Source organism: uncultured Parvibaculum sp., from assembly GCF_963975745.1.
In the GTDB taxonomy this organism is placed as follows: domain Bacteria; phylum Pseudomonadota; class Alphaproteobacteria; order Parvibaculales; family Parvibaculaceae; genus Parvibaculum.
Map to the genome: position 1 here is coordinate 1 of NZ_CAXBIB010000013.1, position 110,144 is coordinate 110,144.

General features: G+C 65.3%; 111 protein-coding genes, 2 tRNA genes and 1 pseudogene. 67 read left to right on the forward strand and 47 right to left on the reverse strand.

Translation table 11 applies throughout. The features are described from left to right. The first annotated feature begins 195 nt into the window (after positions 1 to 195). Positions 196 to 1,248 carry a polymer-forming cytoskeletal protein gene (locus tag AAC071_RS11315; protein ID WP_339832584.1) on the forward strand — a complete coding sequence of 351 codons (1,053 nt, stop codon included), beginning with the start codon at positions 196 to 198 and terminating at the stop codon, positions 1,246 to 1,248. Positions 1,249 to 1,625: 377 nt separating this feature from the next. On the opposite strand, the gene lipB is transcribed toward AAC071_RS11315, so the two are convergent. Beyond that, a complete protein-coding gene (gene lipB, locus AAC071_RS11320; protein ID WP_339832585.1) occupies positions 1,626 to 2,309 on the reverse strand; it encodes a lipoyl(octanoyl) transferase LipB in 684 nt (227 codons plus the stop codon). A gap of 82 nt (positions 2,310 to 2,391) precedes the next feature. Between lipB and AAC071_RS11325 the strand changes: the two genes are divergently transcribed. The 6 genes from AAC071_RS11325 (at position 2,392) to AAC071_RS11350 (ending at position 6,939) form a co-directional block, all read left to right on the forward strand. Next, entirely contained in the window at positions 2,392 to 2,640 is a 249-nt protein-coding gene (locus AAC071_RS11325) for a FliM/FliN family flagellar motor switch protein (protein WP_339832586.1), read from the forward strand. Positions 2,641 to 2,808: 168 nt separating this feature from the next. Then, the gene (locus tag AAC071_RS11330; RefSeq protein ID WP_339832588.1) at positions 2,809 to 3,369 is read left to right on the forward strand and encodes an NAD(P)-dependent oxidoreductase; all 561 of its coding nucleotides are present in this window, start codon (positions 2,809 to 2,811) and stop codon (positions 3,367 to 3,369) included. Then, positions 3,366 to 4,190, forward strand: coding sequence for a phosphoadenylyl-sulfate reductase (locus tag AAC071_RS11335; protein WP_339832590.1), 825 nt, complete (start codon positions 3,366 to 3,368; stop codon positions 4,188 to 4,190). Before AAC071_RS11330 ends, AAC071_RS11335 begins: the two co-directional genes overlap by 4 nt. 87 nt (positions 4,191 to 4,277) lie before the next feature. Beyond that, a tRNA-Leu gene (locus AAC071_RS11340) sits at positions 4,278 to 4,364 on the forward strand. Positions 4,365 to 4,509: 145 nt separating this feature from the next. Then, entirely contained in the window at positions 4,510 to 5,895 is a 1,386-nt protein-coding gene (gene mgtE / locus AAC071_RS11345) for a magnesium transporter (RefSeq protein WP_339832592.1), read from the forward strand. A gap of 30 nt (positions 5,896 to 5,925) precedes the next feature. After that, on the forward strand, positions 5,926 to 6,939 hold the full coding sequence (locus AAC071_RS11350; RefSeq protein WP_339832594.1) for a kelch repeat-containing protein: 1,014 nt from the start codon (positions 5,926 to 5,928) through the stop codon (positions 6,937 to 6,939). 24 nt (positions 6,940 to 6,963) lie between these two features. Here the strand turns inward: AAC071_RS11350 and AAC071_RS11355 are convergent, their stop codons facing one another. Next, the gene (locus AAC071_RS11355; RefSeq protein WP_339832597.1) at positions 6,964 to 7,854 is read right to left on the reverse strand and encodes a phosphatase PAP2 family protein; all 891 of its coding nucleotides are present in this window, start codon (positions 7,852 to 7,854) and stop codon (positions 6,964 to 6,966) included. A 111-nt stretch (positions 7,855 to 7,965) separates the two neighbouring features. Here AAC071_RS11355 and AAC071_RS11360 point away from each other — a divergent pair, with 111 nt between their 5' ends. Beyond that, on the forward strand, positions 7,966 to 9,165 hold the full coding sequence (locus tag AAC071_RS11360) for an acetyl-CoA C-acyltransferase (protein WP_339832599.1): 1,200 nt from the start codon (positions 7,966 to 7,968) through the stop codon (positions 9,163 to 9,165). A 1-nt stretch (position 9,166) separates the two neighbouring features. On the opposite strand, the gene AAC071_RS11365 is transcribed toward AAC071_RS11360, so the two are convergent. Continuing rightward, positions 9,167 to 9,562 (reverse strand): nuclear transport factor 2 family protein, encoded by a 396-nt coding sequence (locus tag AAC071_RS11365; RefSeq protein ID WP_339832600.1) that lies wholly within the window; start codon positions 9,560 to 9,562, stop codon positions 9,167 to 9,169. 58 nt (positions 9,563 to 9,620) lie between these two features. Between AAC071_RS11365 and AAC071_RS11370 the strand changes: the two genes are divergently transcribed. Together AAC071_RS11370 and AAC071_RS11375 are read left to right on the forward strand one after the other, a co-directional pair. Continuing rightward, positions 9,621 to 10,055, forward strand: coding sequence for a DUF1489 domain-containing protein (locus AAC071_RS11370; RefSeq protein WP_339832601.1), 435 nt, complete (start codon positions 9,621 to 9,623; stop codon positions 10,053 to 10,055). 74 nt (positions 10,056 to 10,129) lie between these two features. After that, positions 10,130 to 11,026, forward strand: a complete 897-nt coding sequence (locus AAC071_RS11375; RefSeq protein WP_339832604.1) for an alpha/beta hydrolase — start codon at positions 10,130 to 10,132, stop codon at positions 11,024 to 11,026. 4 nt (positions 11,027 to 11,030) lie between these two features. Here the strand turns inward: AAC071_RS11375 and panC are convergent, their stop codons facing one another. After that, entirely contained in the window at positions 11,031 to 11,897 is an 867-nt protein-coding gene (panC, locus tag AAC071_RS11380; protein ID WP_339832606.1) for a pantoate--beta-alanine ligase, read from the reverse strand. Between the two features lie 94 nt (positions 11,898 to 11,991). Between panC and AAC071_RS11385 the strand changes: the two genes are divergently transcribed. Then, entirely contained in the window at positions 11,992 to 12,282 is a 291-nt protein-coding gene (locus AAC071_RS11385) for a hypothetical protein (RefSeq protein WP_339832609.1), read from the forward strand. Between the two features lie 6 nt (positions 12,283 to 12,288). Here AAC071_RS11385 and AAC071_RS11390 read toward each other — a convergent pair whose 3' ends face one another. From AAC071_RS11390 to AAC071_RS11400, 3 genes are read right to left on the reverse strand one after another with little or no spacing between them, the layout of a single operon-like run. Then, entirely contained in the window at positions 12,289 to 13,467 is a 1,179-nt protein-coding gene (locus tag AAC071_RS11390) for an iron-containing alcohol dehydrogenase (protein ID WP_339832611.1), read from the reverse strand. After that, positions 13,464 to 14,858, reverse strand: coding sequence for an aldehyde dehydrogenase family protein (locus AAC071_RS11395; protein ID WP_339832612.1), 1,395 nt, complete (start codon positions 14,856 to 14,858; stop codon positions 13,464 to 13,466). The genes AAC071_RS11390 and AAC071_RS11395 overlap by 4 nt, the downstream gene beginning before the upstream one ends. Next, entirely contained in the window at positions 14,855 to 16,222 is a 1,368-nt protein-coding gene (locus AAC071_RS11400) for a glutamine synthetase family protein (RefSeq protein WP_339832614.1), read from the reverse strand. Before AAC071_RS11400 ends, AAC071_RS11395 begins: the two co-directional genes overlap by 4 nt. 214 nt (positions 16,223 to 16,436) lie before the next feature. On the opposite strand from AAC071_RS11400, the gene AAC071_RS11405 reads away from it, so the two are divergent. Further along, the gene (locus AAC071_RS11405) at positions 16,437 to 17,285 is read left to right on the forward strand and encodes a division plane positioning ATPase MipZ (RefSeq protein WP_339832615.1); all 849 of its coding nucleotides are present in this window, start codon (positions 16,437 to 16,439) and stop codon (positions 17,283 to 17,285) included. Here the strand turns inward: AAC071_RS11405 and AAC071_RS11410 are convergent. Next, on the reverse strand, positions 17,282 to 18,817 hold the full coding sequence (locus AAC071_RS11410; RefSeq protein ID WP_339832617.1) for a serine hydrolase: 1,536 nt from the start codon (positions 18,815 to 18,817) through the stop codon (positions 17,282 to 17,284). The genes AAC071_RS11405 and AAC071_RS11410 overlap by 4 nt on opposite strands. Positions 18,818 to 19,160: 343 nt before the next feature. Here AAC071_RS11410 and AAC071_RS11415 point away from each other — a divergent pair, with 343 nt between their 5' ends. From AAC071_RS11415 to AAC071_RS11430, 4 genes are all read left to right on the forward strand, one after another. Then, positions 19,161 to 19,553 (forward strand): DUF1499 domain-containing protein, encoded by a 393-nt coding sequence (locus AAC071_RS11415; RefSeq protein ID WP_339832619.1) that lies wholly within the window; start codon positions 19,161 to 19,163, stop codon positions 19,551 to 19,553. 140 nt (positions 19,554 to 19,693) lie between these two features. Next, positions 19,694 to 20,026 carry an ATP-dependent Clp protease adapter ClpS gene (gene clpS, locus AAC071_RS11420; protein ID WP_339832797.1) on the forward strand — a complete coding sequence of 111 codons (333 nt, stop codon included), beginning with the start codon at positions 19,694 to 19,696 and terminating at the stop codon, positions 20,024 to 20,026. Between the two features lie 39 nt (positions 20,027 to 20,065). Further along, complete coding sequence (clpA, locus tag AAC071_RS11425; RefSeq protein ID WP_339832620.1) at positions 20,066 to 22,456, forward strand: ATP-dependent Clp protease ATP-binding subunit ClpA; 2,391 nt, start codon at positions 20,066 to 20,068, stop codon at positions 22,454 to 22,456. A 118-nt stretch (positions 22,457 to 22,574) separates the two neighbouring features. Then, on the forward strand, positions 22,575 to 22,943 hold the full coding sequence (locus AAC071_RS11430) for a VOC family protein (RefSeq protein ID WP_339832621.1): 369 nt from the start codon (positions 22,575 to 22,577) through the stop codon (positions 22,941 to 22,943). A gap of 47 nt (positions 22,944 to 22,990) precedes the next feature. Here the strand turns inward: AAC071_RS11430 and AAC071_RS11435 are convergent, their stop codons facing one another. Genes AAC071_RS11435 through AAC071_RS11450 form a run of 4 tightly spaced genes read right to left on the reverse strand, consistent with a single transcriptional unit; the run spans position 22,991 to position 26,750 of the window. Continuing rightward, positions 22,991 to 24,598: a hypothetical protein gene (locus AAC071_RS11435; protein ID WP_339832622.1), complete on the reverse strand. Its 1,608-nt coding sequence runs from the start codon at positions 24,596 to 24,598 to the stop codon at positions 22,991 to 22,993. Between the two features lie 35 nt (positions 24,599 to 24,633). Continuing rightward, positions 24,634 to 25,053 (reverse strand): HIT family protein, encoded by a 420-nt coding sequence (locus tag AAC071_RS11440; RefSeq protein WP_339832623.1) that lies wholly within the window; start codon positions 25,051 to 25,053, stop codon positions 24,634 to 24,636. Between the two features lie 2 nt (positions 25,054 to 25,055). Next, a complete protein-coding gene (locus tag AAC071_RS11445) occupies positions 25,056 to 26,255 on the reverse strand; it encodes a GNAT family N-acetyltransferase (protein WP_339832626.1) in 1,200 nt (399 codons plus the stop codon). 27 nt (positions 26,256 to 26,282) lie between these two features. Then, positions 26,283 to 26,750: a RidA family protein gene (locus AAC071_RS11450; RefSeq protein WP_339832629.1), complete on the reverse strand. Its 468-nt coding sequence runs from the start codon at positions 26,748 to 26,750 to the stop codon at positions 26,283 to 26,285. Positions 26,751 to 26,894: 144 nt separating this feature from the next. Between AAC071_RS11450 and AAC071_RS11455 the strand changes: the two genes are divergently transcribed. Next, positions 26,895 to 27,896 carry an agmatine deiminase family protein gene (locus AAC071_RS11455; protein WP_339832631.1) on the forward strand — a complete coding sequence of 334 codons (1,002 nt, stop codon included), beginning with the start codon at positions 26,895 to 26,897 and terminating at the stop codon, positions 27,894 to 27,896. A 5-nt stretch (positions 27,897 to 27,901) separates the two neighbouring features. On the opposite strand, the gene AAC071_RS11460 is transcribed toward AAC071_RS11455, so the two are convergent. The 3 genes from AAC071_RS11460 to AAC071_RS11470 form a co-directional block, all read right to left on the reverse strand. Then, positions 27,902 to 28,621 carry a GGDEF domain-containing protein gene (locus tag AAC071_RS11460; RefSeq protein ID WP_339832632.1) on the reverse strand — a complete coding sequence of 240 codons (720 nt, stop codon included), beginning with the start codon at positions 28,619 to 28,621 and terminating at the stop codon, positions 27,902 to 27,904. A gap of 167 nt (positions 28,622 to 28,788) precedes the next feature. After that, positions 28,789 to 29,694 carry a formylglycine-generating enzyme family protein gene (locus AAC071_RS11465; protein WP_339832633.1) on the reverse strand — a complete coding sequence of 302 codons (906 nt, stop codon included), beginning with the start codon at positions 29,692 to 29,694 and terminating at the stop codon, positions 28,789 to 28,791. Further along, positions 29,691 to 30,656, reverse strand: a complete 966-nt coding sequence (locus AAC071_RS11470; protein WP_339832636.1) for a D-glycerate dehydrogenase — start codon at positions 30,654 to 30,656, stop codon at positions 29,691 to 29,693. The genes AAC071_RS11465 and AAC071_RS11470 overlap by 4 nt, the downstream gene beginning before the upstream one ends. A gap of 93 nt (positions 30,657 to 30,749) precedes the next feature. Here AAC071_RS11470 and AAC071_RS11475 point away from each other — a divergent pair, with 93 nt between their 5' ends. After that, a complete protein-coding gene (locus tag AAC071_RS11475; protein ID WP_339832638.1) occupies positions 30,750 to 31,577 on the forward strand; it encodes a cell envelope integrity EipB family protein in 828 nt (275 codons plus the stop codon). Positions 31,578 to 31,683: 106 nt separating this feature from the next. On the opposite strand, the gene AAC071_RS11480 is transcribed toward AAC071_RS11475, so the two are convergent. Together AAC071_RS11480 and AAC071_RS11485 are read right to left on the reverse strand one after the other, a co-directional pair. Next, positions 31,684 to 32,943, reverse strand: coding sequence for a DNA polymerase IV (locus tag AAC071_RS11480; RefSeq protein ID WP_339832639.1), 1,260 nt, complete (start codon positions 32,941 to 32,943; stop codon positions 31,684 to 31,686). Then, on the reverse strand, positions 32,940 to 33,848 hold the full coding sequence (locus AAC071_RS11485; protein ID WP_339832640.1) for an ROK family protein: 909 nt from the start codon (positions 33,846 to 33,848) through the stop codon (positions 32,940 to 32,942). The genes AAC071_RS11480 and AAC071_RS11485 overlap by 4 nt, the downstream gene beginning before the upstream one ends. A gap of 296 nt (positions 33,849 to 34,144) precedes the next feature. Between AAC071_RS11485 and AAC071_RS11490 the strand changes: the two genes are divergently transcribed. Then, the gene (locus AAC071_RS11490) at positions 34,145 to 35,350 is read left to right on the forward strand and encodes a CapA family protein (RefSeq protein WP_339832641.1); all 1,206 of its coding nucleotides are present in this window, start codon (positions 34,145 to 34,147) and stop codon (positions 35,348 to 35,350) included. A 219-nt stretch (positions 35,351 to 35,569) separates the two neighbouring features. Here AAC071_RS11490 and AAC071_RS11495 read toward each other — a convergent pair whose 3' ends face one another. Continuing rightward, a complete protein-coding gene (locus AAC071_RS11495; RefSeq protein ID WP_339832642.1) occupies positions 35,570 to 36,274 on the reverse strand; it encodes a hypothetical protein in 705 nt (234 codons plus the stop codon). Then, on the reverse strand, positions 36,271 to 36,549 hold the full coding sequence (locus tag AAC071_RS11500; protein ID WP_339832643.1) for a DUF3572 domain-containing protein: 279 nt from the start codon (positions 36,547 to 36,549) through the stop codon (positions 36,271 to 36,273). Before AAC071_RS11500 ends, AAC071_RS11495 begins: the two co-directional genes overlap by 4 nt. Before the next feature lie 224 nt (positions 36,550 to 36,773). Between AAC071_RS11500 and AAC071_RS11505 the strand changes: the two genes are divergently transcribed. Both AAC071_RS11505 and AAC071_RS11510 read left to right on the forward strand, forming a co-directional pair. Then, positions 36,774 to 37,139, forward strand: coding sequence for a response regulator (locus tag AAC071_RS11505; protein WP_339832644.1), 366 nt, complete (start codon positions 36,774 to 36,776; stop codon positions 37,137 to 37,139). A gap of 30 nt (positions 37,140 to 37,169) precedes the next feature. Next, the gene (locus AAC071_RS11510) at positions 37,170 to 38,543 is read left to right on the forward strand and encodes a PleD family two-component system response regulator (protein ID WP_339832646.1); all 1,374 of its coding nucleotides are present in this window, start codon (positions 37,170 to 37,172) and stop codon (positions 38,541 to 38,543) included. Between the two features lie 431 nt (positions 38,544 to 38,974). Here the strand turns inward: AAC071_RS11510 and rpmG are convergent, their stop codons facing one another. The 4 genes from rpmG to AAC071_RS11530 all read right to left on the reverse strand — a co-directional run bounded on the left by rpmG (position 38,975) and on the right by AAC071_RS11530 (position 42,121). Further along, positions 38,975 to 39,142: a 50S ribosomal protein L33 gene (gene rpmG, locus AAC071_RS11515; protein ID WP_012111739.1), complete on the reverse strand. Its 168-nt coding sequence runs from the start codon at positions 39,140 to 39,142 to the stop codon at positions 38,975 to 38,977. A gap of 108 nt (positions 39,143 to 39,250) precedes the next feature. Next, positions 39,251 to 40,447 (reverse strand): MFS transporter, encoded by a 1,197-nt coding sequence (locus tag AAC071_RS11520; RefSeq protein ID WP_339832649.1) that lies wholly within the window; start codon positions 40,445 to 40,447, stop codon positions 39,251 to 39,253. A gap of 229 nt (positions 40,448 to 40,676) precedes the next feature. Further along, positions 40,677 to 41,348 carry an NUDIX hydrolase gene (locus AAC071_RS11525; protein WP_339832650.1) on the reverse strand — a complete coding sequence of 224 codons (672 nt, stop codon included), beginning with the start codon at positions 41,346 to 41,348 and terminating at the stop codon, positions 40,677 to 40,679. 5 nt (positions 41,349 to 41,353) lie between these two features. Further along, positions 41,354 to 42,121 carry an NUDIX hydrolase gene (locus AAC071_RS11530; RefSeq protein ID WP_339832651.1) on the reverse strand — a complete coding sequence of 256 codons (768 nt, stop codon included), beginning with the start codon at positions 42,119 to 42,121 and terminating at the stop codon, positions 41,354 to 41,356. Between the two features lie 224 nt (positions 42,122 to 42,345). Between AAC071_RS11530 and AAC071_RS11535 the strand changes: the two genes are divergently transcribed. Then, positions 42,346 to 43,368, forward strand: a complete 1,023-nt coding sequence (locus AAC071_RS11535) for a fatty acid desaturase (RefSeq protein ID WP_339832652.1) — start codon at positions 42,346 to 42,348, stop codon at positions 43,366 to 43,368. On the opposite strand, the gene AAC071_RS11540 is transcribed toward AAC071_RS11535, so the two are convergent. From AAC071_RS11540 to AAC071_RS11570, 7 genes are all read right to left on the reverse strand, one after another. After that, complete coding sequence (locus tag AAC071_RS11540) at positions 43,365 to 43,793, reverse strand: DUF983 domain-containing protein (protein ID WP_339832653.1); 429 nt, start codon at positions 43,791 to 43,793, stop codon at positions 43,365 to 43,367. The genes AAC071_RS11535 and AAC071_RS11540 overlap by 4 nt on opposite strands. A 100-nt stretch (positions 43,794 to 43,893) precedes the next feature. Further along, positions 43,894 to 46,236, reverse strand: a complete 2,343-nt coding sequence (gene rnr / locus AAC071_RS11545; protein ID WP_339832654.1) for a ribonuclease R — start codon at positions 46,234 to 46,236, stop codon at positions 43,894 to 43,896. A 2-nt stretch (positions 46,237 to 46,238) separates the two neighbouring features. Further along, on the reverse strand, positions 46,239 to 48,935 hold the full coding sequence (topA, locus tag AAC071_RS11550) for a type I DNA topoisomerase (protein WP_339832656.1): 2,697 nt from the start codon (positions 48,933 to 48,935) through the stop codon (positions 46,239 to 46,241). 204 nt (positions 48,936 to 49,139) lie between these two features. Continuing rightward, the gene (gene dprA / locus AAC071_RS11555) at positions 49,140 to 50,258 is read right to left on the reverse strand and encodes a DNA-processing protein DprA (protein WP_339832659.1); all 1,119 of its coding nucleotides are present in this window, start codon (positions 50,256 to 50,258) and stop codon (positions 49,140 to 49,142) included. A gap of 5 nt (positions 50,259 to 50,263) precedes the next feature. Next, positions 50,264 to 50,908, reverse strand: a complete 645-nt coding sequence (gene plsY, locus AAC071_RS11560) for a glycerol-3-phosphate 1-O-acyltransferase PlsY (RefSeq protein ID WP_339832661.1) — start codon at positions 50,906 to 50,908, stop codon at positions 50,264 to 50,266. A 35-nt stretch (positions 50,909 to 50,943) separates the two neighbouring features. Further along, on the reverse strand, positions 50,944 to 52,239 hold the full coding sequence (gene pyrC / locus AAC071_RS11565; RefSeq protein WP_339832663.1) for a dihydroorotase: 1,296 nt from the start codon (positions 52,237 to 52,239) through the stop codon (positions 50,944 to 50,946). Further along, on the reverse strand, positions 52,236 to 53,228 hold the full coding sequence (locus AAC071_RS11570) for an aspartate carbamoyltransferase catalytic subunit (RefSeq protein WP_339832665.1): 993 nt from the start codon (positions 53,226 to 53,228) through the stop codon (positions 52,236 to 52,238). The genes pyrC and AAC071_RS11570 overlap by 4 nt, the downstream gene beginning before the upstream one ends. Positions 53,229 to 53,346: 118 nt before the next feature. Between AAC071_RS11570 and AAC071_RS11575 the strand changes: the two genes are divergently transcribed. Continuing rightward, entirely contained in the window at positions 53,347 to 55,038 is a 1,692-nt protein-coding gene (locus AAC071_RS11575) for an isovaleryl-CoA dehydrogenase (protein WP_339832667.1), read from the forward strand. Here the strand turns inward: AAC071_RS11575 and AAC071_RS11580 are convergent, their stop codons facing one another. The 3 genes from AAC071_RS11580 to ruvX form a co-directional block, all read right to left on the reverse strand. Continuing rightward, positions 55,039 to 55,251 (reverse strand): hypothetical protein, encoded by a 213-nt coding sequence (locus AAC071_RS11580; RefSeq protein ID WP_339832668.1) that lies wholly within the window; start codon positions 55,249 to 55,251, stop codon positions 55,039 to 55,041. Between the two features lie 89 nt (positions 55,252 to 55,340). Further along, positions 55,341 to 56,255: an AEC family transporter gene (locus tag AAC071_RS11585; protein ID WP_339832669.1), complete on the reverse strand. Its 915-nt coding sequence runs from the start codon at positions 56,253 to 56,255 to the stop codon at positions 55,341 to 55,343. A gap of 22 nt (positions 56,256 to 56,277) precedes the next feature. Beyond that, positions 56,278 to 56,748 carry a Holliday junction resolvase RuvX gene (gene ruvX, locus AAC071_RS11590; protein WP_339832671.1) on the reverse strand — a complete coding sequence of 157 codons (471 nt, stop codon included), beginning with the start codon at positions 56,746 to 56,748 and terminating at the stop codon, positions 56,278 to 56,280. A gap of 200 nt (positions 56,749 to 56,948) precedes the next feature. Between ruvX and gatC the strand changes: the two genes are divergently transcribed. From gatC to gatB, 3 genes are read left to right on the forward strand one after another with little or no spacing between them, the layout of a single operon-like run. Then, positions 56,949 to 57,236, forward strand: a complete 288-nt coding sequence (gatC, locus tag AAC071_RS11595) for an Asp-tRNA(Asn)/Glu-tRNA(Gln) amidotransferase subunit GatC (protein ID WP_339832673.1) — start codon at positions 56,949 to 56,951, stop codon at positions 57,234 to 57,236. Positions 57,237 to 57,238: 2 nt separating this feature from the next. Further along, positions 57,239 to 58,717 (forward strand): Asp-tRNA(Asn)/Glu-tRNA(Gln) amidotransferase subunit GatA, encoded by a 1,479-nt coding sequence (gene gatA, locus AAC071_RS11600; RefSeq protein ID WP_339832676.1) that lies wholly within the window; start codon positions 57,239 to 57,241, stop codon positions 58,715 to 58,717. Between the two features lie 20 nt (positions 58,718 to 58,737). After that, complete coding sequence (gene gatB, locus AAC071_RS11605; protein ID WP_339832799.1) at positions 58,738 to 60,222, forward strand: Asp-tRNA(Asn)/Glu-tRNA(Gln) amidotransferase subunit GatB; 1,485 nt, start codon at positions 58,738 to 58,740, stop codon at positions 60,220 to 60,222. Between the two features lie 209 nt (positions 60,223 to 60,431). On the opposite strand, the gene AAC071_RS11610 is transcribed toward gatB, so the two are convergent. Further along, entirely contained in the window at positions 60,432 to 60,926 is a 495-nt protein-coding gene (locus tag AAC071_RS11610; protein WP_339832678.1) for a hypothetical protein, read from the reverse strand. Between the two features lie 94 nt (positions 60,927 to 61,020). On the opposite strand from AAC071_RS11610, the pseudogene AAC071_RS11615 reads away from it, so the two are divergent. The 6 genes and pseudogenes from AAC071_RS11615 to AAC071_RS11640 all read left to right on the forward strand — a co-directional run. Next, a pseudogene (locus AAC071_RS11615) lies at positions 61,021 to 61,388 on the forward strand (glutathione S-transferase family protein); the annotation flags it as partial. Between the two features lie 169 nt (positions 61,389 to 61,557). Then, positions 61,558 to 61,905, forward strand: a complete 348-nt coding sequence (locus tag AAC071_RS11620; protein WP_339832680.1) for a hypothetical protein — start codon at positions 61,558 to 61,560, stop codon at positions 61,903 to 61,905. A gap of 73 nt (positions 61,906 to 61,978) precedes the next feature. Continuing rightward, positions 61,979 to 62,611 carry a glutathione S-transferase N-terminal domain-containing protein gene (locus tag AAC071_RS11625; RefSeq protein ID WP_339832683.1) on the forward strand — a complete coding sequence of 211 codons (633 nt, stop codon included), beginning with the start codon at positions 61,979 to 61,981 and terminating at the stop codon, positions 62,609 to 62,611. A gap of 166 nt (positions 62,612 to 62,777) precedes the next feature. After that, complete coding sequence (locus tag AAC071_RS11630) at positions 62,778 to 63,047, forward strand: hypothetical protein (protein ID WP_339832685.1); 270 nt, start codon at positions 62,778 to 62,780, stop codon at positions 63,045 to 63,047. Positions 63,048 to 63,161: 114 nt separating this feature from the next. Then, the gene (gene tesB / locus AAC071_RS11635) at positions 63,162 to 64,067 is read left to right on the forward strand and encodes an acyl-CoA thioesterase II (RefSeq protein WP_339832687.1); all 906 of its coding nucleotides are present in this window, start codon (positions 63,162 to 63,164) and stop codon (positions 64,065 to 64,067) included. 70 nt (positions 64,068 to 64,137) lie between these two features. Further along, positions 64,138 to 64,230 (forward strand) — tRNA-Ser (locus AAC071_RS11640). 284 nt (positions 64,231 to 64,514) lie between these two features. Here AAC071_RS11640 and AAC071_RS11645 read toward each other — a convergent pair. From AAC071_RS11645 to AAC071_RS11675, 7 genes are all read right to left on the reverse strand, one after another. Then, positions 64,515 to 65,090 carry a hypothetical protein gene (locus AAC071_RS11645; RefSeq protein WP_339832689.1) on the reverse strand — a complete coding sequence of 192 codons (576 nt, stop codon included), beginning with the start codon at positions 65,088 to 65,090 and terminating at the stop codon, positions 64,515 to 64,517. Between the two features lie 2 nt (positions 65,091 to 65,092). Next, positions 65,093 to 66,250 (reverse strand): restriction endonuclease subunit S, encoded by a 1,158-nt coding sequence (locus AAC071_RS11650; RefSeq protein ID WP_339832692.1) that lies wholly within the window; start codon positions 66,248 to 66,250, stop codon positions 65,093 to 65,095. Next, positions 66,250 to 67,815 carry a class I SAM-dependent DNA methyltransferase gene (locus tag AAC071_RS11655; RefSeq protein WP_339832695.1) on the reverse strand — a complete coding sequence of 522 codons (1,566 nt, stop codon included), beginning with the start codon at positions 67,813 to 67,815 and terminating at the stop codon, positions 66,250 to 66,252. Before AAC071_RS11655 ends, AAC071_RS11650 begins: the two co-directional genes overlap by 1 nt. A gap of 17 nt (positions 67,816 to 67,832) precedes the next feature. Further along, the gene (locus AAC071_RS11660) at positions 67,833 to 70,211 is read right to left on the reverse strand and encodes a DEAD/DEAH box helicase family protein (RefSeq protein WP_339832697.1); all 2,379 of its coding nucleotides are present in this window, start codon (positions 70,209 to 70,211) and stop codon (positions 67,833 to 67,835) included. Positions 70,212 to 70,368: 157 nt separating this feature from the next. Then, the gene (locus AAC071_RS11665; protein WP_339832700.1) at positions 70,369 to 70,764 is read right to left on the reverse strand and encodes a hypothetical protein; all 396 of its coding nucleotides are present in this window, start codon (positions 70,762 to 70,764) and stop codon (positions 70,369 to 70,371) included. After that, positions 70,761 to 72,086 (reverse strand): recombinase family protein, encoded by a 1,326-nt coding sequence (locus tag AAC071_RS11670; RefSeq protein WP_339832702.1) that lies wholly within the window; start codon positions 72,084 to 72,086, stop codon positions 70,761 to 70,763. Before AAC071_RS11670 ends, AAC071_RS11665 begins: the two co-directional genes overlap by 4 nt. Continuing rightward, positions 72,083 to 72,538 (reverse strand): DUF2924 domain-containing protein, encoded by a 456-nt coding sequence (locus tag AAC071_RS11675; RefSeq protein ID WP_114348945.1) that lies wholly within the window; start codon positions 72,536 to 72,538, stop codon positions 72,083 to 72,085. Before AAC071_RS11675 ends, AAC071_RS11670 begins: the two co-directional genes overlap by 4 nt. A gap of 593 nt (positions 72,539 to 73,131) precedes the next feature. Between AAC071_RS11675 and AAC071_RS11680 the strand changes: the two genes are divergently transcribed. From AAC071_RS11680 to AAC071_RS11755, 16 genes are all read left to right on the forward strand, one after another. After that, on the forward strand, positions 73,132 to 75,339 hold the full coding sequence (locus AAC071_RS11680) for a hypothetical protein (protein WP_339832709.1): 2,208 nt from the start codon (positions 73,132 to 73,134) through the stop codon (positions 75,337 to 75,339). Between the two features lie 91 nt (positions 75,340 to 75,430). Then, positions 75,431 to 75,676: a hypothetical protein gene (locus AAC071_RS11685; RefSeq protein WP_339832712.1), complete on the forward strand. Its 246-nt coding sequence runs from the start codon at positions 75,431 to 75,433 to the stop codon at positions 75,674 to 75,676. Between the two features lie 135 nt (positions 75,677 to 75,811). Then, the gene (locus tag AAC071_RS11690) at positions 75,812 to 76,498 is read left to right on the forward strand and encodes a sigma factor-like helix-turn-helix DNA-binding protein (RefSeq protein WP_339832715.1); all 687 of its coding nucleotides are present in this window, start codon (positions 75,812 to 75,814) and stop codon (positions 76,496 to 76,498) included. A gap of 84 nt (positions 76,499 to 76,582) precedes the next feature. Beyond that, positions 76,583 to 76,777: a hypothetical protein gene (locus AAC071_RS11695; RefSeq protein ID WP_018303655.1), complete on the forward strand. Its 195-nt coding sequence runs from the start codon at positions 76,583 to 76,585 to the stop codon at positions 76,775 to 76,777. A 38-nt stretch (positions 76,778 to 76,815) separates the two neighbouring features. Then, positions 76,816 to 77,112, forward strand: a complete 297-nt coding sequence (locus AAC071_RS11700) for a hypothetical protein (protein WP_339832732.1) — start codon at positions 76,816 to 76,818, stop codon at positions 77,110 to 77,112. Further along, complete coding sequence (locus AAC071_RS11705; RefSeq protein WP_339832733.1) at positions 77,112 to 77,987, forward strand: ATP-binding protein; 876 nt, start codon at positions 77,112 to 77,114, stop codon at positions 77,985 to 77,987. The genes AAC071_RS11700 and AAC071_RS11705 overlap by 1 nt, the downstream gene beginning before the upstream one ends. Positions 77,988 to 78,088: 101 nt before the next feature. Next, positions 78,089 to 78,712 (forward strand): hypothetical protein, encoded by a 624-nt coding sequence (locus AAC071_RS11710; protein ID WP_339832735.1) that lies wholly within the window; start codon positions 78,089 to 78,091, stop codon positions 78,710 to 78,712. Positions 78,713 to 78,726: 14 nt separating this feature from the next. Then, on the forward strand, positions 78,727 to 80,415 hold the full coding sequence (locus AAC071_RS11715; protein WP_339832737.1) for a DEAD/DEAH box helicase: 1,689 nt from the start codon (positions 78,727 to 78,729) through the stop codon (positions 80,413 to 80,415). 3 nt (positions 80,416 to 80,418) lie between these two features. Further along, positions 80,419 to 80,829, forward strand: a complete 411-nt coding sequence (locus tag AAC071_RS11720; RefSeq protein ID WP_339832739.1) for a DUF6511 domain-containing protein — start codon at positions 80,419 to 80,421, stop codon at positions 80,827 to 80,829. After that, positions 80,826 to 81,596 (forward strand): hypothetical protein, encoded by a 771-nt coding sequence (locus AAC071_RS11725; RefSeq protein WP_339832741.1) that lies wholly within the window; start codon positions 80,826 to 80,828, stop codon positions 81,594 to 81,596. Before AAC071_RS11720 ends, AAC071_RS11725 begins: the two co-directional genes overlap by 4 nt. After that, on the forward strand, positions 81,593 to 83,914 hold the full coding sequence (locus AAC071_RS11730; RefSeq protein WP_339832743.1) for an AAA family ATPase: 2,322 nt from the start codon (positions 81,593 to 81,595) through the stop codon (positions 83,912 to 83,914). The genes AAC071_RS11725 and AAC071_RS11730 overlap by 4 nt, the downstream gene beginning before the upstream one ends. 340 nt (positions 83,915 to 84,254) lie before the next feature. Beyond that, positions 84,255 to 84,794: a hypothetical protein gene (locus AAC071_RS11735; RefSeq protein ID WP_339832745.1), complete on the forward strand. Its 540-nt coding sequence runs from the start codon at positions 84,255 to 84,257 to the stop codon at positions 84,792 to 84,794. Next, entirely contained in the window at positions 84,791 to 84,991 is a 201-nt protein-coding gene (locus AAC071_RS11740) for a hypothetical protein (protein ID WP_339832747.1), read from the forward strand. Before AAC071_RS11735 ends, AAC071_RS11740 begins: the two co-directional genes overlap by 4 nt. After that, positions 84,984 to 85,364, forward strand: a complete 381-nt coding sequence (locus AAC071_RS11745; RefSeq protein ID WP_339832749.1) for a DUF6362 family protein — start codon at positions 84,984 to 84,986, stop codon at positions 85,362 to 85,364. Before AAC071_RS11740 ends, AAC071_RS11745 begins: the two co-directional genes overlap by 8 nt. A 416-nt stretch (positions 85,365 to 85,780) precedes the next feature. Continuing rightward, the gene (locus AAC071_RS11750) at positions 85,781 to 87,157 is read left to right on the forward strand and encodes a ParB N-terminal domain-containing protein (RefSeq protein ID WP_339832751.1); all 1,377 of its coding nucleotides are present in this window, start codon (positions 85,781 to 85,783) and stop codon (positions 87,155 to 87,157) included. After that, positions 87,154 to 87,378, forward strand: a complete 225-nt coding sequence (locus AAC071_RS11755; protein ID WP_339832753.1) for a hypothetical protein — start codon at positions 87,154 to 87,156, stop codon at positions 87,376 to 87,378. Before AAC071_RS11750 ends, AAC071_RS11755 begins: the two co-directional genes overlap by 4 nt. A gap of 53 nt (positions 87,379 to 87,431) precedes the next feature. On the opposite strand, the gene AAC071_RS11760 is transcribed toward AAC071_RS11755, so the two are convergent. Together AAC071_RS11760 and AAC071_RS11765 are read right to left on the reverse strand one after the other, a co-directional pair. Continuing rightward, positions 87,432 to 88,004, reverse strand: coding sequence for a DUF3489 domain-containing protein (locus AAC071_RS11760; RefSeq protein WP_339832755.1), 573 nt, complete (start codon positions 88,002 to 88,004; stop codon positions 87,432 to 87,434). A gap of 90 nt (positions 88,005 to 88,094) precedes the next feature. After that, entirely contained in the window at positions 88,095 to 88,319 is a 225-nt protein-coding gene (locus tag AAC071_RS11765) for a hypothetical protein (protein ID WP_339832757.1), read from the reverse strand. A gap of 111 nt (positions 88,320 to 88,430) precedes the next feature. On the opposite strand from AAC071_RS11765, the gene AAC071_RS11770 reads away from it, so the two are divergent. From AAC071_RS11770 to AAC071_RS11805, 8 genes are all read left to right on the forward strand, one after another. Beyond that, on the forward strand, positions 88,431 to 89,027 hold the full coding sequence (locus tag AAC071_RS11770) for a hypothetical protein (RefSeq protein ID WP_339832759.1): 597 nt from the start codon (positions 88,431 to 88,433) through the stop codon (positions 89,025 to 89,027). Next, positions 88,975 to 90,981: a phage terminase large subunit family protein gene (locus AAC071_RS11775; protein ID WP_339832761.1), complete on the forward strand. Its 2,007-nt coding sequence runs from the start codon at positions 88,975 to 88,977 to the stop codon at positions 90,979 to 90,981. The genes AAC071_RS11770 and AAC071_RS11775 overlap by 53 nt, the downstream gene beginning before the upstream one ends. A 2-nt stretch (positions 90,982 to 90,983) precedes the next feature. Then, positions 90,984 to 91,193, forward strand: a complete 210-nt coding sequence (locus AAC071_RS11780) for a hypothetical protein (protein ID WP_339832762.1) — start codon at positions 90,984 to 90,986, stop codon at positions 91,191 to 91,193. Continuing rightward, positions 91,193 to 92,722, forward strand: a complete 1,530-nt coding sequence (locus AAC071_RS11785; RefSeq protein ID WP_339832765.1) for a phage portal protein — start codon at positions 91,193 to 91,195, stop codon at positions 92,720 to 92,722. The genes AAC071_RS11780 and AAC071_RS11785 overlap by 1 nt, the downstream gene beginning before the upstream one ends. A gap of 5 nt (positions 92,723 to 92,727) precedes the next feature. Then, positions 92,728 to 94,782, forward strand: coding sequence for a prohead protease/major capsid protein fusion protein (locus tag AAC071_RS11790; RefSeq protein ID WP_339832767.1), 2,055 nt, complete (start codon positions 92,728 to 92,730; stop codon positions 94,780 to 94,782). Positions 94,783 to 94,861: 79 nt separating this feature from the next. After that, positions 94,862 to 95,197: a DUF2190 family protein gene (locus AAC071_RS11795; protein ID WP_339832769.1), complete on the forward strand. Its 336-nt coding sequence runs from the start codon at positions 94,862 to 94,864 to the stop codon at positions 95,195 to 95,197. After that, positions 95,197 to 95,508: a hypothetical protein gene (locus AAC071_RS11800; protein ID WP_339832771.1), complete on the forward strand. Its 312-nt coding sequence runs from the start codon at positions 95,197 to 95,199 to the stop codon at positions 95,506 to 95,508. The genes AAC071_RS11795 and AAC071_RS11800 overlap by 1 nt, the downstream gene beginning before the upstream one ends. Positions 95,509 to 95,513: 5 nt before the next feature. Next, positions 95,514 to 96,143 (forward strand): DUF6441 family protein, encoded by a 630-nt coding sequence (locus tag AAC071_RS11805; protein WP_339832772.1) that lies wholly within the window; start codon positions 95,514 to 95,516, stop codon positions 96,141 to 96,143. Positions 96,144 to 96,193: 50 nt separating this feature from the next. Here AAC071_RS11805 and merA read toward each other — a convergent pair whose 3' ends face one another. The 4 genes from merA to AAC071_RS11825 are packed head-to-tail and all read right to left on the reverse strand — an operon-like array spanning position 96,194 to position 98,574. Beyond that, positions 96,194 to 97,630 carry a mercury(II) reductase gene (merA, locus tag AAC071_RS11810; RefSeq protein WP_339832774.1) on the reverse strand — a complete coding sequence of 479 codons (1,437 nt, stop codon included), beginning with the start codon at positions 97,628 to 97,630 and terminating at the stop codon, positions 96,194 to 96,196. After that, entirely contained in the window at positions 97,623 to 97,856 is a 234-nt protein-coding gene (gene merF, locus AAC071_RS11815; protein ID WP_339832776.1) for a mercury resistance system transport protein MerF, read from the reverse strand. The genes merA and merF overlap by 8 nt, the downstream gene beginning before the upstream one ends. A 4-nt stretch (positions 97,857 to 97,860) precedes the next feature. Then, a complete protein-coding gene (locus AAC071_RS11820) occupies positions 97,861 to 98,166 on the reverse strand; it encodes a cation transporter (protein ID WP_339832778.1) in 306 nt (101 codons plus the stop codon). A gap of 18 nt (positions 98,167 to 98,184) precedes the next feature. Next, a complete protein-coding gene (locus tag AAC071_RS11825; protein WP_339832780.1) occupies positions 98,185 to 98,574 on the reverse strand; it encodes a mercuric transporter MerT family protein in 390 nt (129 codons plus the stop codon). 76 nt (positions 98,575 to 98,650) lie between these two features. Between AAC071_RS11825 and AAC071_RS11830 the strand changes: the two genes are divergently transcribed. From AAC071_RS11830 to AAC071_RS11880, 11 genes are all read left to right on the forward strand, one after another. Continuing rightward, on the forward strand, positions 98,651 to 99,076 hold the full coding sequence (locus AAC071_RS11830; RefSeq protein ID WP_339832781.1) for a helix-turn-helix domain-containing protein: 426 nt from the start codon (positions 98,651 to 98,653) through the stop codon (positions 99,074 to 99,076). Beyond that, entirely contained in the window at positions 99,073 to 99,489 is a 417-nt protein-coding gene (locus tag AAC071_RS11835) for a hypothetical protein (RefSeq protein WP_339832782.1), read from the forward strand. Before AAC071_RS11830 ends, AAC071_RS11835 begins: the two co-directional genes overlap by 4 nt. Before the next feature lie 24 nt (positions 99,490 to 99,513). Further along, positions 99,514 to 100,455 (forward strand): phage tail tube protein, encoded by a 942-nt coding sequence (locus AAC071_RS11840; protein ID WP_339832783.1) that lies wholly within the window; start codon positions 99,514 to 99,516, stop codon positions 100,453 to 100,455. A gap of 2 nt (positions 100,456 to 100,457) precedes the next feature. After that, positions 100,458 to 100,895 (forward strand): hypothetical protein, encoded by a 438-nt coding sequence (locus AAC071_RS11845; RefSeq protein WP_339832785.1) that lies wholly within the window; start codon positions 100,458 to 100,460, stop codon positions 100,893 to 100,895. Positions 100,896 to 100,963: 68 nt separating this feature from the next. Beyond that, positions 100,964 to 101,122: a hypothetical protein gene (locus AAC071_RS11850; RefSeq protein ID WP_339832786.1), complete on the forward strand. Its 159-nt coding sequence runs from the start codon at positions 100,964 to 100,966 to the stop codon at positions 101,120 to 101,122. Further along, positions 101,115 to 103,280: a phage tail tape measure C-terminal domain-containing protein gene (locus tag AAC071_RS11855; RefSeq protein WP_339832788.1), complete on the forward strand. Its 2,166-nt coding sequence runs from the start codon at positions 101,115 to 101,117 to the stop codon at positions 103,278 to 103,280. The genes AAC071_RS11850 and AAC071_RS11855 overlap by 8 nt, the downstream gene beginning before the upstream one ends. After that, positions 103,280 to 103,906 (forward strand): DUF2460 domain-containing protein, encoded by a 627-nt coding sequence (locus tag AAC071_RS11860; protein WP_339832790.1) that lies wholly within the window; start codon positions 103,280 to 103,282, stop codon positions 103,904 to 103,906. The genes AAC071_RS11855 and AAC071_RS11860 overlap by 1 nt, the downstream gene beginning before the upstream one ends. Beyond that, on the forward strand, positions 103,903 to 104,787 hold the full coding sequence (locus tag AAC071_RS11865) for a DUF2163 domain-containing protein (protein ID WP_339832791.1): 885 nt from the start codon (positions 103,903 to 103,905) through the stop codon (positions 104,785 to 104,787). The genes AAC071_RS11860 and AAC071_RS11865 overlap by 4 nt, the downstream gene beginning before the upstream one ends. Beyond that, complete coding sequence (locus AAC071_RS11870; protein WP_339832792.1) at positions 104,784 to 105,230, forward strand: NlpC/P60 family protein; 447 nt, start codon at positions 104,784 to 104,786, stop codon at positions 105,228 to 105,230. The genes AAC071_RS11865 and AAC071_RS11870 overlap by 4 nt, the downstream gene beginning before the upstream one ends. 9 nt (positions 105,231 to 105,239) lie before the next feature. Beyond that, positions 105,240 to 109,205: a glycoside hydrolase TIM-barrel-like domain-containing protein gene (locus tag AAC071_RS11875; RefSeq protein WP_339832793.1), complete on the forward strand. Its 3,966-nt coding sequence runs from the start codon at positions 105,240 to 105,242 to the stop codon at positions 109,203 to 109,205. A 7-nt stretch (positions 109,206 to 109,212) separates the two neighbouring features. Continuing rightward, a partial coding sequence (locus AAC071_RS11880) for a DUF2793 domain-containing protein (protein WP_339832795.1) occupies positions 109,213 to 110,144 on the forward strand: 932 nt, incomplete at its 3' end.

The following is a 110,144-nucleotide window of genomic DNA, read 5'->3' on the forward strand; positions in this document are numbered from 1 at the left end:
AAAACCGCGTTCCAGACATGACCCAACAACACAGTTGCCGGGAATAAATCCCGGGGTGACATCTGTGGGGGAGACAAAGGCCGCGCCCCACTCATGCGCTGGCCATCCTCGATAACATCACACCCCAATCCGTGCCTCCGCCGCCATCCCGCGCTATAGTCCTTCCGGGGGCGACATGAATCGCAAGGAGAGAGCATGCGCGGCGTAATCCGGTCGACACTCGTCATTCTGGCCCTCGCGCTCGGCGCCGGCGCCGCGCAGGCCGAGCCCGGTTCGGGCCGCAGCGTCGAATGGGTCAGCGGCAAGGATCTCTTCGCCGCGGCCGAGGAACTGACGCTCGACCGCCGCGTCGACGGCGCGCTGACGGCGGCCGGCCAGATCGTCATCCTGACCCGCGACGCGCATGTCAAGGGCGACACCTGGATCGCGGCGCGGCGCGCGGCGATCGAGGGCGAGTTCGAGGGCGATCTCTCGATCCGCGCCCAGGAAGCGCTGATCAACGGTCATGTCGAGGGCGACGTCACCTTTTACGGCCTCGAACTGGCGCTCGGTCCCGATGCGCGGATCGACGGCAATGTCGATTACTACTCGGCCTCGGCCGCCCGCATCGACAAGGGCGCGACGATCAAGGGCGAGATCAACGGCCGGGCCTTCCAGTTCCGCGACGACAGCGCCGACGCGCCCGACGCGCCCGACACGGCCGGGGAGCGCGATACGCGGCAAAGCTGGCGCGACAATCATATGCGCGACCGCCACGGCGGCTTTGCGGCACCGGGCTATCACATGTCGGCCGGCGGTGCGGTGGTCTTTGGCGGATTGGCGATCCTGCTGGCGCTGGTCGCGCCGGGCACGGCGGCGCGGATGCGCGATGCCGCCACCGCCGAGCCCTGGCAGGCCATCGGTCTCGGTTTCGTCTGGCTGATCGGCGTGCCGGTGCTGGCGGTCGCCTCTGCGGTGACGCTGGTCGGGCTGCCGGTGGCGCTGCTGCTGATGCTGGCCTGGCCGCTCGGCATCGTGTTCGGCCTTGCCGCCGTGCTGACGGCGCTGGGCGGCATCATCGCGGCGCGTCTCGGTTCTGCCGGCGAGGGGCGGCTCGGCCTGATCGCCGGCATCGTGCTGGCCGCCGCCCTTCTCTGGATCGGCATTTCGATCCCGGCCATCGGCGCCATCATCTGGCTCGCCGCCGCCGCCATCGGTCTTGGCCTGATCGTCATGGCGCTCTGGGGGCCGCCGGCGGTGCCGTCATAGAGTTCTGAAAGGGCGGTACGGATTTTCCTGATCTTCCACCCTCCCACGGCGAAGGGTGGGAGCTTCTGCGAATCGGCAGGTGCTTTCGCCGCCTCACGCAAACTTCGGGGATAAGTATTTTTGCCATTTCCGGCAGAAAAACTTGTCCCCGCCTTTTCCGGGAGTCCGGCGCGATGCAGCCCATACGGGGATAAACCCGCCGATAAACCCGGGGACAAGTTGCCAACCATTCCGTACACGGATGTTAATGACCGTCATTTGTGACAGTTCCGTGACAGAAGGGGGGGTCTCTCTTCAGCCATCGGCTGTGCATTCCGGCGCAAGCCGTTGACGCGTCCGGGAAATCCGACTTATCCCCGATTTGATCCTTGTACGGATCACTTGCTGTCGCAGCCGAAGACCTCTTCGAAGCTCGACCGGAGCGCGATATCGACATCGGCCATCGTCGCCGTCCGGCCGAGATCGGCCAGGCTGGTGACGCCGTGTTGTGCGATCCCGCAAGGCACGATCCCCGAAAAATGATCGAGGTCGGGGTCGACATTGAGGCTAACCCCATGAAACGTCACCCATTTCCTGAGGCGCACGCCGATCGCCGCGATCTTGTCTTCGGCCGTCAGCCCGCGTTCCGGCCGGCGGACCCAGACGCCGACACGGTCCGCCCGCGTCTCACCGGTCACGTTGAAGCGCGCCAGTGTCGCGATCAGCCAGGTTTCGAGGTCCTGCACATAGGCGCGGACATCCGGCTGCCGCCGTTTCAGGTCGAGCATCACATAGGCCACACGCTGGCCGGGGCCGTGATAGGTGTACTGCCCGCCGCGGCCGGTCCTGAAGACGGGAAAGCGTTTGGGATCAATGAGATCGGCGTCGTCGGCGCTGGTGCCGGCGGTATAGAGGGCCGGGTGTTCGAGCAGCCAGACCAGCTCCGGCGCGGCCCCTTCCGCGATCGCGGCGACGCGCGCCTCCATCTCCGCCACCGCCGTCTCATAGGAAACGGGCGCGTCGGAAATCCGCCATTCGACGGTCGGGGCAGGCGCATCGGCGCGGGGCTGGGGCTTAACCATCAAGTAACTCTAGCATGGCATTTTGGTTGGCAAGTAAAGCACTTGGGGCCTGCCGGGCCCCTCGGGTCAGGTGGGGTTGCGCGTGAATTCGGTCAACAACGTCTTCGTTGAAATCTCTGTGGTTCTGGGCACGACCACGCTGCCGATCCAGCAATTGCTGCGCATGGGCCGCGGCGCGGTGATCGAGCTCGGCACGATCCAGGACGAGGAAGTCTGGATCCTCGCCAACAACATTCCGATCGCGCGGGGCGAGATCATCGTCAAGGGCGAGCGCGTCGCGGTGTCGATCACCTCGGTGATCTCTTCGGCCGAGCCGGCGCCACACCTCTGAAATCATTACGGTTTTCTGGCCGGAACGGGCTCCTTCGGGAGCCCTTTTTTATTGCACATCATTTATTGTGTGAATTACATAATTATACGGACTGGAGTTGAATTATTTGGCACACTTGCTATCTCTAGCGGGAATTGCAGAGCCTGCTGCCCTGAGGAGGTGTGCGCCGTGTTTCCAGTCATGCTCGATCTCGGCTCGCTGAAGACGGTGCTTGTCGGCGAGGGCGAAGTGGCGGAAAAGCGGCTGGCATTGCTCGATGCCGCCGGCGCAGCCCATCTGGAGGTCTATTCCGGGGCGCCGACGCCGGTTCTGGTCAAGCAGTCCGGCAAGCGGCTGAAGGGCGCAAGGCCCACCGGCGAGGCATTCCGGGGCGCTCGCGTCGTGTTCATCGCCGGCCTCGGCGACAGCGAAAGCGTGGCGCTGGCCGGTCTGGCGCGGGCGGCCGGTGCGCTGGTCAATACCGAGGACGTCAAGCCGCTCTGCGACTTTCACGTGCCCTCGATGATGCGGCGCGGCGATCTGACCATCACCGTCTCGACGGCCGGCAAGTCGCCCGGTCTGGCGCGGCGGCTCAGGCGCCATCTGGAAGGATTGTTCGGGCCCGAATGGGCCGGGCGGCTCGACGAACTGGGCCGGCAGCGCAAGGTCTGGCGCTCGCAGGGGCTCGAACTGGCCGAAATCGGCCGTCGCGTCGACGCCTATATCGAAGAGAAAGGCTGGTTGTCATGACCGCACTGGATCTGAGCCGGCGGCCGCGCGCCGCCGCGGTCACCGAAAGCCGCGCCGCCGCCATGGATGCGCCGACGCTGATTTCGCCGCGCCTCAACGCATTGCGCGAGACTTATCAGGGCCTTGCTGGGCAGGCGCTGCTCGAGGCGATGATCCGCGAGGCGTTTCAGGGCCGCATCGCCGTGGTCTCCTCCTTCGGTGCGGAGTCGGCGGTGCTGCTCCACATGGTCGCCGAGATCGATCCCGCGACGCCGGTCATTTTTCTCAATACTGGCAAGCTCTTCGGCGAAACCCTGCGCTATCGCGACCGGCTGCAGGAGAAGCTCGGCCTGACCGATCTGCGCGCCGTCGGCCCGCATCCGGCAGATCTCGCCGCAAAGGATCCCAATGGCGGTTTGTGGAACAGCGATCCCGATGCCTGCTGTCATATCCGCAAGGTTCTGCCGCTCGAAAGGGCGCTCAAGGGTTTCGATGCCTCGATCACCGGCCGCAAGCGCTTCCAGACTTCGACCCGCGCCAGCATGGAGCCGATCGAGGAGGAGCGGGTGCGCGGTACCGGCGAGCCGGGTTCGACGGGCGGAAGCCGCTTCAAAATCAACCCGCTAGCCTATTGGGGCGAGGCCGAGCTCGAGGCTTATGTCGACACGCACAAGCTGCCGCGCCATCCGCTGGTCAAGGACAACTACCTCTCCATCGGCTGCATGCCCTGCACCGAACGCGTGCCCGAGGGCGGCTCCTATCGCGACGGCCGCTGGGTCGGCCGTGACAAGGACGAATGCGGTATTCATCTGCCGGCCAATCTCGATGGCGACGGGATTTGAACTTATTGCGCTAAACCCCCGTCCGGCCTCAATTTGCAGCTTGAGCAAGCCATCCGGATTTGTTACATCGGCGCGGCTTGCGAACATGCGGTCGTGGCGGAATTGGTAGACGCGCAGCGTTGAGGTCGCTGTGGGGTAACTCCCGTGGAAGTTCGAGTCTTCTCGACCGCACCATCGACAGACGAACCTTCAGGACCGGTGGCCGGACGCTTTCAGAAGCGCCGCCGCCGGTTTTATTTTCAGGGCGCCGCGGTGGCGGGAACCGGCCAAATAACGCACACTCGCGGCCGGCTCTGGCCGAAGATTCGGAAGCGCAAATTTGACTGACACCCCGATCAACAGCACGACGGATGAGGCCGCCGACGAGGCGCTGTCGCCGGCCTATGTGCGCGCCGTCGTCGATGCCGTGGATCGCGGCGACCGGGCGCAGGCGCGCGAGCTGGTCCTGCCGCTGCGACCGGCCGATACCGCGGAACTCCTCGAATTGCTGCGCAGCGACGAGCGCCGCGACCTGATCGACATGCTCGGCTCCGACCTCAATCCGGAGGTGCTGAGCGAGCTCGACGAGAGCGTCCGCGACCATGTCATGGAGTTGCTCGATCCGAAGGACATCGCTGCCGCGCTGACGGAAATGGATTCGGACGACGCCGTCTATCTCCTTGAGGATATGGACGAACACGAGCAGCGCGAGATTCTCGACCAGCTGCCGGCCAGCGACCGCGCCGTTCTCGAGCAGTCGCTCGACTACCCGGAATACAGCGCCGGCCGCCTGATGCAGCGCGAGCTGGTGGCCGTGCCGCCGTTCTGGAATGTCGGCCACACGCTCGACTATCTGCGCGAGGCCGAAGAACTGCCGCACGAATTCTACGAAATCTTCGTGGTCGATGCGGCGCACAAACCGATCGGCACCGTGCCACTGTCGCGCGTCACCCGGTCCAAGCGTCCGGTCACGATTTCCGAAATCATGGAGACCGAGCAGACGCTGATCCCGGTGGCGATGGACCAGGAAGACGTGGCGCTGCAGTTCAGCAAGTACGACCTGATCTCGGCGGCCGTGGTCGACGAGGAGGGCCGGCTTGTCGGCGTCATCACGGTCGACGACATCGTCGAGGTTATCAGCGAAGAGGCCGCTGAAGACATCCGCCTGCTGGCCGGTGTCGGCGAGGAAGCGATTTCGGACACGGTGCTGCAGACCAGCCGCAGCCGCGTCCCCTGGCTGGCGGTCAACCTGGTCACGGCGGTCATTGCTGCCTCGGTGATCGCGCTTTTCGATGCGGCTATCGAACAGATGGTGGCGCTGGCCGTGCTGATGCCGATCGTCGCCTCGATGGGCGGAAATGCCGGCACCCAGACCATGACAGTGACGGTGCGCGCGCTGGCGACGCGCGATCTCGTTCATTTCAATGCGCGGCGCACCATTCTGCGCGAGATGCTTGTCGGCCTGCTGAACGGCATGATCTTCGCCATTCTGCTGGGATGCATCGGCGGCCTTATCTTCCAGAATGCCTGGCTCGGCGGGGTCCTGGCGGCGGCGATGATGATCAATCTTGTGGTGGCGGGTCTGATCGGCATTCTCGTTCCGCTGGGACTTGATAAGCTGGGCGCCGATCCGGCCGTCTCGTCGGCCGTGTTCGTCACCACGACAACCGATGTCGTGGGATTTTTCGCGTTTCTGGGACTTGCGGCACTGGTCCTGTTCTACTGATCCGGCGGCCGGGTGAAGGAGAGTTGAGCGATGCGTAGCGCGATGCGTTCGGGTGTTTCGGGCCTTTTTGTCGCGGCCGGGCTTTGTCTGGCGGCGGCGCCGGTATCGGCGCAGGGCTGGCGCGATGGTACGCCGATGATGACCGCGCGCGCCTTTGCCGGCGCGGCCCTGCTCGGCGATGAACTCTATGTCGTCGGCGGCGACAGCACCTCGGGTCCGCGCTCGGTAGCCGAAATCTATGACGTGCGCGGCAATATCTGGCGCCCCGCCGTGGCGCTGCCGGTGGGCCTGCAACATTTCGGCATGGCCGAACTCAACGGCAAACTCTATGTCGCAGGCGGCCATGAGGCGGTGCCGGTGCGCCGCGCGGACGATTTTGGCGGATTGGGCGGTGCCCCGGCTGCGGCCAATCCGGCGGGCGGCGGCGATACCGATAATGTCTGGATCTACGATCCGAATGTCGGGACCTGGGTTCCGGGTCCCGCCATGCCGGCCGCCCGTGCCGGTCACGGTCTTGTTGCCGTCGATGGCAAACTCTATGCGATCGGCGGGCGCGGCGAGGGCGCTTCGCGGGTTTTCGTCTTCGATCCGGCGGGTGACAGCTGGAGTGTTTCGGGGTCGTCCATGCCGTCGCCGCGCGTCGCGGCGGCCTATGCGGTCGCCGGCGGACAGGTTTATGCGATCGGCGGCCTTGATGGCGGTGCGGCCTCGGCCCGTGTCGACATTTTCAACCCGTCGAATGGCAGCTGGCGCAGCGGGCCGGCATTGCCCGAAGCGCGGGCAGGCCATGTCGCGGCCGTGCTGGACGGCCGCCTGCATGTGACGGGCGGTGAGCAGCGGCGACCGCTGCGCACCTATGGCGACCATTTCGTGCTCGATCTGGCGGGCACCACATGGCGCCGCGCGCCGTCGATGCCCACGCCGCGCCACGGCGCGGTGGCTGCTGCTGCCAACAACCGTTTCATCGTTGTGGGTGGCAGCCCCGGGGCGGGTGTCTACACCGTCTTCACCGAATCCGATGTGGTCGACATCTACACCGAGTAAGACACGCTCTCCGTCCGGTCCCTGCTATTTCATCAATCCCAGCGCCCGGAAACCCATCGGGGCGAGGCCGGTCATGTAGAAGCCGAGAATGGCCGCGCCGGCGTAAAGGACAGTTGCTGCGTCGAGGCCGATTGCCGCGCCGCCGGATTCGACCGCCCAGCGCAGGGCGAAGAGAACGACGATGCCGCCAACGGCCATGACCGCTTGCTGCCAGAGGGCCGGACGCGCGCCTCTGACCGGCGCGAGGCGGTAATCGAGCGTCTGGCCTGCCACCCAGCCGAAAAGCAGGAACAGCACGGAGGTATGGCCGTAGAAGCTGCTGCCGGCCGGGCCTTCAGGCGGCCAGACGTACCAGAGGGCTGGCACCAGGGCGAGAATGACGGCCAGGTGGACAACCACCGGCAGGCGCCGCCAGAAATCGAAGGACGGCCCCAGCAACCAGATGAAGAGCACAATACAGGCAAGGCCGAGCACGGTGCCGACCAGAATGTCGTCGACATCGTGAACGCCGACATAGAGCCGGCTCAGCGCGACGCCCGCCGCGATGATGATTGCGGCAACCCAGGCCCAGCGCTTCCTGATTTCATAGGCCAGCCAGAGCCACATCGCGACCGCCACCTGGGCGTGACCGGAAGGCCGTCCCGGCGACCCTTCGACGCGATCGTCGATCCAGTAGCGCGGATCGGGGCGGGCATCCTGCCAGAAATCCTTCAGCCAGCCGTTGATGACGGCGGTGATCGCGATCAGGACAGCAAGCCGTGTGAAGACGGCGCGGTCCCAGAGCCAGTAGCCGAGCGGCAGGAACATCAGGAAGAACGGCGTATAGCCGAGCAGGGTGAAGCCATTGGCGACGGGCGTCGCCCAGTCGCTGCGCAAGGGCAGGACCCAATCCATGTTGTGCAGGAAATCTTCCACTGAGCGTCCCCCCTCAAATAGGCGCGGCCTGTTTGGCGGCTGCGAGTTTTAGGCTAGGGTTCTGCCCCGAATCCCGGCCATGGCCGCCAGTCTAATCGTGGATACAGCCCCATGTCTCAAAACCGTCAAGAAGCCGATCCCGTGGTCATTGTCAGCGCGGCACGCACGCCGATGGGCGGGTTTCAGGGTGCCCTGTCCGGTCTCACCGGGCCGGAACTCGGCGCGATCGCCGTCAAGGGCGCGGTCGGACGGGCCGGGATCGGTGCCGCCGAGGTCGATGAAGTGCTGATGGGCTGTGTGCTCTCGGCCGGCGCGAAGCAGGCGCCGGCACGTCAGGCGGCGCTCAAGGCGGGGCTGGACGAGAACACGCCTTGCACGACGGTCAACAAGATGTGCGGTTCGGGCATGAAGGCCGTGATGATGGCGCATGACGCGATCGTCGCGGGTCATGGAGATGTCATCGTGGCCGGCGGTCTCGAGAGCATGACCAACGCGCCCTATCTGCTGCCCAAGGCGCGCGGCGGCATGCGCCTCGGACATGCCGAGGTCAAGGATCACATGTTCCTCGACGGTCTCGAAGACGCCTATGAAGGCCGCCTGATGGGCTCCTATGCGGAGGACACCGCGCAGCACTATCAGTTCACACGCGATGCGCAGGATGCCTATGCGATGGAGTCGCTGAAACGGGCGAAGAAGGCGGTCGAGGGCGGCAGCTTTGCGCCCGAGATCGTGGCGGTCAGCGCACCGGGCCGGAAGGGTGCCGTCGAAGTCGCGCAGGACGAGCAGCCGCTGACGGCGGATGCGTCGAAAATCCCGACGCTGAAGCCCGCCTTTGCGAAGGACGGTACGGTGACGGCGGCCAATTCAAGTTCAATTTCGGACGGCGCCGCGGCGCTTGTGTTGATGCGGCTGTCGGAGGCCGAAAGGCGTGGCCTGACGCCGCTTGCCGCCATTCGCGGTCATACAATGCATGCACAGGCGCCGGCCTGGTTTTCGACCGCGCCGGTCGGTGCGATCTCAAAGCTGATGGAGCGCACCGGCTGGAGCGCAAAAGACGTTGATCTCTGGGAGGTCAACGAGGCTTTTGCCGTCGTCGCGATGGCCGCGCTGAAGGAGCTCAATCTAAGTCACGACAACATGAACATCTATGGCGGCGCCTGTGCACTTGGCCACCCGATCGGCGCATCGGGCGCGCGTATTCTGGTCACACTGCTCAACGGACTGAAGCAGACCGGCGGCACACGCGGCATCGCCTCGCTCTGCATCGGCGGCGGCGAGGCGACGGCGCTTGCTGTCGAGACGCTGGCCTAGCTCAGGCGGCGGCCTTGCCGAGCGATGCCTTCACATGTTCGGCCAGCGCAATCAGGCCGTTCAGGGGGCGGATCAGGACCTCGATGTGGCTCATGCGGCCGTCAGCATCGACGGTGATGCGGTCGATGCCCTTCAGCTTCGTATCGCCGATACGGGATTCAAATTCGAGAATGATCTCGTTGCCGTCGACCCATTCCTTCGTATAGGTGAAATCCTCGAAGCCGTCGGTCACGGCCGTCAGAATGGCCATCACATAATCCTTCGATGTCTTCGGCTTGTAGAAGGCGGGCGAAGAGATCGTCGCGCCGTCGGCGACAAGGGTCTGCAGCAGCGCCGGGTCGTGGCTCTCGACATAGGCATACCAACGGGTCAGAAAGGCTTGGGCTGGTGCGGTCATCGGATCCTCCGGCGCGGTTGTTATAACAGTGTTATAGAGTTGGGAGTTTCCTGCGTCAATGCCTCTTCACCTGATCAAGCTCTGTGTCGGCGCTGACGATATTGCGGATCTTGCCACCTGGCAGGAAGCGCGGCTGGCGGAGATGAAGAAGCGCAAGCAGCCCCAGACACTCGTCCATGTCACGCGAATGACGCCGAAGCGCGCCGATGAGATTCTGGCTGGCGGGTCGCTTTACTGGGTCATGAAGGGCGTGATCCGATGCCGCCAGCGGCTGATCGGCATTGAACCATTCAAGGACGGGGAAGGCGTCAAACGCTGCCGCCTTGTGCTCGACCGCGAGATCGTTCCTACCCGGCGGCAGGAGCGGCGCGCCTTTCAAGGGTGGCGCTACTTCGATCCGAAAGACGCGCCACCCGACGTCCGGCGGGGCGCGGCGGACGACGACATGCCCGAGGAGATGCGGCGCGAACTGGAAGATCTCGGATTGCTCTAGCGACCTGCCCGCAAGGGCGGGTGACAGACTTCCCCATGTGTGGTGGGCTGGAGAAAACAAGTCAGGGGAGAGACATGCGCCGCGACATTGAATTCAAGACTGAGGATGGGGTGTCGCTACGCGGCTGGTTCTATCCCGCGAAAGGTGTGACAGGTCCGGCGCCGGTCGTCGTCATGGCACATGGGTTTTCGGCCGTGAAGGAGATGTATCTCGACGATTTTGCCACCTTTTTTGCCGAGGCCGGCATTGCGGCGCTGGTTTATGACCACCGCAATCTCGGTGCGAGCGACGGCAGTCCGCGCGGGCACATCGATCCGCGGCAGCAGATCGACGGCTACCGGGACGCGATCACCCATGCGCAAACGATGAAGGAAGTCGATCCGAACCGTATCGGCATCTGGGGATCGAGCTATTCCGGCGGACATGTGCTGGTGGTTGCCGCCATCGACCGGCGCGTCAAATGCGTGATTGCGCAAGTGCCATTGGTGGCCGGGCTCGAGAGTGCGCGGCGTCTCATTCGCGGCGATCACTGGAAGGCCTTGCGGGCGGCCTTCGATGCCGACCGCCTGGCGCGGATGGGCGGCGCCGCGCCGGCCCGCATGCCCGTGACGGGTCCTGAGGGCGAGCCTTCGGCTCTGCCGACCGCCGATACATGGGAGTTTTTCACAGCCTTTGCCAAGGAGCGCCAGACATCGTGGCAGAATGATGTGACGCTGCAATCGGTCGAGCTCTTCACCGAATATGAACCCGGCATCTACATTCCGCGCATTTCACCGACACCGCTGCTGATGGTCGGTGCGCTCGAAGACCACCTGACGCCTTTCGACATGACGGCGGCCGCCTACGAGACGGCCCTGGAGCCGAAGAAATTCCTGGCGCTCCCTTGCATGCATTTCGAGGCGTATACGGGCGATATGTTCAGGCTGTCGGCGCCGGTGCAACGGGACTGGCTGACCGCGCATCTGCGGTGAGGTGTCAAACCGGCATATTGTCGATCAGGCGGGTCCTGCTGATTTTTGCGGCGACCAGGATACGAGCCGGCGAGGTCGGGTGACCGGATGGGAATTCCGCCAGAGAGGCAGCATCGCGAATTTCCAGATAGTCGATCTGGTTGAAGCCGAGCGCCAGAATGCGCGCCGCTCCGGCCCTTGTTGCTTCCGTAATGGGTATTCCACTGGAGACGCTTGCGGCTGTTTCCTTGAGTATCACATTGAGTTGCCCTGCAGCCTTGCGTTCGTCCGGCGTCAGGTAGACGTTGCGCGATGACATGGCGAGGCCGTCGGCTTCGCGCATGATCGGGCCACCGAGAATTTCGACCGGAATGTCGAGATCGGCGACCATGCGGCGGATCACAGCCAGTTGCTGCCAGTCCTTTTCGCCGAAGATCGCGACATCGGCCTGTGCCCGCAGGATCAGCTTGGCAACGACGGTTGCAACACCGGCAAAATGCGTCGGGCGGAAGGTGCCCTCAAGCGGTTCGGCGACGCCGGTCAGCGAAATCGTTGTCGAGAATCCGTCCGGATACATGTCGCCGGCATCGGGTGCGAAGATCAGGTCAGCCTTGCCTGCAAGCCTTGCCGCGTCGGCGGCCTCGGTGCGGGGGTAGGCCGAGAAATCTTCATGCGGTGCGAACTGGGTCGGGTTGACGAAGACCGAGACGACAACACGGTCGGTCTTTTTCCGGGCAAGGTCGACCAGCGACAGATGGCCTTCATGCAGCGCGCCCATGGTCGGCACCAGCGCGACTGTTTCGCCCATTTTCCGCCATTCGGCGACGGTAGCGCGCAGATCCGCTGCTGTGCGGGCGACGGGAATGTCGTGGCTGGTTGTGTCGAGCGGCATGACGGCCTCCTGAAATCGCGCGCAACATAGCCGCAGGTTCTGGCGGCATCAATTGCCCACTGGTTTCAACCGTTTAGGGCACTAGATTGAGACGATGAACAAGATTCTCGCCGTCACGCTCATTGTCTTCGCGACCTGTCCGGCCGTTGCCGAAACCTCAATCGTCGGCGACGTATCGCCACCCGAGGTCATCGAGGGCGCGGCGCCACGGGTCGCGCCGCTCAAGACCTGGGTACCCGGGCATCAGAGCCAGCATGGCGGCTGGATCGCGCCCTACGAGAAGGAAGGCGGGCCCTTGCCGCTAGCGCCCGGCCGAAAGCCGCAGGGCTATGCGCCCGGCCATCACGATGCACAGGGCGGTTGGGTGCCCGGACATCCGGAGTGATCTCTGTCAGGCGAGCCGACCCTCGATCGCCCGCGCGAAGAGGTCTTCGTATACGGGTACGCTCATCGGCAGCGGGTTGCCGCCCGTGCAGGGGTCTTCCAGGGCCATGGCCGCGAGCTGCGGGATGATGCCGCTGTCGACGCCGATATCGTTGAGCGTATTCGGGATGCCGATTTCCTCACGCAAGGCCAGAACCCAGTCGACGAAGCCATTGAAACTGCGGTCTTTCAGCCCGAGATAGTTGGCGGCAGCGACAATCTTTTCCTCGATTGCCTTGCGGTTGTGAAGCAGTACATAAGGCATCACCACGGCGTTGGTGAGGCCGTGATGGGTGCCGCGCAATGACGAGCAGGGGTGGCTCATCGCATGCATCGAGCCGAGTCCCTTCTGGAACGCCGTCGCACCCATCGAGGAGGCGGCCAGCATGAAGGATCGGGCCTCGACATTGCTGCCGCGCTTGACCGCTTCGGGGAGCCATTCCTTGCAGAGGCGCATGCCTTCAAGCGAAACGCCCTGCGCCAGCGGGTGCCAGAAAGGCGCGCAATAGGCTTCCAGATTGTGAGAGAGAGCGTCCATACCGGTCGCCGCCGTGATATTCGGCGGCAGGCCGATGGTCAGCTCGGGGTCGCAGATCACATCAACCGGCATCATCTTCGGATGGAAGATGATTTTCTTGGTGTGATCGCGTTCGTTGGTGATGACTGCGGCCCGGCCGACTTCCGAGCCGGTTCCGGCGGTGGTCGGCACAGCGACTACGGGCGCGATTCCGTTGGGATCTGCCCTGGTCCACCAGTCCTCGCGATCCTCATAGTCCCACATGGGGCGCGTCTGTCCCGACATGAAGGCAACGGCCTTGCCGGCATCCATGGCGCTGCCGCCACCGAACACGATGACGCCGTCATGTTTGCCGCGCTGGAAGGCCTTCAGGCCAGCCTCAACATCGGCGCCGACGGGATTGGGGTGAACATCGGCAAAAAGGGCACCGGCGAGGCCATTCTTTTCGAGGAGAGCCAGCGCCTCGGCAATCATCGGCAGCGGCTTCAGGCCCGGATCGGTGACCAGTAGTGGCCGCTCAATTCCGGCCGCACCGCAGGCTTCGGCCAGTTCCTTGATGCGGCCAGCGCCGAAACGCATCTTGGTCGGGAAATTCCAGTTGCCCGTGAGGCTTGGATAAGCGTCGATCATTTTGTGCTGGTTCTCAGGTGATAGCTCTTGGGGCGCGTCAGGCTTTCATAGCCGACACGTGACAATGTCGCGCCCCGGCCCGTATCCTTGACGCCGGTCCATGCAAGGGCAGGATCAAGATAGTCGCAGCGATTGAGGAAGAACGTACCGGTGTCGATGCGTTCACCAATCCTTTCGCCGGTCTCCACGTCCTCTGTCCATACCGATGCCGTCAGTCCGTAGGGACTGTCGTTCATCAATTCAACGGCTTCTTCGTCCGACGAGACCTTCATGATGCCAATCACGGGGCCGAAGGTTTCCTCGCGCATAACATCCATCTGATGGTTGACGTCAACGAGTACCTCGGGGCCGAGATAGGGGGATCCGGGCTTGGATGCCGGGAAATGGCTCTCGCCGATCAATGCCTTGGCACCACTGCGAACGGCCTGGGCGATCTGGCCACGCACGAAGGTGGCCGCCGACGTGCGGACCATCGGGCCGATCGTCGTTTCCGGATCGAGCGGGTTTCCCAGCTTGTATTTTCGTGTCAGATCGACGAATCCCTCGACGAAATCGTCATAGACGTCGGCATGGACATAGAGCCGCTCCTTGCCGCAGCAGGACTGACCGGAATTGAAGAATGCACCGTCGACCAGGTTTTCGACCGCAAAGGGCAGGTTGGCATCGGCGCGCACATAGGCTGGATCCTTGCCACCAAGCTCAAGACCAATGCCGATGAAGCGGTCGACGGCTGCCCTCACGACGGCGCGACCGCCGGCGACCGAGCCTGTAAACTGCACGAAATCGACGCGCGGATCGCCGATGGTCCTTTCGGTCATTTCATGGCTCATGTGGATTGCCTGAAAGAGGCCATCCGGAGCGCCAGCCTTTTCGAAGGCCATGGCAAAGCGCTCGGCACAAAGCGGTGTCTGGCCGGAATGTTTCAGGATGATCGCATTGCCGGCCATGACGGCCGGCACAACCGAATTGACGGCGATCAGGTAGGGATAATTCCAGGCGGCGACCGCAAGCACGGTCCCTACGGGCTCGCGTCGGACCCAACGGCGGAAGCCCTCCTTCGGACCGGCATCGATGTCGGCCAGCGTTTCCGGGGCGATCGCGATCATGTAGCGGGCGCGCTCTTCAAATCCGCGCAACTCGCCGGCGCCGTAGGCTACCGGCCGGCCCATTTGCCAGGCCAGCTCAGGGACAATCTCGTCCTTCATGGCGACAAAGGCTTCTATGAAACGGTTGCAGAGCGCCGCGCGTTCGGCGATTGGCACCAGCTTCCATGCGGCCTGCGCCGCACGTGCCGCGTTCAACGCGCCGTCAATTTCCGTCCATGTCGCCAGAGGGCGTTCGACATAGACACTTCCGTCGACCGGAGAAATGACTTTCAGTGTGCCGCTCATCCGCGTTCGAAGCCTCTCTTCAGTTCCCAATCGGTAACCCGACGGTCATACTCAAATTGTTCCCAGCGGCCGGTGTGCAGGTAGTGTTCCACGACATCATCGCCGAGCGCGGTACGCAGCGTATCGGACTTTTCCAGTTCGGTCAGGGCGTCGCGGAGGTTCTTCGCAAGCGACGGAATGCCGCTGCTCACATAGGCGTCTCCGGAAAATTCCGGCTCCAGAGCCATTTTTTTCTCGACGCCGTCAAGGCCGGCCGCCAATAGCCCGGCATAAGCCAGATAGGGGTTCAGGTCGGCGCCGCCAATTCGGCATTCGATGCGCAGACTCTTGCCGTGGCCGCACATGCGGAAGCCTGCCGTCCGGTTGTCGTTGGACCAGACGATATTGGTGGGCGCGAAGGAGCCGTTGACGAAGCGCTTGTACGAGTTGACCTGCGGCGCAAGAAAATAGGTCAGTTCGCGGGCATGAGCCAACTGGCCGGCCAGAAATTGCTGACAAAGCTCGGACATGCCATGCGGCTTTGCGTTTGGGTCGTGAAAGCGCGCTTCCTTCGCTGCCTCGTCCCATAGCGACATGTGGATGTGGCAGGACGAACCAGCCTGCTCGTAATTCCATTTGGCCATGAAGGTGACAGCCTTGCCATGGAGCCAGGCAATTTCCTTGATGCCGTTCTTGAGGATGGTGTGCCGGTCGGCCATCTCGAGCGCCTCGGCATAGCGGACGTTGATTTCCTCCTGGCCCGGGCCCCATTCGCCCTTCGAATTCTCGACCGGAATGCCCGCGCCTTCCAGTCCGTTGCGAATGGCGCGCATGATGCCCTCCTCTTTCGAGGTCGCGAGCACATGATAGTCCTCGATGTACCAACTGGCTGTCTTGAGCCCCTGATAGCGTTTTTCGTGCGCTGCCTCGTAGGTATCGTCGAAGAGGTAGAATTCCAGCTCCGACGCGGTGAAGGCTTTCATCTTCATGGCAGCGACACGCTTCAACTGCTTTTTCAGGATGGCGCGCGGCGCGTGAGGCACGTCCTCACCATGATGGTCGAGCGTATCGCAGAGCACGAGCGCCGTTGCCGGCAGCCACGGAATACGGCGCAACGTTGCGAGATCGGGCTTCAGCACGAAGTCGCCATAGCCCTGCGCCCAGCTTGCCGCCTTGTAGCCCGGCACGGGCTCCATATCGGTGTCGACGGTCAGGAGGTAGTTGCAGGCATGCGTCTCGTGGACGGCGGTATCGAGAAAATATCCCGCCGCCATGCGCTTTCCCACCAGACGCCCCTGCATGTCCGGCATGGCCATGACGACGGTGTCGATTTCGCCCGAGGCGACGAGGTCGGAAAGCTTGTCGAGCGTGAGCATGCCGTTCATTCGGATGGACTCCTCGGGGTTGCCACTTCAGGGGAGCGGCGGAGATTTTCTCGAATGACATTGCCCGCCGACCGCGTGGAAGAGTTTAGCCGTACGGGTGGGGGGGACCGCAAGTGCGGCGCGGAGGACTGCCCACTCATTGGCACAGTTGACGCTTCCGGCCGCACTACTCACACTCCGATCGCGATTCGAATGGCTGGATTTGTGGGGGCATATGACTGAATCCGGGGGTGGGCGTCTGCCCGCCCATGTGATCGTTCTGGGCAATGAAAAGGGTGGGTCGGGCAAGACGACAACCGCCATGCATGTCATTGCGTTGCTTCTGCATGAGGGATTGCGCGTGGGGTCCGTCGATCTCGATGGCCGCCAGCGCTCCCTGACGCGCTATGTGGAGAACCGCAAGGCCTGGGCGGACGCCGCCGGCGTCAAATTGATCATGCCGGATCACATGGTCATCGCGCGCTCGGAGCTCGGGACCGTGGCGGAGGCCAATGCCGCGGATGAAGCCGCGTTGGCAGCCGCCGTTGCACGGCTTGCTGCTGAAAACGACTTTATCGTCATCGACTGCCCGGGCAGCGACAGCCATCTCTCGCGGCTTGGCCATGCGCTTGCCGATACGCTGATCACGCCGATGAACGACAGTTTTGTCGATTTCGACCTGCTCGGCCGGGTCGATTCCCAGACCTATCGTATCAAGGGGCCCAGTGTTTACAGCGAGATGGTCTGGGAGAGCCGGAAGCGCCGGGCGATGCGCGATGGCGGCGAGATCGATTGGGTTGTGATCCGTAACCGGCTTTCGCATCTCGATGCCAAGAACAAGCGGCGGGTCGAGGCTGTGCTCGGCGCACTGGCCGAACGGATCGGATTTCGGACCGGACCGGGATTCGGTGAGCGCGTGATCTTTCGCGAAATGTTTCCATCCGGCCTGACACTGCTCGATCTTCGGGAAGAGGGTGTCGACGCTCAGATGTCGATGTCGCATGTGGCAGCGCGGGCGGAGGTGAGGGCCCTCATCGATACGCTGTCATTGCCGATCGAGGAACGGCTGCGGACGCCTGCCTAGCCGCGGCTTTCGGCTTTGGCCGTCTGCGGAAGCGCCCAGTTCGCGGGCGGGATGGCGATGCAGGGAATGCTCTGACGCGCGAGACGGCCGCATGCGGTTTTTGCCGAAGTCTCGTTATCAAACCCGCCAAAGCGCGAACGGTAGAGCGTCCGGTTGTCGGCCGTCTTGACCGGGATCGTGACGGGAACGGCCGTGCCGAGTTCATCGGGTGCAGCGCGCAGTGCTTTTCGAATGCTGCCGACAGCGTCGGCCTGATCGGCATAGGCGCCGATCTGGATGATCCAGGTACCATCAGGGATCAGCGGATCTCCCTCGCGCCATGACTGTCGCGCAGCTGGCGCAGTGCGCGCAGGGTCAAGTGCCGCTTCGCGGACAAGCGGATTGGCGGGCGCGTCGGGGCTGATGCTTGCATTCGCCGGTGCGACCAGGAAGTTGCCGATCTCGCGCCCGGCGTGACGACCGGCATCCTCTGCCGTGCGGAGTGCTGCCGTTGCATAGGCCGTGACGCTGTCGACAGGCGCCGAGACCTTGCGAGGGCGTGATACAGGCTCGGGCGGTGCAGCCATGACGACGGGCGTTGTCACCTCGGCATCGCCCTCGGCGAGGCCCGAACTGTCGGCATTGTCGTCGATTGCCGCCGCGAGCTGCTGCAATGCGGCGCGATCTTCTGCCGGAACGAGACCCACAGGGCGCACCACCGGTACGGGCGGCGGTGCTGCCGCGATCTGTGTGCGGCTCGTCTTCATGGCAACGGCCCGCGGGAACGCGCGATCGAGAATCTCGACCATATGCTGATCGCGTGACTTGGCCTTCTCGCCGCCGATGACAACGCCGATCAGGAACTTGTCGTCGCGTTCGACCGTTGCCGTGAGATTGAAGCCCGATGCCCTGGTGTAGCCGGTCTTGAGGCCCGTCGTGCCGCGATACTCGCCCAGCAGGCGGTTGTGGTTACGGATTCTGGACTTTCCCCAGTTGAACTGTTCGGTGCTGAAGTAATGGTAGTATTGCGGAAAATCCTGATGCATGCGCAGAGCCAGCGTGGCCTGGTCACGTGCGGTCGTTTTCTGCGCGCTGTCCGGAAGGCCCGACGCATTCCTGTAGGTTGTGCGTGTCATGCCAAGCTCACGCGCCTTTTTGGTCATGACCTTGGCGAAATTCGCTTCGGAACCGGCAATGAATGCGCCGGTGGCCGAGGCGACGTCGTTGGCGGAGCGTGTCACAAGGGCAAGAATGGCATCTTCCACCCGGATCGTCTGACCGGGGCGCAGGCCCAGTTTCGATGGCGGCTGATTGGCGCCGCGCTGGGTCATGGTAATGCGAGAATTAAGCGTTATCTCGCGCTTTTCGAGCTTTTCGAAAAGCAGGTACAACGTCATCACCTTGGTCAGGGAAGCAGGGTAGCGCAGTTCGTCGGCATTGCGCGAATAGATGACCTGGCCCGTATGGGCATCCATGACCAGCGCTGCTGTCTTGGGTTTGGCGGCCTGAGCGGGGAGGGCGGTGGCGGCGATCAACAAGACGACCGCAGCCATGGCGGCAAGTCCCCTGAATCCACCAGAGATGCGCACGATACTCACCAGCGCAGACCCGGACATAGCCCCAAAACCCCTCTTGCATGCACATAAGGCCGAAACCCGTATGTGCCGTCCCGGCTATTCACCCCGCTGAACTGTAGCGCCGAGACCACAGTTTGCGAAGGCCCTTTGGCCAAAATCGGTAAAAAAATCTTATATTTTTCGGGCGCTTGACCCAATCAGACCCAGATTAGGCTCCAGATCTTACCGTTTGGTTAAATGCGTTAAACCTAAGTTAACAGGCTGGTTACCTGCGCCAGAATCGGCGTATTCAGCCACAAGGGGATTTGCGCGAGGATCGATGGATTTCCAGACGTTGAGGCTGACCGCGAAGCCGAACCAGTACCTGGTGGCCCCGGCCGGTTTTTGCCTGAAGGCGAAGCCTCATCGGACTGCTCCGGATTTCACCAGTGAGCCCGGGATACTCAGGGGCCGGTTTCGCGCGATTGCGCTTGCCCATCCCCGCGTCGTCCAGATGGCGGCGGACGACGCGACTCTGACCGATACCTATGTCCAGCGGAGCGCGCTTCTAGGCTTTCCTGACACAATTACCGTCCAATTCATGGCGTTTGGACCCGGACATTCGAGCCTCGCTGTCTACAGCCGCTCCCGCTACGGCTATTCGGACCTTGGCGTCAACAAGGCACGGATTGATGCCTGGCTGCTTGAGCTGGCCGGGAAAGGCCCGGTTTGATTGGGTTGGGCTTTGAAATTCGATATGGTCAACTATCTAATAGAAGGGTGCGGCATCGGTCGGTTCGGCTGTTGCCGGATAGCAAGGCTCTCCGGTCTGCGCGTGCCGGGACGAAGACGATGAATTGGCAGGAACGGGGAATGTCGGACGAAAGGCGGCGCGGCGATGAAGATGGTGGCGTTGGCACCGGCGTCATAGCCAAGACGAAGCCGAAGACAAAGAAGCCCTCGCTCTACAAGGTTCTGCTGCTTAACGACGACTACACGCCGATGGAGTTCGTCGTTCACGTGCTGGAGCGGTTCTTCGGCAAGGGAAGGGACGAAGCGACGGTCATCATGCTTCATGTACATCAACATGGAGTCGGCATTTGCGGCCTTTATACCTACGAGGTCGCAGAGACCAAGGTGACCCAGGTAATGGATTTTGCGCAGCAGCACCAACACCCGCTGCAGTGCACGATGGAACGAGAATAGCGCGTTCATGCTGTAGCCCAGCAGAAGGGAAGGTTCGGAGTGCCGACGTTTTCACGCAGTCTTGAGGAGGGGCTTCACCGCGCACTGGCGCTTGCCAATGAACGCAACCACGAATACGCAACACTCGAACATCTCCTTCTTTCGCTGGTTGACGATCAGGATGCAGCCGCCGTCATGCGAGCCTGCAATGTCGATCTGGAGGTGCTCCGTCAGCAATTGACCAATTATGTGGACAACGAACTTTCGAGTCTTGTGGTCGATGATGGGCAGGAATCCAAGCCGACAGCCGGTTTTCAGCGAGTGATTCAGCGGGCCGTCATTCACGTTCAGTCATCCGGGCGCGAAGAGGTGACGGGGGCGAACGTGCTGGTCGCCATGTTTGCCGAGCGCGAGAGCCACGCGGCCTATTTCCTGCAGGAACAGGACATGACGCGGTACGATGCTGTGAACTACATCAGTCACGGCATTGCGAAGCGCGCCGATATGACCGAGACGCGACCGGTTCGCGGCGCGCAGGACGAACCGGAGGCAAATGAGCGCGGCCGCAAGGAACGTACAACCGAGGCGCTCGATAATTACTGCGTCAATCTCAACGAGAAGGCGAAGCAGGGCAAGATTGATCCGCTGATCGGGCGTGCGCGCGAAGTCGAGCGAACGATCCAGATCCTATGCCGGCGTTCGAAGAACAACCCTCTTTTTGTTGGCGATCCGGGCGTGGGGAAGACTGCGATCGCAGAAGGCTTGGCGCGACGTATCGTAAAGGGGGAGGTGCCCGATGTTTTGCGCAATGCCACGATCTTCTCGCTCGACATGGGCACGCTGCTGGCCGGGACGCGCTATCGCGGCGATTTCGAAGAGCGCATCAAGGCGGTCATCAAGGAGATCGAGGCCTATCCGGGCGCGATCATGTTCATTGACGAAATTCACACGGTGATCGGCGCCGGTGCTACCAGCGGCGGCGCAATGGACGCGTCCAATCTGCTGAAACCGGCATTGGCGAGCGGCACGGTGCGCTGTATCGGCTCCACGACCTACAAGGAATACCGCCAGCATTTCGAAAAGGACAGGGCGCTGGTGCGCCGTTTTCAGAAGATCGATGTGGCCGAACCGTCCGTGCCGGACACGATAAAGATTCTGAAGGGGTTGAAGCCCTATTTCGAGGATTTCCACAAGGTCCGCTACACCAACGATGCTGTCAAAGCAGCTGTCGATCTATCGGCAAAATACATGCATGACAGGAAGCTTCCGGACAAGGCAATCGATGTGATCGATGAGGCGGGCGCATCGCAGATGCTGCTGCCCGAGTCGCGGCGCAAGAAGACCATCGGCGTCTCGGAGATCGAGGCGGTCATCGCGACCATGGCGCGCATTCCTCCGAAGTCGGTGTCGAAGAGCGATACGGAAAAGCTGAAAGACCTCGACGCGGAGTTGAAGCGTGTCGTTTTTGGCCAGGACGCAGCTATCGAGGCGCTGTCTGCGTCGATCAAACTGGCGCGTGCCGGGCTGCGCGAGGCCGAGAAACCGATCGGCTGTTATCTTTTTTCCGGACCCACCGGCGTTGGCAAGACGGAAGTGGCGCGGCAACTCGCGTCGATTCTTGGTGTCGAGATGCTTCGTTTCGACATGTCCGAATACATGGAACGGCATACCGTGTCGCGCCTGATCGGGGCACCGCCGGGTTATGTCGGTTTCGATCAGGGTGGACTTCTGACCGACGGTGTCGATCAGCATCCGCATTGCGTGTTGTTGCTTGACGAGATTGAAAAAGCGCATCCTGATCTTTTCAACATCCTCCTGCAAGTGATGGATCATGGAAAATTGACGGACCACAACGGGAAAAAGATCGATTTCCGCAATGTGGTGCTGATCATGACGACCAATGCTGGCGCTGCCGACATGGCGAAAGCGCCGATTGGGTTCGCGCGGACGAAGCGCACAGGCGATGATGAAGATGCAATCAAGCGTCTCTTCACGCCCGAATTCCGCAACCGTCTCGATGCGACGATCCCCTTCGGCCATTTGCCGGAAGACGTTATATCGCGTGTCGTCGAGAAATTCGTGCTGCAACTCGAGGCTCAACTTGCCGATCGCAATGTCACGATCGATCTGACGCCCGAAGCCAACAAATGGCTGGCGGCGCGTGGCTATGACGAGCAAATGGGCGCACGGCCGCTTGCGCGCGTGATACAGGAACACATCAAGAAGCCGCTGGCTGACGAGGTGCTGTTCGGAAGGCTGGTGAAGGGCGGACATGTTCGCGTCGGGGTGAAAGACGACGGGCTCGATTTCGATATCGAGGCGGCGTCGCCGCGAAGTGCTGCGCCTTCCGGCGGCGACGGTCCGAAAAAGCCTCGTGTCCGGAAGCCGAAGGACCGGCCGGGTGATGGGTCGGGCGGCAGTGTGCCGAAAGTACCGTTGCTTGTGGAATAACGGCGTCGGATTTGTTCGATGCCCGGGAATTGAAGGCGGCCACGGCGTGATACGCGTTGTGGCCGTTTTCAGTGTAAACGGCCAAGAGAAACGTCCAACTCCCAGGGAGAATTGAGAAATGATCGGTTACGTGATGGTGGGTACCAACGACCTCGACAAGGCAACGGCCTTCTACGATGCCCTGCTCGGCGAGATCGGCGCCAAGCGCGCAATGTCCGACCCCGGCCGCTTTGTCGGCTGGAGCAACGGTGGCCCCATGCTTGCGGTAACGAAGCCGCATGATGGCAACAAGGCGACATTCGGCAACGGAACAATGGTGGCGCTGGCTGTGGGGTCGCGAGCCAATGTCGACAAGGTTCACGCAAAGGCGTTGAGTCTTGGTAGCAAGGACGAGGGTGCGCCGGGTGTGCGTGGCGGAAATTTCTACGGTGGTTATTTCCGCGATCTCGATGGCAACAAGTTTGTCGCCTTTCATATGGGCGAATAACAGCCTTTCACGAAGATCAAGGCCGCCATGTTTGGCGGCCTTTTTTGTCAGCGCTTCTTCAGCCGGTAGATAGCAACGTCGATGTCGGATGAATAATAGATGTCCCCATCGGCATCGACGGCAATGCCCGTCGGGATGAAGATTGCGGGCGCGCCGTCGGGTGTGCCGAAGCCGATCGGCAGCCCAGACATGATAGTAGTGGATTTGCCGCTCTCGATATCGATGGCGGATATCCGTTGTGCGCCGACTTCTGCAACCACGATCCGGCCATCCGGTGCGAAATCGAATCCCTCGGGCGCAGAGAGTCCTTCGGCAACCGCAATGTGTTCGCCGGTCTGTGCGTTGACGCGGAGAATCCGGCCGCCCTCCCGTTCGCTTACATAGACGAAATCGTTGCTCCCCAGCAGCATCATTGCGGGGCCTGCAAGTCCCGTTACGAGATCGGTTCGTTTCGACCAATCGTCACGATCGACTCGAACGATCGCGCCGCGCGCATATTCGGTGACCAGGACGGCGCCGTCAGAGAGAACAATCGCCTCAGCCGGTGTCGTAAATCCGTGATGGATGCCGAGGGATTGTCCAGTTGCCTCGTCGAACACATGGATTGCGCCTGCGGTGACCGCAGCGAAGGCAATATGGCCATTGGCCACAGAAACGCTCAGAGGATAGTCGATGTCGGAGGCAAAGACCCGGCCAAGTTCCGCCACCTCACCCGTATCTGGATCAACCATGCGCGCAGCAAACAGGTCGGCGATGTAAATTGCGCCGCTGTCGGACATCGCGATATCGCCGGCAACGGCCAGCGCGCCTGAAACGATGGTCCGTGCTTCGCCTGTCTCGGTGTCAATCGCGATGACAGCATTGTCGGCCATATTGCTGATGTAGAGATTGTCGTCGGCGTCGAAGGCGAGATTGTCGATCGCCGGCGCAACTTCAGCGATCAGCTCTTTCTCGCCCGATCCGGTGTCGACCCTGTAGACATGGCCTCTCTCGGTGTCGACTGCATACAGCTTGTCTTGCGAGGTGAAATTGACGGCGGCCGGCGTTCCAAATCCGTCCGCTATGACTTCGAGTGTGGCCGCATCGACGTCGACACGTGCGATCTGCTTCCTGAACCAGAGTGGTCCATAGAGCTTGCCGTCAGCGCCGAAATCGAACCCGTTGAGACCGCCCATTCCTTCCATGATCTTGCGCGGCGGATTTTGTCCCGAAGGATCGAGTTCAAAAAGGGCATCCCCGAGAAAAACCTGCGTGGCGAAAAGGCGACCTTCTCCGTTCCATGCCAGCGAATTCATGCCCGGAAGGCCCTCGGCCAAAGTCAACAGCCTTCCATCGGGCTTGCGGGCAAATACCTTGCCGTCGAGAAAGGCCGTCCAAGCCAGTGTGCCATCCGGTCCTTCCTCTATATCATCGGCCATGCCTTCGGGCGGGCCTTCAAAGATACGCGTCGTTCCGGATTCGGTGTCGACTTCGTAGATGGCACGTCCCACGACGCTGCCTGCAAGGAGTTTGCCGTCACTTGTAAAAGTGAGGCCATGAATTCCGTGAAACGGCGAGGGCGACACGACAATTTCCTGTGTGTAGCTATCGTTCTCCGAGCAGGCCGCAACAGAAAGCGCGACGGTCAGTGCCGTCGCCATGTGCATCTTTCTCATCGTTCCCCCCTGTGCCGCGACGCCTGCCTTCGTGTTCAGTCGAGCGCCGCCTTGATGCGTTCGGCGTGTTTCTTCAACTCATCGAAATTGGCCATCTGGCGCGCATGCAGCTTCAGGTCGATGCCTTGCGAGCGCGGGATGATGTGCGTGTGGATGTGAAAGACCGTCTGTCCGGCAGGCGCGCCGTTGAGTTGTGCGACCAATATGCCGGGGGCCGCAAATGCCACTTTCACTGCTGCCGCGATCTTCTTGACCGTTTTGGCCATGGCGCCGGCATATTCGGGGTCCAGATCAAGCAGATCTTCGGCCGGGTATTTCGGGATGACGAGCGTATGACCCTCGGCCTGCGGCATGACATCCATGAATGCGAGAGTCATGTCGTCTTCATAGACCTTGAAGCAAGGGGCTTCGCCTCGAAGAATCTTTGCGAAAATGTTGTCTGGATCATAGGCCACGGTCAGAAATCGTCCTCTCGATGTTCGTCGCTGCCGACATCGTGCCGGAAGGGGGCGTATTCGCCAAGAGCGGCGATATCCCGATCGACATATTGCCGTTCACGGCTCAGATACTCGGCTACGGCCTCACGAAAAGACGGGTTTGCGATCCAGTGCGCTGAATGGGTCCGCGCCGGCAGATAGCCGCGTGCCAGCTTGTGCTCGCCCTGGGCGCCCGCTTCAACCCTCTCTAGTCCCCGGGCGATGGCAAATTCGATGGCCTGATAGTAGCAACACTCGAAATGCAGGAAGGGATGGTGTTCGACCGCCCCCCAATTCCGACCATAGAGTGCATCGCCGCCAATGAAATTGAGGGCGCCTGCAATCAGCCGGCCCTCCCGCCGTGCCATGACCAACAGGGTCTGACCTGACATACGCTCGCCGATCAGGCTGAAGAATTCGCGGCTCAGATAGGGCGCCCCCCATTTGCGCGCGCCTGTGTCCATGTAGAAAGTGAAAAATGCGTCCCAGTGATCCTCGGTGATGTCGCTTCCAGTCACCCATTCGACGCCAATGCCATTGTCCATCGCGCGCGCGCGTTCCTTGCGGATCATTTTGCGCTTCCGGGAGGAAAGGTCGGAGAGAAAATCGTCAAAGGAGCCATAGCCGCGATTGTGCCAATGGAACTGCTGGTCGGTGCGCTGCAGGAATCCGAGTTGGCCGAGACGGCTCCACTGACGCTGCGGCAGAAAGGTAAGGTGAAGTGACGAAACGCCGAGGCGGGTGGCAAGCTCGACAGCGCCTGCAGCAAGCGCATCTTCGGCCGAGCCGCGGCCGGGGCCCAAAGGTGTCAGAAGGCGCTTGCCGGTTGCGGGCGTAAACGGTACCGAACCCTGCAGTTTCGGGTAGTAGCGGCCGCCCGCATTTTCGAACGCGCTGGCCCAACCCTGGTCAAAGACGTACTCGCCGCGGCTGTGGGTTTTTAGGTAAAGCGGCATTGCGCCGGCCAGTCCGCCGGCATCATCTTCCAGAAGCAGATGATGCGGCGACCAGCCTGTGCGCCGCGTCGCCGAGCCGCTCTCCTCCAGGGCTGAAAGAAAGGCATGGGAAATGAACGGGTTTGCTGGTTCACCCGGCGGGTTGGCGCAAGCGTCCCATGCGCGGAAGTCGACGCCTTTCAAGCTGTCGACAACGCGGATGATGGCCTGTTCATTGTCTCCCATGTTGCAATTCCAGAGAAGGGCCTCGCCTCACGCGATCTCGAAAACGGCTTCGATTTCGACCGATATCTGGAACGGCAGGCTGGGTGCCGACACCGCCGACCGGGCATGACGGCCTGCGTCACCAAAAATCTCGACCAAAAGGTCCGATGCTCCATTGATGACGGCCGGTTGCTGGTCGAATTCGGCCGTCGCATTGACGAAACCGAGAATTTTGACGGCCCGTTTCACACGGTCGAGGTTGCCGCCGCAAGCGGCTTTCAGCTGGGCGAGAACGTTGAGCATGGTCAGGCGCGCGGCTGCCTTGCCGGCCTCGACATCGTGATCCCGGCCAAGTTTGCCCTGATGGCTGATGCCCGTGGGGCCCATCGGCCCCTGACCTGAGATAAAGACCAGATTACCAGTGACGACATAAGGCAAGTAAGTGCCGGCCGGGCTTGCCGGTACAGGCAGTTCAATTTCGAGTTCCTTCAGGCGCGCATCGATCCTACCAGCCATCTCCATCGCTCCGTTTGTGCTCGTGCTTGCCGCACATGATCCAGCGGCTATACCTAACCTTTTGGACGAGAACACGAAAGACCCTGGCGGGGCGATGGGGGTACGATGAGTGGATTGCGCAGGCCGGCGGACGACGATCTCTTCATGCCCGCCGAATGGGAGCCGCACGAGCGGTGCTGGATGCAGTGGCCGAGTCGCGGCGAGCTTTGGGGCGAGCGTCTGCCGCAAGCCTACGGGGTCTATGCCCGGGTTGCACGAGCGATCGCGGGCTTTGAGCCCGTATCGATGGTGTGCCGTCCTGAAGACGAAGCGCAAGCGCGGCTGGCCTGTGGTCGGTCGGTCGAGGTCGTTCCGCTGCCGATCGACGACAGTTGGGCGCGCGATTCAGGCCCCATTTTTGTTGCGGATGGAAAAGGCGGGGTCGCTGGAACGCATTGGCGATTCAATGCCTGGGGCAATGCCTATCAGAACTATGAACACGATGCGGCTGTCGCCGGCCTCATCCTGGAACGGCTGGGGATGCGGACCTACAAGGGCGGCATGGTGCTGGAGGGTGGCTCGATATGCGCGGACGGCTATGGAACGCTACTGACGACCGAGGAATGCCTGCTCAACGACAATCGGAATCCGGAGCTGACGCGACAGCAGATCGAGGAGAACCTCGCCCTGAATCTCGGGGTGTCACGAATCATCTGGCTTGATCGCGGTCTGGAAGATGACGAGACCAGTGGTCACGTCGACATGATCGCCTGTTTTGCAGGGCAGGGTCGCGTGCTGTTGCATATGCCGGAAGACCGCGGCGATCCCAATCATGAACGAATGCAGGATAATCGCGCCCGGCTTGAAGCCGCCCGCGATGCGCGCGGAGAAAAGCTGGAAATCATCGAGATTCCGCAACCCCGCCGCAATCTCAAGCGCGCCGATGGGCGCCGCCTCTGCACGTCATATGTCAATGCGTATATCGCGAATGGCGGGGTTGTCATGCCGACATATGACGATCCGAATGACGGCAGGGCGGCAGAAATCATGGCCGCGGCATTTCCGGGCCGTCAGGTGATACAGATGCCGGCCCTCGAAATTGCCCAAGGTGGCGGATCAATTCACTGCATCACGCAGCAACAACCAAAAGGAACGTCGCTGAAATAGTCAAATCATCCATGCGTGGTCAGTCGGACGGCACGACCGCCATTCTTCTTGTCGGCATACATGGCGCGGTCCGCACGATCGAGCAGATCGCGAGCGGAGGTCGCGCCGGTATAAGATGCGAATCCAACGCTGGCTTTGACCGAGATCGTACTTGATTTGCAGGGGATTTCGATATCGGCAATTCCGCGCAACATTTCGCGGGCGCGCTCACGTGCACGGCGGTGCTCGGCGCGCACGAAGAGAACAGCGAATTCATCGCCCCCAAGACGTGCAGCATAATCGGTGGCACGGATGCTCTTGGCAAGGTGGTTCCCGACGGCACGCAGGACTTCGTCGCCGACCGCGTGGCCGCATCGATCATTGATCGCCTTGAATCCGTCAAGGTCGATATAGGCCAACAGTCCCGTTTCATCATAGCGCGCCGCGCTCAGGAGATTCCGGCGCAGGACCTCATCGAATCCGCGACGATTCAGCAAGCCTGTCAGCTCGTCGGTCTGTGTCAGTGCTTCGAGTTGGCGGACGCGCGCGGTAAGTTCCACGATGCGTGTTTCTGCGTCATCGGCAAAAGCAAGCGCACGGTCAACGATGTCGCGATTTCCCGATCCACGTGATGCCGATCCGATGCTGCGGCGGAATCGTTCCGTGGAGGGATCGATCGGCAGCGCGCCTTCCCTTAGAGGGGCGCTACCCGCTCCTGTGCCTGCCATCCGCTTCACGTAGCCCATCATTGTCCCCCGCAATATGCCTGCGTTCCTGTTCAAGGCTGATCATCTGGCTATGGGAAATGCAATGTTTTTGCCAGATGAAAAATCTTTTAAAATCAACAAGATGGGTCACTTGCGTCTTGGGCGCTGCCCGGCAAAATATGCCCGTGTGACTCAGCTTTGCCGGGTCATTCAATGTGCTGCTCGACATCGCGCGCGAGCCTGAAGCCAGCGATCGAGAGTCGATCTTCTGCCAAACGGTTTTCGCGGGCGCCTATCCGTATCGGCCCCGGCGTGTCGGTCCACGAGCCGCCACGAAGGACGCGGATACTGCAATTTCCGGCAGTGCCCGGCCTGCCGTCGCGCGGCACGAGCCTGTAGTCGTCCATCCAGCAATCCGCGAGCCAGCCCCACACATTGCCGACCATGTCGTAGAGATCATACGGATTGGGCTGGAAGCTGCCGACCGGGCTTGTGTACATGAAGCCGTCGTCGCAAGGCTCCGCGACCTTGGCCACCTTGTTCTTGGCTGTCAGGTCGTTGACGTTGGCATAGTCGCAGGTGAGCCTCTCGTCATCACCCCAGAAATTTGTGCCGGTCGTGCCGCCGCGGGCCGCATATTCCCATTCCGCTTCGCTTGGCAGGCGGTAAGGAGCGCCGGTTCTTTCGGACATCCATTCGGCATAGGCAATAGCGTCGTGCCAGGAAATGCAGACGACCGGATGGTCCGGCATCTGCGGGAAGCCAGGCGCACGCCAGTTCGCCGAACGGTCGACCCGCCAGCCTTGCGGCGTCAGCGTATGACAGCCGCCATTGGCGCGATATGCGGTCGCTTCGACAAAGGCCGCGAAGGCCGCCACCGTGACCGGTTTGGCCGCAATGGCAAAGGATCTTACGATTCGTACTTCATGGCGTGGAAACTCGCTTGCGTCGGCGGCAGTATCATTATCGCCGGCGCCCCGCATGAACGTCCCGGGGGGCAGGACAACCAGTTCGGGACAATCGACGCAATCGCGCAGCGTTACCAATTGTTGGTTTGGCGCGTCGCAGGCAACAAGGCTGAAGAATACGATGCCAATGATACCGCGGATCATGCACCGACCCTGTCGGGTGGAGTGTGTCCGGCGAAGAACGCATCGAGATTGTCGAGTGCGCGGAATCCCATCGCATTTCGTGTTTCGAATGTCGCGCTCCCGAGATGCGGCAATAGAAATGCGTTTGGCAGCTCCAGATAGCCCGGATGCAGGTTCGGTTCATTATTGAAGACGTCAAGGCCCGCAGCGGCAACGTGGCCCGACGCCAAAGCCTCTATCAACGCGTCGTCGTCGACGATATCGCCGCGTGCCGTGTTGACCAGGATTGCGCCCGGTGGCAGGAGCGCCAGGCTCCGGCGGTTGATGAGCCCACGCGTTTCCGGCGTCGAGGTGCAATGGATCGACAAGACATCCGAGACGGCGAACATTGAAACAATGTCGGGATGGAAGACGGCACTTTCCTCACTCGCGGCGTCGAGGCGGCTGCGATTGTGGTAGTGTATCGTCATGCCGAATGCGCGTGCGCGGCGGGCAACGGCGCGACCGATGCGCCCGAGCCCCAGAATGCCCAACCGCTTGCCCGAGATCTCGCGTCCGAGCATTCCGGTTGGTGCCCAGTTCTTCCATCGACCTTCGCGGATAGTGGCAGCTCCGGCGTTTGCACCGCGAGCGGCACCAAGCATCAACAGCATCGCGATTTCGGCCGTTGCATCGGTCAGGACGTCGGGTGTGTTGGTGACGACGATGTTGCGGGCTGCGGCGGCGGCGATGTCGATATGATCGTAGCCGACCGAGAATGTCGCGATGATGCGCATGCTCTCGGGGAGTGCCGAGATCAGTTCTGCGTCGATTCTGTCGGTGACCGTGGCGAGGAGACCGTCCTTGCCTGCGGCGCGGGCCAGCATTTCCTCGCGCGCATAGAGGCGATCATCCATATTCCGATCAGCGTCATAGCTGCGGATGGCGCGGGCTTCGACTTCCGGCGGGAGCTTGCGTGTGAGAAGAATGCGGGGGCGGGACATGAGGGGCCTTGGCGTTCGATTGATCATCCGGTTTAGCCGATGGTGTAGGATCGCAAAAGACCGAAGGTGATAAGGGGAAGGAAAGCCGGAACCATGCGCGCCAGACGCACGAATTTGATCGCCATTCTTCTGTTGGCCGGCGCATCGGATGCAAGTGCCACAGCAGTTGAAGCCGAGATGCAGATGCATCGCGCCGTCTACGAACTTTCGCTCGTGCGCTCGCAGGCGGTCAGCGATGTCGCCGGAATCGAAGGGCGGATGGTTGTGGAATGGCGCGGCGGGAGGGAATGCGGGGGGTATACGTCGTTGCAGCGGGTGGTGACGACGGTGACGGGAGAGAGCGACGTTTCGGTGCGGAACGATGTCCGCCTGAGCACGTGGGAGGCGGCGGATGGCGGCGAATTCCGGTTCGAGCGGACCGAATATGTGAACGGCCAACTCATTGAATCCGAAAGCGGAATCGCGCTGCGCGCCGACGAAACCGGCCCTGTAAGGGTGACGCGGGAGGGCCAGTTGCCGCTCGAGATGCCCGGCGAGGTGCTGTTTCCGGTGGCCTATAATCTGCAGCTGATGGCGGCGGCGCGGGCCGGACGGCAGCGCTTCAGCGCCCCGATTTTCGACGGCACGGAAGAGACCGAAAACCCGACAAATGCCTTTATCGGCAAGGCCTTAGCGGTTCCCGAGGATGCTCTTTCCGCGGCTCTGAGCGGCAGCGCTGTGCGGCCGCTGTCGGAAATGACCGCCTGGCCGGTGCGGCTCGGCTATTTCGACCGCGATGCGCGCGAGGGCCTGCCCAATTTCGAAATGGGCTATGTCCTTCTATCCAATGGCGTTTCGGCGTCGCTGGTGCTCGATTACGACGATGTGGTGATGAAGGGACGGCTCACCGAACTGCATTTTTTCACAGCCGGGAGCTGCTGAAGACCCCCCCTCTGTCACGCAACTGTCAAAAAACTGTCACAAACCGACTTATCCCCCGCCGATAACCCAACTTGTCCCCCGGGGACAAGTCCGACTTATCCCCGCTTCAGCGGGAGAGGCCGCGACCCTTGCCGATCGACTTGTCCCCGAACTTCGCCCGGAGGCGATCCATCGCCCGTTCGGCCCGGGCACGCCGCGTCGCGGCCGGGTCGAGCATGTCGGGCGGGTCGGCGAGATCGGCGGGGGCAAGTTGCGCAATGCCGATGCCGAGCAGGCGGAAGCGGGTGCCGGTCGCTTCCTTCGCCAGCAGCGGCGCGGCGGTGCGGTAGATCACGTCGGCAAGTTGCGTCGGATCGTGCAGCGTCCGGTTGCGGGTGCGGGTCCTGAAGTCGGCGGTCTTCAGTTTCAGCACGACGGTCGCGCCCGACAGGCCGGCCGCCTTGGCGCGCCTGGCCACCTTTTCGCAAAGCGGCCACAAGGCGCGGTCGAGGGCGGCGGCGTCCGAAATATCCTCCGTGAACGTCGTTTCGGCCGAAATGCTTTTCGCGCCCTGGGAGGGCTCGACGGTGCGGACATCGAGGCCGCGGGCGAGGCGCCAGAGACGGCTTCCCATCGAGCCGTAGCGCGCCATCAGGTCGTTCTCCTCCATGCGCTGGAGCTGCGAAATGCGGGTGATGCCGTCGCGGGCCAGCTTCGTCTCGAAGGCCTTGCCGACGCCCCAGATCAACGACACCGGCTTGCCGGCCAGGAAGTCGATGGTCTCGGCGCGGCCGATCACCGAGAAGCCGCGCGGCTTGTCGAGGTCGGAGGCGATCTTGGCCAGGAACTTGTTGTGGCTGAGGCCGACCGAGACGGTGATGCCGATTTCCTTTTCGATGCGGTTGACGAGGCGGGCCATGCTGAGCGCCGGCGAGCCGTGATGCAGGCGCTCGGTGCCGGAAAGGTCGAGAAAGGCCTCGTCGATCGAGAGCGGTTCGACCAGCGGCGTCAGTTCCTGCATCAACTGGCGGACCTCGCGGCCGACCTTGGCGTATTTGGCCATGTCGGGCGGCAGGACGACCGCTTCGGGACAGGCGGCCAGCGCCTTGAACATCGGCATGGCCGAGCGGACGCCGCGAATGCGGGCGATATAGCAGCAGGTCGAGACGACGCCGCGCTTGCCGCCGCCGATGATCAGCGGCTTGTCGCGCAGGGCGGGATCGTCGCGCTTTTCGACGGCGGCATAGAAGGCATCGCAATCGAGATGGGCGATCGAGAGCGCGTGCAGTTCGGGATGGAATTTCAGGCGTGGCCGATGACAGGCCGGACAGCGCGTTGCGCCTTCGGGGGCGGGAGCGTAGCAGTCGCGGCAGAAGCCTTCGCTCATGGGCTCTCTTCCCCCGGCCAGAGCCAGGCCGCGCCGCGGACGCCGCTTGAATCGCCGTGGCGGTTGCGGGCCAGCCGCGTCACCACCGTGTCGGAAAAGACATAGGCGCCCCAGCGCGCCGGGACTTCGTCGTAGAGGGCTTCGGTGTTCGACATGCCGCCGCCCAGCACGACGATCTCGGGATCGAGAATGTTGATCAGATGCGCCAGCGCGCGGGCGAGGCGGTCGGCATAGCGGCGCAAGGCCAGGCGGGCAGGGCGCGAGCCCGCTTCCGCCGCGGCGACGATCTCGGGCGGGGTCAGGGCCTCGCCTTCCTCCTCGCTGTAGAGGCGCGCGAAGGCCGGGCCCGAGATCCATGTCTCGATGCAGCCCTTCTTGCCGCAATAGCAGCCGGTGCCCGGATATTCGTCGGGATGCATCCAGGGCAGCGGGTTGTGGCCCCACTCGCCGGCAATCGCGTTGGGGCCACCATGGAGACGGCCGCCGATGACGATGCCGCCGCCGACCCCGGTGCCGAGGATGACGCCGAAGACCGAAGCCGCGCCGGCGCCGGCGCCGTCGGTCGCTTCCGACAGGGCAAAACAGTCGGCATCGTTGGCGAGGCGCACGGGACGGGCCAGCGCCGCTTCGAGATCGCGGGCCAGCGGATGGCCGATCAGCCAGGTGCTGTTGGCGTTCTTCACCAGGCCGGTGGCCGGCGAGACCATGCCCGGAATGCCGAGGCCGACGCTGCCGCGCTCGCCGGTTTCGGCTTCGAGGGCGGCGACCAGATCGCGGATCGCGGCGACGGTCGCTTCGTAACTTCCTTGGGGCGCGGCGATGCGGCGGCGCGCCCGTTCGCGGCCTGCCGCGTCGAGTGCCAGTCCTTCGATCTTGGTGCCGCCGAGGTCGATGCCGATGCGCATGGGGATTCCATTTTTGACGAAGGATATCAGATTTGGGAGTTACGCACGCGAAGACGCGAAGACGCGAAGGGAAGAAGGGGTTTCACGCGGAGACGCGGAGTCGCGGAGGAGAGAAGATTTCCGGCGCTTCCTCCTGCGCTGCTTCGCAGCTTCGACCTTCGCCAAAGGCTACGGCCGACAGGTCGGTGGACAGGTCGCGCCGGACGATCAGGTCTCATCATTGCGACGAGCCGCCCCGGCTTTCGCCGGGATGACGCCTGTGTTCATATCCATTTCGGCAATTCATCGGGGGGTGAATGGTAAAATTCAGATTTGCATTGGCGCTGCTCGCCTTGCTGCAGTTTGCACTCCCGCCCGCCAACGCCCAAGAGCGGCTGACGGTGGTGCTGGCGGGGGATACGGGACTCAACGGGGGCGGGGCGCCGGTGGATGCGCGGGGCGGCTGGAAGGGCGGGCGGCTGGTGACGGGCGCCGAGGCGCTGGCCGGGATCGCGCCGTGGCTTGAGGGCGATGTCGTCTTCGCCAATCTCGAAAGCGTGGTGACAAACCGCAACGAGATTGCGGCGCGGGACAAGATGTTCGTGTTCCGGATGCATCCGCAAGGTGTGCGGGAATTTGCCGAAGCGGGCATCAACGTCTTCTCGCTCGCCAACAATCATGCGCTCGACTACGGGACGCGCGGGGCGGGCGAGACACTTTCCCATGTGGCGGCGGTGCCAGGCCTGCGGGCCTGGCCGGGACTGGGGCGGACGCGCGACGAAGCGACGCGGCCGCATGTCTTCGAGATGCGCGGGGTCAAGGTCGCGGTGTCGGCGGTCGGCAATGCGGGCGGCGGGTTGCCGGCGGGCGAGGGCCGTGCGGGCATGTTGCAGGAGCGGGCTGATTTTCCTGACGTTGCGGCACGGCTGAGGGAAGAGGATGCGGAGCTGCGCATCCTTTCGGTGCATTACGGGCGCGAGTTCGATCCGCTGACGGATGCGGCGGACGTGGCGCGGTTCCGGCACGCGGCGGCGGGTGCGGGGGCGACGATCGTTGCCGGGCATCATGCGCATGTCGCCAAGGGGGTCGAGATTTCGGGCGCGCATCTCGTCGCCTATGGGCTCGGGAATTTCCTGCATCTCGGGACGCAGAACATGGCGCGGTTCGACATCTGCCGCGATTTCGGGCTGCTGTTGCGGGTGGGATATGTGCGCGGCGATGAGGGGCTGGCGGTCGAGACAGTGGAGGCGTTGCCGCTGACGGGCATGCATCTGCGGGTGGCGCCGATGGGCGGGGAAGCGGCGCGGCTCAGGCTCGAGGTGCTGAATTATCTGGGGTCGCGGCTTGACGGAGACGGTGTGCAGGGATTGCGGTTTCGTCCGCAGTCGGACGGGTCGGGGTTGTGGTGTGCCTCCGACGCGACGGATGCGCGGTGTGCCGGGTGGGTAGAGCCGGAGGTTTCGGCGCGGCAGGCGGAGATTGTTGCGGCTTGCGGGAAGGTGGTGACGCGGGGGAGTTTTTAGGATTTCACGCGAAGGCGCGAAGTAGAAGGATTCACGCGGAGACGCGGAGTCGCGGAGAAGAGAAGGTTTCTGGCGCTTCGCGCCGGAAGAACAAAAAAACACGTCATTGCGAGGAGCGAAGCGACGAAGCAATCCAGAAGCCGCAAACTCCGAACCTGCCGCTTCTGGATTGCTTCGCCTTCGGCTCGCAATGACGAATCTGTTTTTTCGCTGGAGAAGTCAGAACCCTTCCGCCTTCAGTTTTTCCGAAATGAAGTTCTCCGCCGCGCTCCATTCGGTTGTGTGGAAGTGGCTGTCGGGGGCCTGGCCGAGGAGTTTGGCGAGGCGGGGGTCGGCGATGAAGTGGATGCGGTGGGAAGGGGCGTGGGCCTTGGCGACCGAGGCGATGTTGTGGGGGATGTCGTCGAGGAAGACGACCGGGGCCTTGACGCGCTCGGCCATGCGGCGCACGGCGCCGCCTTTCAGGCCCTTGTTGGCGATGACGGGGTAGGCGATGCCTTGCGCGGCGAGATTGGCGGCGCGGGTTTCGCGGGCCTCGAAGGGGACATTGGTCAGGACGACGATCTGGGCGCGTTCGGAAAGGCGGGCCAGTGCCTCGGCGGCGCCGGGGACGACCAGCAGGGAATGGGTCTGTGCGGCGAAGAAGCCGTCGAGCAGGGCCGGCATCGCGGCGGGTGCGACCGGCTCGCCGGTTTCGCGGCTCTTGATGTTGCCGGTCAGGGCGAAGCTTTGCAGGTCGAGCCAGAGGCCTTGGGTTTCGAGATAGAGTTCGAGGCCGGCGACGAACTGGATCAGGACCTCGTCGGCGTCCGACACAATGATCGGGCGGCCGGGCACCAGGTCGAGGGCATCGATCTGCGGGATCACGGCCTCGTCGATCGCCAGCGGATCGGGCTTCGGGGGGCGCGGAGCCTCGGCGTTCACGACCAGTGAACCTCTTCGCCGCCGGGAAGGGCGCGGCGGGCGGCAGCCGGCAATTCAGGCGCGAGGCCCGCTTCTTCGCAGAAGGCCAGCAGGCGGGGCTCGTCGCCCAGCAGATATTCGAGGACGAAACCCAGGAATACCGGGTCGGCGGCGCGGGCGCGCAGCTCGTCGGGGGCGAGGCCCGAGCGGTCGAGGAAGTCGCCCAACAGGTCCTCGTCGGCCGCGATATGGCCCAAGGCGTGGATAGCCACGAATTCAGCCTCGTCTCCGGTCATTCGCACCTTCATCCGATATACACACGCAACGTTAATCATAGGCGCAGTTTAATTAGAAATCGAAGGAAAGCCTCGGTCCGGTGACCCCCCGTTAAAGACTTAGTTAAGGATATTCGGGTCATATGATCTCCAGTGACGCCCCAGTCGGGCGTCTCGGAGACCGGGGATTTCGGTTCGAATACGGGCATGCCCGGGCAAGTTGGAGTTCTGGAGCTATGGACGCAATGTCTAAAAAGGTCCTGATCGTCGAAGACAATGAGCTCAACATGAAGCTCTTCCACGATCTATTGGACGCGCACGGCTATCAGACGCTGCAGACGCGCGACGGCATCGAGGCGCTGGAAATCGCGCGCACGAATCGGCCCGACCTGATCCTGATGGATATCCAGCTTCCGGAAGTCTCGGGGCTCGAAGTCACCAAATGGATCAAGGAAGACGACAACCTCCGTTCCATCCCCGTGGTGGCCGTGACGGCCTTCGCGATGAAGGGCGACGAGGAGAAGATCCGGGAAGGCGGCTGCGAGGCCTATATCTCGAAGCCGATCTCGGTGACGCAGTTCCTGGAAACGGTTCAGCGTTTCCTTCGCTAAAGTTCATTCTGCCGGCAAGGACGGGATTCCGTGACCGCTCGCGTTTTGATCGTCGATGACGTTCCCGCCAATCTGAAGCTGCTCGACGCCAAGCTCACAGCCGAATATTTCGATGTGTTCATGGCCTCGTCCGGCCCGGAGGCGCTGGATGCCGCCAAGGAAAAGCAGCCCGATATCATCCTGCTCGACGTGATGATGCCGGGCATGGACGGTTTCGAGGTCTGCCGCCGCCTCAAATCGATGCCCGAGACCGAGCATATTCCCGTCGTCATGGTGACCGCGCTCGACCAGCCGTCGGACCGCGTGCAGGGCCTGGAGGCCGGCGCCGACGACTTCCTGACCAAGCCGCTCAACGACATGGCGCTGTTCGCGCGGGTGAAAAGTCTCGTGCGCCTCAAGATGGTGACCGACGAGCTGCGCATGCGCGAAGCGACCGGGCAGCGCATCGGTGCGCTGAATGCCGGCGGCGACAATTTCCTGTTGAAGGAACCGGGCCGCATTCTGGTCATCGACGACCGTCCGACCTCGGTGAAGCGTGTCACCGAAACGCTTTCGCTCGAACATTCGGTGATCGTGGCCGAGACGCCGGAAGAACTTTTCGAACTTGCCAGCCAAGGCGATTTCGATCTGCTGATCGTCAGTCTGACGCTGCAGGAACATGACGGGCTGCGCATCTGCTCGCAGCTACGTTCGCTCGAAACGACGCGACAGACGCCCATTCTCGCGATCGTCGAAGAGGGCGATACCGGCCGACTGGTGCGGGCGCTCGACATGGGCGTCAACGACTATCTGGTGCGTCCGGTGGAACGCAACGAGCTGGTGGCGCGGTGCCGCAGCCAGTTGCGCCGCAAGCGCTACCAGGACTATCTGCGCGACAAGTTCCAGCAGGGCCTCGAGATGGCCGTCACCGACGGGCTGACCGGGCTCTACAACCGGCGCTACATGGAAGGTCATCTGTCGACGCTGGTCGACGACAGCAACAAGACCGGCAAGCCGGTGGCGCTGCTGATCTTCGACATCGATTATTTCAAGCCGGTCAACGACACTTATGGCCATGCTGCCGGCGATGCGGTGCTCAGGCAGTTCGCATCGCGGATTTCGCAGAATGTGCGCGGTATCGATCTGACCTGCCGGCTGGGCGGCGAGGAATTCGTCGTCGTGATGCCCGATACCGATCTTGCCTATGCGATGATGGTGGCCGAGCGGCTGCGCCAATGCATCGCCTCCAAGCCCTTCGTGCTGAACGAGGAGACCGGGCAGGCGATCGACGTGACGGTCAGCATCGGCATCGCCATGACCGAGGGCGCCCGGGATACGGCCTCCAGGCTGCTTGAACGCGCCGACCAGGGGCTCTATCGCGCCAAGCGGGACGGCCGCAACCGGGTGGTTGCCGAAGCCGCCTGAGGCTCCGCTCGCCATCTTCCAGACCAGATACAGTCTTCGCCTGTCTTCGCGCCGCGGCGGCGCCGGTTAACCTTGTAATTTCATGGTTAACGCGGTCGAGACAAGAAGATCGACCCTAATTCCTTTATTGGCACAGCAGAGCGTGCTATTTTTTCCGTGGCAATTCACTTTCGCCGCCGATCGCGTGTCCGCTCTTGCTGGGGGGTGAGTCGGACGCAGCCGAAGCGGCGATATGTGTCCTCGTGGGGCGCCCAGGTCCGCCGCATCTCCTGGGTCCACGGGGCACGGCCGGCCGGGCGTGGTTCATGGAGTGGCCTCCTCTGATAAGCCGCGATCTCCCGGCCGGCCACCTTTTCTGCCGATGGCAGACAATCAAAAAGCCGGTCCCTCGGGACCGGCTTTTCTGCGTTCAGAGCGCCTCGAAGGGGCTCCTACTTGATCTTGGTTTCCTTGAACTCGACATGCTTGCGCGCGATCGGGTCGTATTTCTTGATGACCATTTTCTCGGTCATGGTGCGGCTGTTCTTCTTCGTCACGTAGAAGTAGCCGGTGTCGGCAGTGCTTTCGAGCTTGATCTTGATGGAGGCGGGCTTCGCCATGGCCGGAAATCCTTGCAGTTACAGGGGCTTGAGGCTCAGGCCCCGGAGACCGCCCGGGCGTGCCCGATCGGCCGATTTGGGCGCAGACTACTCACGGGCGGCGTGAAGTCAAGCAGTGCGCGGGGCGGTGAAGAAGCGCCAGCCGGCGACGGCGAGATAGAGGCCGCAGAGCCCGGCCATGACGACGATCAGGCCGTGCGGGTCCCAGAGGTCCATGCCGATGCCGGCGAGCGGCGGGCCGATCAGGGCGCCGGTCGAATACATCAGCACGAAGGCCGCATTGGCAGACGCCAGATCGGCGCCGCGAAAGCGCTGGCCGAGCAGCGTCAGGCCGACCGTGTAGAGGCCGACCACGACGCCGCCGAAGACGAAGAGAACCGGTGCGAAGAGCCAGAGGTTGTGGGCGACCAGCGGGATCGCCGAGGCGCCGAGCAGGCCCACAAGGGCGCAGACCAGCAGCACCATGCGGCGGTCGGCACGGTCGGCCCATATGCCGATCGGGATCTGGCAGAGGATGTTGCCGGCGGCGAAGATCGAGAGCACGAAGGCGGCGGTCTGTTCGGTCATGCCGGTGCGCACGCCATAGACCGGCAGCAGGTTGAAGATGTTGGTTTCGGTGGCGCCGTAGACCAGACCGGCCAGCGTGGCGGCCGGGGCGACGATGAGGAAGCTGGCGAAACTTTTCGTCGGGCGCTCGGTGACGCGGGGCGCGAGGCCGCGGCCGAAGAGGATCAGCGGTATGCCGGCGCCGAGGATCAGCAGGCCGATGGTGGCGAAGGGCAGCAGCCCTTGCGTGCCGACCAGGAAAAGCAGCACCGGGCCGGAAGCAAAGCCGCAGGAGAGCACCGTGCCGTAGATGCCGATCAGGCGGCCGCGATTTTTCTCGTCGGCCAGGGTGTTGATCCAGAATTCGCTGACGACGAAAAGACCGGTCAACGCCAGACCGTTGACGAAGCGGATCGGGAACCAGATCCAGACATCGGGGAAGACATAATAGGCCGGCATGGCGACGGCCGAGACCAGAATACAGGTCATCAGGAAGGTGATCGCCGGGACCCGGCGCAGAAGTGCCGGGATGAAGGGCGTCAGCAGGAAGGTGGCCAGTGCCGGCATGGCCGTGTTGAGGCCGATGATCGAGGCGGGCACGCCCTGACGTTCCATCAGCAGCGCCAGCAGCGGGATCGAGACGCCGAGACCCATGCCGACGACGCTGATGCAGGCGATGACGGCGATCAGGCTGCGCCGGCGCTGGACCGGGGTCAGCGGCGCGTCGGCCAGCATGGTGAGGGTGGTCGGGTCTTTCATGGCTCTTCTGTGTACTGTGCTTTGGCGTGTCAGTTCCGAGCGGGCTTGTATGCACAGTAGCCCTTCGCTTCGCTACGGGCGTTCGGTGCTCGAAAAGGTCCACAGGACCTTTTCGTTTGCATACGCAAACCGCCCCTCACCCCCCGCCCCAAACGGTCTTCGACCGTTTGACCCTCCCCAAGGGGAGGGTGGGAGTTTAGTCAGTGCGCCGGAACCAAAGCAAAGTATGTCAGGCGCGGATGACGGGTTTGTCGTTGCGATAGGCGTAGAGCGGGATGCGGCTGCGGGGGCCTTCCTTGTGGCGGCGGCCGATCTCGCGGAGCACGAATTCGGTGACGTCGATCACCGGCAGTTTCAGGGCGGCGGAGAGCGGATACCAGTCGAGGTCGCCGAGTTCGCCGCTGCCTTGCAGCGTGCCTTCGGCAGTCGATGCGGGGGCGGCGAAGAAGCGGGCGTGAAAGCGGATCGGGCTCGAGGCCGGGGTGATGGCCCGGGCGACGAAATCGAGCACGTCGAGGCGCGGCGCCAGCCCGCGTTCGCGGAAGGGCTGCCAGCCTTCGCCGGCGCCCTCGCCGACATGGCCCTCTCGCGCGACGATCAGGCCGGTTTCCTCGAAGGTCTCGCGGATCGCGGCCATGGCCAGCGCTTCGGCTTTCGCGCCGGCGGCGGCGCTCTGCATCATGCGCGCGGTCTCGCCGCTGAAGGCCGTTGCGGGGCGTGCCAGCAGATCGCCGGCATCGAGCTTGCCGCCCGGAAAGACGAAGGCGTCGGGAATGAATTTCATGCGCGCGTGACGGCGGCCCATCAGGATCAGCGGTTCGCCGCCGCGGTCGTCGATCAGGACCAGGCTGGCGGCGTCGCGCGGACGGATCGCGCGGGGGCGCGGCGTTTCGACATTCACGGCGCTCAGTCCCCGATCACGTCGCGGATGGCGTTGCCGCCGCGGAAATGAATGAAGGGAACGGCGCGCGCGGATTGCGCGGCCGTTGCGAGGCGCAGGCGCTCGTCGATCTCGTCGAGGACGACGCGGGTGATGTTGGGCAGGTCGAGATCGCGCGCATCGGCGATGCTCAGCCAGTGCAGGCCCTGCAATTCGCCGGAGCCGGCGACCTTGGCGGGATCGCCCTGAATCGTTTCGGCGTCCGCGATGAAGAAGCGCGTGTCGAAGCGGCGCGTGCGGTAGGGGGGCGTGATGGCGCGGGCGACGAAATCGAGCGTACCGAGCGCCGGCGCGAAGCCTTGCGCGAAGTATTCGTTCCAATCGGCGTGTTTGCTTTTTTGTGGCGTGTCCGCAGGGCGGCCGATGACGAGACCGGTTTCCTCGAAGGTTTCGCGGATCGCGGCCATGGCCAGCGCACGGGCGCGGCGTTCGGTCGGGGTGCCGCGCATGCGCGCCATCAGGCGGCGCGCGACCGGTGGGCGCAGATCTTCGGCCGGTGCGATGCGGCTGTCGGCGGGATCGACGCGGCCGCCGGGAAAGACGAACTTGTTGGGCATGAACTTGTGATCGGCATGGCGCTGGCCCATCAGCACCTGGGGCGCGGCGGCGTCGCGGCGGACAATGATCAGCGTCGAAGCGTCGCGCGGGCGCACGGCGCGGCCCTGTGCGGGCTCGCGATATTCCTGCTCGCGCGATTTCTTCGGGTCGAAGGGCCCCCGCTGTTCCTCAGCCATATTTTCCGTTCCGGTTTGTGAATTTCTGGTTGGGGGGAGGATGCCCGCCCGCGCCGGTGCTGTCCAGCAAGGCGGGAAAGGCCGGCTTTCGGGGCATTTACGATCGCTACACAAAAAAGCCGCTATTGTGGAGCGAATGTGGTCTATTCCCCCGCGTCGTCGATCCGCCCGCAGCTGCTCGCGCTTTCCCGCGTGACGGCCCGGCCAACCTGGATTCCATATAGTTGAGTACCGGAAACAAGACCGGCGCCGCGATTGCCCGCGCCAAGAGCTGGACGCAAATCCTCAGCCATTACCGCGAACCGAGCCATGCGCGCAGCGCCGTGGAGCTCGCGATCACCGCCTTGCCGCTTGTCGCGTTGTGGATTGCGGCCTGGTTCACCTATTCGCAGGGCTACTGGTGGGCACCGCTGGCGATTGCCGTGCCGGCAGGCGGCTTTCTGGTGCGGCTGTTCGCCATCCAGCACGATTGCGGGCATGGCTCGTTCTTTCCGCAGCGCTGGGCCAATGACTGGGTCGGCCGGGCGCTCGGTGTGCTGACGGTGACGCCGTTCGACGTGTGGCGGCGCGCCCATGCCATTCATCATTCGAGCTGCGGCAATCTCGACCGGCGCGGGATCGGCGATATCGACACGCTGACGGTCGCGGAGTATCGCGCAAGGTCGCGCTGGGGGCGGCTGAAATACCGGATCTATCGCAATCCCGTGGTGCTGTTCGGCATCGGCCCGGCCTACATGTTCCTGCTGCAGCAGCGGCTGCCCATCGGCATGATGCGCGACGGCTGGCGCCCCTGGATCAGCACGCAGGCGACCAATGCCGCCATACTGGCAATTGCCGCGGCGCTGATCTGGCTGGTCGGCTTCAAGGCCTTCTTTCTGATCCATCTGCCGATCGTCGTGATCGCGGCGTCGATCGGCGTCTGGATGTTCTATGTGCAGCATCAGTTCGAGAAGACGTTCTGGAGCGAGGCCGGCGGCTGGGACTTTCACGAGGCAGCGCTGCATGGCTCGTCGCATTACGATCTGCCGTGGCCGCTGCGCTGGCTCACCGCCAATATCGGCATTCACCATGTGCATCATCTCTATGCGCGCATTCCATCGTACCGGCTGTCGCGCGTGCTGCGCGACCATCCCGACCTTCGGCAGATCGGCCGGCTGACGCTCGCCGAGAGCCTGCGCTGCGTGCGGCTGGTACTGTGGGACGAGGGGAGCCAGCGGCTGGTGTCGTTCCGCGAGGCGCGGGCCTAGTTCTCGTCGGTCCCGCTGCCGAAGCCGTGCATGCGCAGGGCCCATTGCCAGCCGACAATGGCGCCCTTCAGGCGCGGCAGGAACCAGAGCGACAGCGCCAGCGTCAGGGCCGGCCAGAGCGCGGCGTGGAGCCAGAGCGCCGGCTGCCAGGCCAGTTCGGTCCAGAGCATCATCGGCACGACGATGTGGCCGACCACCATGATGGTGAAATAGGGCGGTGCGTCGTCGGCCTGGTGATGCAGCAATTCCTCGCCGCAATGGCCGCAAGTGTCGGCGACCTTCAGAAACTGCCGGAAGAGACTGCCCTTGCCGCAGGCCGGACAGCGCCGCGCGAAGCCGCGCCGGATGGCGGGAACGGCCGGCCGGGGCGCCGCTTCGGGCGCCTCGAAGGCGAAGGGATCGCTCATGTCCACTACTGTACTCATGGCATTTCGGCCGGTTGACCGATGCGGCGCAGAGGTTGCGGCATCTCCCAGCAAAGTGGTCGGAATCAGCTGTCGATGAAATGTGGCAGGTTGCCGCGCGTCAGCGCCGCTTTGCCGGTTTGCGCGGTTTTGCGCCGGATTTTCCCGGGGTGCGGCCGCGCGGCGGACCGCGGCGCGGCGGCGGGCGGCGATTCCCCTTGCCGGCCGGCTTGCCTTCGCTGCCGCCTTCGAGGATTTCGAGGCGCAGGCCGCCGGTGATCGGCACGGCTTCCTCGAGGCGGACCCGGACCGCATCGCCGAGGCGATAGATGCGGCCGGTGCGTTCGCCGGTCAGCGCATGCAGGATCTCGTCATGGTGGTAGAAGTCGCCGCCGAGGGTCGAGATCGGCACGAAGCCGTCGGCGCCGGTTTCGTCGAGCTTGACGAAGAGGCCGAAGCGGGTGACGCCGGCGACGCGGCCGGTGAATTCGGCGCCGATGCGTTCCTCGAGGAAGGCGGCGATGAAGCGGTCCTTGGAGTCGCGCTCGGCCAGCATCGAGCGGCGCTCGGTCATCGAGATGTGTTCGGCGATCTCGGCCAGCGTGGCGGCCTCGTCGTCGGACTGGCCGTCCTTTCCGAGATCGAGGCCGGCGATCAGCGCGCGGTGGACCGTGAGGTCGGCATAGCGGCGGATCGGCGAGGTGAAGTGGGCGTAGCGGCGCAGGTTGAGGCCGAAATGGCCGATATTGTCGGGCGCATAGACCGCCTGGGCCTGCGAGCGGAGAACGACATCGGAGACCATGCGGTCGTGTTCGGTGCCGTCGACTGCCTTCAGGATGCGGTTGAAATTGGCCGGGCGCACGGTCTCGCCTTTCGCGAAACTCAGATTGAGCGTGGCCAGGAATTCGGCGAGGGCGACAAGTTTCTCCCGCGCGGGCGCGTCATGGATGCGGTAGACGACCGGGCGGCGCCGGGCCTCGGCCGTCTCGGCGGCGCAGACATTGGCCTGGATCATGAATTCCTCGATCAGCTTCATCGATTCATGCTTGTCGCCGATGCGGATGTTGCCGATGCGGCCGTCGGCGTCGATGTCGATCTTGTATTCGGGCAGGTCGAGCGCCAGCGGTTCGCGCGCGTCGCGGGCCCTGGCGAGGATCCGGTAGGCGGCCCAGAGCGGCTTCAGCACCGGCTCGAGCAGGGGCCCGGCCGCGTCGTCGGGGCGGCCGTCGATCGCCTGCTGGACCTGGGCGTAGCTGAGGCTGGCGGCCGAGCGCATCAGCCCACGGATGAATTCATGGCCGCGCTTGCGGCCCTCGCGGTCGAAGACCATGCGCACGGCGAAGCAGGCGCGGTCCTCGCCCTCGACCAGCGAGCAGAGATCGTTGGAAATGCGTTCGGGCAGCATCGGCACGACGCGGTCGGGGAAATAGGTCGAGTTGCCGCGCTTGCGCGCCTCGCGGTCCATGGCCAGGCCCGGCCGGACATAGGCCGCGACATCGGCAATGGCGACGATGGCGACGATACCGCCCTCGTTCTTCGGGTCGGTGTCGGGTGCGGCCCAGACCGCGTCGTCATGGTCGCGGGCATCCGGCGGGTCGATGGTGATCAGCGGAATGTCGCGCAGATCGGTGCGGCCCTTGAGGCCGTGATGGCGGGCCGCTTCGGCCTCGGCAAGCACGTCGTCCGGAAAGGCATCGGGGATGCCATGGGTGTGGATCGCGATCAGGCTGATCGATTTCGGATCGTTGCCGTCGCCGAAGACCTCGCGCACGCGGGCGCGCGGGACGCCGTGGCGCTTGCCGGGAACGGTCTCGGCCAGGACCAGATGGCCGTCCTCGGCGTCCTGCAGGTCCTCGATCGCGATCTCGAATTCGACGCGGAGTTTCTTGTCGACCGGGATCAGGCGGGCCAGCCTTGCGCCGGCGGGGCGGCGCAGCAGGCCGAGAACGCGTTCGGCGCCCTTGCCGACGCGACGGATCACGCGGGCCTCGAAGGGATAGGTTTCGTCGGTGGTGCGTTCGATGCGGGCCAGCACGCGGTCGCCGACGCCGGCCGGCGGTTCGTCGACGGTTTCGCGGCGGCCGCGGCGCTTGACCTCGGGCGCGATGACGATCAGCGGCGGCGGCGTTTCGCCGGGCCATGAGACCGGCCGCGCGATCAGATCGCCATCGGTGTCGGTGTGGGTGATCTCGATCACGGTGACGGGCGGCATCTCGCCGACCCGGCGCAGGCTCTTGGTCTCGTCCTTCGCGATCAGGCCTTCGTCCTTCAGCTCCTTCAACAATTGCTTGAAGGGAATGCGGTCGTCGCCCTTGATGCCGAAGGCGCGGCCGAGTTCGCGCTTGCCGAGCTTGCCGCCATTCTCGGCGATGAATTTCAGGACGTCGTCGCGCGACGGGAAGTGACCGCCGGCTCTGCTTTTCTTTCCGGCACCGGCTTTTTTCGACTTGCTGCGTTCAGCCAAGATCAATCCGCCGGTTCGGTGACATTGACGGTGCTTTTCGATTTCGACGCGGGCTTCCTGGCGGCCGGCTTCGTTTTTGCCGCCGGCTTTTTCGCAGCGGGCTTCTTCTTCGCTGCGGTTTTCTTCGCGGCCGGCTTCTTCGCGGGCTTTGCTTCGCCGCTCTTCTTCGCAGCCGCTTTTCTTGCCGGCTTCTTCTTGCCGCTCTTCGCCTCGCGTTCGGCGATCAGCGCCAGCGCCTCCTCGAGCGTCACTGCCATCGGGTCGCCCGATTTCGGCAGCGTCGCATTGGTGGAGGCGTGCTTGACGTAAGGCCCGTACTTGCCTTCGCGGATCTGCACCGGCTTGCCGGTTTCGGGGTGCTCACCCAGTTCCTTCAGGACCTTGCCGGCACGTTCCTCGGCCCGGGCAATTTTTTCAGCGAGCACGGCGATGGCACGGTTGAGGCCGATGTCGAAGAGTTCTTCGGGGTCCTTCAGATTGGCATAGGTGCCGTCATGCAGCACGAAGGGACCGAAACGGCCGAGGCCTGCCGTGATCTTCTTGCCGGTTTCGGGGTGGAGACCTATCTCGCGCGGCAATGTCAGCAGACGAAGCGCCTTTTCAAGATCGACATCGGCGGCCGACATCTTCGCGGGCAGGCCACTGCGCTTCGGCTTGTCGTCGGGTTCGAGCGGGGCGCGTTCGACATAGGGACCGAAGCGGCCGGTCTTGAGGCTGATCTCGGCATTGGTTTCCGGATCGACGCCCAGCACGCGGTCGCCCGACTGTTCCTCGCCATCGGCGCCGACAGTCAGCTGGCGCGTGAAGCGGCATTCGGGATAGTTCGAGCAGCCGACGAATGCGCCGTAACGGCCGACCTTCAGCGAGAGGCGGCCATCGGCGCATGAGGGACAATTGCGCGGATCGGTGCCGTCTTCCCTTTCGGGAAAGACATGCGGTGCCAGCACCTCGTTGAGGCGGTCGAGCACCTCGGTGATGCGCAGTTCCAGGGCCTCGGCGACTGCGACGGTGAATTCCTTCCAGAATTCGCGCAGGAGGTCCTTCCAGTCCATCTCGCCGGCCGACACCTTGTCGAGCTTTTCCTCCAGCTCGGCAGTGAAGTCGTATTCGACGTAGCGGGTGAAGAAGTTCTCGAGAAAGGCCGTGACGAGGCGGCCTTTGTCGTGCGGCACGAAACGGTTCTTGTCCATGTGGACATAGTCGCGGTCGCGCAGGGTCTGCAATGTCGAGGCATAGGTCGAGGGCCGGCCGATGCCGAGTTCTTCCATGCGTTTGACCAGTGTCGCTTCGGTGAAGCGGGGCGGCGGCTCGGTGAAATGCTGTTCGGGACGGACCTTGTCGAGGCCGAGCTTGTCGCCCCTGGCGACCTTCGGCAGGCGGCCGCCATCCTCGCCTTCCTCGGGCTCGTCGCGGCCCTCCTGATAGAGGCGCAGGAAACCGTCGAAGACGATGACGGAGCCGGTGGCGCGCAGGCCGATGGGCGCGTCGTCGGCCTCGATCTCGATGGTGGTGCGCTCAAGCTGCACGCTTTCCATCTGGCTGGCGACGGTGCGGTTCCAGACCAGTTCGTAGAGGCGACGCTGATCGTCGTCGAGACGGCCGGCGACCTGCCTGGGCAGGCGGGCAAGATCGGTCGGGCGGATCGCTTCATGCGCTTCCTGCGCGTTCTTCGCCTTGGTGTTGTAGACGCGGGGCGCATCCGGCAGATAGGCCTCGCCGAATTCATTGTTGATGACGGTGCGGGCCTGGGCAATCGCTTCCGGCGCGATCTGCACGCCGTCGGTTCGCATATAGGTGATGAGGCCGGTCGTCTCGCCGTCAATCTCGACACCTTCATAGAGGCGCTGTGCGACCTGCATGGTGCGGCTCGCCGAGAAACCGAGCTTGCGCGAGGCCTCCTGCTGCAAGGTCGAGGTGGTGAAGGGCGGGTTCGGGTGGCGGCGGGCCGGCTTGCTCTCGACCGACTTCACCGAATAGCGCGACGCCTTGATGCGGGCTTCGATCTCTCGGGCCGATTTTTCGTTCGGGATGTCGAACTTGTCGAGCTTCTTCCCGTCGACCGTCACGAGGCGGGCGACGAAGGCGGCATTGGCGCCGGTCTTCATGTCGGCCTCGACGGTCCAGTATTCGCGGGCGCGGAACGCTTCGATCTCGAGCTCACGATCGCAGATCAGGCGCAGCGCGACCGATTGCACACGGCCGGCCGAGCGCGAGCCCGGCAGCTTGCGCCAGAGGACCGGCGAGAGGGTGAAGCCGACCAGATAGTCGAGGGCGCGGCGGGCGAGATAGGCGTCGATCAGTTCCTTGTCGAGGCCGCGCGGATGCGTCATCGCCTCGGTGACCGACTGCTTGGTGATGGCATTGAAGACGACGCGCTGGACCTCGACGTCCTTCAACACCTTCTTCTTGTTGAGAACCTCAAGCACATGCCATGAAATCGCCTCGCCCTCGCGATCCGGGTCGGTGGCGAGGATCAGACGGTCGGCGCCCTTGACGGCCGCGGCGATTTCGTTGAGGCGCTTCTGGGACTTGGCATCGACGTCCCATGCCATGGTGAAGTCCTGATCCGGCAGGACCGAGCCGTCCTTCGACGGCAGGTCGCGGACATGGCCATAGGAGGCCAGGACCTTGTAGCCCTTGCCGAGATACTTGTTGATCGTTTTCGCCTTGGCCGGCGACTCAACAATGACGACGTCCATCGAACGCTCAAACTCTCATTATATTGTGGCCTGCCACCGCCCAGCGCCGCCGATGCGCGGGACGACCCGGTCGCCGAAAAGCCGTGATTTGCCAAGAGGCGCCGCCGCTTCGGGCCGTCTTGATCAGCGGGGTGAACATGGTGAAAAGGGCGGACACTGTCAAATGCGGCAGGAATCCTCAGGAAAATGCTGCAAGCGACCTGCTCAGATCAGGCTGAGGCGGTTGCCGGGATCGCGGTGCAGGCGGCCAGCGAGCTCAAGTTCGAGCAGAACAGCACGGACAATGGGGACCGACACGCCCGATTGACGGACGATATCGTCAAGCGGCGTGGGAGTGGGACCCAGGGCGGCCAGCACCGCATCGCGGGCGTTGTCGTCGATCTGCGGGGCGGGCGCATTCGTATCTGCGGTATTATTTCCATAATCATTCGGTGTCGGTTCGCGCAAGGCTCCCGCTGCGGGTAGCGCGATGGCGGCGATCACGTCCTCGGCCGTTTCGACCAGAGGCGCGCCGTCCTTGATCAGGCGATTGGAGCCACCGGCACGGGGATCGAGAGGCGAGCCCGGGACGGCCAGGACGTCGCGACCCTGTTCGAGCGCGAAGCGCGCGGTGATCAGCGAACCGGAACGCAAGGCTGCTTCGACCACGACGACAGCCAGGGAAAGGCCCGAGATCAGGCGGTTGCGGCGCGGAAAGTGGCGAGACTGCGGGCTTGTGCCGGGCGGCATTTCGGAGACCAGCACACCACCGGCCGCTATCGCAGCCTGCAACTCACGATTTTCCTCTGGATAGACGATATCGAGGCCGCCGGCGAGCACCGCGGCGGTGCCGGTATCGAGGGCGGCACGATGGGCGGCCGTATCGATGCCGCGGGCAAGACCCGAGACCACGGTGAAGCCTTCCGCGCCGAGAGCCCCGGCCATGTCGCCGGCGATCCGGCGGCCGGCCGCAGAGGCGTTGCGCGAGCCGACAATGGCAACCGTGGGGCGGCTCAGAAGTTCACTATCGCCGATGACGGCGACGACCGGCGGCGGGGGATCGATCGCAGCAAGACGCGGCGGATAATCTGTATCGCCCCAAACGAGAAGGCGGGCGCCCAAGCGCGCCAGTTTCGAACGTTCGGATTCAGCTTCCGCAATCGAGGCGATCTTGACGCTCCGTTTCGCGCCACCGCGCGCCGCGAGATCGGGGAGGGCTTCGATCGCTGCAACGGCATTGCCGCAATGGCGAAGAAGATCGCGAAAGGTGGCAGGGCCGACGTTTTCGCTGCGAGCGAGGCGGAGACGGGCGAGGCGCTCGGTGTCAGAGAGCGGCGCGCCCATGACGGTCAGGCCTCGGACTTTTTCTGTCCGATGCGGGATTCTGTCCCGGCCATCAGGCGGCTGATGTTGTCGCGATGTGCCGCATAGATCAGTAGCGCCAGCACGGCGCCGAGGCCCACCAGATGCCACTGGTCGAGCCATGCGAGATAGACCGGTGTCAGCAGCGCGCCGACAAGCGCCGAGAGCGAGGAGTAGCGCGAGATGGCGGCGACAAGCGCCCATGTGGCGCAGAAGAGAAGGCCGACCGGCCAGTAGAGCGCCAGCAGTACGCCGATGAAGGTCGAGACGCCCTTGCCGCCCTTGAAGCCGAGCCAGACCGGATAGAGATGGCCGAGAAAGGCTGCAAGCGCCGCGATGGCCGACATCCAGCCGATGTCGGTGCCGGCCATGCTGCCGAGTTGCGCGGCGGCGACAACCGCGACGGCGCCCTTGCCGGCATCGCCGATCAGCGTGCCGATGGCGACCCAGCGGTTACCGGTGCGCAGTGCGTTGGTCGCGCCAATATTGCCGGAGCCAATATCGCGAATATCGCCAAGGCCGGCGAGCTTTGTGAGCAAGAGGCCGAAAGGGATGGAGCCCAGCAGATAGCCAAGTACGGCAGCGGTCAGCAGCAGCGGTGCGGCGGCTGCGAAATCGATTTCAGCGGGCATTCAGTGTTCCTCCCCAAAGCCACCCGGCGGGAAGACTAGCGGGTCTCGCCGTGAACATAAACCGTGCGGCCGGCAACCATGGTGCGCAAGGCGCGGCCCTGAAAGCGGCGGTCCTCGAAGGGCGTGTTCTTCGAGATCGATTTCAGCTTCGAGGGATCGAGAATCCAGGGTGTATCCGTGTCGATCAGCACCAGATCGGCCGGGAGGCCTGCCGCAAGGCGGCCGCGGCCAAGGCTCAGCAGGTCCGACGGGGCATGGGTGAGCGCGGACAGCAGGCGCGCGAGTGGCAGATCGCCGGCATGGACGAGGGCCAGACCGGCCGGCAACAGGGTTTCAAGGCCGATCGCGCCAAAGTTCGCTTCTGCGAAGGGGCGGCGCTTCACTTCGGCGTCCTGTGGATCATGCGACGAGACGACGACATCGATGGTGCCGTCGGCGAGCCCCTCGACCAGTGCGCAGCGGTCGGCTTCGCCCCGCAGCGGCGGCGAGAGCTTGAAGAAGGTGCGGTAGCTCTGCACATCATTTTCGTTGAGCTGAAGATGCGCCGCCGAGACGCCGCAGGTGACCGGCAGGCCACGATGCTTGGCACGGCGAACGATGTCGACGGAGGATTCGCAGGATATCTGGGCGACGTGGTAGCGCCCGCCCGCGATTTCGAGCAGACGCAGATCGCGCTCGATGACAATGGTTTCGGCGACGGCGGGAATGCCGGCGAGGCCGAGGCGCGTCGCCAGCTCACTTTCGTTCATCACCCCGCCCGAGAGCGACGGTTCTTCCGCATGCTGAACGATCAGCGCGCCGAAATGAGCCGCATAGGTCATGGCGCGGCGCATCACCTGTGCACTCGCCAGCGCCTTGTCGCCATCGGTGAAGGCGACCGCGCCGGCATCGCGCAGCAGGCCGATCTCGGTCATCTGCTCGCCGTGGAGGCCCTTGGTCAGGGCGGCCATGGTGTGGACATTGACGATGGCGGTGTCGCGCGCGCGGCGTTCGATGTAGTCGACCAGGGCCACGTCATCGATCACCGGATTTGTGTTGGGCATCACGATCATGGTGGTAACGCCGCCGGCTGCCGCCGCCTGGCTCGCCAGTGCCAGCGTTTCGCGATACTCGGCGCCCGGTTCGCCGGTGAAGACGCGGCAGTCGATCAGTCCCGGCGCCAGCACATGGCCGCCGCAGTCGACGATTTCGGTGCCGTCGGGCAGGCCATCGTTAAAGAGGGCCGGGCCGAGATCGGCGATCATGCCGTCGGCGACCAGCAGCCCGCCCCGCTGGTCGAAACCGCTGGCCGGGTCGAGCAGGCGCGCATTGATGAAGGCGGTGCGGCTCATGCTGCACCTCCATTGTGCCCATTGGTGTCGTGCTCGTTCGGCAGGTTGCGGGCCAGCGCATCGAGTACGGCCATGCGGACGGCAACACCCATCTCCACCTGTTCACGGATGACGCTGCGGTTGATGTCGTCGGCGACGGCACTGTCGATTTCGACGCCGCGATTCATCGGCCCGGGATGCATCACCAGCGCGTCGGGCTTTGCGACGGCGAGCTTGGCGTAATCGAGACCGTAGAAATGGAAATATTCGCGCTGCGACGGGACATAGGATCCGGTCATGCGTTCAAGCTGAAGGCGCAGCATCATGACGATGTCGGCGCCTTCGAGCCCCCGGTTCATGTCGCGGAAGACCTCGACGCCGAGGCGTTCGATGCCTTTCGGCAGCAATGTCGGCGGGGCGATCACGCGGACGCGAGCGCCCATCGCATTCAGCAGCAGGATGTTCGAGCGGGCGACGCGGCTGTGCAGGATGTCGCCGCAGATCGCCACCGTGAGGCCCTGGAGCCTGCCCTTGCGGCGGCGGATCGTCAGTGCGTCGAGCAGGGCCTGGGTCGGATGTTCATGGGCGCCGTCGCCGGCATTGATGACCGAGCAGGAAACTTTCTGCGAGAGCAGCTCGACAGCACCCGACGAGCCGTGGCGGATGACGATGAGGTCGGGGTGCATGGCATTCAGCGTGACCGCGGTGTCGATCAGGGTTTCGCCCTTTTTCACCGAGGAGGCGCCGACCGACATGTTCATCACGTCTGCGCCGAGGCGCTTGCCCGCCAGTTCGAAGGAGCTCTGGGTGCGGGTGGAGGCCTCGAAGAAGAGGTTGATCTGGGTGCGGCCGCGCAGGACCGAGCCCTTCTTGTCGACCTGGCGGTTCTGCTCGACATAGGTGTCGGCCAGATCGAGAAGGGCGGTGATGTCGGCGGGAGAAAGGCCCTCGATGCCCAGCAGATGCCGGTGCGGGAAGAGGGCTTGGGGCTGTTTTTCAGCGCTGGTCATTAAAGCCGCATTGTATAGGGCCGAAAGCCGGGCGCGGCAAGGCGGAATCGGGGCGGAATTGGCCGGTGCCGGGGTGGGTGCTAGGCTCGGCAAGAGCCGGAACAGAGGAGGTTGCGCGATGGAAGACCGTTTGGAGCGGCCGGAGGCCTTCGCGACACATGAGGTATTCAACCAGCCGCCGCCGCTGGAGGATGTGAACCTCTATACCGCCGACCGGGCGCTTCAGGAGACCGTGGAGCGAGAAGGCGCTGGCGCGGCCAAGGCGTCGCTGACGGCGTTCGGGAAAATTGTCGGGAGCGCCGAGACGATCGATCTCGGGCGGCAGGCGAATGCCTATTTGCCGGTGCTGAAAAGTTTCGACCGCTTCGGGCATCGCGCCGACCGGGTCGAGTTTCATCCTTCCTATCACAGACTGATGGCGATCTCGGTGGCGCAGGGGCTGCACGGCTCACCCTGGGACCATCTGAAGGACGGGCTCGACGCGAAGCCGAAGCCCGGCGCCGTCGTGGCGCGGCTGGCGGGCACCTACATGATGACGCAGGTGGAAGCGGGGCATGGCTGCCCGATCACCATGACCAACGCCGCCGTGCCGGCGCTGATGTTCCAGCCGTCGCTCGCCAAGGAATGGATTCCGCGCATTCTCTCGCGCGACTATGACGAACGGTTCGCACCTGCGAAGGAAAAGTGCGGCGTGACGCTCGGCATGGGGATGACCGAGAAGCAGGGCGGCACCGACGTGCGCGCCAATACGACGGCGGCGATGCCGGTGAATGGCGGCGGGCCGGGGGCCGAATATCGCATCACGGGACACAAATGGTTTTTCTCGGCGCCGATGTGCGATGCGTTCCTGGTGCTGGCGCAGGCCCCGAACGGTATTTCCTGTTTCCTGATGCCGCGCTTCACGCCGGATGGCGAGCCGAACGCGATCCGCATTCAGCGGCTGAAGGACAAGGTCGGCAACAAGTCGAATGCGTCCTCCGAGGTCGAGTTCCAGGCGGCGTCGGGCTGGCTGATCGGCGAGGAAGGGCGCGGCGTCCGCAATATCATCGAGATGGCGACCTATACGCGGCTCGACTGCGCGGTGGCGACGGCCGGGATGATGCGGCAGGCAGTCGCCCAAGCCGTCCATCATTGTTCGTACCGGACCGTGTTCCAGAAGAAGCTGATCGACCAGCCGCTGATGGCGAATGTGCTGGCCGATCTCGCGCTCGAAACGGAAGCGGCGACCGCGCTGTCGTTCCGCGTGGCGCGTTCGTTCGACCGGGCGCATCAGGACGAGGCAGAGGCGGCTTTCCGGCGGATCATGACGCCGGTCGCCAAATACTGGGTCTGCAAGCGGGCGCCGAACCTCGCTTATGAGGCGATGGAGTGCCTTGGCGGCAATGGCTATGTCGAGGAAGGCATCGCGGGGCGTATCTATCGCGAGATGCCGGTGAACGCGATCTGGGAAGGCTCGGGCAATGTGATGTGTCTCGACGTGCTCAGGGCGCTGGCGCGGGAGCCGCAGGCGCTCGACGTCGTGTTTACGGAGTTCGACGGCGCGCGGGGTGAGAATGCGGCCTATGACGGCGCGCTCGAGGCGCTGAAGGAGGCGTTTGCCGATTTCGGCTCGCTGGAGGCGCGCTCAAGGCAGGTTGTGGAGCAGATGGCGAAGGTGGCGGCCGGGTCGATCCTGCTCAAGCATGCGCCGCATGCGGTGTCGGACGCCTATTGCGCGACGCGGCTGGGGCGCGACTGGGGCGATGTTTACGGGACGCTGCCGGCGGGCGCGGACATCGCGGCGATTGTCGAGCGGGCGCGGGTGGCGTAGTCAGTTCTTTCGTTCCGTTCGGTCTTTCAGTAGCGGTATGCCGAACTGGATGACGATACAGGCCACCGCCGCAAGGAACATGATGACAGTAGCGCCGAAGGCCATCACTATTGCGAGCCCGTGATAGCTCACGCCGAAGTAACCGACGACGAACGCCGTACCATAAATCGCAACGGCAAGAAGCAACAAGGTGCGTGCGATCTTAAGCGCCATCGTGCCCTTCTCCGTCTCCCGATCAGTCGCGCCGCTCGTGGACGCCGGCTTTCGCCGGGGTGACATTGGTTATTTTAGCCGAACCGGGTTTATCCGAGTAGCCACAGCATCAGCGGCATGGTGATCGCGGCGAGGATGGTGGAGCCGGTGATCAGGCTGGCCATCAGCGTCGCGTCGCCGCCGAGCTGGCGGGCGAGGATGTAGGAGGAGGTGGCGCCGGGGACCGCGCCGCAGAGGATGACGACGGCGGCGGGCAATCCCGAGACGCCGAAGACGAAGCACCAGCCCGCCATCAGCACCGGCATGACCAGAAGTTTGAGGCCGCTGGTCAGCGCGACGATCCAGCCGGTTTCGAGGGCGTGTTTCGGTTGCAGGCCGGCACCGATGGCGATGAGGCCGATGGTGAGTGCGGCGGCGCCGAGAATGTCGAAGGTCGAGGCGAGCGGGCCGGGGAGGCCGATGCCGCTGACATTGAGCGCGATGCCGGCGGCGCAGGCGAGGATCAGCGGGTTCTTCGACAAGAGGCGCAGCACGGCGACGAGGCCGGCCGGTTCGTCGCCCGCATAGCGCGTCAGGATCAGCACCGAGAGCACATTGACCGTCGGCACCAGCACTGCGAAGGCGACGGCGGCGAGCGTCACGCCTTCGGGGCCGAAGAGCGAGCCGATGGCGGCGAGCGCCACAAAGCCGTTCCAGCGCGCGGCGCCCTGGAAGACCGACGAGAATTGCGGGCCGGAAAGCGGCAGCGCCTGCTTCATCAGCATCAGGATCGCCACCATCGAGAACAGGCCGGCGCCGAGCGCGGAGGCCATCGGGCCGATGTCGTGGTCGGCGAGGTCTGCGGTTGCCAGTGTGTGCAGCAGCAGGGCGGGGAAGAAGACGTAGTAGGTCAGGCGGTCGAGCGGCGCCCAGAGGCCCTCACCCGGAAAATCCATCCGCTTGATGACGAAACCGAGTGCGATGACCAGGAAGACCGGGATGAGGGAATTCAGGATGGGGAGCATGCGTTTCTTCTTGTTGGTGTGCTCAGAGGCGGCGCAGGCGGTCGAGGGCGCCTTGCAGAATGTACGCCGCGGCCATCTTGTCGACCAGTTCGGCACGGCGGGCGCGGCTGGCGTCGGCGTCGAGCAGCGTGCGGGTGACGGCCATGGTCGACATGCGCTCGTCCCAGAAGGCGATGGGCAGGCCGGTCAGCTTTTCGAGATTGCGGATGAAGGCGCGGGTCGACTGGACGCGCGGTCCTTCCGAGCCGTCCATGTTGAGCGGAAGGCCGACCACCAGACCGCCGGCGTCGTGTTCGGCGGCCAGCGCCAGCAGGCGGGCGGCATCGGCGGCGAACTTCGTCCGCTTGATGGTTTCGAGGGGGCTGGCGATCGACAACGAGACGTCGGAGAGGGCGAGGCCGATGGTTTTGGTGCCGAGATCGACCCCGATCAGGCGCTGGCCGCGCTTCAGCAACGGCTTCAGCTCGTCCAGTGACTTCAGATTGCCGCTCAAGTGGCTGTCATCCTTAAAAAAATTCGTCCGGGCGGACAATAGTGGGGCAGCGGGGGCCACGCAATCCACCCATCTCATATAAAGAGAGCGGGCGGCGTTGCGGCGCGGGGCTGCGGCTTGTTATGTTCCCCCGCGATTCAGCGGGCAAAGGGCCACTCGGCCCTGCGACCCCGCTTTCACAACCAGGACAAGGCAGGCCCATGTCGGTCGATCAGAAAACGGTCCGGCACATCGCCCGGCTTGCGCGGATTGCCGTGCGGGACGATGAGCTGGAGGCGCTCGAAAAGGAACTCAACGGCATTCTCGACTGGGTCGAGCAACTGGCCGAGGTCAATGTCGAGGGCGTCGAGCCGATGACCAGTGCGGTCGAGACCGCGATGAAGATGCGCGATGATGTGGCGGCGGTCCAGAACCTCCAGAAGGAAGTGACGCGCAACGCGCCAGGCGCCGAGGACGGCTTCTATGTGGTGCCGAAGGTGGTGGAGTGAGCATGAGCGACCTGACGAAACTGACGCTCGCCGGCGCGCGCGACGCGCTGAAGAAGAAAGATATCACCTCCGCGGAACTGACCGGCGCCTATATCGCCGAGGTCGAGGCCGGTGCGCCGCTCAATGCCTATGTGACGGTGACGGCCGAGAAGGCGATGGAGATGGCGAAGGCTTCCGACGCGAAGCTCGCGAAGGGCGAGGGCGGGTCACTGGAAGGGCTGCCGCTCGGCATCAAGGATCTTTTCTGCACCAAGGACGTGCTGACGACAGCCTCAAGCCACATTCTCGACGGCTTTCATCCGCCGTATGAGTCGACCGTAACCGCCAATCTGTGGCGCGACGGGGCGGTGATGCTTGGCAAGCTCAACAATGACGAGTTCGCCATGGGTTCGTCCAACGAGACCAGCTATTACGGGCCTGTGGTCAATCCCTGGCGGCGCAAGGGCGACGCGACGAAGCTGGTGCCGGGCGGTTCGTCGGGCGGTTCTTCGGCGGCGGTGGCGGCAAAGCTCTGTCTGGCGGCGACGGCGACCGATACGGGCGGTTCGATCCGCCAGCCGGCCGCCTTCACCGGCACGGTCGGCATCAAGCCGACCTATGGGCGCTGCTCGCGCTGGGGGATCGTCGCCTTCGCCTCATCGCTCGACCAGGCCGGACCGATCGCGCGGGATGTGCGCGACGCGGCGATCATGCTGCGCTCGATGGCGGGGCATGACGAGAAGGACACGACCAGCGTCGACCGGCCGGTGCCGGACTATGAGGCGGCGCTCGGGCAGGGCGTCAAGGGACTCAAGGTCGGCATTCCGAAAGAGTACCGGGTCGACGGGATGCCGGCCGAGATCGACGCGCTGTGGTCGCAGGGTATCGAATGGCTGAAGGTGGCGGGCGCCGAGATCAAGGAGGTCAGCCTGCCATATACGAAGTACGCGCTGCCGACCTATTATATCGTTGCGCCGGCGGAATGTTCATCCAATCTGGCGCGCTATGACGGCGTGCGCTACGGGCTCCGGGTCGAAGGCCGCGACATCACCGAGATGTACGAGAAGACGCGAGCGGCCGGTTTCGGCGCCGAAGTGCGGCGCCGGGTGCTGATGGGCACCTATGTGCTGTCGGCCGGCTATTACGATGCCTATTACCTCAAGGCGCAAAAGGTGCGGACGCTGATCGCGCGGGACTTCGCCACGGCCTTTGCCGATGTCGACGTGCTGCTGACGCCAACGGCGCCATCGGCCGCCTTCGGTATCGGCGAGAAGACCGACGATCCATTGTCGATGTATCTCAACGACGTCTTCACGGTGACGGTCAACCTGGCCGGGTTGCCGGGGATTTCGGTGCCGGCGGGCCTCTCGGCCGAGGGGCTGCCGCTCGGGCTGCAGCTGATCGGACGGACATTCGACGAGGAGACCCTGCTGCGCGCGGCCAATGCCGTCGAGCAGGCGGCCGATTTCAAGGCGGCGCCGGAAGCGTGGTGGAAAGCATGATGAGCGATTTCGAAAGCACGATGCGCAAGCGGGAAGCCCGGCCGGAAGACCTGATCCGCGGAGCCACCGGCGACTGGGAGATCATTCTCGGCCTCGAGGTGCATGCCCAGGTGACCTCGCAGGCCAAGCTCTTTTCGGCGTCCTCGACCCGGTTCGGCGCCGAGCAGAACACGCAGGTCAGCTTCGTCGATGCGGCGATGCCGGGCATGCTGCCGGTCATCAACCGTTATTGCGTCGAGCAGGCCGTGCGCACCGGTCTTGGTCTCAAGGCGCAGATCAATCTGCGCTCGGTCTTCGACCGCAAGAACTATTTCTATCCGGACCTGCCGCAGGGCTACCAGATTTCGCAGTTCAAGCATCCGATCGTTGGCGAGGGCGAAGTCGTGCTCGACATGGCGGATGGGCGGACCGTGCATGTCGGCATCGAGCGGCTGCATCTCGAACAGGATGCCGGCAAGAGCCTGCACGATCAGCACCCCGCCATGAGTTTCGTCGACCTCAACCGGTCGGGCGTGGCGCTGATGGAGATCGTTTCGAAGCCGGACATGCGCTCGGCGGAGGAGGCGCGGGCCTATGTAACCAAGCTGCGGACGATCCTGCGCTATCTCGGCACCTGCGACGGCAACATGGAGGAGGGTTCGCTCCGCGCCGACGTTAACGTTTCGGTGCGCAAGGTGGGCGCGCCGCTGGGTACGCGCTGCGAGATCAAGAATGTCAATTCGATCCGCTTCATCGGCCAGGCGATCGAGCATGAGGCGCGGCGGCAGATTGAAATTCTCGAAGACGGCGGGAAGATCGATCAGGAGACGCGGCTTTTCGACCCGAAAACCGGCGAGACACGCTCGATGCGTTCCAAGGAAGAGGCGCATGACTACCGCTACTTCCCCGATCCCGATCTTCTGCCGCTGGTGCTGAAACAGGCGGATGTCGACGCGGTCCGGGCTGCCCTGCCGGAACTTCCGGACGAGAAGAAGGCGCGCCTGATCTCGGACTATGGATTGTCGCCCTATGACGCGACCGTGCTGGTGGGCGAGTCCGCCCGTGCCGACTTCTTCGAGGCGGTGGCGAATGGACGGGATGCGAAGCTGGCAGCCAACTGGGTGACCGGCGATTTCTTCGCCGCGCTGAACCGGGAAGGGCATTCGATCGAGCAGTCTCCGGTGAGTGCAAGACAGCTCGGCGAGCTGCTCGATCTGATCTCGGACGGCACCATCTCCGGGCGAATCGCCAAGCAGATTTTTGATTCGATGTACAAAACGGGCCGTGACCCCTCCCAAATCGTCGAGGAAGAAGGCCTAAGGCAAGTCACGGATTTAGGGGCGATCGAGGCCGCTGTCGACGCCGTCATCGCGGCAAACCCCGATAAAGTCGAGCAAACAAAAGTCAAGCCTCAACTTGCGGGCTGGTTTGTCGGACAAGTGATGAAATCCACGTCTGGCAAGGCAAATCCGCAAGTCGTCAACGAAATCCTCGCCCGAAAACTCGGCCTATCATCCGAAGGCTGACGAAAATTTCTGGCCTCCAGGTGAACCGTTTGTAAACCACTCTCGACCGAGAGTGGGACGGGGACGCTTGCACAAAACCTTTGCAATGTGTTGCCGAGCGCTTTGTCCGCGCTCATATTATTTGTGTGCGCCTGAGGGGTACGAGGGCGCTCGCAGTGTGTGCGTTGCGAATACACAGATTGTCGCCAACGATAACGGCACATCAGGAGCTAGAGAAATATGGCTACCAAGACAAAAGCTAAGCCGAAAGCGGCGGCCAAAAAGGCCCCCGCCAAGAAGGCCGCGGCCAAGAAGCCCGCTGCCAAGAAGAAGACAGTGAAGAAGCTCGCGGCGAAGACGACCGCGGCGAAGAAGGCCCCCGCCAAGAAGAAGGCGCCGGCCAAGAAGAAGGCCCCGGCCAAGAAGAAGGCCGTGAAGAAGGCGGTTGCGAAGAAGACGGTTGCCAAGAAGGCTCCCGCGAAGCGCAAGCCCGCCGCCAAGAAGAAGCCGGCCGCGAAGCGCAAGCCCGCTGCCAAGAAGACGGCGGCGAAGAAGGCTCCTGCGAAGCGGAAGCCTGCCGCCAAGAAGAAGCCGGCCGCGAAGCGCAAGCCCGCTGCCAAGAAGACGGCGGCGAAGAAGGCTCCCGCGAAGCGGAAGCCTGCCGCCAAGAAGAAGCCGGCTGCAAAGCGGAAACCCGCTGCGAAGCGGAAGCCTGCAGCACGCAAGAAGGCCGCTTAAGGCCCAATGAGCGATACTCGCCGGCCAAAACCCGCGAAGGCGGCGGCGAAGCGTTCTTCAGCCAGGTGGAGTCCCGCGTTTATGCGGGGCGAAGCCAAGTCGATCGATTGCCACGACCGGCCGGGATTTGGTGGCCGGAAGGTTTCGATCATGCTGGGGAGGTGCAAGCTGCCTTACGCGGTCCGGCCGGTGAATATCGGTATTGGTGACCCGTTCAAGCGATCCGAGTTGAAGATCGCAGCGAACAACCGGATGCCAGCCATCGTGGATCCTGACGGTCCCGGGGGGAAGCCGATTTCGAATTTCGAGTCGGGGGTATCCTTGAATATCTCGGCGGCAGGGCGAAAGAATTCCGTTTTGCCAGTGTGCCATCGAGGATTGAGGCCGACCAATGGCTGTTCTGGCAGATGGCTGGGCTTGGTCCGATTGCGGGCCAAGCCCATCATTTTGTCCGGCGTACCATCGGCGATATGAACAAGGAAACCGGCCAGGGGAAGGCCCCTGTTCGGGCAACGCGCACAATGGGTTAGCGGGTCGAGCTTAAAGGCCGGTTCGTTTATGCTATGCTGGCAGCGCCCTCGGAGATGGGGGCGCTGTTCGCATTCGGGGGACGCCATAATGCGCATTTTTCAGGTCATGTTGATCGCCGTTGCGACCGTAACGTTGCCACTGGCGGCAAAGGCGGACATGACGACTGGCACCGGCAGCATGATCAAGAAGGATGCCTATGGCACCGAAAACCTCTGGGGACGGGTGCTGACCGTCCCGCGGGACGGCACCGTGGTTCGGGTCATGTACGGCACTTACGGATTCTCGATCCGGGATGCGGAGGGACGAACCGTCGGAGACTTTCTTCTGCCGGAAATGGCGGTCGGGACCCGGCTCGCTGCGGGTGAATATCGTGTCGTGCCCTATGTCTGCGAGAAGCATCGGCATCATCACGTCGAAGTGACGGTCGCTTACTGATCCCCACTCGACGGCGCCGTCGTGCTGCCGCCATAGTCGCGCCACTCATCAGTTTCAACACGAATGGTGCCTCGTGATCGATCTCTATACATGGACGACGCCCAATGGGCGCAAGGTCTCCATCATGCTGGAAGAGGCCGGGCTTCCCTATGTGGTGCATCCCGTCAATATCGGCGAGAACGAACAGTTCGCGTCAGCATTTCTGAAGATCAGCCCCAACAACCGCATTCCGGCGATCGTTGACCGCGATGCCGATGACGGCCCGCTTCCGGTTTTCGAGTCTGGCGCTATCCTGATCTATCTTGCCGAGAAGACCGGCAAGTTTTTCGCGGCAAAGGGCGCGCAGCGGGCCAAGACGCTCGAATGGATGATGTGGCAGATGAGCGGTGTCGGTCCGATGTTCGGGCAGCTCAACCATTTCGCCAATGCGGCGCCCGACAGGATTTCCTATGCCATTGAACGTTATGCAAGCGAGGCAGCACGGCTGATTGCCGTTCTCGACAAGCGGCTCGGCGAAGCACAGTTCCTTGGTGGGGACTACTCGATTGCCGACATGATTACCTATCCGTGGATCTTACCGGCGCTTGACCCGATTGCCGGAATGAAGCCCGAGATCGCCGGTGAGGCGGCCAATGTACGGCGCTGGCTGGCGGAGGTCGGTGCGCGGCCGGCTGTGCGGCGCGGCATGGCCGTTCCGACACTGTAATTGAGGCAAATTGCGGCGTTCTGGTGAGCCGGACGTTAACCGATTTTTCAGAGCGGCCATGGAAAGTGTTTCCATGGGCAAGGGGGTTTCCTTGCTTCTTCGATGAACGGCAGGCGCAAATGGGCAATGGGCCGGGGGCGCGCCGTTCCTTTGAGGAGGAACCGACATGGCGCGTATGCAACTCGACGAGATCGAGAGGGGCGAACTTGCCAGCGAGGGTGGCAAGTGCGATGCGCTTTACAATCTCGGGCTGATGTATTCGACAGGCCGGGGCGTCGATGTCGATCTCGTGACCGCGCACAAGTGGTTCAATCTGGCGGCGATGAAGGGAAGCGAGGCGGCGCGCATGTGTCGGGCAGAACTGACCGTCGAGATGACACCGGCGGAGATCGCCGAGGCACAGCGCCAGGCGCGCGAGTGGCTCGCCAACCAATAAGATACTGAATTTATTTGTTTTTCTGGATCCGCCCAAAGACGGTGACAGCCCGGCATCGGACGCTTATGTTCCGGCTTTCCGCCAGCAACCGCGCGACAGGAGAGACCGGGTTTCATGACCGACAACTCTGCGAACAATGGCCCGACCGCGGACAAGGACGCGGTCGAAGACCTTATACAGATTCTTGATCTCGAGCAGATCGAGGTGAATCTGTTTCGTGGTCACAGCCCGGACGTCAGCTGGCAGCGCGTCTTTGGCGGGCAAGTGATTGGCCAAGCGCTTGTGGCTGCCTACCGGACCGTGGAGGAGCGGATATGCCATTCGCTTCACGCCTATTTCATCCGGCCGGGCGACCCGAAAATTCCAATCCTCTATGAGGTGGACCGTTCGCGTGATGGCAAGAGCTTCACGACGCGGCGGGTGGTGGCGATCCAGCACGGCAAGCAGATTTTCAATCTCGCGGCTTCGTTTCAGGTGCCGGAGACCGGCTTCGAGCATCAGGCGAGCATGCCCGATGTTCCGGCGCCGGAGGACCTGCCGAACGAACGTGAATTGCGGAAAGCCATTCAGGATCGGCTGCCGCCCGATATCGCCAGGCATTTCGCGCGCCCGCGGCCGATCGAGATCCGGCCGGTCAATCCACAGGACTATATCGACCCGCTACCGATGGAGCCGGCGCAGCATGTCTGGTTCCGTGCCCGGAAGGAGGTCGAGGACAGCCCCGCCTTGCATCAGTGCATTACTGCCTATGCCTCCGACATGACGCTGCTCGATACCTGCATACGGCCGCATGGGGTCAGCTGGCTGTCGGGCAAGCTGCAGACGGCCAGCCTCGACCATGCGATGTGGTTTCATGCCCCGTTCCGCAGCGATGATTGGCTGCTCTATACGCAGGATAGCCCCTCGGCTTCGGGCGCGCGGGGGTTCAACCGGGGCAGCATCTATACCCGGTCGGGGCAGCTTGTCGCCTCGGTCGCCCAGGAGGGGCTGATCCGCTATCACGGCAAACCGAGAGGTTGAGGGGGCGGAGGGCCGTTGTCCGGACATGACGCTTGAAGCGAGCCGCAATCTTGGGCATACACGGGGTGCCGGAGAGGTGGCCGAGTGGCTGAAGGCGGCGGTTTGCTAAACCGTTGTACAGTGTAAAGCTGTACCGTGGGTTCGAATCCCATCCTCTCCGCCACTTGCCCTCGCGAAAGCGTTCTCCTGATCCGGCTGCGGCCGGATTTTTCCGTTGTTTTCGAGGGTTATGCGGCAGGGGCTGTTAACCGGCCCACGCCCCAAAACGCGCGCACGCGTTCTCTCCGGGCCGATATTCTCCGGACCTGTTAACCGCCCTCATTCCGGTGAACAGCCCTAAGGCATTGTTTTTGAGTTACTTTGTGACCTCACTCTTGCCGAGGATTTCGCAACTCCATCTGGATGCCGGATGGAACGGAGATCGAACATTTTGCGCGGAGCCCTGATTCAACAAAGCCGGAACGCAGGCTTAGCGAGCATCCTCACCGCAAGGCTGATCGAAAAGATCGCGTCGTGGCGCAGTAGGTCGTCCGCCGATCTGCTCTCATCGATGCTGCGACGATCAAGATTGCTGCCATCATCTACATGCCGGAAATGCGACAGCGGGTTTCGCAGCGCCATCATGCGGCGGAGGTCGGTGACGTCTTCATCAGAAATTACCTCGCGCTCTCGGCAGCGGCGGAGGGTGTCGGCGAACTGGATGCGATCCGGAATGTCATCAACCAGAAGCCCGGCGTGAAGATATGCCGCCAGCAGATGCTCCACGAGCCCCTGACACAGCAGGATCGTCGCCACATAGTTGCCGTGCACGAACGACGAACGCGCTTCGACCCAAGCGTGACAGGCCGCATGGCCGCCGAAAATCATCGTCCCGGATCGACCCATCTGGCCGCCCAGATCTGTCAGCATCCGGAAACGGCCGACCTTCCCTGGCAGGTCGTCATGAAGGTCGGCCAGCAGATGACGGACGAAGTCCAGATCCGAAAGGTCCGATAGCAGATCGGGCTGATCGTCCCGGCTCACAGTCACGCGGCCTTCGCCCCACCGTCGAAGATCTCGTGCAGCATGGCCGGAATCAGGGCCTCCACATCCTGCGCGGTGTTGGCGCGGATGGTGCGGGCTTCGTGCGCCTTCGTCTGAAGGCGGTCGAACCAGTGCTGTCGACCGATTGGTGGGACCGGCACTTGCAGGCTTTCAAGCTTCTTCAATCCGAGCGTCCGGTTCCGTCCCGCTCCGCCAGGAGATGCTTCACCCAGCTTCTGCAATCCCTCGGGCGTCGAGAAATAGAAGCGCAGGAACTCGACGGTTGCGGTTTCCGGCGCTGGAATGCAGGTCAGGAAACGATGTGAGCCGACCCGGCCATCGTCTTCTGGTTGAGCGACGGCGACAGCGCCTTCCCAAGCAAAGACGATGTTGAACACGAGGTCGCCCGCGCAGATGCGGAACAGCTTCTTGTTGCCGACCTCAACGCCGGGCAGTTCGGGTTTGTGGAACGTGCCCCGACCGAATGACCGGACGCCGAGTTCCGGATAGGCAGCGTCGAGATCGATCTCGACCGGTCTTCGCACCAGCGGCGCGACCTCGGCCATGGGGCGCAGGGGGGCGCCGTCGATGGCGCGCTGGAAGGCTTTCAGCAGCAGTGCCTGCGTTTCGCGCTCGGCCGCCTCGATGGCGTTGCGGCGGTCGTCCACCAGCGCCGCGACCCGGTCGAGTCTTTTGACGATGCGGCGCTGCTCGGCGAGGGACGGAAGGTCGATCCGGTAACTCAGGACCTGATCGGGGTGCACTCTCTCGCGACGGGCACCGATGCCCTTGCTACCGACGGCAATCTCGCGCCAAACGCTAGGCTGGCGAAACAACCATTGGAGGTATCTATGGTCCGCACGGTCGGGGTCGATGTCGAACGCCGGGAACTCGTTGGAGGTGAAGTATCCGTCCAGCTCGGGCGGAACGACCGTGTATGCTCCCTCGAATGCTTTGAGCCTACTGTACACGAGCTGGCCTTTCTTCACCTTGTACAGGGTCGTTGCGCTGATCTCTGAGCCACGCACCGGCGGCCGAGCAATTGGCCCGCGAGCGAAACCGTAGACGCCGAGGATCGGGTAAGCGGCATCGGGCTCCACTGGGCAAGGATCGACGGCAAGCTCGAGAATTTCGGACAACGGAACGGTCGATGTAGCCATCACACCCGCTCCGCCAGCACGGCCTTGATCTCGTCCATGATCCCGATGATCCGCTGTTCCTGTGCGATGATCGCGTCCACGATCTCGGCCGGCGCGCGATGATCGGCGATCGCGCCGGAATGCGGGTTCTTGATGTCCAGGTTGCAGGCGACAACGCGGTCCTGAGCGTCGCGCTGGATCAGGTCAGCGGCGGAGACCTTCCAGGCGCGCTCGTTCGGCTCGCGCTTCTTCCACCAGGCAAGGCAGTCCGCAAATTCCTCATAGGCCATGGGCGCGGTTTTCGAGTACTTCTTGCGGCCCTCCGGCAGCGGCATTTCGTAGTACCAGATGTCCTTCGTCGGTCCGGTCGTGTCGAAAAAGATCAGGTTTGCCGGGATGTCCGTGTAGGGCGCGAACACCCCTTCACGCAGCCGGACCACCGTGTGCAGGTTGAACTTCTCGAGCAGGTCCGCCTTGATCCGCGCCGAGATGCCATCGCCGAACAGCGTGCCGTGCGGAACGACGACGGCGGCCCGCCCGCGCCCGGCGCGCTTCAGCCTCCGCATGATCAGTTGCAGGAACAGCAGCGCCGTTTCGGCCGTGCGCCGGTCCTCGGGGAAGTTGTTGAGGATGCCTGCCTCCTCCTCGCCGCCGAATGGCGGATTGGTCAGGATGACATTGACCCGCTGATCCTCGCCGATCTCGGCCAGGCGGAAGCGAAGGGCATTGCCCGGGTCGATGCGCGGGGCATGCAGGCCGTGCAGCAGGAGGTTGAGCTGGGACAGCAGGAACGGCAGCGACTTGGCCTCGCCGCCGAAGAAGCTGTCTTCTTGGAGGATGCGTCGCTTCTCGACTGTATCGGCCTCGCGCTCAAGATGGAGGAACGCCTCGGTCAGGAATCCCCCGGTGCCGCATGCCGGGTCGAGGATGGTTTCGCCCAGCTTGGGGTCGGTCACCTCGACCATGAACCGCACGACCGGCCGGGGCGTGTAGAACTCGCCCGAGTCCCCTGCAGCGTCGCGCATCTCGCGCAGCAGCGTCTCGTACAGGCGGCCGAGTGTGTGAACTTCTTCCGAAGAATCGAAATGGATGCCGTCGATCAGGTTGACCACGTCGCGCAGCAGGTAGCCGCTCTCCATCCGGTTGGCGAAGCCCTGGAAGACGGTTGCGATCACGTCGCGCCGCTCGCGCCGCCCATTGTCGCCGCGCAAGCCTCGGAGATAGGTGAAGAGCCCCGGGCCGCGTGTGCCGTCCGGGCGCTCGGTCATTTCGGAAACGAGGAACGACAGGAGGTCGGGACCGGTGATGCCATCGGCATCCGCCGCCCAATCGCGCCAGCGATAAGGGGCCTCGATGATCGAGCGATAATCCTTGCCAGCAAGTTCTGCGCGTCCCTCCTCGATCCGCTCCATGTCGTCGAGGAACTTCAGGAACATGATCCAGGTGAGCATCGGCAACCGATCAAGGTCGCCGTTCAGCCCCTTGTCCTTCCGCATGATCTTGCGGGCGGACTTGATGATGCTGTCGAGACGCTGGGCAGTGGTCAGTTGCTTCGGCGCAGCCTTCTTTCGGGCGGTTGTAGCCAAGATAGAGCTCCTTCAATTCAAGCGGTGTAGAGCAGACGCTGCAGCTCGGTGACGGCGCTGCGCAGCTCCTTGCCCCCGCCGAAGCGGGCGGCGATTTCTATGACGTTGCCCCACTCGTTGAACGGGGGCACTTCAAGGATGTCGGGCAGCTTGAACTGGGCACTGCCATGTTCGGCATACTTTTCAAGCACGGCATCCAGAACTTCGCGGGCATCCGGCCCGAAGCGGTCCAGAAACTCGTCCTGCTCCCTCACCAGACGGTCAGCGCGCTCGCGCCGGGTGCGCAGCGGCGCGTTATAGGCGAGATGGCAAAGGAGATCGAACGGGTCGGCCTCCGGCTTTCCGACTGCATCAGCCAGGGAATCGAGGTCGATGCCCTTTTCCTCGAGCCGCTCGACGATTTCCGCCCGGCGTTCGGGATCGAGCCAGTCCGTGCGCAGTTCCGACGCATTGGGGTAGAGTGTGCGGACCTTGTCGCCAGTGTAATCGGTGAGCTGGCGGCAGGCGAGTTGCCGGCCGTCAGAATCGAGTTCGTACACGAGGTGCCGGACGATCGCGACCTCGCCGCCGTCGACATAGAACTTGCGGGGCCCGTTCTCGCCCTCGTCCCCCAGCTCGACCGGTCCATCCGGGATATCGGGCCCTTCAGGAAAATCGTCCGGATCCGGCGCCACTTCTTCGATCTCGCGCTCTTCCACGATGTCGCCGTCCGCATTGATCACCGCTTCGTCCTCGCGGACGGGATCGCCGTCAAAGGCGGGATCGGCGAACATGCGCGTCGCGGTTCCGGTGTAGTCGATGATGTTGAAGGCGAGCTTGCCGTAGTCGGGCCGGAGACGGGTGCCCCGTCCGATGATCTGCTTGAACTCCGGCATGGAGCCGACGACCCGCGCGAGCACCACGTTCTTGCAGGTCGGGGCGTCCACGCCGGTCGTGAGAAGCTGCGACGTGGTGAGGATGACCGGCGTCTGGGTCTCGACATCCTGAAACTTCGCCCTGTGCGCGCTTCCCACATCGCCTTCGTCGGACGTCACACGGCAAACGTAGTCGGGATGGTCCTTCACGAGATCGGTGTTCAGGGCGGCGAGCGCCTGCCGCATTTCGAGCGCGTGTTCCTGGTCGACGCAGAAGACGATGGTCTTCGCGAAGCGGTCGGTCTCGGCCATGAAGCCCGCGAGATGTTTCGCAATAGCCTGAGTTCGAGCCCGCAGCGCCACGACCCGCTCGAAGTCCCGCGTCGAGTATTCGGCGTCGGGGATCTCGCGACCATAGCGATCAAGTTCACCCCGCGTTGGTCGCCAGCCGGCAGCGTCGTAGTCCGATATGACGCGATGGACGCGATACGGGGCCAGGAAGCCGTCAGCGATCCCCTGCGCCAAGCTGTATTCATAAAGCGGATCGCCGAAATAGTTGTAGGTGTCGACGTTATCCTCTCGCCGCGGCGTCGCTGTCATTCCGATCTGGGTCGCAGGCTCGAACCACTCGAGGATTTCTCGCCAGTTGCTGTCGTCGCGCGCACTGCCGCGATGGCATTCGTCAATGATGATTAGATCGAAGAAGTCGCGCGCATACTCTCGGTAGAGGCCGGGACGGTTCTCGTCACGCGCGATGGACTGGTAGATCGCGAAATACATGTCGCGGCTCTTGACCGCCACGCCGCCAGCTATCTTGTGGCGGGCGTCGCCAAACGGGCTGAAGTCTTTTGCCATCGGATCGTCGACTAGGACGTTGCGATCAGCGAGAAACAGGATCTTCGGGTTTCGGTTGACCCCTTTGGAATTCCAGCGTGCTGACCATAGCTTCCAGCAGATCTGGAAGGCGACGGCAGTCTTGCCCGCTCCGGTGCACAGTGTGAGAAGGGCCCGCTTCCTGCCCTGAAGGGCCACTTGGACCGCGCGGTTCACCGCGATTTCCTGATAGTAGCGAAGGGGTTTGGCTCGGTCTGGAAAGGTGGGCGTCAGCAGCCGATCGGCCACTTGGTCGTCGACAATGCCCTCGGCGCGGCGGAGCCGAGCCCAAAGGTCATCAGGCGCCGGGAAATCCGAAATCGTTCGCTCGATGCCGGTCGTGTAGTCGAACTCGACAATCTCGATCCCGTTGGTCGAATACGCGAACCGAAGTCCAAGGATTTCTGCATATTCCTTGGCTTGTTGGAGGCCCTCCGCGGCGTGCCGGTAGCGGGATTTGGCCTCAACGACGGCGATCGGGAAATCCGGATTATAGCGGAGAAGATAGTCTGAGCGCTTCTGCTTGCCACGGCGAGCTTTGCCGCCGACAAATACAACTCGGCCGTCAGTAAAAGTTCTCTGCTCGTTTATCGCGTGCGGGCGATCATCCCAGCCTGCTTCCTGCAGCTTCGGGACGACGAACTTCCTGCAGGTGTCGGCTTCGTTCATGCGCAATCTACTTCGCCCGGTTTCGACATGCCATCGCGCAGCAAACGGCTTGTCAAAGAACTCGGCTCAGATCAACGCGCAATTCTTTGGTTTGGCAGCTCTTTCGCCTGACAACGGCTCGGAGAAGCTACAGTGGGGCCGACTGATGCCGCAAGCCTTATTCCGTCCCTGGCAGCAAGGACTCGCGCTGCCTCGACCATTCATCGGGGATCTGCACTCGCAGCGACTGAAGCGTTAGGCCCGGGGGATGCCGTGCGTCGAGTATCGCCTCGACGAGATCGGGCGCAAGCTGCGTCAGCCGAAGCACACGCGTGAGGTAGGAGACAGCGATGCCTTCCTGTGCGGCCAGGTCGGCTACCGTGGCAAAGTCACCGTTGTCGAGCATCCTCTTCCAGCGGAACGCGCGCGCAAGCGCCTTGATGAGCGTATCGTCCGGCCTCCCGCGCGCTTGGGCACCTGATGGCCGCTGCATCTCTTTCCGCCCGCCGCGCTTCACGATGCGGAATGGCACGTGGATTGTAACCGTCTCGGGGACCGCCGTCGCGCGGGTCATGCCGCTGCTCCGATGCTGCCAGACAGCATCTCGCGCGCGAGCCCTCCGAGGCCGTCCATCCGGAGCCGGAAGTTGAGCCCGTTCGTGCCGATATCGACGCGCTCGACCAGCAGCGTGACAATGCGCGCCTGCTCGGCGGGGAAGAGTTCGTCCCACAGCGGGTCGAGCTGCTGCAACGCCGCGCGGGCGTCGGCCTCGGAGATGTCGTCGGCGTGGGCACGCGCCGCCTTCCAAGTCCCCGCAACAATCTCTGGCTGCCGGAACACGGCACGGAGTTGGTCGATGGCCGCTGCCTCGATCTCCCCTGCTGGCACGCGGCCCACGGGGCATGACCCGGCACCATGCTTCAGCACTGTCTGGCTGACGTAGTAGCGGTAGAGCCTGTCGCCCTTGCGCGTATGGGTCGGCGAGAACGCGGCGCCATCGGGACCGAAGAGCAGTCCCTTCAGCAGCGCGGGCGTGTCGGCGCGAGTCCGGGCGGCGCGCTTGCGGGGGCTTTCCTGCAAGATTGCATGGACGCGGTCCCACGTCTCGCGGTCGATGATGGCGTCGTGCTCGCCGGGATAGCTCTCGCCCTTGTGGACCGCCTCACCGATGTAGGCGCGATTGCTGAGCATCCGATAGATGTATTTCTTGTCGATACTGTTCCCGCGCGGGGTTCGGATGCCGCGTGCGCCGACCTCTCGCGCCAGCTCCGTGCAGGACCCGATCTCGAGGAAGCGGTCGAAGATCCAGCGCACATGCGCGGTGGCGTCTTCGTCGACCACCAGCTTCCGGTTCTCGACGCGGTAGCCGTAGGGCGGCACCCCGCCCATCCACATGCCCTTCTTCCGGCTGGCGGCGACCTTGTCGCGGATCCGCTCGGCCGTCACCTCGCGCTCGAACTGGGCGAAGGACAGCAGGATGTTCAGCGTCAGCCTGCCCATCGACGTGGTGGTGTTGAACGACTGCGTGACCGAGACGAACGTCACGCCGTTGCGGTCGAAGACCTCGACCAGCTTGGCGAAATCCGCCAGCGACCGGCTGAGGCGGTCGATCTTGTAGACCACCACCACGTCCACCAGCCCGTCCTCGATGTCCTCCAAGAGGCGCTTCAGGCCGGGTCGTTCCAGCGTGCCGCCGGAGATGCCGCCATCGTCATACTGATCGCGGACCAGCACCCAGCCCTCGGACCGCTGGCTGGCGATGTACGCCTCGCAGGCCTCCCGCTGGGCGTGGAGCGAGTTAAACTCCTGCTCCAGCCCTTCCTCGGAGGATTTCCGGGTGTACACCGCGCATCGCAGCTTGCGGACGATCTTCGATTTCTCGGGCGGATTCGTCATGTCCGCCCCCTGTGGTTCTTGAGGCCGAAGAACACCCAGCCGTTCCAGCGCGTGCCGGTGATGGCGCGGGCGATGGCGGACAGCGACTTGTAGGGCCGGCCCTGCCATTCGAATCCGTCGGCGGTGACGGTGACGATCTGCTCGACGCCCTGCCATTCACGTAGGAGGCGCGTGCCGGTGATCGGGCGGTCGCGATCGGCGCGGATACTCCGCTTCGCCCGGTCGCCGCCGTCAAGTTCCTCGCCCAGCCGCTCAAGGCGCCGGATCGTCTCCGGCTTCAGCCCGCCATAGGCCAGTTCCTGGATGCGATAGGCGATACGGCTTTCAAGGTAGCGGCGGTTGAACGGCGGCGGCTCACTGTCGAATAGGTCGCGCCACTGTTTCTTCAAGTCGGGCGTCGGCGTGGTCTTGAGCGCGGCCAGGCGCGCGGGGATGGGATCGGGCTTGTTCATGCATTTCTCCGGCGAGTTGGAGTTGCATGACGGCATTGGTCGGGCGGATAGTGTAGGCAACGTTCTCCAGTATCGTCAGATACTTCGTTCCCCTCGTGCATCCGCAGCCGAACCAGCCCGAGCGCCAGCAGGCCGCACAGCTCAGTGCGGCGCTCTGCCGGCGTCATCTGGTCGGGCGGGAGCGGATTGGGGCGTTTCATGTCTCGTGGCCGTGATCGGTGTTTTCCTTACCGATCAAAAGCCACCACACCGTCCGTGATGGGACATCTCACCCGACAGGATTCACGGCTGCGAACAGGTAGAGAACGTCAGGACTTGCCGATCACCGATTTGTCCGCGACAATCGCGAGTTGAATCAGTCGAAAGCAGTAGTTCATTGAGGTAAGTTCATGGCGCGCAAAGCAACTCCGATCGGCCCCCGTGTCCTGGAGCAGATCGAGGATGCGCGCGTGGATCTTGCCTCAGCGGACGTCTTTGTTCGGCGAGAAGGCCATGCTGCCCTCGGTCTCCGGAGAGGACGTCGCAGTATCAAGCTCCGAGCACGGCGCCTCGATCGCCATCAATAGCGCAAGTCAGAATTCTCGGAGACTTCGATGGTACGCGTCCCGGCCAGAACCTGCCCCAATCTTTCTCGACTATTCGACGATGCAGAGCCGGAACTGTTGTCCGGATTCCTTAAGAGCAAGGCTTTCGAGAGGTTGAGCTGGCTCGCCACCTACCAGTTCGACCCCGACAATCCGGACGGTCCGACAGTTGCCAGAAATATGCTGCCGCAGGAAAAGAAGGACCGGCTGGGCCCGCTCGAGGCTGAAGCAGCCCGGATCGTCACAATCGCGAGCGACCGCGGCGAGTACGTCCTCCAAGGTCTCGCCGCTACCACGCTCGAACCCGACCGCGCCAAGGAACTTCGAAACCGGCGTGACAAGCTCGCGCGTAGCCTTTGGGCTTTCGCTAACGAGCATGGCTTGTTTGAAGCGGCGGAGAACAGCCTGCACCTGCGTCTCTACCGGCGCTATGACAAGCACTACCAGACCTTCATGGCTGAGCCTTCGGTCGACGGGGGCCCGGACGCCGGCAGCGCATTGCTCGAAGAGCTTCTGGTCGACCTCAACAAGCGTCTCGATCGCGGCGACGGCTACAGCATCGACAAGTTCGACATCCCCGAGGACGGCGATGAACCGGCGGCGGAGATGTACCTGCTGTTCCATCCCGATCCCCCCACGAGCGTTAGGGAGATCGATGACGATGGCAATCGGTCGAGCATCTATTTCCGCCCGCCCGGAGAAGCGATGATCGTCTACACGCCGTCGACCGGGCGGGTGCATGTCCGCGCCGGCAACCGAAAGCTGAGGCACACAGTCGCCGAACGCTTCATCGAGACCGCTCTCGATCAAACCTATTCCAACCAGCCCGTCGACTTTCAGGCCTATGACATTTCGCAGTTCCTGCAGGGGCTCGATCTTGAACTGCCGGACCTCGACGACGTGGTGATCGACCGCGCGCAGGTGATCCGCGCCGACATAAGCATCGGCAATCTCGCAAACCGACTTTCGCTTTCCACGACGATCGACCAGGACATCTCCGAAATCATCGACAACCAGCCGGGCCTCCGGGGGATTTTCGAGCAGGCGCTCGCAATCCGCTTTGTTGAGCTCGCGGTCCGGTATTTCCGCGCGGGACGGGATGAGGCGCAAACCCTCAACTTCACGCTCACCGACCGCAATACGAGCAGCCTTCTCAGCATCGACGACCCCTTCGAAAGGGTTCTGGGGCATCGGCTGCTTCGACACTGGAAGATCCTCCGTGAGGGTCGCGCGCCGGGCGATGAGGAGAGCATGGCGGTCATGCCCGCTTTGCTCGCCATCTGGGACATCGGGGTCGACAGGGTCACCGGTGCGTGGCTTCAAGCTCGTGGTGTCGACCCTGACCTCCTGATCGACCTTGGCTTTCTCGTGCCTGCGGGCTGGGAGGGCGACGATCTGATCGACGATGAACACGAAGTCGGTCCGGTCGCAGCAGAAGTGGTCGTCCGGGTCGAAAATGGAGATGCTGATGAAGGAGACCATAAGGTGGCCAACCTCAAGGTCACCGAGGGACAGGTGTCGTCTGCGGGCAGTTCGGATCGCTACAGGGTCTATCGGGTGCGCGACGGCTGGGTCGCGCAACACCTGAAGGCGCGTCTCGAACAAGCGCTCGATGCACCCTCCATCGAGAAGCTGACCGATCATCTCCTCTACCTCGGAACGCTCGGTGTCGATGGCGGGGATGTTCCGATCTATCTCGCGCGCAGTCTCGACCGGGAGAAGGTCCGGTCGGCCGTCGATACAGAGCTTCGGGCGCGCAACAACCTCGGTATCGGACTGGTCCTGCAGGCCGGCAACGCTCCCGGGCCGTGTCTGGCAGCCAACGTTCTGGCGCCGCTTGTCGATCAGATCGACACCCAGCAAGCCGAGATCTCGTTGGTCGCAGACAAGCTCCGGTCGGTGTTCCGGCGCCATCGGCTACTGGCCCGCGGCGGCCAGACCGTCGACCTGACGCGCTCGGGAGACAATTTCGCCACCCTCTTCGTTCCGGGAGCGGGCACCATCGACATCAAGGGCGAGAACCGCATCGCGATCATCCAGCGGCTGGTCGATGCCCACAAGAACGGCCCAATGCCAATGGCGACCAGAGATCTTGTCAAGGACATCGCCGAAGACCAGTCCCTGTCGAACATTTTCAAGCGGCCCCTTTGGGACAAGCTGAAGGCCAACTTCCTAAGAAGTCTCGGCCCAAAAGGGCCTTGGGAGATCGCCATCTGACGGCTGGCTCCGATCCGGCTCCGATTGGGCGGTCTGACTAGCTCCGATTCCTCCGGCCAATGGGAGTGCTCCAAATCAGAGGAGCACTTCGATGCCGACTCCCTTCCCCTCGCGCCAGGCAGCCCCGACGAGCTGGTCCGGCGCCGCGAAGACCATACCCACCACCCACAACTCGGAATGGCGCTGCACGCGCTGTGACAAGCTGCTCGGCGTCTGCCGGGACGGCCGCATGCACCTGCGCTTCGCGCGGGGGCACGAGTATCTCGTGGGCTTTCCGGTTCAGGCCACCTGCCGCGGCTGCGGCACGCTGAACAACGCGACCGCACCCGCGCGCTGACGCGCGCATTCACCCAACCCCCTGAAATCGCAGAGACGCGCGACGTCCTGACCTGGCCACGAGAAGGCGCCGGACGCCTGGCCGCAAGGCAGGCGTCCGATGTCCTTCGCGTGGCACGAGATCCGTGATCACCTCATGCATTCTTCTTCCAACCTTCACTTCCAGCGCAGTTTCGACACCATCTGGTGCGCGCAGGCCGCCCTCGCACCGTTCCGGGATCCGGCGGCCCTGCTGGACGGGCTGCACCGCACGCCCGGCGATCCGGCCCGGAAGAACGTGATCCTCTCTGCGCTGGTCGGGGCGGCGCAGGGCGACGGGCCCGCGTCCGACTGCGCCCTGACGTTGCTGTTGCTGGCACTCTGGCCCGGGCTCGACGCCATCCGGCGCCGGTCGATCTGGCGCAGGATCGGCACCGCCGACGAGGTCGCATCCGATGTTCTGGCGCGCACCACCGAGGCTGTCCGCGGCCTCGACCTCGGGCGTGTCAACTGGATCGCGGCCACAGTGCTGCGGAATGTCGAGCGCGACATGATCCGCATGCGCCGGCGCGACCAGACACGCGAACATCTCGCCAGCGGCGCCGATCCCGACGAGGTGGCGGACAGCGGCGACAGCGGGATCGGCGCGGCCGGGTACGCACGGCTGAACGGCGCCGTGCGGAAGCTGCTCGGCGATGACGCCCTGCTGGTGATCCGCGTGGCGATCGAGGGCTTCTCTCAGGCCGAAGTCGCCGTCGAGCTGGGCCTGACCGAGGCCGCTGCCCGCAAGCGGTACCAGCGCGCGATGCGCCGGCTGCACGACGCCCTCGAGGAAATCCCCTGAACCGATGTCCCGATCCGGTCCCACCGGTGGCTTTTCCCATTCGAGCGCCCCGAGCGCCTTCCCTCCAACCGAAAGCAGACACGCATGAACCGCACTGCCGATCTGTCGCTCGAGGATTTCAGGCGTCTTCCGGGGCTCTATCGCCGCTGGGAGCTGACCGAGGTCTGCGAGCCCAACCGCAACTATCAGATCGAGGACGCCGGCGCCCACGCCGACGGGACGCCGCTCTTGGCGATCTACGTCGCCGAGCCCGCGCCCGACGTCCGCGAGGCCGCGTGATGCGCCTCCTCGATAACCTCATCCCACGGAGAACCGCCATGCCGGACCAGCCGGACGAACTCACCCGTCTTCGCAAGGCGAGCTACGCCCTCGAAGACCTCCCCGAAACCATCGCATTCCCGCAGCGCGCCGGTGACGAGCCGCGCGAGCCGCTGCCGGTCGTCGAGGCGACCGTCGACGAGATCGCCTTCGCGATCGTGGAGGCGGAGCGTGAGAGCACGGCCGCCTACCGCCGCGCCGACGCGCTGAAGCGGCTCTACAAGCTCGCCCGCGAGGCGGGGTGCATCGGCGCAGATCGCGCCGCCACGGCGGTGATGAAGAAGGAGGGCCAGTGATGGCCCTTCCCATCATCGGCGCCGATGAGCGGCTCGCGCAGCGCAAGGGCATCAAGGGCGTCATCTTCGGCCGGTCCGGCATCGGCAAGACCAGCCTGCTCTGGACGCTGAACGCCTCGACCACGCTCTTCCTCGACCTCGAGGCTGGGGATCTGGCCGTCGAGGGCCTGGAGATCGACACGCTCCGGCCGCGCACTTGGAAGGAATGCCGCGACTTCGCGGTGTTCATCGGCGGGCCGAACCCGGCGCTGCGCGAAGACCAGCCCTACAGCCAGGCGCATTTCGACGAGGTCTGCGGGCGCTACGGCGATCCCACGGTGATCGGGAAGTACGAGACCGTCTTCATCGACTCGATCACCGTTGCCGGGCGGCTCTGCTTCCAGTGGTGCCGTGGGCAGCCCGAGGCGTTCTCCGAGAAGACCGGCAAGCCCGACATCCGTGGCGCCTACGGTCTGCACGGCCGCGAGATGATCGGCTGGCTGACCCATCTGCAGCACACGCGCGGCAAGCATGTCTGGTTCGTGGGCATCCTCGACGAGCGGCTCGACGACTTCAACCGCAAGGTCTTCCAGCCGCAGATCGACGGCTCGAAGACCGGGCTCGAACTGCCGGGAATTGTGGATCAGGTCATCACCATGGCCGACATCCCGGACCCCGGCGGCCAGCCGCAGCGCGCCTTCGTCTGCCAGACGCTGAACCCCTGGGGCTTTCCGGCCAAGGACCGCTCGGGCCGCCTCGACAGGGTCGAGGCCCCGCATCTCGGCCGGCTGATGGAGAAGATCCAGCGCCCCGCGGCGCCAGTCTCCGAACGCCTGACCTGGCCGCCGGTGACCGCGGCCGATCCCGCCGCCGCGCAGGAGCCCGGCCATGGCTGAGCGCCTCTCGCCATGCTCGGTGTCCCGATCCGGTCGCCGGGGTGGCTTTTCCCTTCTGACGCCGATGCGCGTCCCATCCTCCAACTGAAAGGAGCCGCGCAATGTCCGGACCCTGGAACGACTTCAACTCCGCCCAATCCAACACCAACGTCATCCCGAAGGGCACGCTCGCCAAGGTGCGCTTGACGCTCCGTCCCGGCGGCTTCGATGACTCCTCGCAGGGCTGGACCGGCGGTTGGGCGCGCCGCGCCGCCACCGGGGCCGTCTATCTCGACGCCGAATACACGGTGCTCGAAGGCCCCTATGCCCGGCGCAAGGTCTGGTCGCTGATCGGCCTCTACAGCCCCAAGGGCCCGGACTGGGCCAACATGGGGCGCGGCCTGATCCGCGGCATCCTCAACTCGGCGCGCGGCGTGTCGGACAAGGACAACTCGCCCGAGGCGCAGGCCCGCCGCCGCATCAACGGCTTCGGCGATCTCGACGGCGTCGAGTTCATCGCCCGTATCGACATCGGCACCGACACCAACGGCGAGGACAAGAACGAGATCCGCGCCGCGGTCACCCCCGATCATCGCGATTACGCCGCGCTGATGGGCGCGATCGCGCCGCAGGTCTCCGCCGCCCCGGCGCAGGGCAACGCCGCGCAGCAGCCCACCACGGCCACCCAGCCCAGCCAGCCCGCGTCCGCCCCCGGCAACGCCGGTCGGCCGAGCTGGGCGCAGTAAGGGGGAGACCGGCGATGCGCCTGCGCCCCCGCCAGAAGACCTTCGTCGAGCGCAGCGTGGCTGCGCTCGCTTCCCGCGGCAACACGCTGGGCGTGGCGCCCACCGGCGCGGGCAAGACCATCATGCTCTCGGCGGTCACCGGCGAGATGATAGGCGACGGCGCGAAGGCCTGCGTGCTCGCCCATCGCGACGAGCTGACGGCGCAGAACCGCGCCAAGTTCCAGCGCGTGGTGCCGGGCGTCGCCACCTCAGTCATCGACGCCACGGAGAAATCCTGGGGCGGCCAGGTCGCCTTCGCCATGGTGCCGACGCTGGCGCGGGCTTCGAACCTCGCCGACATGCCGCGCCTCGACCTTCTCGTTGTCGATGAGGCGCACCACGCAGTCGCCGACAGCTATCGCCGCATCATCGACCGGGTGCGCGAGGCCAATCCCGACGCACGGATCTTCGGGGTCACTGCGACGCCGAACCGGGGCGACAGGAAGGGCCTGCGCGAGGTCTTCGACAATGTCGCCGACCAGGTGCGTCTGGGCGAACTGATCGCTTCCGGCCACCTCGTGCCGCCACGCACCTTCGTCATCGACGTGGGCGTGCAGGACGAGCTGCGCTCGGTCCGCAAGACCATGTCGGATTTCGACATGGCGGAGGTGGCGGGCATCATGGACCGCGCCCCCGTCACCGACGAGGTGATCCGCCACTGGAAGGAGAAAGCGGGCGACCGGCAGACCGTGGTGTTCTGCTCCACCGTCGCGCATGCCGAGCATGTCACCGACGCCTTCAGGGCGGCGGGCGTTTCCGCCGCGCTGATCCATGGCGATCTAGCGGCCGAGACCCGCAAGGCGATCCTTGCCGACTACGCGGCGGGCAGCATCCGCGTCGTCGTCAACGTGGCGGTGCTGACCGAGGGCTGGGACCATCCGCCCACCTCCTGCGTCGTGCTGCTGCGCCCCAGTTCCTACAAGTCCACCATGATCCAGATGGTCGGGCGCGGCCTGCGCACCATCGACCCCGAGGAACACCCCGGCATCGTCAAGACCGACTGCATCGTGCTGGACTTCGGGACGTCGAGCCTGATCCACGGCACGCTGGAACAGGATGTCGATCTCGACGGCAAGACCGAAACCGGCGAAGCGCCGACGAAGACCTGTCCTGCCTGCGAGGCAGAGATCCCGCTTGCCGCCACCGAATGCCCGCTCTGCGGCGAGGCGTTCCCGCGGGAGGACGAAGAGGCCGGTGAAGGCGGCGGTGCCGCGCCGCTCTCGGGCTTCATGATGACCGAGATCGACCTGCTGAAGCGGTCCAGCTTCGCGTGGGTCGACCTCTACGGCACGGACGACGCGCTGATGGCCACGGGCTTCGCGGCCTGGGGCGGCATCTTCTGGCTGGACGGGGTCTGGTACGCCATCGGCGGCGCGAAGGGCGAACGCCCCCACTTGCTGGGTGTCGGCGAGCGCACCGTCTGCCTCGCGCAGGCCGACGACTGGCTGAACACCCACGAAACCGACGAAAGCGCCTTCAAGACCCGCTCCTGGCTGCGCCAGCCGCCGACCGAGAAGCAGCTCCAGTACCTGCCGCCCGAGTGCCGCCATGACTTCGGCCTGACGCGCTACCGCGCCTCCGCGCTGATGACCTTTGGCTTCAACAAGCGCGCCATCCGGCAGCTGATCGACACGGCGGCCTCTCCCGAACGGAGGGCGGCATGACCCATGCTCACATCCACCCCCATCACCGCCGAGGACCGGCGGCGGCTCTGGCATCCGCGTGGGACGCTCTGTGCCGTCTGCCGGCAACCCACCCGTGGTTTTGGCTGGTTCGATCCGCACCGGTCGAAGCAGCCCCGGCCTTCGGTCTGGTTCTGCTCGATGCCCTGCCAGTCCTTCTGGACGCGCTTGGCGCGGGAGCGTTTCGCCATGGTTGACCTGACCGAGGAGGAGCGCGCCGCGATCACCGCCACCATGAAGCGCGTGGCGCTGCTGATGGACGAGATCGGCTGGGCCACCCCGCTTGCCGAACTCACCGAGGCTCAGGTGCGCGCGCTGATCGAGGAAGCCGTCGAGGGCTTCCGCGAGGCCATGTCCGACATCGCCCGGGCGCAGACGCCGGAGGTGCCGTTTTGACCCTCGATTACAATCATCGCCCCAGCTTCGCGGAGCAGGTCAACGCCGCCGTCGACCGGGCGCTCACCGCCGATCAGGCGACGCGGCCGCCCCGCGACTACCTCGGCGGCTCGCGCCTCGGTCATGCCTGCGAGCGCGCCCTTCAGTTCGAGTTCACGGCGACGCCGAAGGACGAGGGCCAGGACTTCTCTGGCCAGTCACTGCGCATCTTCGCCATCGGCCACGCGCTCGAGGATCTGGCCGTCGCCTGGCTGCGCGGCGCGGGCTTCGACCTCTACACGCGCAAGGGCAACCGGCCAGGTGGCGGCCAGTTCGGGTTCTCTGTCGCGGGCGGGCGCATTCGCGGTCATGTCGACGGCATCGTCACCGCCGGGCCCGAGGACTTCGGTCTGGCCGTTCCCGCGCTCTGGGAATGCAAGACGATGAATGCGAAGAACTGGCGCGCCTGCGTCAAGGACGGTGTGACCAAATCGAAGCCGGTCTATGCCGCCCAGATCGCGGTCTATCAGGCCTACATGGAAACCAGCGTGCCCGGTATCAGCGCCGCGCCCGCGCTCTTCACTGCGATCAACAAGGACACGGCCGAGATGCACCATGAGCTGGTGCCCTTCGACGCCGATCTCGCGCAGCGCATGTCCGACCGGGGCGTGCGGATCCTGCAGGCGACCGATGCGGGCGAGCTTCTGCCACGCGTCGCCACCACGCCCGAATTCTTCGAATGCCGCTTCTGCCCGTGGTTCGAGCGCTGCTGGAGGCTTCCGGCATGAGCGACGACGGCATCCTGCATTTCAACCCGTGGATGGATTTCAACGACGGGCCGCCGTCCGAGAACCCCTTCGGCTGCGACCCCGACCCCGAGCAGATCGCCGTCTTCCTCGACACCGTGTTCAGCTGGTGCGAGGGGCTGATCCCGCTGCGCGGCTTCGTCGACAAGGGTCAGGGCCGGGACGGCAAGCCGCACAACATCTGGATCCCGGCGGACGACACCGCGCCCGAGAAACTCGCGACCTTCGCCGGATGGGCGAACCGCGAGGGCGCCGCCGTCTATGTCATTCCCGGCACGGTCGAGGAACAGGGCCAGGCCCGCGCCGCCGATGTGCTGCAGATGCAGGCCATCGTCGTCGATCTCGACGCGGGTGACATCCCGGCCAAGCTGGACCATGTCACCCGCCACCTCGGCCCGCCCACGCTCATTATCGAAAGCGGCGGGCGCACGCCCGAGGGTGCGACGAAGCTCCATGTCTGGTGGAAACTGACCGAACCGGCCGAGGGCGAGGATCTGGCCACCCTCTGTCGCCTGCGCGGCGAGATCGCCGTGAAGGTCGGCGGCGACACGCATTTCCGCTCGGCACACCAGCCGATCCGGGTGCCCGGCACCGTCTATCACAAGCACGGCCACCAGCGCCTCGTGCAGATCCGCGAACATCGCGACGTCGAGGTGGACCTTGTGGATTTCGCCGAACGGGTCGCCGAGATGCCGCCGCTGCCCGGCGTGGGCTTCGCCAGCGACGTCTCGGCCCCGCAGGCCAAGCCCGGCATCGACGCGGTGCTCACCACGCCGGTGCGCGAAGGCGCGGTGGACGACTGGTCCCGCTTCCAGGGGGCCAGTGCCGCCATCGGCCATTACGTGCGCCTGGTGCACGAGGGCCGCCTCGACCCCTTCGCGGGCTGGGCGGCGATCTGCGGCTACAACGCCGCCATGCTGCGCCCGTCCTGGCCGCTCGATCGGCTGATGGTCGAGTCCGAACGCCTCTGGGAGCTGCATGTGAAGCGCAACGGCCCGCCGCTCCTGCGCGCGGCCCGCGTCGACGCCCCGGCCAGCCCACTGCCGACATTCACCCTCGGCGCTCTCCTCGACGACACCAGTCCGATGCCCGAGGACATCATCGGGCCGCGCGTGCTGACCCCGGGCGGGCTCCTGGTGCTGGGCGGCGCGCCCAAGGTTGGCAAGAGCGACTTCCTGATCTCCTGGCTCGTGCACATGGCGGCGGGCGTGCAGTTCCTCGGCTTCACGCCGCCCCGGCCGCTGCGCGTGTTCTACCTTCAAGCCGAGATCCAGTATCACTACCTGCGCGAGCGCATGCAGCAGATCGCGCTGCCCGCCACCGTGATCGCCGCCGCGCGCGACACCTTCATCGCCACACCGAAGCTGAAGCTGCTGCTCGACGCGGAGGGCGTCGCCCGCGTTGCCGAGGCGATCCGGGCCGCATTCCCCGACGCGCCGCCCGACATCATCGTCATCGACCCGATCCGCAACCTCTTCGACGGCGGACCTGAGGGGGGCGGCGAGAACGACAATACCGCCATGATGTTCTTCCTGAAGGACCGGGTGGAGCTTCTCCGCGAGGCGGTCAATCCGGACGCGGGCGTCATGCTCGCCCACCACACCCGCAAGGCCAGCAAGCACCAGGTCAAGGACGATCCCTTCCTCGCGCTCTCCGGCGCCAGCGCGCTGCGCGGCTTCTACACCTCGGGGCTGCTCATGCACCGGCCCGACGAGGACAGCACCGTCCGCAGGCTGGAGATCGAGCTTCGGAACGGCCCCGCGCTGCCCGGCAAGCTGATCGACAAGGTGAAGGGCGAGTGGGTCGAGTTGAACCCGCTGAACGAGCGCCTGGTGCGCAAGGAGGTCGGCGCGAAACTCGACGCCGAACGGTTGCGCAAGCACGATGTCATCCTCGGCATGCTGCTGGACGAGGCGGCCAGCGAGCGCCTCTACACCGCCATGCAGTTCGCCGAGACCTTCGAGAACCGGGGCGGTCTGGGCAGCAAGCACACTATCCGCGAGCGCCTCAGCGTGCTGGCGACCAAAGGCTTCGTGAAGTTCCTGCGCGACCCCTCGGGGTTCGGCTTCCCCGTCACCCGGTCGCGGTTCGGCTATCTCTGCGTCGAGGGCATGCAGTTCGGCGCGCACGTAGAGGAGATCAATCCGGACACCGGCGAGGTCACCACGACCGCCCGTCCGGTCCTGCCCAGCCACTTCAAATGCCCCCAATCCGGGCTCTGCCTGCAGGTCGAAAACCCCGCCGTCTGGGTCTACCCGGAGGGGCTGGAGGACGACCTAACTCATATGAGTGAGGCCTGACTCATATGACAGCGCCAACTGTGCACTCAACGAAATCAACGGGTTACGGGCAAATAAGAGTTAGGTCCCTAACTCATGCCCGAAGACTTCATGAAATCTTATTCCGCAATGATTTCAGCTACTTGTCCTCTTCGGAACAGTTAGGTGTCAAACCCCCATACTACGTATGGGAGGGCCACCCCACAGGGTTGGCCACTCCTCCCATACGTCCGGGTCAGCCGCGCGCGCCGCCGTGACGGTCTGTTGTGCTTCCCGATCCGACGACGGCGGCCCCGTACCGCCAAGCACCAGACCGCCGTCGTCTTCCACCACCACAGGCCCCCGGCAAAGGAGACCCATCATGGCTCAGCCGACTCTGATCCCGAATTCCGACGGCGCAAGGTTTGAATCGCTGCCGCTCGACACGCCTCGCAACCGCTGCATCCTCGCGCTCGACCTCGGCACCTCGACCGGCTGGGCAATCCGCGGCCATGACGGTCTGATCACCAGCGGCACGGTCTCGCTGCGCCCCGGCCGCTTCGACGGTGGCGGCATGCGCTACCTGCGCTTTACCAACTGGCTGACCGAGATTGACCGGCTGTCCGGTCCTGTCGCCGCCATCTGGTTCGAGGAGGTCCGCCGCCACGCGGGCACCGACGCGAGCCACATCTACGGCGGGCTCATGGCCACGCTGACCGCATGGGCCGAGTTGCGGGGCGTTCCCTACGAGGGCGTCCCGGTCGGCACGATCAAGCGCCATGCCTCGGGCAAGGGCAACGCGGACAAGGCTGCCATGGTCACCGCCGTCCGCGCCCGAGGCTTCAGCCCCGCCGACAACAACGAGGCCGACGCCATCGCGCTCCTGCTTTGGGCGATCGAGACGAACGGGGGTGTCGCATGAGGTGGCATCCCCACGGCTTCGGTGGCCGGCGCCGCGATCCCGACCAGGTCAAGCGCGAGGGCTGGCGGGAACAGGGCGTCCTCGCGGTCTCCGCCGATGACGACCGCCTCACCTGGCCTGAGCGTGAACTGGTCCGCCAGCTGGGCGAGAAGCTATACGGCCCGCGCCCTTCCGACAGGGAGGCGCGCCATGGCTGATCGCGAATGGACCGCCGACTGCGTCGCCGATCATTTCGAGGAGGCGTTCCGCACCCTGCGCAAGCTGCCGCCGGTGAAGGCGCAGGGCTACTTCAACACCTGGCCCGACATCGTGCGGACCAGCCGCGAGATCGCGGCGATGGAACCCCAGCCGATGCGGGTCTGGCCCTCGGCCGCCGCGATCACCCGGCTCGAGCAGACTTTCGACTGGGTGCTATGGATCGAGGAGGCGGAGCGCAAGCTGGTCTGGTTCCGCGCGGCCCGCGTGCCGTGGAAGCAGATCAGCGGGGAACTCGGCTGCGACCGCACGACAGCATGGCGGCGCTGGCAACTGGCGCTGACGAAGATCGCTGCGCGCCTGAATGCGCAGTGACTCCAATGTGTTGCAACACTTTTTCCTTCGACATCTGCAACATGATCGTGCTATTCCGAAGGCAAGATGGGGAGAGTGCGCTGGAAAGCTCGCTCTCCCCTTTGCGTTGACGGGGACCTTCTGGACCCCGGTATCCAGCAAGGGTCCGGCCGGGGTCCAGCCCACGGCAGTTTCCGGTTCCTTCCTGGCGATATTCGTATGCTGGCGGGCGAAGCGCGGGACTTCGCCAGCGACAGGGCCGGATTTTTGGGAAGCCACCCGGAAGCCTGAGCCACTCACGCCCCGCGCAAACACCAATGAACGCTGGCCTTTCGACCGGACACCGCTGGTAGCCGCTGGACTCCGTGTGGAGTCCGGCACGGCATCCGGAGTCCGGAAGCCACCGGCATCCACCCGACCGAGGAACCTTGCCCGCCATGACGCTGAGCTTCGCCCCGGACGCGATCGAGACGTGGCCGCTGGCCAAGCTCCAGCCCTACGCGAAGAATGCGAAGGCGCATGGCGCGGATCAGGTCGCGAAGATCGCCGCCAGCATGGCCGAGTTCGGCTGGACCGTGCCCTGCCTCGTGGCCGAGGACGGCGAGCTGATTGCGGGCCATGGCCGGGTGCTGGCCGCGACGCAGCTCGGGCTGACCGAGGCCCCGGTCATCGTGCTCGGGCATCTGACCGAGGCACAGCGGCGGGCTTACCGGATCGCGGACAACAAGCTGACGGAGCTGGGCACCTGGGACGAGGCGCTGCTGTCGGCAGAACTGAACGACCTGCTGGCCGACGACTTCGACGTGTCGCTTGTCGGTTTCTCCGACGGCGAGCTCGACAAGCTGCTGGCCTACGTCGCGGAAGACGACGGTGAAGACGGTGGCGCCGGGGGCTCCGTGCCGCCGGTGACCATCCCCGAGCCACCGCGCAATCCGGCATCACGAACCGGGGATCTCTGGATCCTTGGCGACCACCGCCTGCTGTGCGGCGACAGCACCAGCGCCATCGATGTGCGTCGCCTGATGAATGGCGAGCGGGCGATCCTGTTCGCGACCGACCCGCCGTATCTGGTGGACTACGATGGCTCGAACCATCCGACGCGCAACAAGGACTGGTCGGCATCCTACGGCACAACATGGGATGACAGCAGCCAAGGCGCGGACCTCTACGACGGCTTCATTGCCGCTGCCGTTGCGGAAGCCATCGCCGAGGACGCCGCCTGGTATTGCTGGCACGCCTCGCGCCGCCAGGCGATGCTGGAAGCCTGCTGGGAAAAGGCGGGCGCCTTCGTGCACCAGCAGATCATCTGGGTGAAGGACCGCGGGGTTCTGACCCGTTCGCACTACCTGTGGAAACACGAGCCCTGTTTCATGGGCTGGCGGCGTCCGAACCGCCCGCCCAAGGTCGCCGAGGAAACACTGCCGTCGACATGGGCGCTGCCCAGCTTCGCCAAGGACGACCGGCCCGACCACCCCACGCCGAAGCCGCTCGACGCCTTCGGGATCCCGATGCGCCAGCACGTCGCCCGCGGCGGCCTCTGCTACGAGCCCTTCTCGGGCTCGGGTTCGCAGATCATGGCGGGCGAAGCCAACGGTCGCCGCGTCTTCGCGATGGAGATCAGCCCGGCCTATGTCGATGTCGCCGTGGAGCGTTGGCAGGCCGAGACCGGCCGAGACGCGATCCTCGACAGCGACGGCCGGACTTTCGCGCAGTTGAGGGCCGAGCGGCTGGGCGACGATGCCGCCCCCACGGCAGATGCGCCGAACACGGACGCCCCGCCCGAACCCGCGCGAAAGCGCAAGACCGCAGCATGAAACAGTCCCGCCTCATGTCGCTGGTCGAGTCCGTTGCCAACGTGATCGTCGGCTACGGAGTCGCGGTCGTGACGCAGATCCTGATCTTCCCGGTCTTCGGGCTGCACACGACGCTGGCGCAGAACCTGAAGATGGGCGCCATCTTCACTGTCCTGTCGATCGCCCGTTCCTTCGCCTTGCGTCGGGTGTTCGAGGCCATCCGGATGCGGAGCGCAAAATGATCGACCGCCGCCCCTGTGGGACGGCGGCCATCAACTTCTCGGGGTCCGGTGCCTCAGGCGGCGGGGAGTTTGTACACGCGCCCCCGATCCTCGACCTTCTCCGAGGTCACCTCGAGCCCGAGCTTCTTCTTCAGCGCCCCGGCCATCGCGCCGCGTACCGTGTGCGACTGCCAGCCCGTCGCGGCCATGATCTCCTCGATGGTCGCGCCGTCCGGCGCGCGCAACATGGCGATCAGGGTGGCCTGCTTGGTCCCCTCGCGCGGCGTGCGCGTTTTGGGCGCGGCCTCCGGTTCGTTGGGAGTGTCCGGGGCGGGCTCCTCGGTCGGCGCGTCCGTCGCGCCCGCAGGCGCGGGGTTCGCGTCCTCGGGCTCAATGCCGATGGCGGCGAGGCCTGCGTCGGTGGCGACCAGCGTGACGCCGTGGCCGTCGCCGGTTTCGCGCCAGACGGGCTCGCCCTTGCGCGTGTCGGCGTCGACCTCCTGCAGGAACCCCTTCGCGAGCATCGCGCCGACCACCTTGGCGGCGGCGCCGCCCCGCAGGCTCTCGGGCAGCGGCAGGGCGATGTGCTCGGGCCGCTGGGCGGCAGCGCTCAGGATCACGGCTTGGGTGTCGGAAAGCTTGGTCATCGTCGTCTCCCGTATCGGGGCGCGCGGAATGCGGGCCCTTCTACGAGGTCGAGCCCGCCAGTCGGCGGGCGGGACCGGGAGCGGGTCGTCTTACTCGGCGTGTTCGCCTTCGCTGAAGGCCATGTCGGTGATCTCGCGCAGCTTGGCGCGGTAGTGGTTCAGGGTGCCGACATGGCCCCAGTTGATCTCGTCGGGGTGTGTCTCGAAGTGGTCGGCGCTGAGGGCGGCGAGCCGCTCCAGCATCGCGTCGATCTCGGTCTTCGCGACGATGAAGGCGTCGAGGGCTTTCGTGTTGTCGGTCGCGCGGCGGGTCATCGGTGTGGCTCCTTGGTGAGTTGCATCGCTTCGTTGGACTGACGTTCGCTCCGGTCGCGACGCTTATCAACTCGATAAGCACATGATTTTGAATGGTAATCGGAGCCGTCAATGCAGGGCATGAGCGAGCGCCAGTACGCCGCCCATGTCGGGCTGTCGCGGGGCGCGATCCAGAAGGCGAAGACGGCCGAGCGGCTGGTCCTCTATCCCGATGGCAGCATCAACGCGGCCGCAAGTGATGCGCGGCGGGCGGAGACGACGGACCCGTCCAAGACGAGGAAGCCGCCCGCACCGAAGCTGAAGCCTGTCCCCGAGGCGGCAGTGGCCGCCGTCGGCGACACGCTGCGCGAGCAGGGGCTGGCGGTGCCCGCCGTCGGCGGCGGCACGACCTTCCTGCAGGCGAAGACCGCGAACGAGGTGCTGAAGGCGCAGGAACGGCGCATCCGTCTGCAGAAGCTGAAGGGGGAGTTGATCGAGCGGGCCCGCGCGCTGGCGCTGGTGTTCCGGCTGGCGCGTGAGGAACGGGACGCGTGGGTGAACTGGCCCGCGCGCGCGGCGGCGCTGATGGCGGCCGAACTCTCTGCCTCGTGCAGCGACGCGACGGGCCAGCAGATCACCGGGGAGCCAGCCGCGATGCAGAAGGTGCTGGAGAAACATGTACGCGCCCACCTCGACGAACTCGCCGAGGTCCGGCCCGACTTCCGGTGAGAGCGGCGATGGCCTGACGGACTTCGACGGCGCCGGCGAGATCCTGCGCGCCTGGGGCAACGGGCTGCGGCCAGACCCCGACCTGACCGTTTCGGAATGGGCGGACAGGCACCGGATGCTTTCGGGCCGCGCCTCGGCCGAACCCGGGCGATACCGCACGGTGCGCACGCCTTACATGCGCGAGATCATGGACCGGCTGTCGCCCGGCGATCCCACACAGCGGATCGTGTTCATGAAGGCTGCTCAGGTCGGCGCGACCGAGGCGGGCAACAACTGGATCGGGTTCGCCATCCACCAGGCGCCCGGCCCGATGCTGGCGGTCCAGCCCACCGTGGAACTGGCCAAGCGCAACTCGCGCCAGCGGATCGACCCGCTGATCGACGAGAGCCCCGAGCTGCGGGAGCGGGTGAAGCCCGCGCGATCCCGCGACGCGGGGAACACCATGCTGTCCAAGGAATTCGCGGGCGGCATCCTGATCATGACGGGCGCGAACTCGGCGGTCGGGCTGCGCTCGACCCCGGCGCGCTACATCTTCCTCGACGAGGTCGACGCCTATCCGGCCTCGGCCGACGAGGAAGGCGACCCGGTCACGCTGGCCGAGGCGCGCTCGCTGACCTTCGCCCACCGGCGCAAGGTCTTCCTGGTCTCGACGCCCACCATCCGGGGGCTGAGCCGGATCGAGCGCGAATACGAGGCATCGGACCAGCGCCGGTTCTTCGTGCCGTGCCCGCATTGCGGCCACGCACAATGGCTGAAGTTCGACCGGCTGCGCTGGCAGAAGGGCCGCCCGGAGACTGCGGAATATCACTGCGAGGGCTGCGACGCGGCAATCGCGGAGCATCACAAGACGGCGATGCTGGAGCGTGGCGAATGGCGGCCGACCGCCACGGCCGCCGATCCGACCACGGTCGGGTATCACCTCTCCGCACTCTATTCGCCGATCGGCTGGCTGAGCTGGGAGCGGATCGTGCGGGCTTGGGACGCGGCGCAAGGTTCGGATGAAGCGATCAAGGCGTTCCGCAACACGATCCTCGGCGAGACATGGGTCGAGACCGGAGAAGCCCCCGACTGGCAACGGCTCTACGACCGGCGCGAGCGCTGGACATCCGGCACGGTGCCCGCGGGCGGGCTGTTCCTGACCGCCGGGGCCGACGTGCAGAAGGACCGGATCGAGGTCGATGTCTGGGCCTGGGGTCGCGGGTTGGAAAGCTGGCTCGTCGATCACGTCGTGATCGAGGGCGGGCCCGACCGGCACGACGCCTGGTCGGAGCTGACCGGGCTGCTGGACAAAAGCTGGCCGCATGAACGCGGCGCGCATCTGCGCATTGCGCGACTTGCCATCGACACCGGGTACGAGGCTCCGGCGGTCTATTCTTGGTCGCGGGCGCAGGGGTTTGGGCAGGTGTCGCCGGTGAAGGGCGTCGAGGGGTTCAACCGCTCGAGCCCGGTGTCGGGGCCGACGTTCGTCGACGCGACCGAGGGCGGCAAGCGCTTGCGGCGCGGCGCGCGGCTGTGGACCGTGGCGGTGTCGACCTTCAAGGCCGAGACCTATCGCTTCCTGCGGCTGGCGCGGCCCACCGAAGAGGAGATGGCCGACGGGGCTGCGTTCCCGCCCGGCTCGGTGCATCTGCCGCATTGGGTCGAGAACGAATGGCTGAAGCAGTTCGTCGCCGAACAGCTGGTGACGGTGCGCACGAAGCGCGGCTTCGCCCGGCTGGAATGGCAGAAGCTGCGCGAACGCAACGAGGCGCTGGACTGCCGGGTCTACGCCCGCGCCGCCGCGTGGATCGCGGGCGCGGACCGCTGGCCGGACGAGAAATGGCGCGACCTCGAGGATCAGCTCGGGGCAGCCCCCGCCGACAGCGATCCCGCCGGGCAGATCAACCGGCCGGGACAGGCCCCGCAGGGCAAGCGCCGCTCCGACTGGCTCGGGCGGCGCGGAGGATGGTTTTGAACATGACCGAATGGACGGAAACCGAGCTCTCGGCTTTGCGCCGGGCCTATGCCAGCGGCACGACCCGGGTCAGCTATGACGGCAAGTCGGTGGATTACGGCTCGGCCGAGGATCTGCTCGCCCGGATCCGGACCATCGAGCGTGCCATCGCGGGCACCACACGGCCGTTGCCGGTAGCCGGGCTCGCTGGCTTCTCGCGCGGGGATCGCTGATGTCGGCCAACTGGTTTGATCACGCCGTCGCCACGGTGGCGCCCCGCATGGCCGCCCGCCGCGTGATGGCGCGACAAGCCTTCGAGACGCTGACGCGGGGCTACGACGGGGCTGCGCGCGGACGGCGCACAGAGGGCTGGCGCGCGCCGGGATCCTCGGCCGACACCGAGATCGGCGTGGCCGGAGCGCTCTTGCGCGACCGGATGCGCGATCTGGTGCGCAACAACCCGCATGCGGCGAAGGCCGTGGCGGTGCTGGTCAACAACATCATCGGCGCAGGCATCATGCCCCGCGCCGCCAGCGGAGACGACACGCTCGACCGCAAGGTCGACGCGCTGTTCGAGCGCTGGACGGCGGAGTGCGACGCCGACGGCCAGCTCGACTTCTACGGGCTGCAGACGCTGATCTGCCGCGAGATGGTCGAGGCGGGCGAGGTTCTGGCGCGCCGCCGTCTCCGGCGGGCATCAGATGGCCTGCCGGTGCCGCTGCAACTGCAGGTGCTGGAGGCCGATTTTCTCGATGCCACCAAGTCCGGCGCCTTCGGCGCGGGGCGGCTGGTGCAGGGGATCGAGTTCGACCCGCTCGGCAAGCGCCGGGCCTACTGGCTGCATGCCGAGCATCCGGGCGACGCTTACGGGGCCTTGCAGAACGGTCTGCAGAGTCGCCCGGTCCCGGCGAGCGAGATCGCCCACGTCTACGAGAAGCAGCGCACGCAGGCGCGCGGCGTTCCCTGGGGCGCGCCGGTGATCCGTAGCTTGCGCGATCTCGACGACTATGAAGTGGCCGAACTGGTCCGCAAGAAGACCGAGGCCTGCGTCACCGCCATCGTCTTCGGCGACGACGAAGCGCAGCAGGGCATTGCGCCCTCGGTGGTCGATGCAGACGGCAACCGGGTCGAACAGTTCGAACCGGGGCTGATCGCCTATGCCCGCGGCGGCAAGGACATCCGGTTCAACCAGCCGTCGGCCACCGGCGGCTACGGCGAATACAAGCGGGCGAGCCTGCACACCATCTCGGCCGGGTTCCGCGTGCCGTATGAATTGCTGACCGGGGACCTCTCCCAGGTCAACTATTCCTCGATCCGCGCGGGGCTCGTCGAGTTCCGCCGCCAGATCGACGCCGTCCAATGGCAGCTGTTCATCCCGATGTTCTGCGCGCCGGTGTGGCGCTGGTTCACCGAAGCCGCGTGGGCAGCAGGACAGATCCCGTCGCCGACCGTGCCGGTCGAGTGGTCGCCGCCGAAGTTCGAGGCGGTCGATCCGCAGAAGGACGCGATGGCGAACCTGCTGTCGATCCGTTCGGGCACCATGACGCTGGCCGAGGTGATCGCCCGGCAGGGTCGCAACCCCGATGCGGTGCTGGCCGAGATCGCCGCGACCAACGCGAAGCTCGACGCGCTCGGGCTGGTGCTCGACAGCGACCCGCGCCGCGTCACCAAGACCGGAAGCGCGCAGGCGAGCGATCCGGCGACTGACGACCCAACCGCCGACGCGGACAACGACCCGGCGCAGGCCGATCAACAGGACTGAGCTTCATGGACACGATGATCGAACTGCCGGCCATGCGCCGGTCGGCGGAACTTGCGCCGAACACGGCCGACGCCGACAGCCGCACCGTCGAGGTGGTCTGGTCGGCGGGCGCGCGCGTCCGCCGCGCGACCTTCTTCGGCGAGCCATACGACGAGGAACTGAGCCTCGACCCGGCCCATGTCCGCCTCGACCGGCTGAACGCGGGCGCTCCCTTCCTGAAGGTGCACGAGCTCGACACGCTCGACGCGGTGATCGGCTCGGTCGTGCCGGGCTCGGCCCGGATCGAGAACGGGCGCGGCATCGCCTTGGTGCGGATCAGCGAACGCGCCGACGTCGAGCCGATCTGGCGCGACATCCAGGCCGGGCACATCCGGGCGATCTCCATCGGCTACCAGGTCCACCGCTTCGAGGTCTCGAAGCCCGAGGCCGCCCGCGAACTGTGGCGCGCGGTGGACTGGACGCCCTTCGAGGTCTCCGCCGTCGCGGTCGGCGCCGATCCCGCCGCCGGTTTCCGCGCCCAGCATCCCCTTCACGACTGCGTCCTCCACCGCCGGGACGCCCCCACACCGCAAGGAGCATTCCCGATGACGGACAAGACCCAGACCCCGGCGAGCGACGCCGCCGCACCCGCCACCACCCAGCTGACCGCGCCGGTCGCAACCGAGGACACCACAATGACCGAGCCGAAAGCGGCGGCGCCCGAACCCAAGGTCGCTGCAGTCGAAACCCGGGCACAGCCCCACACCGCCCAGACCAGCGCGCCCGACACGGAGGCAGTCGCCACCCGCGCCCGCGAGGCCGAGCGCGATCGCGTCTCCACGATCTACGATCTGGCCGGGCGGCTGAACCTCGAGCGCGGTTTCGCCGAGGATCTGGTCAAGCGCGGCGTCAGCGTCGACGAGTCCCGCCGCCTGATCCTCGATCAGGTCGCCGCGAAGTCGGACGAGACCAGGACCTTCCCCCATGTCTCCATCCCGCTCGGCGGCCGGGACGAGCGCATCACCCGCCGCGACGCGGTGGCGAATGCGCTGCTGCACCGCTACAGCCCGACGCTGTTCCAGCTGGAGGACGCTGCCCGCCAGTACCGCGGCATGACGCTGCTGGAACTCGCCCGCGAAAGCCTCGGCAATGCCGGGGTCAACACGCGCGGCCTGTCGCGCGACGAGGTGGCGACGCGGGCGCTGCACTCGACCTCGGACTTCCCCGAGATCCTGTCGGCCGTCACCAACAAGACCCTGCGGCAGGCCTACGAGGCCTATCCCCGCACCTTCATGCTGTTCTGCCGCCAGGTGCTGGCCACCGACTTCAAGGCCATGCACCGGGTCCAGCTGGGCGAGGCCCCTCAGCTGCTGGAGGTCGGCGAGAGCGGCGAGTTCAAGCGCGGGACACTGGGCGAGAGCAAGGAGAGCTACAAGGTCAAGACCTATGGCCGGGTGGTCGCGATCACCCGCCAGACGCTGATCAACGACGATCTCGACGCCTTCACGCGCATCCCGGCGATGTACGGCAACTCCATCGCCCAGCTGGAGTCCGACGTGGTCTGGGGCATCATCACCGCCAACCCGGCGATGGCCGACGGCTCCGCGCTGTTCCACACCACGCACAAGAACCTCGCGGGCACTGGCACGGCGCTGGCGGTCGAGGCGGTGGGCGCTGCGCGCGCGGCGATGGCCAAGCAGACCGGGCTCGACAAGAAGACGGTGCTGAACGTCCGTCCTGCTTTCCTGATCGTGCCCGCCTCGCTGGAACTGAAGGCCGAGCAGCTGGTCGCCCAGAACCTGGTGCCCGCCGCGACGTCCAGCGTCGTGCCGCAGTCGATCCGCACGCTTGCGCCGATCAGCGAGCCGCGCCTCGACGCCGCCAGCGAGACCGCCTGGTATCTGGCGGCCAGCCCGAACCAGATCGACACCATCGAGTACGCCTATCTCGAGGGCCAGCAGGGCGCCTACATCGAGACGCGCAACGGCTTCGACGTCGACGGCGTCGAGATCAAGTGCCGCCTCGACTTCGGCGCCAAGGCCATCGACTGGCGCGGCCTCTACAAGAACCCGGGCGCATAACAGCACCCTGACATGCTGAACCCTGACACGCGGGCGGTCCTGACGGGCCGCCCTTCGTCTTTCCACGAGGATCACCCCCATGAAAAACTACGTCCAGCCCGGCAACACCATCACCCTGACCGCGCCCTATGCCGTCGCCTCGGGCGATGGCCTGCTCGTCGGCTCCATCTTCGGCATCGCCGCCGGGGACGCCGCCCTCGGCGAGCCCGTCGAGACCGCGCTCGTCGGCGTGTTCGACATCACAAAGGTCGGCTCCCAGGCCTGGACCGTCGGCGCCAGGGTCTATTGGGACGACACCAACAAGCGCTGCACGACCGTGGCAACCGACAACACCCTCATCGGTGTGGCCGTGGAGGCGGTGGCGAGCGGCGCGGGCGACACCATCGGCCGGGTGCGCCTGAACGCGACGTTCTGATGAGCGCCTTCGCAGCCGCTGTTGGCGCGCTCTTCGCCGATCCGAACATTGGCCGGGACGCGGTCTACATCGCCGACGGCGGCGCGCCTGTTCTGGTGCGCGCCGTCGCCAGGCGCGCGGATGCCGTCACCGACTTCGGCGACGCGCGGCTCTGGTCGGAAACCACGCGCATTGATCTGCGCGTCGCCGAGGTGGCGAACCCGCGCCCCGGCGACCGCATCGAGATCGATGGCGATGCCTTCCTCATTCAGGGCGAGCCTGCCCGCGACCGCGAGCGGCTCGTCTGGACCGTCGATCTGCGCCCGGCATGACCGCCATGAAGCTCAAGCTCGACATCGATCCCGACATCGTCGCGATGATTGCCGCCGAGGTCGCGGCGGGCGAACGCGCCGTAACTGCAGCCATGCGCGAGGCTGGAACCGGGCTGAAGTCGGCGTGGCGGCTGCAGATCACTGGCGCAGGGCTCGGCCCCCGGCTCGCCAACTCGATCCGGAGCCAGAACTTCCCGAGATCGGGCGAGAGCCTCGACGCGGCGGCGCTGGTCTGGTCCAAGGCTCCGGTCATCGTGGGCGCGCATGACACCGGCCCGCTGATCCGCTCGAAGAACGGGTTCTGGCTGGCGATCCCGCTGCCCGCCGCAGGCAAGTCCCTGCGGGGGGGCAGGATCACGCCCGGCGAATGGGAGCGCCGCCGTGGCCTGCGCCTGCGCTTCGTCTATCGCCGGACGGGCCCGAGCCTGCTGGTGGCGGAGGGACGGCTGAACACCAAGGGTCAGGCGGTGGTGTCGCGCTCGAAGACAGGGCGCGGAAAGGTCACCGCGCCGATCTTCCTGCTGGTGCCGCAGGTCAAGCTGCCGAAGCGGCTGGACCTCGCGCGGGATGCAGACCGGGCGCTGGACAGCGTGCCGGGGTTGATCGTGGCCAACTGGGTGGAGGGGCGGATTTGAAAATGCTGGATCGCCAAACGCCGCAGCCGGTCCGAGCCCGCGGGTTCGGGTCACCCCGCGCAGCACGACAGCTTCGCGACATCCATGTCGAAGGTCTGCGCGGCGAGCCTCACGCCCTCGACCGTGGTGAGATAGGGGAAGATCGTCTCGCCGAGCGCCTTCGTCGTCATGCCGGCCTTCAGCGCCATGACGAGCGTCTGGACACTGTCGGCCCCCTCCGGCGCCATGATGACGCCGCCCAGCAGGCGGTCGGTCGCCCGGTCCGCGACCAGCTTGATCAGGCCGCGCGTGTCGCGGGCGGCGAGCGCGCGAGGCACGTTGTCGAGGGTCAGCACGCTGGTCTTGACATCATGACCCGCCGCGCGCGCCTGCGCCTCGGTCAGCCCGACGCCGGCGACCTGCGGATCGGTGAACACCACCCACGGCATCGCGGCGTTGTCGTAGCGCTCCGCCCCGCCCAGCACGGCGTTGCGGGACGCGAGCTTGGCACCATAGGCGGCCATGTAGACGAACTGGTCGCGGTCGGTCACGTCGCCCGCCGCAAAGATGCCGGACTTCGTGGTCTGCATGTCGTCGCCAACCCGGATCGCACCGCGTGCGTCGGTCTCGACGCCCATCTCCGCGAGGCCCAGCCCCTCGGTGTTGGGTGCGCGTCCCGTCGTCAGGACGAGGCGGTCGGCCGTCAGTTCGCGCTCCGCGCCATTCACCGTCACGGTCAGCATCGCACGGTCCCCGTCGCGCCGCGCGGCGTGATAGGTTGCGCCGTCAAGAACCGTGACACCCTCGGCGCGCAAGGCCTCGGTGAGCGCCTGCGCCACCTCCGGCTCGGTGCGCGGCAACAGGCGCGAGCGGCAGACGATGGTGACGCGGGTGCCCATCCGCGCCATCATCTGCGCGAGTTCCACGCCGATATAGCCGCCGCCGAGAAAGATCAGGGTCTCGGGCAACCGGTCCAGCTCCAGCAGCGACGTGCTGTCGAGCGATGGTGCGTTCTGGACCCCAGGGATGTCGGGCACGGCGGGTCGGCCGCCGGTGGCGACGATGACCTTGGGTGCCGTGATCCTGCGCCCGCCGACATCGACACCGCCGGGAACGAGCCGCGCCGGACCCTCGTCGAGATAGGTCACACCGTCGTAGCCCGGCAGCAAATCCGCGTACTTCTTCTGGCGCAGCGTCGCGACCAGATTGTCCTTGGCCGCGACGAGAGCGGTCCAGTCGGCGACCTTCGCTTCGCCGACGAGGCCAGGAAACCGGGACGCCGCCTGCGCGCCGTGCAGGGCCTCGGCTGCGCGGATCATCGTCTTGGAGGGCACGCAACCCACGTTCACGCAGGTGCCGCCGATGGTGCCATGCCCGATGAGCGCGACGCGCTTTCCTCCTTCCGCGGCGGTGATCGCGGCCGAGAAGCCGGCCGATCCGGCGCCGATCACGGCAAGGTCGAAATCGCCCTTGGGCGCGCAGCAATCGTCTTTCATCAGGTCATCCATCCGTTCGAGTGTTCGGTCGCCGCTGCCGTCTCCAGGCCGCGTACACGGTCAGTGCGACGAAAAACGCGAGCGCGGGCAGCAGAACGTAGTCGAGCCAACCCAGCCAGGCCGACAGGCCCACGGCGCCCAGAAGCACCACGAGCACCGGCGTGAAGCAGCAGAGCGCCGCGATGACGGTGCCGACGATCCCTGTCGCGATCAGCTTGCGGTCGGACTGCTCGGTCATCCCGTCAGCCCGCGATGCGCGCCGGGTAGCCTGCATTGGCCGAGGCTGCCGCGATGGCGTCGGAGCTGGTCGTGGCGGTATCGAAGATCACCGTGGCGGTGCGGGCCTCGAAGTCGATCTCGACGGTGCGCACGCCATCGACGCCTTCCATCGCGCGTTTCACCGTCACTGGGCAGAGCGCGCAGGTCATGTTGTCGACCGCGAAGGTGACGGTCTGCTCGGCGGCGACGGTCTGCGCAGCAACAGGGATGACCGTGATCGGCGCAACGGCTGTCAGGCCGAACAGGGCAAGAGCAAGCATCTTCTTCATGAGGGTGTCCTTTCGGGGTCAGTAGAGAAGCGGGGCCCACCAGTCGATGGTGAGGGCTGCGACAACGAGGATCAGCGAGGCCCAGAGCGCGGTCTTGGTGATGCGCGCCGATGCTGGCCTTGCGCAGTAGGAACCGGGCTCGCAGACGGTCGGCTTGCGGAAATAGACCTGCCGGAACCCGGCCGCGATGAAGCCGAGCGCGATCACGGCGAAGATCGGCTTGTAAGGCTCCAGCGCCGTGAGGTTGCCGATCCAGGCCCCGGAGATGCCGAGGGTCAGCAGCACCAGCGGCCCGATGCAGCAGGCCGAGGCGAGAAAGGCGCCCACCACCCCGCCCGCCGCGAGCCAGCCCTTTCGGGCGGGGCGATCCGCTGCTGAGGTGTCCGTTCGGTCGTCCGTCAGCGCCATGTCGCGCACCTCTCGTCTGTGATTGAGGGGAGGTGTAGGGTCTGTAGTAACTACAGGCTCAAGAGGAAACTTGCCCATGACCGATCACGAGCGCGAGAGCGGCTTTACACGCGGCGACCTGGCCCGGGCGACCGGCTGCAACATCGAGACGATCCGCTATTACGAGAAGACCGGCCTGCTGCCCGACCCGCCCCGCACGGACGCCGGCTACCGGGTCTATTCCGCCGCACACGCCACACGCCTGCGCTTCATCCTGCGCGCCCGCGAACTCGGGTTCTCGATGGAGGACATCCGCGGGCTGATGGGGCTCGGCGACGGCGCCGCGCCGACCTGCGCGGAGGTCAAGGAAAGGACGGAGCGGCACCTTGCCGATGTCCGCGCGAGGATCGCGGATCTTCGGCGTATCGAGACCGTCCTCGCTGCAACCGCATCCAGGTGTTCGGGCGCCGAAGTCCCCGATTGTCCGGTGCTCGACGCGATTTCCAACTCGGCCGACCCATGACACCTCGCGAAACCATCCTCGCCGCGCTGTACGCACGGCTCTCGGCGCTGCCCGCCACGGCCCTGCGCGGCGAGGTGCTGCCCGAGCGCGAGCCGGCCGAGGGACTCCTGATCCTTCGCGACGGCGAACCGGGTGAGCCGGAGGTGACGCTGTCGCCCCTGCGCTACCACTACCAGCACCGCGCCGAGATCGAGGCTGTCGTGCAGGGCGCCGCCCGTGACGCCGCCTTCGACACGCTGATCGCCAGCGTCGGCGCGACGCTCGCCGCCGACCGCACGCTGGGCGGGCTTTGCGACTGGGTCGAGGCGGAAGCGCCGCGCCCGGTCGATCTGCCGGTCGAGGGCGCGGCCAGCCTGAAGGCCGCCGTGATCCCGGTGGTGCTGCACTATTCCACCGCCGATCCGCTCGGCTGATCCCGACAACCCGAGGAGAACACCATGGCACGAGCCCAGGGGGCGCGGGCGCTGATGGCGCTTGCGTTCGAGACGACCTATGGAACCCCGCCCGCCAGCGGCTTCACCCGCATGCCCTTCGCCAGCACCTCGCTCGGCGCCGAGCAGCCGCTGCTGAACTCGGAGTTGCTCGGTTACGGCCGCGATCCGCTGGCGCCGATCAAGGATGCGGTCACGGCGGACGGCGATGTCGTCGTGCCGCTCGACGCCGAGGCCTTCGGCTTCTGGCTGAAGGCGGCGTTCGGCGCGCCCACGACCACCGGCGCGGAGGCCCCGTACACCCACGAGTTCCAGTCGGGGTCCTGGGTGCTGCCCAGCATGTCGATCGAGACCGGCATGCCGGAGGTGCCGCGCTATGCGATGTACTCGGGATGCGTCCTCGACCAGATCACCTGGCAGATGCAGCGATCGGGCCTGCTGACGGCAACGGCGCGGCTGGTGGCACAGGGCGAGACGGTGGGCACGACCACCAGCGCAGGGACACCCGCCGCGCTCGAGCTGAAGCGCTTCGGCCATTTCAACGGATCGATCACGCGAAACGGGAGCGCGCTCGGCAACGTCGTCTCCGCCGAGATCACCTATGCCAACAACCTCGACCGCATCGAGACCATCCGCTCCGACGGCCGCATCGACGGCGCGGACCCGTCCATCGCCGCGCTTACCGGCCGGATCGAGGTCCGCTTCGCCGACCAGACGCTGGTGACGCAGGCGATCAACGGCGAGGCCTGCGAGATGGAATTCGCCTACGTCCTGCCGTCCGGCGAGAGCTTCACCTTCACCGTGCACGCCGTCTACCTGCCGCGCCCGCGGATCGAGATTTCCGGGCCGCAGGGGGTGCAGGCGACCTTCGACTGGCAGGCGGCGCGCGACAGCGTCGTCGGCCGGATGTGTACCGCAACCCTGATCAACGACATCGAGGTGTACTGAGAATGCTGACGCTCGACCTGACGAACGCGCCTCGCTGGCATGATCTCGCCCCCGGTGTCCGGGTGCAGCTGCGCCCGCTGACCACCGCGCTGATGGTGGCGACACGCAGCGATCAGGCCGTCGAGGCGGTGCCCGAGGAGGCGTCCGACGAGGAGCGCGCGGTCGCCTTCGCCAAGGCTCTCGCGCGGCGGGCGGTGCTCGCCTGGGAGGGCATCGGCGACGCCGACGGCAACGCCATCGACCCGAGCCCAGAGGCCATCGACGCGCTGCTCGACGTCTGGCCGATCTTCGAGGCGTTCCAGCTGACCTACGTCTCGAAGGGGCTGCTGCTGGAACAGGAAAAAAACGCCTCCGCGCTCTCGCCGAATGGTCCTTCGGCGGGGGCGAGCGATACTGCGACGCCTGCACGCAAATCTGCCCGGACTGCCCGGCGCGGCTGAACCGTCCGGAAACTCCGGAGGGTTGGCAGGTCTGGGACCTGGTCGGCCGCCTCGGGGGGCAGCTCCGTGTGCTTCCCGGCGCAGTGATCGGCTGGGATCTGACCGCAGCGCTCGCGCTCGGGAACGCGCTCGGCGTGCCGCCCCTCGCCATGGCCGAACTTCTGCCCGTCATCGAAGCGGTGATGGTCGCCAAACTCAACGAACAGATGGAACGCCTTAATGGCTGAAAAACGCGTCAGCGTTCGCCTCGCTGCGGTCGGCGGCCGTCAGGTGCGCGCCGAGCTGGAAGGCGTGGGCGAAGCCGGCAAGCGTGGCTTCGGCCGTCTCAGCCGCGAGATGGAGGCGGCCAACGCACGGCTCGCAGGCTTCGCGCGTCGGGTCCGCGTGGCAGCCGCCGCGGCTGTCGCCGCCGCCACGGCCGCAGGCGTCGCCATGATCCGCTCCGGGCTGCAGACGGTCGATGCGCAGGCCAAGCTCGCGCAGTCCCTCGGGACCACCGTCGCCTCGATCCAGACGCTCGAGCGTGCGGGCGAGCTGGCAGGCGTGTCGATGTCCGGCATCGAGCAGGCCACCAAGGATTTGACGCGCCGTCTCAGCCAGGCGGCCGCCGGGACTGGCCCGGCTGCCGACGCGCTCGATCGGCTGGGGCTCTCTGCCAACGAGCTGATCGCGCTGCCGCTGGACCAGCGTGTGGGTGCGATCAACGCCGCCATCGAGAGCTTCGTGCCTGCCGCCGAGCGCGCTGCAGTAGCGGGCCAGCTCTTCGGCGAGGAAGGCTCGATCGCCATGTCGCGGATCGACACCGCGACGCTGCGCCAGGCGACCGAGGACGTGCTTGCCTTCGGGGTCGTCGTCTCCGAGCAGGACGCTGACCAGATCGAGCGGACCAACGACGCGATCTCCCGGCTCGGGCTGATCTGGCGCGGGCTCTCGAACCAGCTGGCGGTCGCCGCGGCCCCCGCACTGGAAGCTGTCGCCAACGCCATGGCGGCGGTGGCCAGCCGCACCGGGCCGCTCGGCATCGCGATCCGCGGGCTCTTCGAAAACATCGGCCGCCTGACGACCTATGCCGCCACCTTCGCGGCCTTCCTCGCGGGACGCTGGGTCGCCGGCATGGCCGCTGCTGCTCTTTCCGTCCGTGGTCTCGCCACGGCGCTGGTCGTCCTGCGTGGGGCGCTCATCCGCACCGGCATCGGCGCGCTGATCGTCGGCGCGGGAGAGCTGATCTACCAGTTCGGCCAGCTGGTGCGCGGCGCGGGCGGGTTCGGGAATGCACTCGAACTCATGGGCGCCGTGGCAATAGCCGTCTGGGACGGGATCAAGATCACGGTCGGCTCGTTCGTCGACGACTTCCGTGCGGTCCGGGCCGACGTCGAGGCGATCTGGCTGCGCCTGATGGCCTTCCTGTCACGGAAGTGGGCCGATTTCCTGGGGCAGATCGGCCCGACCTTCAACGCCGCGGCCGAACAGATCGGCGCGGACACAAGGATCGACTGGTTCGGGGCCGAGAGCTACGCGTCGATGCTCGGGCACGCCGCCAGCAATGCCGGCGCCTCGGCCGAGGCGTACCGCCGACAGGCGGCCGCCACGCGCGCCTCCGCCTTTGACGGCGTCGGCCCGGCCATGCAGGCGCTGCGCGATGCCATGCGCGGCGGCGATGACGTCGGTGCCGACCCGCTGAGGGAGGCGACGCAGGCTGCGGAACGGTTCGAAACGGCGCTGGACGGCGCCGGGAGCGCCGCCACGGAAACTGGTGCTGCCACGACAGCGGCTGCGGCGGCCGCCGAGCCGGCGACCGAGTCGGCAGTTACCGGTTGGCAGGCGGTCACGGCGGCGCTGTCTGACTACGCCAGCAAGGCCCGCGAGATCGGCGGCGACATCGGCCAGAGCCTGGTCAGCGCCTTCCAGTCGGCCGAGAACGCGGTCGGCGAGTTCGTAAAGACGGGCAAGCTGAACGTCCGTGATCTCGTCACCTCGCTCATTGCCGACCTCGCCAAGCTCGGCGCGCGCCGCTTCATCCTCGGCCCGCTCTCGAATGCGCTCGGCGGCATTCTCGGCCGAGCCGGTGGCGTGTTTGCCAACGTGCTGCATGGCGGTGGCATCGTCGGCGCTCCCGCGCCGGCGCGCATGGTGCCAGCGCTCGCCTTCGCGGGGGCGCCTCGGATGCATTCCGGCGGTGCGGTCGGGCTGCGACATGACGAGGTCCCGGCGATCCTGCAGCGGGGCGAGCGGGTGCTCTCGCGCCGTGAGGCGCAAGGCTTTGGCGCAGCGTCCGGCGTCACCGTCCACATCCATGCGCGCGACGCCGAGAGCTTCCGCCAGTCTCGCACGCAGGTCGCGGCCGACATCGCCCGCGCGGTGTCGCTGGGCCGGAGGGGACTCTGATGGCGTTTCACGAGGTCCGGTTTCCGGACGACATCAGCCGTGGCGCCCGCGGCGGGCCGGAGCGGCGCACCCAGATCGTCGAGCTCGCCTCGGGCGACGAGGAGCGCAACGCCAGCTGGGCCAATTCGCGCCGCCGCTATGACGTCGCCTACGGCATCCGCCGCGCCGACGATCTCGCCGCTGTTGTCGCCTTCTTCGAGGCGCGCAACGGCCGGCTCCACGGCTTCCGCTTCAAGGATTGGGGCGACCACAAGTCCTGCCTGCCGTCGCTAACGCCGGGTCCGGCCGACCAGGCAATCGGCACGGGCGACGGCGCGACGACCGCCTTCCAGCTCGTCAAGCGCTACGCCTCGGGCGCGCAGTCCTGGACGCGCGCCATCGCGAAGCCGGTGGCGGGCAGCGTGCGCATCGCGCTGTCGGGCGTCGAGCAGCCCTCCGGCTGGTCGGTCGACACCACCACCGGTGTCGTCACCTTCAGCGTCGCGCCGGGCGCTGGCGCCGCCATCACCGCGGGCTTCGAGTTCGACGTGCCGGTCCGCTTCGACACCGATGCGCTCGACGTGACGCTCGACCTCGAGCGGCTCGGCTCGATCACCTCCATTCCGCTTCTGGAACTGCGCCGATGAAATCCCTCTCGCCCGCGCTGCAGGCCCATCTCGACGAGGGCACGACGACGCTCGCCTGGTGCTGGCGGATCACCCGGGCCGACGGCGTCACCTTCGGCTTCACCGACCACGACCGGGCGCTCGCCTTCGACGGCACCGACTTCGAGCCCGAGAGCGGGCTGACCGCCTCAGAGGTTCGCTCGGGATCGGACCTGTCGGTCGATGCGCAGGACGCGGAAGGCGTCCTGACCTCCGACCGGATCACCGAGACCGACATTCTCGACGGCCGCTGGGACAACGCCGAGGTAGAGGTCTGGCGGGTGAACTGGGCCGACACGAGCCAGCGCGTGCTGATGCGGCGCGGCGCCATCGGTCAGATCCGGCGCGGGCGGCTCGCCTTCGTTGCCGAAGTCCGCTCGCTCGCCCATGTGCTGGGCCAGACGGTCGGGCGAACCTTCCAGGCGACCTGCGATGCCGCGCTCGGGGACGCGCGCTGCGGCGTCGATCTGGAGGATACGGCCTTCAAGGGCACGGGCGCGGTGATTGACATTTTGCGCGACCGGGCCTTCACCGCCTCGGGGCTGGGCACATTCACGTCCGGCTGGTTCACCTTCGGCACGCTGGACTGGACGAGCGGCGCGAATGCCGGGCGGCGCACGGAGGTGCTGGGACATGACGTCACGGACGGCGTCGCGATCCTGACCCTGCTCGAGGCGCCAGTGCGCGCCATCGCCGAGGGCGACGCCTTCACCATCCGCGCGGGTTGCGACAAGCGCATGGAGACCTGCGGCGCGAAGTTCGCCAACACCGTCAACTTCCGCGGCTTCCCGCACATCCCCGGCCAGGACGCCGTGCTGCGCTATGCCACCAAAGATGGCGGCCACGAGGGAGGCGTGCTGTGACGCAACCCCTCGCACTGGCCGATCCCACCCGCGTCATCGCCATCGCGCGCTCCTGGCTCGGCACGCCGTATCACGACCAGGCCAGCCTCCGCGGCGTCGGCTGCGATTGCCTCGGGCTTGCGCGGGGCGTCTGGCGCGAGATCGTCGGCCCCGAACCGTTCCCGATCTCGCCCTACAGCCGGGACTGGGGCGAGACCGGCCCGCGCGAGGTGCTGGCCGAAGGCGCGCGGCGGATGCTGATTGAGTTGCTGCCCGCCGAGGCCGATCCCGGCGCGCTGGTGCTGTTCCGCATGAAGCCCCGCGCCATTGCCAAGCATGTCGGGATCCTGACCGGGCCCGACAGCTTCCTCCACGCCTACGAGCGGCTCGGCGTGATCGAGGAACCGCTCACCCAATCCTGGCGGCGGCGCATCGCCTTCGCCTTCCTGTTCCCGCAACGCTGAGACCCCGACATGGCAACGCTTGTTCTCGGTGCCGCTGGCGCCGCCATTGGCGGCAGCATCGGCGGCGCGATCCTCGGCGTCAGCGCCGCGACCATCGGCGGCTTCATCGGCTCGACCATCGGCTCGGTCGTCGACAGCTGGATCATCTCGTCGCTGGCGCCCACCCAGCGCATCGAGGGCGCGCGGCTCGACACGCTGCGCATCACCTCCGCCACCGAAGGCGCGGTCATCCCGCGGCTCTACGGGCGCATGCGCATGGGCGGCAACATCATCTGGGCGACCGATTTCCGCGAGGAGACAAAGACCACCACGCAGGGCGGCGGCAAGGGCGGTGGCGGCGGCAAGGTCAAGACCACCGAGTATCTCTACTACGCCAGCTTCGCGGTCGCATTGTGCGAGGGGCCGATCACCGGGATCGGCCGCATCTGGGCCGACGGCAAGCCAATGGACCTCTCCGGCGTCACCTGGCGCTGGTATCCCGGCGACGAGGCGCAGTCTGCCGATCCGTTCATCGCCGCGAAGATGGGCACGGCCAACACGCCCGCCTATCGCGGCACCGCCTATGTGGTCTTCGAGGAACTGGCGCTTTCCACCTATGGCAACCGCCTGCCGCAACTCTCCTTCGAGGTGTTCCGCCCGCTCGCCGATCCCGACACCGCCGAGGGGCTGACCCGCGCCGTCACCATGATCCCGGCCTCCGGCGAGTTCACCTATGCGACGCAGGCGATCCGCAAGACCGATGGCGGCGCGACGGTACCCGAGAACCTGAACGCGCTGGCCGACTCCACCGACATGGTGGAGTCCCTCGACCGGCTGCAGGCGATGGCCCCGGCGGTCGAGAGCGTCAGCCTCGTGGTGGCGTGGTTCGGCGACGACCTGCGGGCAGGCTCCTGCAGGGTCCGGCCGGGCGTCGAAGTGTCGGCCAAATCGACCACGCCCGCCAGCTGGTCGGTGAATGGCGTGAGCCGCGCCAACGCCTTCCTCGTCAGCCGTGACGATCAGGATCGCCCGGTCTACGGCGGCACGCCGTCGGACTTCGCCGTCGTTCAGGCGATCCAGGAGATGAAGGCGCGCGGGCTGCGCGTGACCTTCTATCCGTTCATCCTGATGGACGTGCCGCCCGGCAACAGCCTGCCGAACCCGTATTCCGACAACGCGGCCGAGACGGGCCAGCCTGCGTTCCCCTGGCGGGGCCGGATCAGCTGTTCTCCCGCAGCAGGTTTCGCCGGAACCGTGGACAAGACAGCCACAGCCGCAAGCCAAGTCGCGGCGCTGTTCGGCGCGGCCACGCCCGCCAGCTTCAGCGTCTCGGGAGAGTCGGTTTCGTGGACAGGCACGCCCGGCGACTGGGGCCTGCGCCGTATGGTGCTGCACTACGCCCATCTCTGCGCGGCGGCGGGCGGGCTCGACGCCTTCCTGATCGGCACCGAGATGCCGGGGCTGACGACGATCCGCTCGGGCGCGTCCACCTATCCGGCGGTGCAGGCCTATCGGGACCTGCTCGCGGATGTGCGCTCGATCCTCGGGGCCGGGACGAAGATCGGCTATGCTGCGGACTGGTCGGAGTATTTCGGGCACCAGCCGGGCGACGGCTCGGGCGACGTGTTCTTCCATCTCGACCCGCTCTGGGCCGATCCGGAGATCGACCTCATTGGCATCGACAACTACATGCCGCTCTCGGACTGGCGCGACGGCTTCGAGCATGCGGACGCGGCCGAGGGCTGGCCCGCGATCTACGACCGGGCCTACCTGCAGGCGAACATCGTCGGCGGCGAAGGCTTCGACTGGTTCTACGCCAGCGCGGCGGATCGCACCGCGCAGGTCCGCACCCCGATCACCGACGGCGCGGCGGCCAAGCCGTGGGTCTTCCGCTACAAGGATCTGCGCGCCTGGTGGTCGAACCCGCACTATAATCGCCCCGGTGGGGTGGAGAGCGGCACACCGACGGCGTGGGAGCCGGAGTCCAAGCCGATCTGGTTCACCGAGCTCGGATGCCCCGCCATCGATCGGGGCACCAACCAGCCCAACGTCTTCTTCGACCCGAAGTCGTCCGAAAGCTTCACGCCGCACTTCTCGCGGGGCTGGCGCGATGACGCCATCCAGCGCGCCTATCTCGAGGCGACCTATCTCTGGTGGGGCGCACCGGCGAACAACCCGCTGTCCTCGGTCTACGGCGGCCGCATGGTGCATGTGTCTGAATGCGCCGCCTGGACCTGGGACGCGCGACCCTATCCGTTCTTTCCCGCACTGACCGACGTCTGGACGGACGGGGCGAACTGGCGGCTCGGACACTGGCTGACGGGTCGGCTGGGCGCGGTGTCGCTGGCGGCCCTCGTGCGGCACCTCTGCCTGCGCGCCGGGCTACCCGAGGCGAGCATCGACGTCACCGGCCTCTGGGGTGCGGTTGAAGGTTACGCCATCACCGCGCTGGAAAGCCCGCGCGCCTCGATCACGACGCTGTCGCGCCACTTCGGCTTCGACGCCGTCGAGACCGAGGGCGTGATCCGCTTCATCATGCGCGGCCGGGCGTCCGTCGCCACCCTGGCGACCGACGATCTGGTCGCGGCCCGCGAGGGCGACGTGCTGGAACTGACGCGCGGCCAGGAGACCGAACTGCCGCAGGCGCTGAAATGGCAGGTCGCCCGCGCCGACGAGGATTACGACGCGGCCCTCGTCGAGGCCTGGCGCATCACCGTGGACACCACGCGGATCGCCTCGGAAAGCTTCCCGATGGCGGTGCCGCCCGAGGAAGCCGAACGCCGCTGCCGCCGCGCGCTGATGGAGGCATGGGTGGGGCGCGAGACGGCGGCGTTCCGTCTGCCGCCCTCGCGGCTCGCGCTCGATCCGGCCGACGCGCTCCAACTGGAGCATGACGGGCGGCTGGTCGATCTGCGGCTCGTTTCCATCGCCGATGCCGAGGCGCGGGGCATCGAGGCGGTCCGCCAGGACCGGGCGACCTACGACCTGCCGCCCGGCGATCCCCGCGCGGCGTCGCTGACGCGGGCTGTGGTGTTCGGCGCGCCGGACGCGGTGCTGATGGACCTGCCGCAGCTGACCGAGGACCAGCCTGCGCATCGGCCGTTTGTCGCGGCGCATGCCATGCCGTGGCCGGGCGAGATGGCGGTGTTCCGCAGCCCCTCGACCGATGGCTTCGAACTGCTGACCACGTTCGGCAGTCGCGCCCGGATCGGGGCGCTGGTCTCGGACTTCTTCGCGGGGCCGACATCGCGCTTCGACCTCGGCAATACGCTGGTCGTCGACCTGCTGACCGGCACGCTGGAGAGCGTCACCGACCTGGCGCTGTTCGGCGGGGCGAACGCGCTGGCCATCGAGAGCGCGTCGGGCGTCTGGGAGATCGTGCAGGCTCGTTCGGCGGAACTGCAGGCACCGGGTCGGTATCGTCTGACCCGCTTGCTGCGCGGCCAGCGCGACACCGAAAGCGCCATGGGCAACCCGGCACATGCGGGCGCGCGGGTCGTCGTGCTGGACACCGCGCTGGCGTCCCTGCCGATCGCCGAGGCCGATCTCGGCATCCCGTGGAACTGGCGCATCGGCCCCGCGAGCCGCCCGGTCAGCGACGAGACCTATGTGGCGCAAGCCTTCACGCCCGCGGGCGTCGGGCTGCGGCCGTTCTCGGTCGCCCATGTCGAGCAGCCGTGGCGCAGGCCGCGCGCGCCCGGCGATCTGACCATCCGCTGGACGCGCCGATCCCGCACGCTTTCCGCCGACAGCTGGAGCGGGCTCGAGGTGCCGCTCGGCGAGGAACTGGAAGCCTACGAGGTCGAGATCCTCGACGGCCCTACTGTGAAGCGCGTGCTGAGCACGGCCACCACCAGCGCGGTCTACACGGCCGCCCAGCAGACCGCCGACTGGGGCGCGCCGCTTGGCCCCGGCGACACACTCGACATCCGCATCTTCCAGCTCTCCGCCCTCGTGGGGCGGGGCGCGCCGAAATCTGTCACGCTGATACTCTGAGGCCCCCATGTCCGACGCCACGACCCATCTCCTGCTGCCCTACATCCTGGCGGCGCAGGCCCAGAAGCATGTCACCCACAACGAGGCGCTGCGGCTGCTCGACGGGCTCGTCCAGCTCTCGGTGCTCGACCGGGACCTGACGGCACCGCCCGGTAGCCCCGCCGATGGCGGCCGCTATATCGTCGCCTCGGGCGCCACGGGCGACTGGGCGGGCTGGGATCTGAACGTCGCGCTCTGGACCGATGGCGCCTGGCTGCGACTTCCGCCGCGCACCGGCTGGCGGGCGTGGGTCGAGGACGAGGGCCTGCTGCTCGTCTACGAGGGTGCAGCCTGGATTGGAACGACGCCAACGGCGCTGCAGAACATGGCGCTGCTGGGTGTCGGCACGACAGCGGATGCCTCGAACCCGTTCTCGGCCAAGCTCAACGCCGCGCTCTGGACGGCGAAGACCGTGGCCGAGGGCGGCACCGGCGATCTGTTCTACACCATGAACAAGGAGGCGGCAGGCGACGATCTTGGGCTGACCCTGCAGACCGGCTTCGTGACCAAGGCGCTGGTGGGGCTCTTCGGCTCTGACCGCTTTCGCCTCGCGGTCTCCGCCGACGGCAGCACCTTTTTTGACGGGCTCAGCGTCGACAACGCCACCGGCATCGTCGACCAGCCCCGGCTGCCCCGGTTCAAGGCGTATACCAACTACGACAACTACGTCGGCGTCGGGACCTGGACGAAGATCGGCCTCAACAACACCGACTACAACGATCAGGGCGCGTTCGACGCCGCGAACAACCATTTCGTGGCGCCCGTGGACGGCACTTACCTCTTCGGCGCGACGCTGCTCTACAAGATTAATGCCAGCACCACGGCGCGGATGAGTGGGCGGCTCGTCCTGAACGGCACCACCGAAATCCGCGGCTCCCTCGGCGAAATCTCCGCCACCCA

Bases quoted from the DNA above. Each gene is read 5' to 3' on its own strand.
- AAC071_RS11315 (WP_339832584.1), top strand. From the start codon at position 196: ATGCGCGGCGTAATCCGGTCGACACTCGTCATTCTGGCCCTCGCGCTC.
- lipB (WP_339832585.1), bottom strand. From the start codon at position 2,309: ATGGTTAAGCCCCAGCCCCGCGCCGATGCGCCTGCCCCGACCGTCGAA.
- AAC071_RS11335 (WP_339832590.1), top strand. From the start codon at position 3,366: ATGACCGCACTGGATCTGAGCCGGCGGCCGCGCGCCGCCGCGGTCACC.
- AAC071_RS11350 (WP_339832594.1), top strand. From the start codon at position 5,926: ATGCGTAGCGCGATGCGTTCGGGTGTTTCGGGCCTTTTTGTCGCGGCC.
- AAC071_RS11360 (WP_339832599.1), top strand. From the start codon at position 7,966: ATGTCTCAAAACCGTCAAGAAGCCGATCCCGTGGTCATTGTCAGCGCG.
- AAC071_RS11365 (WP_339832600.1), bottom strand. From the start codon at position 9,562: ATGACCGCACCAGCCCAAGCCTTTCTGACCCGTTGGTATGCCTATGTC.
- AAC071_RS11370 (WP_339832601.1), top strand. From the start codon at position 9,621: ATGCCTCTTCACCTGATCAAGCTCTGTGTCGGCGCTGACGATATTGCG.
- AAC071_RS11375 (WP_339832604.1), top strand. From the start codon at position 10,130: ATGCGCCGCGACATTGAATTCAAGACTGAGGATGGGGTGTCGCTACGC.
- panC (WP_339832606.1), bottom strand. From the start codon at position 11,897: ATGCCGCTCGACACAACCAGCCACGACATTCCCGTCGCCCGCACAGCA.
- AAC071_RS11385 (WP_339832609.1), top strand. From the start codon at position 11,992: ATGAACAAGATTCTCGCCGTCACGCTCATTGTCTTCGCGACCTGTCCG.
- AAC071_RS11390 (WP_339832611.1), bottom strand. From the start codon at position 13,467: ATGATCGACGCTTATCCAAGCCTCACGGGCAACTGGAATTTCCCGACC.
- AAC071_RS11395 (WP_339832612.1), bottom strand. From the start codon at position 14,858: ATGAGCGGCACACTGAAAGTCATTTCTCCGGTCGACGGAAGTGTCTAT.
- AAC071_RS11400 (WP_339832614.1), bottom strand. From the start codon at position 16,222: ATGAACGGCATGCTCACGCTCGACAAGCTTTCCGACCTCGTCGCCTCG.
- AAC071_RS11405 (WP_339832615.1), top strand. From the start codon at position 16,437: ATGACTGAATCCGGGGGTGGGCGTCTGCCCGCCCATGTGATCGTTCTG.
- AAC071_RS11410 (WP_339832617.1), bottom strand. From the start codon at position 18,817: ATGGCTGCGGTCGTCTTGTTGATCGCCGCCACCGCCCTCCCCGCTCAG.
- AAC071_RS11415 (WP_339832619.1), top strand. From the start codon at position 19,161: ATGGATTTCCAGACGTTGAGGCTGACCGCGAAGCCGAACCAGTACCTG.
- clpS (WP_339832797.1), top strand. From the start codon at position 19,694: ATGTCGGACGAAAGGCGGCGCGGCGATGAAGATGGTGGCGTTGGCACC.
- AAC071_RS11430 (WP_339832621.1), top strand. From the start codon at position 22,575: ATGATCGGTTACGTGATGGTGGGTACCAACGACCTCGACAAGGCAACG.
- AAC071_RS11435 (WP_339832622.1), bottom strand. From the start codon at position 24,598: ATGAGAAAGATGCACATGGCGACGGCACTGACCGTCGCGCTTTCTGTT.
- AAC071_RS11445 (WP_339832626.1), bottom strand. From the start codon at position 26,255: ATGGGAGACAATGAACAGGCCATCATCCGCGTTGTCGACAGCTTGAAA.
- AAC071_RS11450 (WP_339832629.1), bottom strand. From the start codon at position 26,750: ATGGCTGGTAGGATCGATGCGCGCCTGAAGGAACTCGAAATTGAACTG.
- AAC071_RS11455 (WP_339832631.1), top strand. From the start codon at position 26,895: ATGCCCGCCGAATGGGAGCCGCACGAGCGGTGCTGGATGCAGTGGCCG.
- AAC071_RS11460 (WP_339832632.1), bottom strand. From the start codon at position 28,621: ATGGGCTACGTGAAGCGGATGGCAGGCACAGGAGCGGGTAGCGCCCCT.
- AAC071_RS11465 (WP_339832633.1), bottom strand. From the start codon at position 29,694: ATGATCCGCGGTATCATTGGCATCGTATTCTTCAGCCTTGTTGCCTGC.
- AAC071_RS11470 (WP_339832636.1), bottom strand. From the start codon at position 30,656: ATGTCCCGCCCCCGCATTCTTCTCACACGCAAGCTCCCGCCGGAAGTC.
- AAC071_RS11475 (WP_339832638.1), top strand. From the start codon at position 30,750: ATGCGCGCCAGACGCACGAATTTGATCGCCATTCTTCTGTTGGCCGGC.
- AAC071_RS11480 (WP_339832639.1), bottom strand. From the start codon at position 32,943: ATGAGCGAAGGCTTCTGCCGCGACTGCTACGCTCCCGCCCCCGAAGGC.
- AAC071_RS11485 (WP_339832640.1), bottom strand. From the start codon at position 33,848: ATGCGCATCGGCATCGACCTCGGCGGCACCAAGATCGAAGGACTGGCA.
- AAC071_RS11490 (WP_339832641.1), top strand. From the start codon at position 34,145: ATGGTAAAATTCAGATTTGCATTGGCGCTGCTCGCCTTGCTGCAGTTT.
- AAC071_RS11500 (WP_339832643.1), bottom strand. From the start codon at position 36,549: ATGACCGGAGACGAGGCTGAATTCGTGGCTATCCACGCCTTGGGCCAT.
- AAC071_RS11505 (WP_339832644.1), top strand. From the start codon at position 36,774: ATGTCTAAAAAGGTCCTGATCGTCGAAGACAATGAGCTCAACATGAAG.
- rpmG (WP_012111739.1), bottom strand. From the start codon at position 39,142: ATGGCGAAGCCCGCCTCCATCAAGATCAAGCTCGAAAGCACTGCCGAC.
- AAC071_RS11520 (WP_339832649.1), bottom strand. From the start codon at position 40,447: ATGAAAGACCCGACCACCCTCACCATGCTGGCCGACGCGCCGCTGACC.
- AAC071_RS11530 (WP_339832651.1), bottom strand. From the start codon at position 42,121: ATGGCTGAGGAACAGCGGGGGCCCTTCGACCCGAAGAAATCGCGCGAG.
- AAC071_RS11540 (WP_339832653.1), bottom strand. From the start codon at position 43,793: ATGAGTACAGTAGTGGACATGAGCGATCCCTTCGCCTTCGAGGCGCCC.
- topA (WP_339832656.1), bottom strand. From the start codon at position 48,935: ATGGACGTCGTCATTGTTGAGTCGCCGGCCAAGGCGAAAACGATCAAC.
- dprA (WP_339832659.1), bottom strand. From the start codon at position 50,258: ATGGGCGCGCCGCTCTCTGACACCGAGCGCCTCGCCCGTCTCCGCCTC.
- plsY (WP_339832661.1), bottom strand. From the start codon at position 50,908: ATGCCCGCTGAAATCGATTTCGCAGCCGCCGCACCGCTGCTGCTGACC.
- pyrC (WP_339832663.1), bottom strand. From the start codon at position 52,239: ATGAGCCGCACCGCCTTCATCAATGCGCGCCTGCTCGACCCGGCCAGC.
- AAC071_RS11570 (WP_339832665.1), bottom strand. From the start codon at position 53,228: ATGACCAGCGCTGAAAAACAGCCCCAAGCCCTCTTCCCGCACCGGCAT.
- AAC071_RS11575 (WP_339832667.1), top strand. From the start codon at position 53,347: ATGGAAGACCGTTTGGAGCGGCCGGAGGCCTTCGCGACACATGAGGTA.
- AAC071_RS11580 (WP_339832668.1), bottom strand. From the start codon at position 55,251: ATGGCGCTTAAGATCGCACGCACCTTGTTGCTTCTTGCCGTTGCGATT.
- AAC071_RS11585 (WP_339832669.1), bottom strand. From the start codon at position 56,255: ATGCTCCCCATCCTGAATTCCCTCATCCCGGTCTTCCTGGTCATCGCA.
- gatC (WP_339832673.1), top strand. From the start codon at position 56,949: ATGTCGGTCGATCAGAAAACGGTCCGGCACATCGCCCGGCTTGCGCGG.
- gatA (WP_339832676.1), top strand. From the start codon at position 57,239: ATGAGCGACCTGACGAAACTGACGCTCGCCGGCGCGCGCGACGCGCTG.
- gatB (WP_339832799.1), top strand. From the start codon at position 58,738: ATGCGCAAGCGGGAAGCCCGGCCGGAAGACCTGATCCGCGGAGCCACC.
- AAC071_RS11620 (WP_339832680.1), top strand. From the start codon at position 61,558: ATGCGCATTTTTCAGGTCATGTTGATCGCCGTTGCGACCGTAACGTTG.
- AAC071_RS11630 (WP_339832685.1), top strand. From the start codon at position 62,778: ATGGCGCGTATGCAACTCGACGAGATCGAGAGGGGCGAACTTGCCAGC.
- tesB (WP_339832687.1), top strand. From the start codon at position 63,162: ATGACCGACAACTCTGCGAACAATGGCCCGACCGCGGACAAGGACGCG.
- AAC071_RS11650 (WP_339832692.1), bottom strand. From the start codon at position 66,250: ATGGCTACATCGACCGTTCCGTTGTCCGAAATTCTCGAGCTTGCCGTC.
- AAC071_RS11660 (WP_339832697.1), bottom strand. From the start codon at position 70,211: ATGAACGAAGCCGACACCTGCAGGAAGTTCGTCGTCCCGAAGCTGCAG.
- AAC071_RS11665 (WP_339832700.1), bottom strand. From the start codon at position 70,764: ATGACCCGCGCGACGGCGGTCCCCGAGACGGTTACAATCCACGTGCCA.
- AAC071_RS11670 (WP_339832702.1), bottom strand. From the start codon at position 72,086: ATGACGAATCCGCCCGAGAAATCGAAGATCGTCCGCAAGCTGCGATGC.
- AAC071_RS11675 (WP_114348945.1), bottom strand. From the start codon at position 72,538: ATGAACAAGCCCGATCCCATCCCCGCGCGCCTGGCCGCGCTCAAGACC.
- AAC071_RS11680 (WP_339832709.1), top strand. From the start codon at position 73,132: ATGGTACGCGTCCCGGCCAGAACCTGCCCCAATCTTTCTCGACTATTC.
- AAC071_RS11685 (WP_339832712.1), top strand. From the start codon at position 75,431: ATGCCGACTCCCTTCCCCTCGCGCCAGGCAGCCCCGACGAGCTGGTCC.
- AAC071_RS11690 (WP_339832715.1), top strand. From the start codon at position 75,812: ATGCATTCTTCTTCCAACCTTCACTTCCAGCGCAGTTTCGACACCATC.
- AAC071_RS11695 (WP_018303655.1), top strand. From the start codon at position 76,583: ATGAACCGCACTGCCGATCTGTCGCTCGAGGATTTCAGGCGTCTTCCG.
- AAC071_RS11700 (WP_339832732.1), top strand. From the start codon at position 76,816: ATGCCGGACCAGCCGGACGAACTCACCCGTCTTCGCAAGGCGAGCTAC.
- AAC071_RS11705 (WP_339832733.1), top strand. From the start codon at position 77,112: ATGGCCCTTCCCATCATCGGCGCCGATGAGCGGCTCGCGCAGCGCAAG.
- AAC071_RS11710 (WP_339832735.1), top strand. From the start codon at position 78,089: ATGTCCGGACCCTGGAACGACTTCAACTCCGCCCAATCCAACACCAAC.
- AAC071_RS11715 (WP_339832737.1), top strand. From the start codon at position 78,727: ATGCGCCTGCGCCCCCGCCAGAAGACCTTCGTCGAGCGCAGCGTGGCT.
- AAC071_RS11720 (WP_339832739.1), top strand. From the start codon at position 80,419: ATGCTCACATCCACCCCCATCACCGCCGAGGACCGGCGGCGGCTCTGG.
- AAC071_RS11730 (WP_339832743.1), top strand. From the start codon at position 81,593: ATGAGCGACGACGGCATCCTGCATTTCAACCCGTGGATGGATTTCAAC.
- AAC071_RS11735 (WP_339832745.1), top strand. From the start codon at position 84,255: ATGGCTCAGCCGACTCTGATCCCGAATTCCGACGGCGCAAGGTTTGAA.
- AAC071_RS11740 (WP_339832747.1), top strand. From the start codon at position 84,791: ATGAGGTGGCATCCCCACGGCTTCGGTGGCCGGCGCCGCGATCCCGAC.
- AAC071_RS11745 (WP_339832749.1), top strand. From the start codon at position 84,984: ATGGCTGATCGCGAATGGACCGCCGACTGCGTCGCCGATCATTTCGAG.
- AAC071_RS11750 (WP_339832751.1), top strand. From the start codon at position 85,781: ATGACGCTGAGCTTCGCCCCGGACGCGATCGAGACGTGGCCGCTGGCC.
- AAC071_RS11755 (WP_339832753.1), top strand. From the start codon at position 87,154: ATGAAACAGTCCCGCCTCATGTCGCTGGTCGAGTCCGTTGCCAACGTG.
- AAC071_RS11760 (WP_339832755.1), bottom strand. From the start codon at position 88,004: ATGACCAAGCTTTCCGACACCCAAGCCGTGATCCTGAGCGCTGCCGCC.
- AAC071_RS11765 (WP_339832757.1), bottom strand. From the start codon at position 88,319: ATGACCCGCCGCGCGACCGACAACACGAAAGCCCTCGACGCCTTCATC.
- AAC071_RS11770 (WP_339832759.1), top strand. From the start codon at position 88,431: ATGCAGGGCATGAGCGAGCGCCAGTACGCCGCCCATGTCGGGCTGTCG.
- AAC071_RS11775 (WP_339832761.1), top strand. From the start codon at position 88,975: ATGTACGCGCCCACCTCGACGAACTCGCCGAGGTCCGGCCCGACTTCC.
- AAC071_RS11780 (WP_339832762.1), top strand. From the start codon at position 90,984: ATGACCGAATGGACGGAAACCGAGCTCTCGGCTTTGCGCCGGGCCTAT.
- AAC071_RS11785 (WP_339832765.1), top strand. From the start codon at position 91,193: ATGTCGGCCAACTGGTTTGATCACGCCGTCGCCACGGTGGCGCCCCGC.
- AAC071_RS11790 (WP_339832767.1), top strand. From the start codon at position 92,728: ATGGACACGATGATCGAACTGCCGGCCATGCGCCGGTCGGCGGAACTT.
- AAC071_RS11795 (WP_339832769.1), top strand. From the start codon at position 94,862: ATGAAAAACTACGTCCAGCCCGGCAACACCATCACCCTGACCGCGCCC.
- AAC071_RS11800 (WP_339832771.1), top strand. From the start codon at position 95,197: ATGAGCGCCTTCGCAGCCGCTGTTGGCGCGCTCTTCGCCGATCCGAAC.
- AAC071_RS11805 (WP_339832772.1), top strand. From the start codon at position 95,514: ATGAAGCTCAAGCTCGACATCGATCCCGACATCGTCGCGATGATTGCC.
- merA (WP_339832774.1), bottom strand. From the start codon at position 97,630: ATGGATGACCTGATGAAAGACGATTGCTGCGCGCCCAAGGGCGATTTC.
- merF (WP_339832776.1), bottom strand. From the start codon at position 97,856: ATGACCGAGCAGTCCGACCGCAAGCTGATCGCGACAGGGATCGTCGGC.
- AAC071_RS11820 (WP_339832778.1), bottom strand. From the start codon at position 98,166: ATGAAGAAGATGCTTGCTCTTGCCCTGTTCGGCCTGACAGCCGTTGCG.
- AAC071_RS11825 (WP_339832780.1), bottom strand. From the start codon at position 98,574: ATGGCGCTGACGGACGACCGAACGGACACCTCAGCAGCGGATCGCCCC.
- AAC071_RS11830 (WP_339832781.1), top strand. From the start codon at position 98,651: ATGACCGATCACGAGCGCGAGAGCGGCTTTACACGCGGCGACCTGGCC.
- AAC071_RS11835 (WP_339832782.1), top strand. From the start codon at position 99,073: ATGACACCTCGCGAAACCATCCTCGCCGCGCTGTACGCACGGCTCTCG.
- AAC071_RS11840 (WP_339832783.1), top strand. From the start codon at position 99,514: ATGGCACGAGCCCAGGGGGCGCGGGCGCTGATGGCGCTTGCGTTCGAG.
- AAC071_RS11845 (WP_339832785.1), top strand. From the start codon at position 100,458: ATGCTGACGCTCGACCTGACGAACGCGCCTCGCTGGCATGATCTCGCC.
- AAC071_RS11855 (WP_339832788.1), top strand. From the start codon at position 101,115: ATGGCTGAAAAACGCGTCAGCGTTCGCCTCGCTGCGGTCGGCGGCCGT.
- AAC071_RS11860 (WP_339832790.1), top strand. From the start codon at position 103,280: ATGGCGTTTCACGAGGTCCGGTTTCCGGACGACATCAGCCGTGGCGCC.
- AAC071_RS11865 (WP_339832791.1), top strand. From the start codon at position 103,903: ATGAAATCCCTCTCGCCCGCGCTGCAGGCCCATCTCGACGAGGGCACG.
- AAC071_RS11875 (WP_339832793.1), top strand. From the start codon at position 105,240: ATGGCAACGCTTGTTCTCGGTGCCGCTGGCGCCGCCATTGGCGGCAGC.